Source organism: Pseudomonas sp. P1_F7 (genome assembly GCF_056405655.1).
In genome coordinates this window covers 1-114,239 of record NZ_JBFUBR010000009.1, presented here as the reverse complement: position 1 = coordinate 114,239, position 114,239 = coordinate 1, and the positions used below count along the sequence as shown (strand labels likewise).

Here is a 114,239-nt window from a genome sequence, read left to right as displayed (position 1 = left end):
GCGTTGATGTGCGACTTTATCCTGGCCGGCGACAACGCCCGATTCGGCCAGCCGGAAATCAACCTCGGCGTGCTGCCGGGCATGGGCGGCACTCAGCGCCTGACCCGTGCGGTGGGCAAGGCCAAGGCCATGGAAATGTGCCTGAGTGGGCGTTTGATCGATGCCGTGGAAGCGGAGCGTTGCGGCATCGTGGCGCGTATCGTGCCGAGCGATGAACTGCTGGATGAAGCGCTGAAAGTCGCGGCGTTGATCGCCAAGAAGTCGTTGCCGATTGCGATGATGGTCAAGGAAAGCGTCAACCGTGCCTTTGAAGTGAGCCTGGCCGAAGGCGTGCGCTTTGAGCGTCGGGTGTTCCATGCGGCATTTGCGACGCAGGATCAGAAGGAAGGGATGGCGGCGTTTATTGCCAAGCGTGAGGCTGAATTCCAAGGTAAGTAATGCGGCGTTCCTGCTGACGCTATCGCGAGCAAGCTCGCTCCCACAGTGTTCTCGGTCGTTCACACATATTGTGTACACCCTCGGAACCTGTGGGAGCGAGCTTGCTCGCGATGCTTTTAGGCCTTCACACCAAGTAGTTCTTCAGTTCGCGGGCAATCACCATCCGCTGAATCTCGCTCGACCCTTCGTAGATCTGCGTGATCCGCGCATCCCGGTAGTACTTCTCCACCGGATAGTCTTCCAGATAGCCATAGCCGCCATGAATCTGAATGGCGGACGAACAGACCTTTTCCGCCATTTCCGACGCAAACAGCTTGGCCTGTGACGCCTCCGACAGACAGGGTTTGCCGGCCGTGCGCAGGCGTGCGGCGTGCAGGATCATCAGTCGCGCGGCGTTCAACTGCATGTGCATGTCGGCCAGCAAATTGGCGATGCTCTGGTGTTCGTTGATCGTTTTGCCAAACTGCACCCGGTCACGGGAATAGGCCAGCGCCGCTTCGAACGCCGCGCGAGCAATGCCCAGTGCCTGAGCTGCGATGCCGATTCGCCCGCCTTCGAGGTTGGACAGGGCGATGGCAAGACCCTTGCCGCGCTCGCCGAGCAGATTAGCCTCAGGAATGGTGCAGTTGTTCAGGGTCACCGCGCAGGTGTCGGAAGCGCGGATGCCCATCTTGTGTTCGGTGCGATCAACGATAAAACCGGCAGTGTCGGTCGGCACCAGGAACGCCGAGATGCCACGTTTGCCCAGGTCCGGATCGGTCACGGCAAACACAATCGCCAGCTTGGCGCGCTTGCCGTTGCTGACGAACTGCTTGGCGCCATTGATCACCCACTGGCCGTCGCGCAGTTCGGCGCGGGTGCGCAGGTTGTGCGCCTCGGAACCGGCCTGGGGTTCGGTCAGGCAGAAGCAGCCGATGACCTTTCCGCTGGCCAGGTCCGCCAGCCAGGTCTGTTTCTGTTCTTCGCTGCCGTAGTTGAGCACCGGCCCGCATCCCACGGAGTTGTGGATGCTCATGAAAGCGCCGGTAGCACCGTCGCCGGCGGAGATTTCTTCCACGGCCAGGGCGTAGGCGACGTAGTCGACATAGGTGCCGCCCCATTCCTCGGGAACCACCATGCCCAGCAAGCCCAGTTCGCCCATCTTTGCCACCAGACCGTCGTCGATCCAGCCGGCCTTTTCCCAGGCCTGGGCATGGGGCGCGATTTCGCCGCGGGCAAAATCCCGGGCCATGTCGCGRATCATGMSTTGCTCTTCGSTCAATTCGATATCGTGCATGGTTCAGCTCCCGCTCTGGTCAAACTCGCTGAAGAAGCTCGCCACGTGTTCGGCGTCCAGCGCCTCGAGGGTGGGCGGGTTCCAGCGTGGTGTCTTGTCTTTGTCGATCAGCAAGGCGCGCACGCCTTCGATCAGGTCGCCGCGCTCGAACCACTGGCGGTCCAGGTGCAGCTCAAGGGCGAAACATTGTTCAAGGGGCAGCTCGCGTCCGCGACGGAGCATTTCCAGGGTCACGGCCATGGCCAGCGGCGAGCGGGTTTCCAGCAGGTTGGCGGTGGTAACGGCCCACTCATGGCTGTCGGCGACCGTGACCTGACGTAGTTGCTCCACAATACTCGGCACGTCGGGTTGGGCGAAGAAATGGTCGATGGCCGGGCGCAAAGTCGCCAGTGGCGCATCAGGCAGTTGCTGTACGGCGAACTTCGCCAGCAAGCCTTGCAGGTCCTTGAGCGGCGTGTCGTGCCATTCGAGCTGGTCGAGTTTCTCGTCCAGGACGCCAAGCTTGTCGCTTTCCAGGTACCAGTCGGCCAGGCCGCAGTACAGCGCATCGGCAGCGCGAATTTGTACGCCGCTGACGCCGAGGTAAATCCCTAGTTCACCGGGGATGCGCGGCAGGAAGTAACTGCCGCCGACGTCCGGGAAGTAGCCGATGCCGACTTCCGGCATCGCCAGACGGCTTTTTTCGGTGACCACGCGCAAATCTGCGCCCTGCACCAGACCCATGCCGCCGCCGAGGACAAAACCATCCATCAGGGCCAGCACTGGTTTGCGGTAGTGGTGGATCGCGAGGTCGAGGGCGTATTCCTCGACGAAGAAATCTTCGTGCAGGGTGTCGCCGCTTTTGAAGCTGTCATGCAGCGAGCGAATGTCGCCGCCGGCGCAGAAGGCTTTTTCGCCGGCACCGCGCAAGACTACGGCATGCACTTGTGAATCCTGGGCCCAGGCGTCGAGCTGGCGGTGCAGGTTGCGCACCATGTCCAGGGTGAGGGCATTGAGGCCGGCGGGGCGGTTGAGGGTCAGATGACCAATGTGGTTGCGAACCTCGGCCAGCACTTCGTTTTGCATGGCATCCATGGACTGAGTCCCCTTCGTTGAAACCTGAGCAGTCATCACTAACTCCCTGCTTTTATTGTTCTTTATCGAGATGCTCGCGCGCGAGCGATGGCGGATCGTATCAGTGCAAATTTGCCTTGTACAACCCGGATAAGTGCAGGATATCTGTGCATTTTTGCATGCTGATGTCCGATATTGTTACAGCGTAGACCACGGCGAATTCAGGCAAACGCCGCGAGCAGATCCTCTTCGAACGCCTTCTGCGCCTCGCCGGCCACCTGCGCCCGGTGCCGGGCCAGATGAAACGCGACATCGAAACTCATGTCGCCTCGGCGTACGGCTTTGAGCAAACCCTTGTCCTCCCAGGCATGGGCGAAGTGGCTGGGCAAATAACCGACATGCTTGCCGGAAAGGATGAAGGCGAGGGTGCCTTCGACTTGTTCGGAGCGCGCCGAACACAACTTGCCCTGGAAGGGTTCGTCACTGCGCAGGAAACGGTACGGGTGATCGACCCGGTCGCAGGCCTGCAGATCCTGATCGTCGGGGGCCGGGTTGGTGAACAGCGGGTGGCCGGGGGCGCAATACAGATGCTGGATTTCAATGAACAATTGGCGGTAGTCAAACGCGCTTTGCACTTGCGAGAAATAGCCGATGGCCAGGTCCAGTCGCTGTTGCAGCAACAAGCGCTCCATCTCGCCGGGCATGGCGCTGATCAGTTCGATGCGCACCGACTCGTCGCGCTCACGGAAGCGCCGGATCGCCTCGGCCACCCGTTGTAGCACCGATTGATCCAGGGCTTCGGACAGACCCAGGCGCACTTCGCCGATCAAGCGTCCGGCCACGCCGTTGGATTGATGACGGAAGGCTTCGATGGACTCGAACAATCCACGGGTGGCGCTGAGGAGTTGTTCGCCCTTGGGCGTGATCCGGAACCCTCCCTTGCCGCGACTGCACAAGCGATAGCCGAGACGGGTTTCCAGTTTGGCCATTTGCTGGCTGATGCTCGACTGGCTCAACCCCAACTCGCCCTGGGCTGCGCTGAAACCGCCGCACTCCACCACGCTGACAAACAGACGCAACAATTGCAGATCCAGATCGTGCAGTTGGCCGAGCATCAAACATTACTCCGTCATAAAGTCAGGTTAATTAACTTGGTATTTTACCAATGTATCCGACGACGCATCCTGCAACCACTTCCTCTAGTCAGGTGTTCGTCATGGCTCCCAAGTTCAAGCTGTGTTTACCCGCGCTGTTGCTCGCCGTTACCGTTTCGGCCCAGGCCGAGGACAAGGTGGTCAATCTGTACAGTTGGGCCGATTACGTGGCCCCTGAAACCCTGCAACGGTTCGAGCAGGAAACCGGCATCCATGTGCGCTACGACACCTTTGACTCTTCGGAGGTACTGGAGACCAAGCTGCTCACCGGCGGCAGCGGTTATGACGTGGTGGTGCCGTCCTCCAGCGTGCTGGCCCGGGGGCTTGCCGCCGGGGCGTTGAAACCGATTCCCCACGAAGGTCTCAAGGGTTACGCCAACCTCGATCCGGACTTGCTGGAAAAACTCGCCGCTGTCGACCCGGGCAACCGATTTGGCGTGCCTTATACCTGGGGCACCTTGGGATTGGGGATGAATGTCGAGGCGGTGAAACTGCGCTTGCCGGATGTGCCGCTCAACAGCCTGGATATGCTGTTCAAACCCGAATACGCGAGCAAGTTGAAGGACTGCGGCATCGCCATTCTTGACTCGCCCCAGGAGGTGATCGGGCTGGCGCTGCATTATCTGGGTAAAGATCCCTACAGCACGGACAAGAGCGATCTGTCAGCCGCCGAGGCGTTGCTGCATCAGCTACAGCCGAACGTGCTGTACGTCGCCACCGGGCGGCAGATCAGCGATCTGGCCAATGGCAGCGTGTGCCTGGCGCTGACCTACAACGGCGACGCGAGCATGGCTGCCGACCAGGCACGCAAGGCCAATAAACCCTATGAAATTGCCTACCGGATTCCCAAGGAGGGCACGCTCGTGTGGCAGGACAACCTGGCCATCCCCAAGGACGCGCCACACCCCGAAGCCGCCCGCGCCTTTATCGAGTTCATGTTGCGCCCCGAGTCCGTGGCAGCACTGACCAACACCTTGTTCTTCGCCACCGCCAACCAGGCCGCCACGCCGCTGGTGGATGAAGCGGTGCGCACCGATCCGGACATCTACCCGCTGGCCGACGTGCGGGAACGGCTGTACGCCGACCGCAGCATGGACCTCAAGGACATGCGTCAACGCACCCGACTGTGGACCACTTTCCGTAGCCGCCAATAATAAAAAGGAAACATCAATGGACGTCCCGATGCAGAACGATCAAGCCCTTACCCGTGACAGCCTATACGGCACGGCCGCCGAAAGTACCTACGCCGGTATCACCAGTTTCATGCGTCGCCGCTACAGTCGCGACCTGCGTGGCGTTGATGTGGCCGTCAGTGGCGTGCCGTTCGACACCGCCACCAGCAACCGCCCCGGCGCACGCTTCGGACCACGGGGCATCCGCGCCGCCTCTGCCGGGATCGCCTGGGAACGGCACTGGCCGTGGACGTTTGATCCGTTCGATCACCTGGCGGTCATCGACTACGGCGATTGCGATTTCGATTATGGCTCGCCGCAGTCGACGCCCGAATTGATTGAGGCCCACGCCGAGCACATCCTCAACGCCGGCACGGCGATGCTGACTTTTGGTGGCGACCATTTCATCACTTATCCGCTGCTCAAGGCCCATGCCCGCAAGCACGGGGCTTTGTCGCTGATCCACTTCGACGCCCACAGCGACACCTGGCCGGACGAAGAGGGCAAGCGCATCGACCACGGCACCATGTTCTGGCACGCGGCCCGGGAAGGGCTGGTGGACCCGTCGCGCTCGGTACAAATCGGCTTGCGCACCACCAACGATGATCACCAGGGCTTTCAAGTGCTCGACGCGCGCCAGGTCCATCGCCGTGGCTGCGAAGCGATTGTCGAGGCGATTCGCGCGCGGGTCGGCGACAATCCGGTGTACCTGACCTTCGACATCGACTGCCTCGATCCGGCCTTCGCCCCTGGCACCGGAACTCCGGTGTGCGGCGGCTTGAGCACGGTGCAGGCGCTGGAGATTCTCGGCGGTCTGCGGGGGATCAATCTGGTGGGCATGGACGTGGTGGAGGTGGCTCCGGCCTATGACAGCGCAGAGATCACGTCACTGGCGGCGGCGACGCTGGCGATGGAAATGCTATGTCTGTATGCGGCAAAACATAAGGTCGATATGTAGTACACAAACCCTGTGGGAGCGAGCTTGCTCGCGATAGCGGTCTTGCATTCAACATCTCTGTTGGCTGGCAGGGCCTCATCGCGAGCAAGCTCGCTCCCACAGTTTTGATGGGTGTCAGGCGACTGGCAGGGCTGGCAGGTCGAGGATCTGCCCCCCGCTGAACCGTGCGAACGAGCCGGAAATGGATTCGTGCGGCACGCCTTTGGCCACATCACTGATGCCGTCCAGTCGTGCCAGTTGCTCGGTGCTCAATTGCACATTCAGCGCGCCCAACGTGGCGTCCAGTTGCTCGCGTGTCCGGGAACCGAGGATCGGAATCAGTGCCGTGGTCGAGCGCCTGGCCTTTTCCCGTAGCCAGGCGATGGCCACGTGGGTCGGGCTGGCATCGAGTGCTGCGGCGACGTCGATCAAGGTGTCAAGCAGAGCGGTTTCGCGGGCGCTTTTTTCAGCGTGAATCAGCACGCCGAGCTTGTTCGCGCGGTTGTCGCCTTCACTGTTGCGATATTTACCGGTCAGGAAGCCGCCACCCAGCGGCGACCACAACGTCGCGGCCAGACCCAGGGCTTCGGCCATCGGCAGTTGTTCGCGCTCGGCGGTGCGTTCGGCGAGGCTGTATTCGACCTGGATCGCAGCAATCGGCGCAAAACCGCGTACCTCGGCCAGCAGGTCGGCGCGGGCGATGCGCCACGCGGGGAAGTTCGACAGTCCGGCGTAATGAATCTTGCCGGCACTGACCAGATCGTCGAAGCCACGCAGGATCTCTTCCATGGGCGTGACGCCGTCACTCATGTGGGCCCAGAACAGGTCGATATGCTCGGTCTTCAGGCGTTTCAGGCTTTCTTCGACGGCGCGCACCATGTTCTTGCGGCTGTTGCCGGTGTGGGAAATGCCGGCCGCCGGTGTAGTCCCGAGGGTGTATTTGGTGGCGATGACCAGGCGATCCCGTTCTGCGGCGATGAATTCGCTGAGCATGGCCTCGGACTGCCCGCCCTGATAGCCATTGGCGGTATCGATGAAATTGCCGCCGGCTTCCAGGTAGCCATCAAAAATGCGCCTGGCTTCGTCTCGCTCGGCACCATGGCCCCAACCGGTACCGAAATTACCGGCGCCCAGCGCCAGTTCGGAAACCCGCAAGCCGGTTTTACGACCGAAAACTTTGTAATGCATGGGATGACTCCAGAGGGATGGCGACGAGGCTTAATAGATTTCCAGTAACATCTATTAAATATGATACTAGTAATCTAATGCGTCAAGACGCTTTTCCTTCCTGCATAAAACTGCCGATCACTGGTCACGTTATTCATGCGCAATGGCATACTGCCGCCCATGACTATCGATTCCCCCTTAAGCGCCTGGCAGCATGCCATTGAACAAAAGGGCTTCGTCCAGGACGAGGCCCAGGAACATGCCGTGTGGGCGCTGCAAAAATGCTACGAAGCGCTGCACGAAGGCCGCTCGCCCATTTCCGGCGTGTACCTGTGGGGGCCTGTCGGGCGGGGTAAAACCTGGCTGATGGACCAGTTCTACCAAAGCCTGCGAGTACCGGCGCGGCGCCAGCACTTTCACCATTTCATGGGCTGGGTGCATCAGCGCTCGTTTCAACTGACCGGCACCGCCGATCCGCTCAAGGCACTGGCCCGTGAATTGGCCGAAGAGGTTCGCGTGCTGTGTTTCGACGAGCTGTTCGTCAATGACATCGGCGACGCGATCATTCTCGGGCGCCTGTTCCAGGTGATGTTCGAACAGGGCGTGGTGGTGGTCTGCACCTCAAACCTGCCGCCGGACCAGTTGTACGCCGACGGATTCAATCGCGACCGTTTCCTGCCCGCCATCGCGGCGATCAAGCAGCACATGCAGGTGATTGCCGTGGATGGCGGGGAAGACCATCGCCTGCATCCGGGGGCCGGTTCGCAACGTTATTGGGTGGCCGAGCCCGGCAGGCCCGGCGCGCTGGATGAAGTGTTCCAGGTATTAAGCGTCGGCCAGTCAGTATCGAGCGAGCCGGTCAAGGTCGGTTACCGTTCCCTTGAGGTGGTCAAGTCCAGCCCGACCGTGCTTTGGACCCGTTACGCCGCGCTGTGCGAACAACCCTTCGCAGCCATGGATTTCATAGCCCTGTGCGATACCTACGGCGCTATTCTGTTAAGTGACGTGCCCAACCTCAGCGCACAAAAACGCGCCGGGCGCATTGCCCGCGGCACCGAGGACGGTGTCGAGCGGGTGGAGGCGGGGGATCGCGAGTTGCCGCAGTTGTCGGTGCATGACGACGGTGTGCGACGCTTCATTGCCCTGGTGGACGAGTGCTACGACCGCAAGGTGCCGCTGTACCTTGAAGCGCAAGTGCCAATGGCATCGCTTTACACCGAGGGTTATCTGGAATTCCCGTTCCGCCGCACCCTCAGTCGATTACAGGAAATGCAACTGCAGCGGTTTGCCGAAGTTTGATCGGGAGCAGCGAACATGAACCAGCCCCTGTCGCACCATTTGCTGACCATGGCCTATCAGAACGCCTGGGCCAATCACCGACTGGCCAAGGCCTGGCGTCAGTTGAGCCCGCAGGAACTGACCGCGCCACGGGTCAGCTTCTTCCCCACAATCCGTGCCACGCTCAACCACATCCTCACCTGTGACTGGTTTTATGTGGACGCCCTGGAGCGCGAATTGCGTGGCGACGATCCGCATCCCGATTGTCGTGTGTTTTTCAAGGAAGACGAGCCCTGCCTCATGGCGACGGACCTCGTTGGCGAACAGGCCCACGTCGACCGCCGGCTGATCGCCTACTGTGAGCAGATGCGCGACGCCGACCTCGGCAAAATCCTGACCATCGCCCGCGACACCCCGCAACACGATAGCCGATTGCGTCTGCTGTCCCATTTGTTTGAACACCAGATCCATCATCGAGGGCAGGTTCACGCCATGCTCAGCGGCACTTCGGTCATGCCACCGCAACTCGACGAGTTTTTCTGCGCCGGTGAATCGCACTTGCGGGCCGAGGACTTTGCCGAACTGGGATGGACGGAAGCATTGATCTGGGGCGCATGAGCGCCAAAGATTTCTGCGGTTGCGATTGTCGATACCACGGTGCTCGCGCTATGGTCTGCCGGCACCTCAGCGTGAAATACATGCTGTGGGCTACTTCATGTGTGATCGAGGATGGAAATGGACTCCGCAGAAATTCTTGTGCTTCAGGCCAGTTACACCAATCCGGTGCATGCCGAGGCTATTTGTCTGGTGTTGAACCACTACGCCGAGGACCCGATGGGGGGCGGCCAGCCGTTGCCGGCCAATGTACTGGAGCAACTCCCGGCAGAGCTTGCCCGGCGTCCCCACGCCTTCAGTGTGCTGGCCTTTGTCGGTGGCGAGCCGGCCGGGCTGGTCAATTGCTTCGAGGGATTCTCGACCTTTGCCTGCCGGCCGCTGGTCAATGTGCACGATGTGGCGGTGGTGAAAAAATTTCGCGGCCTGGGCTTGAGCCAGAAAATGCTGCAAAAAGTCGAGGACATCGCCCGTCAGCGTGGCTGCTGCAAGCTCACCCTGGAAGTGCTGGAAGGCAACGCTGTGGCCCAGGGGGCCTATGAAAAAGCCGGTTTTGCCCCCGGCATGTTCGACCCGGCCCATGGACGGATGCTGTTCTGGATCAAGAGCCTCTGATTCAACAGGCAAAAAAAGGGCGTCCATCAGGACGCCCGACAATCTTCTCCGACCGTAGAAGTCAGAGGTCCATGGATCATTTCGGTCTGTAGGTTTCAGTCATTTGTGCGGTTTGATCGTCCGGAACCCGCAACTCGGTGCTTTGGATGGGGTGGCCCAGGGCTTGTTGCTGGGCCAGTCGCAGACTTTCGTAGTAATAGCGCATGCGTTCGGCTCCGCCTTCGGCAAAAGCGCTGGATGCGCCCAAGGCCATCAGGCCGGCGAGGATCAATGCGGTGCGTTTCATGGTTTGCCTCCCACTACAGATGTCGGATGCCTTTCGTCCATGAATCAATGAAGCAGTGTCGAAATGGCATTATCCGCCGAATCCGTTAAATGGGAATCAACTTCACCAACGGCCTTCATGGCTAGCGCGGGAAGCCTGCTCGGAGAAGGTCGCGAGCCGGTGCGGAAGCAGTGCAGACTGCTCCCGCTTGAAAGGAGGGGGTCAGGCGAGTGGGGCGCGTTGCGTCACAGCCAAGGGCTGTATCTGACCGGCTTGCAGCAGCAGTCGCAACTGCGCCAACTCCTGCTTCAATTGATCGCGTTCGTCCTTCAACTGACGCAATTCATCGCGACGGATTGTGACGTAAAGGGTTTGTGCTGGCAGTGCGGTGTGTACTGTGCCCATTGCTCACCTCGCAAATGGCGTGTCTCAACTGTAGAACCGCCTCGAAAATCAACGGCTGATCTACTATCGGCGCCAATTTTGATTTCTTTTGCCCCCGAAGGGAACTTTTTTATTTTTCATGGTCGTTGTGTCTTCGGTTTGATTCCCGACGTTATCCATCAGGATCGGGCACAATGCCCGGAAACTTCACGCCAACGCTCTGGACTAACCTCATGAGTCGCGTTGGGCTATAACCTTTGACACACTTTTATTTGTAGTAGGGAGCATCAGCACATGCAACTCGGGATTATTGGACTGGGCCGCATGGGCGGCAATATTGCGCGGCGCCTGATGCTCAACGGGCACACCACCGTTGTTTACGATCGCAATACCGCCTTTGTCGAAGCCCTGGCCACCGAAGGCTCCACGGGCGTCACCGATCTGCCAGCGCTGGTCGCTGGCCTGGCCAGGCCGCGTGCGATCTGGGTCATGCTGCCGGCCGGCGCGCCGACCGAAGAAACCATCGACACCCTGAGCACCTTGCTCGAAGCCGGCGACACCATCATCGACGGCGGCAACACCTTCTATAAGGACGATATCCGCCGGGCGAAAACCCTGTCGGAAAAAGGCCTGCATTACATCGACGTCGGTACCTCCGGCGGCGTCTGGGGCCTGGAGCGCGGTTACTGCATGATGATCGGCGGCGATGCCGAGACCGTTAAGCGCCTCGACCCGCTGTTCGCAACCCTGGCCCCGGGCCTGGGCGACATCCCGCGCACCAAGGACCGTAAGTCTGACGACGATCGTGCCGAGCGTGGCTACATTCACGCCGGTCCCGCTGGCGCCGGGCATTTCGTGAAGATGATCCACAATGGCATCGAGTACGGAATGATGCAGGCCTTCGCCGAAGGCTTCGACATCCTGCAAACCAAAAACAGCGAGAGCCTGCCGCAAGATCAGCGTTTCGACCTGAACGTCGCCGACATCGCCGAAGTCTGGCGTCGTGGCAGCGTGGTGTCCTCGTGGTTGCTCGACCTGACGGCCGACGCCCTGGCCAGCGATCCGAAACTCGAAGGGTTTACAGGCGAAGTGGCCGACAGCGGTGAAGGTCGCTGGACCATCGAAGCCGCGATGGAGCAAGCGGTGCCGGTGCCGGTGCTGTCGAACTCGCTGTTCTCCCGCTACCGCTCGCGTGGGCAAGGCACCTTTGGCGACAAGATTCTCTCGGCCCAGCGCTTCGGTTTCGGCGGCCACGTGGAGACCTCGAAAAAATGACCCATGTGATCCGCAGGAAATCCAAGGCTGAGCCCGCACCACCGACGACGCTGTTTCTGTTTGGCGCCCACGGTGATCTGGTCAAGCGCCTGTTGGTCCCGGCGCTGTATAACCTCAAGCGCAACGGCTTACTCGGGGATGGACTGCGGATCATCGGCGTTGACCACAACGCCATCAGCGATGAAGGCTTTGCGCAAAAGCTCGAAGACTTCATTCGAAACGAGATGGCTGGCAAGGGTGACCACACCCTTGATCCAGCGGTCTGGTCCAGACTTGCCAAAGGCATCAGCTACGTCCAGGGCGATTTTCTGGACGACAGCACTTATCAAGCGCTGGCGGCGAAAATCGCCGACAGCGGAACCGGCAATGCGGTGTTCTACCTGGCTACCGCGCCGCGTTTCTTCAGTGAAGTGGCACGCCGCCTCGGTGCCGCCGGCTTGCTGGAGGAAACCCCCGAGGCGTTCAGAAGGGTGGTTATCGAAAAGCCCTTCGGCTCCGACCTGCAAACGGCCGAGGCCTTGAACGCCTGCTTGCTCAAGGTGATGACGGAAAAGCAGATCTACCGGATCGATCATTACCTGGGCAAGGAGACCGTGCAGAACATTCTGGTCAGCCGGTTCTCCAACAGCCTGTTCGAAGCGTTCTGGAACAATCACTACATCGATCACGTGCAGATCACCGCCGCCGAAACCGTCGGCGTGGAAACCCGTGGCAGTTTTTATGAGCACACCGGCGCGCTGCGGGACATGGTGCCCAACCACCTGTTCCAGTTGCTCGCGATGGTGGCGATGGAGCCTCCCGCCGCGTTTGGCGCCGATGCGGTGCGCGGCGAGAAAGCCAAGGTCGTCGGCGCGATCAGGCCCTGGACAGTCGAAGAGGCCCGTGCCAACTCGGTGCGCGGCCAATACGCCGCGGGTGAAATCGACGGCAAGGTACTGCCGGGCTATCGCCAGGAAGACAAGGTCGCGCCCGACAGCAATACCGAAACCTATGTGGCCCTCAAGGTCATGATCGATAACTGGCGCTGGGTCGGCGTACCGTTCTACCTGCGCACCGGCAAGCGCATGAGCGTGCGTGACACCGAGATCGTGATTTGCTTCAAGCCGGCGCCCTATGCGCAGTTCCGTGATACCGAGGTCGACGAGTTGCAGCCGACCTATCTACGGATACAGATCCAGCCCAACGAAGGCATGTGGTTCGACCTGTTGGCCAAGCGCCCCGGTCAGGCCTTGAAGATGGACAACATCGAGCTGGGGTTTGCCTACAAGGATTTCTTCGAGATGCAGCCGTCCACCGGCTACGAAACCCTGATCTACGATTGCCTGACCGGCGACCAGACGCTGTTCCAGCGCGCTGACAACATCGAAAACGGTTGGCGCGCCGTGCAGCCGTTCCTGGATGCCTGGCAGCAGGATTCCAGCGTGCAGAGTTATGCCGCCGGGGAGAACGGCCCCAAGGCCGGCGAAGAGTTGCTCGCCCGTGACGGTCGCGTCTGGCACCGCCTCGGATGAGGGAAGTCACACAACGGCCCATCCGTCTTCTGCTCAGTGACATGGACGGCACCTTGCTGCTGCCCGATCACAGCCTGAGTCAGCGCACTATCGACGCGGTCCGCTCGTTGCGCGAGGCGGGCGTTTTGTTCAGCCTGGCCACCGGCCGTCCACCCAAAGCCATGTTGCAAGTCATTGAAGCCCTGGGCGTCGACCTGCCGACGGCGGCCTTCAATGGCGGGACGCTGGTCAATCCGGACGGTAGCTTGCTGGTCGCGCACTATTTGCCGGCGACGGCCGCGTTAATCACATTGACGCTGCTTTGCGACCTGCCTGATGTCGAGGTATGGGTGTTCAGTGGCGGCGATTGGCTGGTGAAGGATGCGCACGGGCCGATGGTGCCTCGAGAGCAGCATGGTTTGGGGTACCCGCCGGTAGTGGTCGACAGTTTCGAGCCGTACCTGGAGCGTATCGACAAGATCGTCGCCGCGAGCAACAACACCGAATTGTTGATCGAACTTGAAGCGCGGCTGCTGCCGCACGTGGCAGGTCAGGCGCAGGTTTCACGCTCGCAGCCGGTGTACCTGGATGTGACCGCCATGTCAGCCAACAAGGGCGCGGCATTGGCGACACTGGCCAAGTATCTCGGCGTGCCGCTGGATCAGACAGCGGCAATCGGGGATGGCGGTAATGACCCGGCGATGTTCCAGGTTGCCGGGTTGTCGATCGCCATGGGACAGGCGGAGGAGGCGGTCAAGCGTCAGGCCGATGTGATCACTGACGCCAATACCGAGGACGGTGCGGCGCAGGCGATTGAGCAATACATTCTCCCTCGATAACAACGCAAACCCTTTGTGTGAGCGAGCTTGCTCGCGATGAGGCCATGTCAGTCACCAAATGTGTTGAATGTCAGGCAGCAATCGCGAGCAAGCTCGCTCCCACAGGGCTCGGCGGTGTCAGAGCCAGTAACTCACCGCATACCACCCGAGCAAGCCCATCACCACGGTGTACGGCAATGCCATCCAGACCATCCGCCCGTAAGACAGGCGCACCAGCGGTGCGATCGCCGAGGTCAGCAAGAACAGAAACGCCGCCTGGCCGTTGGGCGTCGCCACGCTCGGCAGGTTGGTGCCGGTATTGATCGCAATGGCCAGCGTCTCGAAATGCTCACGGGTCATCTCACCCGCCATGAAGGCGCGCTTCACTTCGGTGATGTAAATGGTTGCCACGAACACGTTGTCGCTGATGGCGGACAGCAGGCCGTTGGCAATGAACAGCATGCCCGGCTGTTGGTCAGCCGGAAGCGTCAGCACCCAGTGGATCAGCGGGGCGAACAGTTGCTGATCGTGAATCACCGCGACCACGGCGAAAAACACCACCAACAAGGCGGTGAACGGCATGGCGTCCTTGAACGCGGTGCCCAGGCGGTGTTCGTCGGTGATGCCGGTAAAGGCGGTGATCAACACGATCACCATCAACCCGATCAAACCCACTTCGGCGATGTGAAACGCCAGCCCGGCAATCAGAATCAATGCGGCAAAGCCTTGCACCAGAAGCGCTGCGCGTTGGCGCGTGGTGCGCTCGGCATTGTCTTCGGCGGCGTAGTTGGCCAGCACCGCACGGACGTTATCCGGCAGCAGCGTGCCGTATCCGAACCCGCGCAGCTTTTCCAGCAGGACACACGTGACCAACCCGGCAACCAGTACCGGCAGGGATACCGGCGCAACCTGGGTAAAGAACTCGGAGAAGTGCCAGCCCATTTCATGGCCTATCAGCAGGTTCTGCGGTTCACCGACCAGCGTACAAACACCGCCCAGTGCGGTGCCCACGGCACCGTGCATCAGCAGGCTGCGCAGAAACGCGCGAAACTGCTCGAGATCACCCTGATGCAGGGTGGGCAGGTGTTTGTCGTCGCTGAACTCGCTGTCCTGACGCGGATCGTTGCCCGAGGCCACGCGGTGATACACCGAGTAAAAACCTACGGCGGCACTGATGATCACGGCGGTCACGGTCAAGGCATCGAGGAACGCCGACAGAAAGGCCGACAAAAAGCAGAACATCAGGGCCAGCAGGGCCTTGGAGCGAACCCCGAGCAGCAGGCGCGAGAACAGGTACAGCAACAAGTCCTTCATGAAATAGATACCGGCCACCATGAACATCAGCAGCAGGATCACCGGGAAGTTGTGCAGCAACTCGTCGTATAGCGCCTGGGGCGTGGTCATCTTCAGCAGCAGGGCTTCAATCAATAACAGGCCGCCGGGCATCAGCGGATAACACTTGAGCGCCATGGCCAGGGTAAAGATGAACTCCAGCACCAGCAGCCAGCTGGCCGCCACCGGGCCCGCAGTCCACAGCACCAGGGCATTGAGAATCAGAAAGCCGACGATGCAGGCCTTATACCAACGGGGCGAGTTCCCGAGAAAGTTGTGCGCGAACGCCTGGGCCATTGAACCGGACATCGGCTGCTCCTTGTTTTAAGAAGCGCGCAAGTTGCCGTAAGAGGGCGAGAAGATCAAGCGCAGGAAAAATGCATCGGTTTAGCCCAGAAAGCGCGCGACGACTGCCTTGTAACTTCCATGCAACGAATAGCCGCCAGCTACGATGTTTCCATTGGCCTGCATCGCGACACAGGTGGCAGTATCCAGGCTGGGGCCGAGGCGGGTCCGCGTATAGCCACAGCCTGCGCCAAAGCGGGCATCACGATGGCCATTGGGCAGGTATCGCCCGAGTATGAAGTCTGCTTCAACGCCGCCGATGGTTGCACCCGCCGTCAGCACACGGCCATCGGGCTGTAACTGCGCGGCGATCCAGTGGCATCCGCTATGACCGATTTCCAGCCGCTGCGGTTGTCCGCGGTTGCAATGATTGTCGGGTCGGCCGTTGCTGTGCATTTTAAATGTCAGGCAGCGCATCGGCTCGCAACTGCTGCCAAAACACAGGATGTCGCCTTCGTTTTGCTGGACCACTTGACTGACTCGGGCGCCATGCCCTTGCGCCTTGAAGGTCATGAATCCATCCACGGCAAAACGGTCGTCGAGGCGCCCGTCCGGGTGATAGCGCGCCAGCAAGCCTTCCTCAGGAAAGTTGATCGATCCACCGACCAGAATTCGGCCATCACGTTGTACCGTCAGGCTGCTGAGCCAGGTATTCATCAGCAGGTGCCTGACCACCACAAAGCCGTGGCCATTGAACGAGCAGTCCAGCGAGCCTTCGACATCCAGCCGTATCAACAGACCGACGTGATCGGCCAGTTCGTAGTGATGGTTGGCCAGGATCAGGATCCGGCCGTCTTGCTGTACGTCGACATCGCAGGCTTCTGCGCCCGGCACACCGGGAGGCAGCCAGGCATCGCGGATGCCCAGGGACAGACCGCCAGGCAATCGCACGACGCAGTGGCCATTATCGCCAAAGCTCTGAACCAGGCGACCCTGCTGATCCAGCAATGCGAGGGCCGGGAGCGTACGGTGCGCGTTTTCGTAGTGCAGCCCGGCCAACAGGATATTGCCGTCGGGCATGACCAGAACCTTGGCGCCCATGGCTTCGAACCCCGGTTCGAATTGCCCGATGACACTGCCTTGTTTACCGAACGCGAGGTCTGCGGAACCATCCTCCAGCAAGCGAGCCAAACCAAAGCGGCTGCCATCGGCCATGCCGACTTTTGCTGCTACCAGCAAGCGACCTTGCGCATCGATCGCAACGCCATAGGCCAGGCTGGAAAGGCTGTCGGCGAAATACACCTGGGTTTTGCCGTTGGCGGCAAACGTCGTATCGAGGGTCCCGGGGTTGTTCCGGGTGACGGGGTAGGCAAAAGCGGACTGGATTGACATGCGCCGCATCTCCTTGCGAGTCGTCTTGATCCAGAAGTTTGGGTGGCGACTATGTAGGGAGAATATTCAATCCCTGAATGGGGAGATGCACAACGGTGAGAACTAACAAACGGAGAGTCGCAGCGTGCCACAACAGTGTCTTTTCGAACCAATGGCGAGCCTGCAAAGTACCGGGTGCACAAAAGTTCCAACTTGCGGGGGCAATTAGTGCGGATGGGCGAGAACGATCAGCCCAACTAATGACAGGGGGAGGGCGCGGATTACCCCGGAGTAATCCGCAAAACAATTAGTGCGGCATCGACCACGACTGCAGTGTGTAACCTTCCTGGCTCAATTCGGCGCGGGCCTGTTCCAGCAGCAGTTCGAGCTGTGCGGGATCGGAGTAAGCGCTGCTTGGGATCTGCTTGCGGCCAATGCTGGTGCTGGTGCGGTCGATAACGGTCAGGCTGAGTTCACCATTTCCGTCTTGTGGAGCCCAGGCCACGCATTTGAATGGTTTAAATGCGCGGTCGGCAATCAGAAGTGCTTCGTTGATACGCAGCGGGGCGTTCATAGGGTCTTCTCTCTGTATGCCCAATCAAGTGATGTGCCGACGGTTGGGCTTACCGTTCGGCTGGTTACTTGTACTGATGCCCGCAACCGGGGTTTGGGTCACACACAATCAAAAGAAATTTCCAATTTATTTCACAGGCTCAAGAATGAGCCTGACATTGAAAGCTGAATGAAAGGAAAGAGTCGTTAGGTAACTAACAAGTCGCATCTTATAACTGGTTTATTAGCATCCCTATCGTCAAACGGTACAAGGCCCTGTCAAATTCTTGCTAATGTTACAGTCAGGTCAGCCAAATGACTGTTTTTAATAAATTTTCGTAAATTTGGCGCCAAGGAACAGTCATGAGCGATGCGCCTGCTTTACGACGTTTATTAGTGGTGGACCCCTGTGACGATTGCTATCGTCTGCTCCCTGGATTGCGCGCTATCGGTTGGGACGTTGACAGCTGCACGCTGGAGAACGCCGCTGACCGAACCTGTGACGTGGGCTTGTTACGCTTGCAGCCCTTTCACCTTGAGCACCCGGAAGCTGTCAAAGAATTGATCAGCCGCAGCGGTACCGAGTGGATAGCCGTACTCAATCAGGAAGTGCTGCGCCTGCAAAATGTCGGCGACTTCGTCTGTGAGTGGTTTTTTGACTTTCATACCTTGCCATTCGATGTGTCCCGGGTTCAGGTAACGCTGGGCCGGGCGTTTGGCATGGCGCGGTTGCGCGGGCAGGGTACGGTCCATGTTGACCAGCCCGAGCACGAATTGCTGGGTGACAGCAAACCTATCCGTGAACTGCGGAAGCTGTTGAGCAAACTGGCTCCGACCGAATCTCCGGTATTGATTCGGGGTGAAAGCGGCACTGGCAAGGAACTGGTCGCACGCACCCTGCATCGTCTGTCCCAGCGTCACAGCAAACCCTTTATTGCGATCAATTGTGGTGCGATTCCCGAACACTTGATCCAGTCCGAGCTGTTTGGCCATGAGAAAGGCGCATTTACCGGCGCGCACCAACGCAAGGTCGGACGGATAGAAGCCGCCAACGGTGGCACTCTGTTTCTCGACGAGATCGGTGACCTGCCACTGGAGTTGCAAGCCAATCTGCTGCGGTTCCTCCAGGAAAAACACATTGAGCGGGTGGGCGGCAGTCAGCCGATTCCGGTGGATGTGCGGGTTCTGGCGGCGACGAACGTCAACCTTGAAGCCGCCATCGAGAAGAAACGCTTTCGCGAAGACTTGTATTACCGCTTGAACGTACTGCAAGTGGCGACTGTTCCGCTGCGCGAGCGCCATGGCGACTTGGCGGCGCTGGCCAACCACTTCTCTCATTTCTACAGCCGTGAAACCGGGCGCCGCCCACGCAGTTTCAGCGAAGACGCGTTGATTGCCATGGGCAAACACGACTGGCCAGGCAATGTTCGCGAACTCGCCAATCGCGTTCGTCGCGGGCTGGTGTTGGCCGAAGGCCGGCAGATCGAGGCCCGTGATCTGGGGTTGATCAGTCAGCATGCGATCGCCGCGCCGATGGGCACCCTCGAAGAATACAAGAGCCGGGCCGAACGCCAGGCATTGTGTGATGTATTGAGCCGCCACAGCGATAACCTGAGTATCGCCGCCAAAGTATTGGGTGTGTCGCGACCGACCTTCTACCGGTTGTTGCACAAGCATCAGATTCGCTGAACTGCAGCCTTAAACAAAAAACCGCTGCAATTGAAACTGCAGCGGTTTTTTTGTTCGGGTTAGAAGTAGTAAGGCAGTTTCAGGCTGAACTGGAAGTCCGGGGCATCGTCCGTCATGCCGATGGACAGGTTGGGGACGATGGTCAGGCTGTCGGTGGCCGCAATGGTCATGCCGATGTTGAAGTAACCGGCGTTGGCATCGCTGGATACCACCGATTGCCAATCCCCGCCATCTTCCTTGAGCTTGCTTTTGCGCTGTACCAGGTCGGAGACCGAGAACGACATACTCATCTTTTCGTTCAAGGCGAACGCAATACCGGCGCCAATCTGGAAGCTGTCGCCAATGCGTACTTTGCCCGGTGTCTTGACCGCCGGGTTGGAGCTGATGTCGTCGAAAGACTCTTCCAGGTTGTGCGTGTAGGACAGGCTGCCGAACAGCACCGCTGGATCGAACGTCTTGACCAGAGAGATCCCCGGCGTAATCGACCAGACGCCATTACCGGTAGGCAAGGATTCAGGCACGGCCAGGTTTGAGTTATCGTCCACCCGAATCAGCTTGATGCCGAACGGATCTTTGCCGGTCGGCGCCTTGACGCGCAAGGTCACCACGGCATCCGGGGTGTTGACCGACTCGTCGAGGAATTTGTAGGCGATACCGAAGTTGACGTCACCAATGGTCGGGTCTTCTTTGACGGTATCTTCGGTCGTGACGTTTGCGGCGCCGTTATTGCCGCCACCGGACTGGTACGTGGACTGACGGTAGACCACCGGCACGTTCAGGTCGAACTGCCAGCGATTGTTGAAGTTGTAGCGGCCGGTGAGGTCAAGCGTCCATGTGTCGGCCTTGATCCGGTCCAGGTTGATGGCGCCCAGAAAGATCGAGTCCAGGGCGAGAAAACCGTTGAGGATCAGTTGGCGGGTATCGTATCGGGAGTAGGTAATCCCGGTTTCGAAGCTGAACTTGCCACCGCCGAAGAATCCGCTGGCCTCGTCATACAGGTTTGAAACGCTTTGCGCCGGTTGTGAGTCATCGGCCAGCGATTGTCCATACGAGCTGCCACTGCCCCCGGCGGCGCCCCCTGAAGCGGCCGCGGCACCGGTGCCGGTCGCGACGCTTGGATTGCCCTTCAGGTCTGCCGGCGACTTGGCCAGGCGTTTGGGAGGGGGTGAAGCGGGCTGTTCTTCGACCTGGCGCACCCGTTGTTCGAGAACCGCCAGGGCTTTTTGCTGGACTTCGTATCGTTGTTTCAACTCCAGAAGCTCTCGTTTGAGAGCCTCCAATTCCGGGTCAGGTGCTGCCTGCACTAACGCCGCCGGGAGTAGAGTGCACAAGCATATAACTGTACGCAGTGATACCGATCGGTACATGAAAAAGCCGTCCATTTGTGCCCAATGGTCGTAATTCAGCGTAGTTCAATACCCCAAGGTCCGTAATGCAGCGAGTTGGTTCAGGTTGTAGCCCAATGCACCAGCACTCGGGCCTTTATTGTCGAGCACTACATTGAGTCGAGTCATGTTGTTGACCACATTGCTGTTGCCCAGCAACCGGGTGTCTTGCAGTAGCCCGCCTTGGGCGACTTGTTGCAGGCTTGAGCCCTGGTTGTTGTTGGCGGTAATGGCCACCTGAACACCGCCGCCGGTCGCGGACACAGCGACACTGCCTGCAGCATTGCTGCCGGTGATGGTTTGACCGGCTATCAGCGCCAGGCCCCGGCTCGGCACCGGCGCAGGGGCCGTGCTGGCCTCTTTGACGTTGATGGCGATCTTGTTGTTTGAACTGTTGCCATCGCCTGCAGCCCGTGTGACCTGGGTGATGCCCTGAGAGGTGCCCAGCCCGGCGCCACCCGTTACATGACCGGTACCCGAGTTGGGCGAACCGCCTTTACCGTTGTGTTTGATGGTTGAAACGTAGAACTCGGGCTTGACCGTTTCGGCTTGAAGGCGCATCGAGGTGGTTGCCCCGATCAGATCACCACTGGCGTTGCGCCAGGTACTGCTCATGACAACACCGAAGCTGATGATCCGCCCCGGCATCACATACCGGCCACGCAACTCGGCCAGTTCCTGGTCCTTGATTTCGATGGGTCTGAACTCATCAGCAAAACCTGAAGTGGTCGCTGCCAGACAGGCAGTAACCACCCAATACGAGGTTTTCATTTGCTGCTCCCGGAGCATCCTGCCCCCTGTCATCTTATTGGCGATTAAAAGAAGTCGCTCTGTATGAAACCAAATTCCATCAATTCAGCATCTTTGACCGGGTTGAAATTATCCATCTTGTTCTTGGCAGTCAACGGTTCCGGTGGACTGCGTAACGCATTGGTTTTGTCGTAACCGGGACCGATGATAGCGAAGACAATGCCATTCCAGCCTTTGACAAAGTCATCATGGGAGTAGCGTTTGTGACCAAGCACCGGGTCGCCGATGTAGACCCAGTTCTTGTCCGCCCGCTGCAACACCACGAAGTGCTTGTAGCCGCGAATTTCCATCAGTACCACCACCGGAATCGTCACTGCATCGAGTCTTTCCGGTGGGATCTTGTAGCCCCGGGCCCGCATGCCGATGCTTTCTATGTAACGCTTCATGTCCAGCATGGAAAAACCCTGGGTACGCACAAGGTCCTGGTCGGCGTAGACCAGCATGCCTTTGATGATGTGCTCTTCATCGACGTCGAGCCAATAGGCCTGGCGCAGTATCGTTGCCAGCGCGGCGGCGCCGCAGCTGAAATCGGTTTTCTGTTCGACGATGTCGCTGAACTTGCGCTCACGCAAACTCTGTACGTGCTTGTACACCAGCACGCCGCCCGGTAGGGCGGCAACCGGCATCTGTGCAGCCTGGGTCAGGCCAGACAGGCAGAGCAGAGCGAAAAGGGCCGTCTTGCTCATGGACGATACGCCTTCAGACCGAGGAAAAGCGCCGTCGCCGAGGCTTTCATGGCGGTCGCGATTATGGGCATGATTTGCAGCCTGCGGCGATCGACAGCGAGTTGCTTTGCTGGTTGCCGACGCCGGACGATACGTTGGCTCCGCCGTTGCCGGAGAAGTTGTTCATCGAGCCCGTGATCGAAGCATTGTTGGTTACAGGAGGTCTCCAGCCTGCTGGCGTCATCACTTGTTGAGTGGTTATGCCGGACAGACCGAGTACACCCACGGGTACGAAATCAGTCCTGGCGTTGTTGGTGACGTTCAGCCCGGACGTGCTTTGGTTAGCCGCCGCCGCGGCTACTGCTACACGGCCACCCGAAACGGCAATCGCCAAGTTGTTTTTCTGTTGGTTGAAGTCGCCGGTGGTCACGTTGATGCCGATGTTGCCGGAACCGCTGTTGCCAGCGTTATTGAGCGTTGTGTTGTTGGTGTTGGAGTGGTTCCTGGCGGTGTTGCCGGTGTTCTTCTGAGTCGCGCTGGAGACGGCGATCGCGCTGCCGAAGATGAAGGCTTCGTCAGCCGTGGCAAGGGCGGCGGCGTTGTCTTGCTGGTTGCCGTTACCGGCTGCAACGTTGGCGCCCATGTTGCCGTTGGAGTTGTTCAGGGAGTTATCGATTTTAGCGTCGTTTTTGGTGCCCCGGTTCACTACTCTGCTGCCACTGCTTTCCTGCGAGTCCAGCACGGCGGCCCCGGCGCCTGCGGTAATCTGCAGAACTTGTTCCAGCGTCGGGCCATTAGGCTGTTGGTTGTTGCCCTGTCCATTTCCCTGCTCGAGATCATCAAGACCGGCTGCCTGGGCTGCGAATGCCATCACTGCTGCCAGGGCGAAAGCCAGTGGTTTGAGAGCAGTTGTCGGGTTCATGGTGATTCTCCGTGCTCATTAGTTGGTCAAGTGTTGGTGCGTCCCTAATCGCACTGTATCGGGGTCAGTCAGAGACCCGGATGCTCAGGGTGTTAGCCATTCGGTTCCCCACCCCGGCACTCTGGTTCACCTGGATCACTCCCCGGCTGCCGGTGAAGGCCTGGTCGCTTGTGACGACCTGGCGACTGCCGTTTGGGGTGCCAGTTGCTCCCGAATTCGGTAACAACGCCACGTTCTGTTGAGAAAGGGCACTATCGTCGATGGCTTGCGGTGCAGCGCTGATGCTGATGCGCATGGCGTTGGCCATCTGGTTGTTCGCCCCGGCACCCTGGTTGACGCCCAGTACGCCGTTGCCGTTACTGAAGGAGGTGCCGCCGATAGTGGCCGTCGCGTCCATCGACGGATTGGCGGGCGTGGTGATTCTCTGCCTGACGCTGGTGGTCGCTCCGGCTTCGGTACCAATGGCGATCGCGCGGACGTTGGCCTGCTGCTGTTGATCACCCGCCGCCTGGTTGACGCTGAAGTTGCCTCGGTATTGAGTACCGGAACTCAGGAGGGTGGCGTTGTTCACCGAACTGACGCCCGAATCGGCCATCACGCTGGCGCAGCCGAGCAGGGCAAGTAACAGGGCAGGTAACTTGGCAGGTAAAAGAAGGGAGCGATCCATCTCATTGACCTCCCGCCATTCTGCCCAGTGAGCCGAGGCCGCTGCTCATGGCGCGGTTGATGGTTCCGGAAATGGCACCGCCACTGCCGCCACCGTGGCCGACGGACATGCCAGGCAAACCATTGGGGTTGGTGATGACGTTGAGGCCTTGAATTCCACTCAGGCTTTGCCCGTTACTGTTACGAAGGGCCGTTCCGGTGGTTACTCCGGCAATGTCGGCGTCGCTGAGTTCGCCGGTGACGCGGGCTGATGGGTTGGCATTGATGGTGTTCGGGTTCGGATCCCTGCCGCCGCTGCGACCGATGGGAGTCGGGTGAACAGAACGATCAAGCACGATGACACCGTTGCCTTCGGCTTGAGCGTTGAAACTGAGTATCGTGCCACCTGCGCTCGCGATCAGCAGGAGGCACGCCAAGCCCTTTTTGTTGAATATCCCCACGACGGTTATTCCTTCATTTGACGGCCGTCCCTGGTCAGCTGTTTAAGGAATAGAGCGAAACCTGTGCCGGTTTTTGAATATCGTGTTGATTCAATGGCTTGCGGAATTTGCCCGGGGACCCTTTGCAGAGGATGTTCCAACGGTGAGACGAAACCATGCGCAGGTAACCCGGAAATGCCGGCGAACCGCTCTAGAACAAGGGTTGTAGCGTTGTTGTGTCAATACCTTTACAAGTTGGGTGATCAAACGATGAAGGGCGCTGAAATGGGCGGTTTGAGACAGGGAGGGTGTTTCAGGATCGGACACTTTCCCCCAAAAACAGGGGGGATGGTGGGGAAATTGCCCCAGACGCCGGTCAGGCGTCGAGCAATCGGGTTACGGCGTTCAGCGCCTGGAATCGGCGTTCTGCCCAATCTCCGTGCAGTACTTGAACCGGTTGTGCGTGGCGCTCAAGCCAGGCCAGGGTCTGCTCGAAAAATGCCTGGCGCTCACTTAATCGGGGCTGGCAACGCTGGCCATCATCCGTCCAGTCGACGTGTTCTGGCGACAGCAGCAAGTGCAGGTCGTAATGCCGGGCCAGTAGCGCTTGTTCAATCCAGGCGGGGCATTCGCCAAACAGGGTTTGGCTCCAGAGGATATTGCTCAGCAGGTGCGTGTCGAGGATGAGCAAAGACGGTTGTTGCGCCCGCGCTTGGTCTTCCCAAGCCAATTGACCGCGGGCGATGTGCGGAATGTCGGCCAACGTGGTGTCCCGCGGATTCTGCTCAATGAACCAGCGCACATACTCGTCGACCAGAGTTCCGCCGAAACGCTGTTGCAACTCGGCCGCCAGCCAGCTTTTACCGCTGGATTCGGGGCCTGTGAGTACCAGGACTTTCATGCGTGCAATGCCGGATCGGCGCGCCATTCGCGCCAGCCCTGCAAGGCGATGACGGTGAACAACCCGTACAGGGCGGCGGTCAGGTACAGGTCCTTATAGATGAACAGCCCGACGAAAATCACATCCAGGGCGATCCACAGCGGCCAGCACTGGACACGTTTTTGCGCCATCCAGACCTGCGCCACCAGGCTGAATCCGGTCAACGCCGCATCGAGCCAGGGTTGCGCGGCGTCGGTCCAGTTGGCCATGGCCGCCCCCAGCAACAGGCTGCCGATTGCACCGATGGCAAGGCTCATCGCCACAGACCGGGTATCGAGCCGACTGACTTCGCGGCCATGGGTCGTTTCGCCAAACCGCGTCCACTGCCACCAGCCGTAAAGCTGCAAGGCGGCATAAACGACTTGCAGCAGCATGTCCGAATACAGCTTCACCTCAAAAAAGATCCAGCTATACAGCAGCACCATGACCAGGCCGATGGGCCAGCACCAGGGGTTCTGTTTGACCGTCAGCCAGACGGCAATCACACCGAGGGCGGCGGCAAACAGTTCAAGCCCGGACATGGAGGTTCCTTGGGGAAATCGAAGAGGGGGCGGATTGTAACCGGATTGGCGACGGGAATCCCGTGGCGCAGGGTGTGCTTCATTGGCGCGCGAAGCAGTCCTGAAATCGGCCGTGATCTTGCGGGTACAGCCGCGGATTCTTGTTCCTGTCATAAACCATTGCCAGCATCCAGCCACGCGTTGCCGCACGAGCCTGTGCGAGCGACACCCGATAACGCGGCAGCGCCAATCGGACTTGTCTGATAGGATTTCGGCCCCGCACGGGTAAACCCCGAATCAGGGTGGTTTTTTCACAGGATTTTTACGGTTCTGTGGTGATCCTTGATGCGCGGGGCTTCAGCAACGCTGATCGCAATGAAAGCTTTTGAAAATACTAACGGGGCATGCCGGCGCGCATAGCCTTTTGGGGGATTGATGGATCTTTGGACCGCCTTTCAGGCATTGATACTTGGGGTTGTAGAAGGGCTGACCGAGTTCCTGCCCATTTCCAGTACCGGCCACCAGATCATCGTGGCCGACTTGCTCGGCTTCGGGGGCGAGCGGGCGATGGCGTTCAACATCATTATTCAGCTGGGTGCCATCCTGGCGGTGGTGTGGGAGTTTCGACGCAAGATTTTCGACGTGGTCATCGGTCTGCCGACCCAGCCGGGTGCCCGGCGGTTTACCGCGAACCTGTTGATCGCGTTCTTGCCGGCCGTGGTGTTGGGCGTGATCTTCGCCGACCTGATCCACGAGTACCTGTTCAACCCGATCACCGTGGCAACGGCGCTGGTCGTGGGCGGGATCATCATGTTGTGGGCCGAGCGCCGTCAGCATGAAGTACACGCCGAAACGGTGGATGACATCACCTGGAAAGATGCCCTGAAAGTTGGCTTCGCCCAATGCCTGGCCATGATTCCGGGCACTTCGCGTTCGGGCTCGACGATCATCGGCGGGTTGCTGTTCGGCCTGTCGCGCAAGACCGCTACCGAGTTCTCGTTCTTCCTGGCGATGCCCACCATGGTCGGCGCGGCGGTGTACTCGGGTTACAAGTACCGTCACCTGTTTGTCCCGGCGGATTTCCCGGTGTTCGCGGTCGGCTTCGTCACGGCGTTCGTCTTCGCGATGATCGCGGTCCGCGGGCTGCTCAAGTTCATCGCCAACCACAGCTATGCGGCGTTTGCCTGGTATCGCATTGTGTTCGGCCTGATCATCCTGGCGACCTGGCAATTCGGCTGGGTCGACTGGAGTGCGGTCAAACCGTGAGTGACTCAAGCTCGCGCAATAACCCCGGGCGCCAGCCCGGGGGACAGGTCCGCCATCCACGGCTGAAGTGGCTGGTGTTTGCAATCCTGTGCGCGTTGCCGCTGTCGGGTTCGGTGTCGTTATGGCTGCACGGGGTGTCGTTGATTCCCCTGGCGGCCTACGGCATCGTCAGCGTCGTGACGTTTTTGCTGTACTGGAGCGACAAGCGCAAGGCCCGCGCCGAGCAATGGCGTACGCCGGAGAATGTCCTGCATGCGCTGGAGTTCGCCGGTGGCTGGCCCGGTGCCTTGCTGGCCCAGCAAGCGTTCCGGCACAAAACCCGCAAAGTCTCGTTCCAGTTGGTGTTCTGGATCATCGTACTAATGCACCAAGTGTTCTGGATCGACCACCTGTTCCTCGGCGCGCACTTGTTCGCCTTGTTCTGATAAACAAGGCTCTATAGCAACAGGCCGACTTGAGTGCGCTTTGGCAGTTTGCTCACCACCAACTGGTGCGAACGCTGCAGCAATCCCTGTAGTTCTTCGCTACCGAGCGGGTAGGGCGTTTCCATGATGATCCATTGGGCGCGCGCCAGATAAGGCGCCGGATGAATCCCCGGGCGGTCGCAATGGCCGAGAAACACATCCTTGTCGACCTTGAAGGCCAGGGAGTCACCCCGAAGCCCCTGCAAGGCGAACATCTTGTTCCCGGCAATCGAAAACACCCGTACGCCTCCCCATTTATAGTCTTCCCGTGCTCCCGGCAGGGCGAGGCAAAATTTCGCGACATCCTCTTCGCTCATCCGTCCAGCTTTCATAACAGGCGTTCCCCACAGGCATTGAACGATTCGACCAAATGGTCAATCCAGGCGCGTACCGCCGGCATCACCCCGCGGCGATGAGGATAGACCGCTTGCAGCCAGCCACCGGGCAACGACCACTCGGGCAGCAACTGCACCAGCGAGCCGTTGTCCAGTTCCTGCTCGCAATACATCATGGGCAGCATCGTAAAGCCCAGTCCTGAAAGGGTGCTGGCCTTGCGCACGATAAAGTCATCGATGCCCAGCCGGGCCTCGAGCGCAAGTTCACAACTTTTGCCTGTTTGATCCAGCAGGCGGATGTGCACCAGGCGGTCGGCTTCCAGGGCACCGAGCACCGGCAGGCTTTTCAGATCCTCGGGATGGTTGATCTCGCGGCCAACGAGGAAACCGGGGCTGGCAACCATCAGCATCTGCGCCTGACGCAGGCGACGAGTGACCAGCAACGGGTCTTCGTCGCCCAGTTCCCGCACACGCAGGGCAACGTCAATGCCTTCAATCACCAGGTCGACCCGCCGGTTGAGCAGCATGACCTCCAGTTGGACCTGCGGAAACCGTTCCAGAAAGTCGCTGATCACCCCCGGCAATATTTCGTGGGCCAGCCCTACCGGGCAGGACACCCGCAAACGCCCGCGGGGCTCGCTGGACATGCTGGCCACGGCTTCGTCGGCCATTTCCGCCTCCAGCAGCATTGCCTGGCAGTGCCTGAGGTAGCGCTCACCCACGGCAGTCAGTTTCAGCTGTCGGGTGGTGCGTTGCAGCAATCGTGCGCCAAGGCGTTCTTCCAGTTCGGCGATACGCCGTGACAGTCGTGACTTGGGGATGCCCAGCAATCGCCCGGCTGCCGCGAATCCCCCGGCTTCCACGACTTTGGCGAAGTAATACAGATCGTTGAGGTCTTGCATGATGTGAGCCTGATTGTTCTATCTGTGAGACGAACTATCGCATTGTTGCCGTCTAATCAGCTATTGGTTTCGTCTGTAGGATTAGTCCCATCAGATCGCCCTTGTGGGCGATCCTCACCTGGAGATCCCACATGAAACTGCTGCATATCGATTCGAGCATTCTGGGCGACAACTCGGCTTCCCGTCAGCTGAGCGGCGAAGTCGTCAAAGCCTGGCAAGCCGCCGAGCCAACCGCCGTGGTGACCTACCGCGACCTGGCCGCCGACGCGATCAGCCACTTCTCCGCCACCACCCTGGTCGCCGCCGGCACCACCGCTGAACTGCGCAATGCCGCGCAACAGCACGAAGCCGAACTGAGCGCCTCGACCCTGGCCGAATTCCTGGCCGCCGATGCCGTGGTAATTGCCGCACCGATGTACAACTTCACTATCCCGACTCAACTGAAGGCGTGGATCGACCGCATCGCCGTTGCCGGTCAGACCTTCCGTTACACCGAAGCCGGCCCTGAAGGCCTGTGCGGCGGCAAGAAAGTGGTGATCGTCTCGACTTCCGGCGGCATGCACGCCGGTCAGGCAACCGGTGTTGCCCACGAAGAATATTTGAAGTTGCTGTTCGGTTTCATCGGCATCATCGACATCGAAATCGTCCGCGCCGAAGGCCTGGCTTACGGTGACGACGTGCGCAACAAAGCCATGAGCGCTGCTCACGCACAAATCAGCGAGCAGTTGTTCGCCGCTGCGTAAGGCTTACGTAAAAGTTGGCAACCGTTCGGGTAGAGCCCAAAAAACTCTGTATTCTGGTTCCGCAAGTACCAGCTACGGAGTTTTTTGTTTCTGGTCGTTTCAGATTGTGGCCCGACTTATGCAGTCCAGGGCGTACGTCTCAAGTCCGGTAACAGGTGGGGCATCCCATGGTGCGTCTTTGTGCAACTTTACTGATTTGCCTGCTCAGCAGCCTGAATACAGTGCACGCCGCGCCTGCACCGCATCCTCACTGGAGCGTCGGCTTCCATGAGATGACCTTTCTCGACCCGCTGGACCTGCAGCCGATGCGCGCCATCGCCTTCTATCCTTCCAGTGATTGGGAGCACACCAGCAAGCTCGAGGGTTACACCGTCGAAGCCGGGGAGGACACCAAGGTCGCCATCGGCCGGTTCCCGATGCTGATGCTGTCCCACGGTAACACCGGCACTCCACTGGCCTTGCACGATCTCGCCACGTCGCTGGCGCGCAAAGGCTTTGTCGTGGTGGCGGTGATTCACCCCGGTGACAACTCCAGGGATCACAGCCGCCTCGGTACTTTGAGTAACCTGTACGGCCGGCCGATCCAGATTTCCGAAGCCATTACCGCTACCTTGGGCGACCGTATGCTGTCGCCGTTCGTCAATGCCGATCAGGTGGGGGTCATCGGTTATTCGGCCGGTGGCGAGACCGCGTTGATCCTGTCCGGTGCGACCCCGGACCTGGATCGCCTGCGCCGTTACTGCCAGGAGCGCCCGGACGACCGCGATGCCTGCAACACCCAGGGCGAATTGATTGTCGACCGCGACGACCTGCAACCGGTGGCCGATCCTCGCGTCCACGCCTTGATGCTGATGGCGCCGTTGAGCCTGAAGTTCGGTCGCCACACCCTGGCCGATGTGCATGTGCCGGTGCTGCTTTACAGCGGCGATGGCGACAAACTGGTAGCTGTCGACAAGAACGCCGCAGCACTGGCGCGCAAACTGCCGACGGCGCCTGACTTCAAGCTGCTGGCCGGGGCAGGGCACTTCGTCTTCATGGCGCCGTGCAATGACGAGCAGATCGTGATCATGCCCGCGCTGTGCACCGATGCCGATGGCGTCGATCGGCAAGACATACACCGCAATCTGATCTCTGAAGCCGGAAGGTTCTTCTCGCGCACCCTGGGCAGGGCGACCCGGGCGGGGATGCAGACCGCCGATCAGTAGTTTGCACAAAACCCTTGTGGGAGCGAGCTTGCTCGCGATGGGGCCATCACATCCAACATCGATGTCAACAGATACTCCGCCATCGCGAGCAAGCTCGCTCCCACAGGGTCAGCACCAAGGCTTACGTCATCGAACGACTCTTGAGCAACAACGTCAGACCAAGGCCGGTCACCGACAACAACGCCGCACTGAAGAAAATCCATGCATAACCCAGGTTCAACGCCACTGCGCCCATCAACGGGCCGGCGATGGCCAGCGCCAGGTCGAAAAACACCGCATAAGCACTCAAGCCCGCGCCGCGGCTGGAGTTGGGTACCTGTTTGATGGCCTCGACACCCAGCGCCGGATACACCAGGGACAGGCCAAATCCGGTCAGGCCGGCGCCAATGAGCGCATACCCGGTCGAAGGTGCCAGCCACAGCAGCACCAGGCCGACCGTCTCAATGCACATGCAGGCAATGGCTGACGTGAACCCGCCGAAACGGCTGATGGCGGATATGAACAGCAGCCGCGACAGAATGAAACACACGCCAAACACCGTCAGGCAATAAGCCGCGCCGGTCCAGCCGCGATTGACGTAGTACAGGGTGATAAAGGTCGTCAGGGTGCCGTAGCCAATGGAGGCCAGGCTCAGGCTCGCGCCAAACGGTGCAATGCGCCCGAACACTGCCCAAAACGGCAGGCGCTCACCGCGCACCACGGGTACCGAGGGCTTGTTGCGAATCAGCAACAGTGCGACCAGGGCCAGCAACGACAGGGCGATGCCGAGGCTGGCGAACCCGAGTTGTTGCACCATGACCACGCCCAGCGGCGCACCAATGGCAATCGCCCCATAGGACGCGATACCGTTCCAGGAAATCGAGCGCGCGGTATGCTCGGCGCCCACCTGGCCCATGCACCAACTGATGGTGCCGACGCCGATCAATCCTTGGGCGATCCCCAGCAACAGGCGCCCGGCGATCAAAATCAGCAGGCTGAGCAAGGGAAGGCCTTGCAACAGGGTCGACAGCAAGGTCAGCACGCCACTGAGCACAATCCCCGACAAGCCGTAGATGATTGCGCGCTTGGTGCCAACACTGTCGGACATCCGCCCGGCCATGGGCCGGCTGAGCAGGGTGGCGAGGTATTGCGAGCCGATGGTCAGCCCGGCCACGATGGCGCTGAACCCGAGTTGTTCGTGGACATAACCCGGCAATACCGCAATCGGCAAACCGATGCAGAGGAAGGCAATAAAGGTATAGAAAACGATGGAGACGATCTGCAGGGTGATCGCCATCGAGCTTTGCGGAGCAACTTGCTGCACAGACATGAGGGCTCGTTCGCGGGCGGCGGTGGGAGAACTGCATCATGGCGCGGCGTTGGGATAAAAGAAAGCAGGCTAACTACTTTTGCCGTGACATTATTGGTGTTCCACATGGCCTCATCGCGAGCAAGCTCGCTCCCACATTTTGAAATGCATTCCCCTGTGGGAGCGAGCTTGCTCGCGATGATTCATGCACCAACAAGAAACCTTGGCCCGGAATGCAAAAAGCCCCGTCACCAGGACAGGGCTTTTCACTTGAAGCTTGCAGCTAAACGCTTGTAGCTGCTTTAGAACACCACACCCTGGCTGCGCAGGTAGTCGTCATAGGTGCCGCTGAAATCGGTCACGCCGTTAGGGCTCAACTCGATGATGCGGGTGGCCAGGGACGATACGAACTCACGGTCGTGGCTGACGAAGATCAGCGTGCCCGGATAGTTCTCCAGCGCCAGGTTCAGCGCCTCGATGGATTCCATGTCCAGGTGGTTGGTCGGTTCGTCCATCACCAGTACGTTCGGCTTTTGCAGGATCAGCTTGCCGAACAGCATGCGGCCTTGCTCACCACCGGAGATGACCTTGACCGACTTGAGGATCTCGTCGTTGGAGAACAGCATGCGGCCCAGGGTGCCGCGAATGATCTGCTCGCCCTGAGTCCACTGGCCCATCCAGTCGAACAGGCTGACGTCGTCTTCGAAGTCATGGGCGTGGTCCTGGGCGTAGTAGCCCAGCTCCGCGCTCTCGGTCCACTTCACGGAACCGGCGTCCGGGGTCAGCTCGCCCATCAGGGTGCGCAGCAGGGTGGTCTTGCCGATACCGTTCGGGCCGATGATCGCCAGGCGCTCGCCGGCTTCGACGGTGAAGCTGAAGTTCTTGAACAGGGTCTTGCCGTCGAAGCCCTTGGACATCTGCTCGATGGTCACGGCCTGGCGGTGCAACTTCTTGGTCTGTTCGAAGCGGATGAACGGGCTCACGCGGCTCGATGGTTTGACTTCGGCCAGCTGGATCTTGTCGATCTGCTTGGCGCGGGAGGTGGCCTGCTTGGCTTTCGAGGCGTTGGCCGAGAAGCGGCTGACGAACGTCTGCAGTTCGGAGATCTGGGCTTTCTTCTTGGCGTTGTCCGACAGCAACTGCTCGCGGGACTGGGTGGCCGCAGTCATGTACTCGTCATAGTTGCCCGGGAACAGGCGCAACTCACCGTAGTCCAGGTCAGCCATGTGAGTGCACACGCTGTTCAGGAAGTGACGGTCGTGGGAAATGATAATCATGGTGCTGTTACGCGCCTTGAGGATCGTTTCCAGCCAGCGAATGGTGTTGATGTCCAGGTGGTTGGTCGGTTCGTCGAGCAACAGCACTTCCGGATCGGAGAACAGTGCCTGGGCCAACAAAACCCGCAGTTTCCAGCCTGGAGCCACTTCGGACATCGGGCCGAAATGCTGTTCCATGGGAATACCCAGGCCCAGCAGCAGTTCGCCGGCGCGGGATTCGGCGGTGTAGCCGTCCATTTCGGCGAATTCGGTTTCCAGCTCGGCCACGGCCATGCCGTCTTCTTCGCTCATTTCCGGCAGCGAATAGATGCGGTCGCGCTCGGCCTTGACCTTCCACAGCTCTTCGTGACCCATGATCACGGTGTCGATCACGGTGAATTCTTCGTAGGCGAACTGGTCCTGGCGCAATTTACCCAAGCGCACGTTCGGCTCCAGCATGACCTGGCCGCCGGACGGCTCGAGGTCATCGCCGAGGATCTTCATGAAGGTCGACTTGCCGCAACCGTTGGCGCCGATCAGACCGTAACGGTTGCCACCGTTGAACTTGACCGAAACGTTTTCGAAGAGCGGCTTGGCGCCGAACTGCATCGTGATGTTAGCTGTAGAAATCAAAGGTTTTTCCTGCGAAGCATTCAGAGTAGCTAGGGTTGCGGCAGTACCGGTTCAGTACCCGTTTCCACTGTCCGGACCCCGGGACATTCATCCCGATCGGCAGTGGAAGATCCATCTGGCATTAAGTGGACAGCAGCATGTGGCGCGCCTGGCCCGAGTCGACGTGCGCTGAAAGGGGATTCTCCCGCTCTCAACCTGGGGGCGCGTAAAGTTTGGCGGCGATTGTACTGGTCTGGCTCTTTAAACGATAGGGCGTTGAGGCCACTGCAACGCTTTGGCGGATTTTGCGGAGACATTTTCGCAGTTGCAGGTTAACTATTGGTTACAAGCTGTGGCTAAAATGCCATCCATCGGCCGGATGCCGACTATCGCCGTGGCTCGATGGCACCACAGGGCCACTGTTTCGTATTCAACCGCTGCACAAGACCCGTGAGGGCGCAGTTTGTTTACTTCCGACCTGTGACGATTTCCGTGAAGCTGATCATTGCCGTTATCTACGTTGCTTCTATTGCGTATGTCCATCTGCGTGGTCAAGTGCGCCATAAGCTGGGTCGCCAGTTGAGTGATCACTCGACGTTTCTGGCGCCGATCAATTGCTTTCTTTATCTGTTTTCGAAAATCCCCAACAAGCCTTATCTCGACCCGGCCGATTTTCCCGACCTGAGCCCGCTGCAGGCACATTGGGAAGAAATTCGTGCCGAAGGTCGGAGCTTGCTTCACACCGGAGAAATCAAGCGTTCGAACCAATACGACGACGTCGGTTTCAACTCGTTTTTCAAGACCGGCTGGAAGCGCTTCTATCTCAAGTGGTATGGCGACAGCCACCCGTCGGCCATGAAGCTCTGCCCGCGTACCACCGAACTCGTGCAGGGCATTGGCTCGATCAAGGCGGCGATGTTCGCCGAGTTGCCCCCGGGCTCCAGACTGGTGCGCCATCGCGATCCGTACGCCGGTTCCTACCGTTATCACCTGGGCCTGGAAACACCCAACGATGCCGGCTGCTACATCAATGTCGATGGCCAGAACTACCATTGGCGCGATGGCGAAGCGGTGATGTTCGATGAGACCTACATTCATTACGCAGAGAACACCACGCCGCACAATCGCATCATTTTGTTCTGCGACGTCGAGCGGCCGATGAAATATCGGTGGGTAGCGGCATTCAATCGCTGGTTCAGTCGCCATGTCGTGTCGGCGGCAGGTGCACCGAACGAGGCGGGCGACAGGACCGGCGGGCTCAACCGGCTGTTCAGCAAGATCTACAAGGTTCGCCTGCGCGGTAAGCAACTGAAACGGCGCAACCGCACGCTTTACTACCTCGAAAAATGGTCGATCTTCGCCGGATTGCTGGTGGTCTTCATTCTGATCTGAGCGGTGTGTTCGGGCGGCTGGCGTCATCGTCGCAACGCCGCCCGGTTCAACCTGGTGGTAAATCTTGCCGGGGAGTTTTTGGTTAACAAACCTGAACCCCGGGCGTAGCGTGGTATCGAACTCCTTAACCACGTGACGTAGAGAGGCACCCCATGAACCGATACGTGTTTGGCGCCATTGCGCTGGCCTTGAGTGGCGTGCTGGGCCCTCTGGCCCAGGCCGATGCCTGCGCTTCGTTGCAATTGGCCCAGAACCTGCCTGGCAGCACCCACAGCAACCCTTACAACAGTCCGATTCACCGGGCCAACCCCAACAGCATGCAAGGCACTCAACCCAGCGCCCCGGCCATACGCGGACCCAATACCGTGCCGGTCCAGCGCTCGCCGACGCTGGACAATGGTGGCATCGGTAATCGCTATCCCGAGCGGACCGCTCCTGCCAGTCCACCGAAATTCATTCCCAATCCTCCCCCACGAGACACCGGCACCAGTAACCGATGAGTGGCAGGCATCAACTCTGCCCGCTACTTTTCACCAGACCTCATGTTCACCGGAAAAGGAATCCTGCATGTTGCGTAAAACATTACTGGTAACCCTCTGCGCCGGCGCATTGATCAGCGCCACTGCCCCTGTGCTTGCCGCGCCGACCCAGACGATGAAAAGCGAAGAAGGCACCCTTGAAGTGACCCCAGTCGTGACGGGGCTGGAGCACCCCTGGGCCGTGGCATTTTTGCCGGATCGTAAAGGCATGCTGGTGACCGAGCGGCCCGGCAACCTGCGCCTTGTCACTGCCGACGGCAAGCTGTCAGCACCGCTCAATGGCGTGCCAACGGTCTGGGCCAAGGGGCAGGGCGGCTTGCTGGACGTGGCGTTGTCACCGGATTTCAAGCAGGACCGGATGGTCTATCTGTCCTATGCCGAAGGTGGTGGCGAGGGTAACCAGGCCGGTACTGCGGTGGGGCGCGGCCGGCTCTCCGACGATATGACGGCGCTCAAGGATTTCCAGGTGATCCTGCGTCAGGAACCCAAACTCTCGGTCGGCAACCATTTCGGCTCACGGCTGGTGTTCGACCGCGACGGCTACCTGTTCGTGACCCTGGGGGAAAACAACGACCGCCCGACCGCCCAGGACCTCGACAAACTGCAAGGCAAAGTGGTGCGGATCTACCCGGATGGCACGGTGCCCAAGGACAACCCCTTTGTCGGCCAGGCCAACGTGCGCCCGGAGATCTGGTCCTATGGGCAGCGTAATCCGCAAGGCGCGGCGCTCAACCCGTGGAACGGCACGCTGTGGGAAAACGAACACGGCCCCCTGGGCGGCGATGAAATCAACATCATCGAGCGTGGCAAGAATTACGGCTGGCCGCTGGCGACCCATGGCATCAACTACTCCGGTCAACCGATTCCCGAAGCCAGGGGGGATACCGTCGAAGGTACCGTTGCCCCGAACCATGTCTGGGAGAAGTCCCCGGGCCTGAGTGGCATGGCGTTCTACGATGCCGATCGTTTCAAGGCCTGGCAACGCAACGTGTTTATCGGCGCGTTGGTCAGCCAGGAGCTGATCCGCCTGGAGTTCGATGGCGACAAGGTGATACACGAGGAACGCTTGCTCGGGGAGCTGAAAAAACGTATTCGCGATGTGCGGCAGGGGCCGGATGGCTACTTGTATGTGTTGACCGATGAGGAGAACGGTGGCGTTTACAAGGTCGGGTTGAAGTTGCCGGCTGACTAAAGGCATCTACAAAAATTTGCCATTGACTTGCCACCACCGCCCGGCTAATTTCGAGCCATGACTTCCACCGTATTGCGCTGCCAGCCAAGCATTATTACCGCCATTCCTCATTTGGCGGGCTAGCTCACGACTGCAGCACCCAACCCGCCCTAGAGGCGGGTTTTTACTTTCTGTCTCCGGGGCCCCGATCAACGTCAGGAGACGACGATGAGTTTTACAACCGATCAGCAAGCCCTGCTTGAACGCTACGTCAAAAAAATCCTTGCCGCGCCGGTGTATGAACTGGCGGTGCGTACGCCGTTGCAAGCGGCGCCGGCCTTGTCTGAAGCCTTGGGCAACCAGGTCCTGCTCAAGCGCGAAGACTTGCAACCGACCTTTTCCTTCAAGATCCGCGGCGCCTACAACAAGCTGGTGCAACTGAGCAAAGCGCAAAAGGCTCTCGGCGTGGTCACGGCTTCTGCCGGCAATCATGCACAGGGTGTGGCCCTGGCTGCGCGGGAACTGGGGATCAATGCCACCATCGTCATGCCCTGCACGACACCGCAACTGAAGGTCATCGGGGTGCGCAGTCGCGGCGCCGATGCGGTATTGCACGGCGATAGTTTTCCGTTTGCGCTGGCCTATGCGCTGGGCCTGGCCGAGGAAACCGGTCGAACCTTTGTTTCGCCTTTCGACGACCCGGACGTGATCGCGGGACAAGGCACTGTGGCCATGGAAATCCTGCGCCAGCATCAAGGACCACTGGATGCGATCTTCGTGCCGGTGGGTGGCGGGGGGCTGATCGCAGGCATCGCCGCTTACGTCAAATACTTGCGGCCGGAGGTGCGCATCATCGGCGTCGAGTCGGAGCATTCCGCGTGCCTGCAAGCTGCGTTGCTGGCCGGTGAGCGAGTTATCCTGCCCAGCGTCGGCACCTTCGCCGACGGGGTGGCGGTGGCGCAGATCGGCGCTTACGGGTTTGAGGTCTGCCGGTATTGCGTGGATGACGTGGTGACGGTCAGCAACGATGAGCTTTGCGCCGCGATCAAGAATATCTACGACGATACCCGCTCGATCACCGAACCTTCCGGCGCGCTGGCGGTGGCCGGAATCAAGAAGTACGTGGCACGGAGCGGGGCTCGTGGTCAGACCCTGGTCGCCATCGACTCGGGTGCCAACATCAATTTCGACAGCCTGGGACATGTGGCCGAGCGCGCCGCGCTGAGTGGTGCACCGGCATGACGATCGAGCAGGCCGCCAGCGGACGCCGCGAGGGTCTGCCGGATTGCCGGGTTATTCCTGAATGGCTTTCTCGATCTTGTTCGACGCCGACCAGATTCGGTAGCGCACTTCGATGTCCTTGGGTACGTACAGCACGAGCGGCAGCTTGCTGTTGTAACGCAGCAGGAAACCGTCACCGACCACTGGTACGAAATCCTGTTTGCTGGTGCCGTCCGGGCAGGCCATCAGCGTGCTCATCGGGCCGATGACTTTTTCCAGGCGATAGAACGGGTAGCCCCAACCCTCGAGGTTCTTCTCCTCGAGAATGCCGCCCAGACGGGGGCGATTACAGTCTACGGTCATTGTTTTGCCGGCCAGGATCTCGACCTGGAAGTCGCCTTCCCGGGTCTGTGGCGCGAGGTGAATCACCTGACGGGTAAACCCGCTTTCGGCCTTCGGATAGGGCGCGGTGTCTTCGAGTTTGGCGGCGTGTGCCAAGCCCGACAGTCCGAGAGCGAAGAGCCCGAGCGTCGCGTTTGTGGTCAAAGAACTCATGGTTGCCTCCTTGCTTGAAGTGAAGGGCGGCATTCTCACTGCCGTGTGCAGTGAAAGCAAACCCGCAGCCCCCAGCATGCAAATGGCAAGGTTACAAGGTGTGTTTATTGCAAACTGCATGACAGGCTTCACGGGTGTCTTGCCTAAACCCATGAATTGCCGATGAGCTGCACAGCGAAACTCAGGACATGATTTATGCTGTAGCTGTCCTTGAAGCTTGCCGGGATTTCATATGAGCGAGCATTGACCGTTATTGGCAGTCTCACATAGGAGAGAGTCGCCATGTTTCTTTCTGCCTTGGAACTTCGCAATATCATCGAAAGCAGTTTTCTACCCAAGCGCTGCCAGTGCACGCTATCACCGGATCTGTCGATGACCGTCAAGGTCTATGCCGACGGGCAAACCGATCACCTGGATCTATTGGTCACCGGCATCGATGCTTCCGGGCTCAATGGGTGTCGGGAAATCAACGAGTTGATTGCCCAACTGCGTTCCAGACAGCATCACGTCGAGGTCGAGCCGCACTCGATGCTGGGCAAAGCGCTTTAACCTGCGGTTTCGAGTTCCACCGACACGCGCCGGGTCTGGAAGAACGCCAGGCCCAGCGCCAGTTCAACCCCGACCGCCAGCAACATGCCAGGCCCGACATGGCCGGCGAGCCATTCGGCAAAACCCAGCACCGCCAATCCCCAACAGCCGACGACGAAACCGAGGCCCAGCGCATTGCGGGTTGCGCAAGGGGGCGCGTTGCGAACCAGACAAGAGATTACGCTAAACGCCGCAAACAGCACGGCGGTGCGTCGCGCGACCAATTCCGCCGCGAATGAAAACTCGATATCCCAGAACGTCAGTAACCATTGCGGTGCCAAGCCCCAGACCAGGCTCAGCAAAAGACATAAGGCGGCGGTAAACGTCGACAGTGTGCGAAAGGACAACTGCATGGCAAATCCTTGCGGGCAGAGAGGGAGGCGCTAGAGCATAGCGCCGCAACCCTCAAAGGAATACCGCCTGGTGCCAAATCAGACTTTTCGGTCAGCCCTGGTTCTCACAGGCGTCGGAAAGTTTACGGTAGGTAATTTCTGCGGGTTTTCCCGTGTCATCGATGTACTTCATTTCGGCATTTACCACTTTGCACTCCAGGGTGTCCGGCTCGGTCAGTGAAATCACTTTGCTGACATGCAATGGCATGCCGTAGTGATACGGCACGGCTTGAGAGGTTGCGGTGTCATTGGCCTGAGCCAGACCGGCAAACGCGGTGCAGGCGAGGGCGGCGGTAACCAGCAGGGTGCGAGTGTTCATCAGCGATCTCCGGTGCGGACGGAAAGTCAGTTCGATGTGTGGCTTGTCGAACTTGCCGCACTGGGCGTCAGAACAGTCTGAGGGCGTGCGGTCCAGTGAAGTGTTGGACCGCACGGTTAAACGAGGGTTAACCCGGCTAAACGCCGCCTGTCGCGATGCGCGATCCTGTGTATCAGTTAAGACCATCGGGCGCCTGATAGAAAGTCATCGCGATCAGGCTCACTCCCATGGTGCCAGAGGGTGGACACAAATGCTGTGAACGACCCGGAACCCTGTGGGAGCGAGCTTGCTCGCGATGAGGACATCAGTGTCAGCGCAACTCCAACTGCTGCCGATAAGGCAAATCCGGCCCGGTCTTGCTGCACGTCAGCGCCGCCGCCTGCACCGCGAACTTCAGCATGTTGTCGATCTGCTCGCGGCCAAGTTGCTTTACACCCTCCACCGAATCCAGCTGCTGTTCAGTCAGCCAGGTAATCAGCGCCGCCTGAAAGGTATCGCCCGCACCCACGGTGTCGGCGATTTTTACCGGACGGGCGGGAGCCGACCACGAACCATGAGCCCGGCTGAACACGGTCGCGCCTTCGCCGCCCCGGGTCAGGAACACCAGCTGACAGCGGTGTTGCAACCAGCCTTCGATCACCTGCGCCGGATCCTGATCGGGATACAGCAGATGCAGGTCCTCGTCGCTGACCTTGATCAGGTCGGCCAGTTCCACCAGCGTCGCGATCCGTTTACGCCACAGGTCAATGTCCGGTTGCGGGTTCAGGCGCACGTTCGGGTCGAGGCTGATCAGGCGTTTGCCGCTTTCCCGGCGCACCAGTGCCAATAGCGTGTCGGCAATCGGCTGCACCACCAGGGAAAACGAGCCGATATGCAGGCCGCGTACCTCAGGTCCGAGTGTCGGCAAGTGCTCCGGTTGCAATTGTCGATCTGCGCAGCCTTCGCCACGGAAGCTGTACTGCGGCGAGCCATTGGCCCCGACCGCGACCATCGCCAGGGTGGTCGGCGCGGCAAAATCCAGCAGGAAGTCCGGGCGCACGCCTTCATCCTGCAACACTTGCAGCAGGCGTCGTCCCAGGTAGTCGGTGGATAGCCCGGCCAACAGCGCCGCGTCCACGCCCAATCGGCGCAAGCCCACCGCCACGTTGAACGGCGAGCCACCGGCAATGGCTTTGAAATTCACTTTGGAAGCCAGACCGCTGGCGTCGTTTTCACTGAAAAAATCGAACAGCGCTTCGCCACACACCAGGTACATAGTTGTTCACTCTTCAAAGGGTTGCGACATGCTGTTGATAGCGTTCATACGCCTGCTGACAGGCTTGTACATTGTCGGCGACCGGCAGGGTTTCACTGGCCGGGTCGAGTTTCACGCAGCGCTCGCACAAGTCCGCCAAGCTGTGTTCGCTCCCGTTCGCCCAGGATACGCACCAGGCCACCTGAATCGCCGCACCCAGGGCCGCGGCCTCGCTTTGTTCGGTGCAGATCACGGGCGTGTTCATGGTATCGGCGACGATTTGCCGCCACACCGCGCTTTTCGACCCGCCGCCGATCAGGCAAATGCTGCGGCTTTGTAAGCCATTGCGGCGTAACAGGTCCAGTCCGTAACGCAAACCAAACGTCGTGCCTTCGACCACCGCGCGGCACAGGTTGGCCCGAGTCAGGTTGGTCATGGTCAGGCCTGACAAGCTACCGCTGGCATGGGGCAGGGCAGGCACCCGCTCGCCGTTGAAGAACGGCAGCATGCTCACACCTTCGGCACCGATCGGCGCCTGGGCGACGAGCGCGTTGAACTGATCGATGTCGAGGTCCAGCAGGTCACGAACCAGTCCGGTGGCATTGGTCAGGTTCATGGTGCAGATCAAAGGCAGCCAGCCACCGCTTGAAGAACAGAACGTGGCGACCGCAGCATCCGCGGCGACGTTCGGTTGATCGGCATAGGCATACACCGTACCCGACGAGCCGAGGCTCATGGTGGTTGCACCGGGCTGGATGTTGCCGGTGCCAATGGCGCCCATCATGTTGTCGCCGCCGCCACTGGCCACCAGTGCCCGCGGGTTGATGCCCAGGTGTCCGGCAATGCCCGGCAGAATCGTGCCGACCGCCTGGTGGGCGTCGATCAGCTCCGGCAGGGCGGCTTGCAGGCGTCCGCTCGGGTCGATGTCACGCAACAATTGCAAATCCCATTGACGGGTTCGAACGTTGAAGTAGCCCGTGCCCGAGGCATCTCCGTATTCGCTGCAACTGCGGCCGGTGAGCCAATGGTTGAGGTAGTCGTGGGGCAGCAAAATGCGGGCGATGCGGGAGAACACCTCGGGATGCTGCTCTTTGGTCCATAACAGCTTTGACAAGGTGTAGCCCGGCGCGATGACCACGCCGAGGCGTTCCAGCGAAGCCTTTTCGCCGCCCAGGTGGGCCAGCAGGCGGTCATTCTCCGGGGTGGTTTCGGTGTCACACCAGAGTTTGGCCGGACGCAGCACCTGGCCCTGATCGTCGAGCAACACCAGGCCATGCTGCTGGCCGGACACGCCAATGCCGAGAATCGACTGGCCATCGACCTTAGCCGCAAGTAACGCGCGGCGGGTGGCCGTGGCGAAGGCTTCCAGCCACTGCTGGGTATCCTGTTCACGGCGGCCATTGGCAGCGCTGATCATGCTGTGGCTGGCCGCTCCCTGGCCGAGCACCTCACCGCTGGTTGCGTCGAGGATGATGGCTTTGGTGCCCTGGGTGCCGCAGTCGATGCCGAGGAAGTGTTGTTGGGTTGTCATGCAGGATCCTTGGATCGTCGGGTCGATATCGTTGAGCATTCAGCATCTCTACTGACTGTCCGGCCGCCATCGCGAGCAAGCTCGCTCCCACAGGGTTTGTTGTTGCACACAAAATTTGCGTCCGCTGAAGACTCCTGTGGGAGCGGGCTTGCCCGCGATGACGGCAGCACCTTCACCTCAAGACTCAAGCCAGCACCCGCTCCAACGTCCGCGATACACCCACCTCGCGCAAACTGTTGCAGCACCACTCGAACGCCGCGACAAACTCCGGCGAGCGCGCAATCGCCGTACCAAAAATCTCCTCGACCGCCAGCAAACGCTGGGTAATCAGCACGTCATCGGCCACCAGCGCCTGGCAGAACGCTGCGCGCGGGTCGGGAATCGCATAGGTCTCGCCCTGCTCATCCACGCCCTTGAGGTACAACGCCCACGCCGCCACCACCAACGCTGCTCGCTTGGTTTCGCGGCCATCGGCGATCAAACGGTTGATGGTCGGCACGGTGAATTTCGGAAACTTCGACGAGCCGTCCGAACACACCCGTTCAAGCTGATCGGCAATCGCCTGATTGGAGAAGCGCGCCACAAGGGTGTCCTTGTACTCGCTCAGGTCGATTCCCGGCACCGGAGGCAGTTGCGGGGTTACGTCCAGGTCCATGTAGGCACGCATATAGCGCACGAACAGTGGGTCGTTCATGGTTTCGTGGACGAAACGGTAACCCTTCAGGAATCCGAGGTACGTCAGCGCCAGATGACTGCCGTTGAGCAGCTTGATCTTCATTTCTTCGTAGGGCGTGACGTCGTCGGTGAACTGCACGCCGACCTTTTCCCAGGCCGGGCGACCGTTGACGAACTTGTCTTCCAGCACCCATTGCACAAAGGGTTCGCAGACCACCGGCCAGGCATCGTCCAGCCCGTGCTTGTCGGCCAGTTGCAGGCGGTGCCGGGTGCTGGTCATCGGCGTGATGCGATCGACCATGGCGTTGGGGAAACTGACATTGGCGTCGATCCAGTCGTGCAAATCGCTGTCGAGCAAGGCGGCGAAGGCCAGCAGGGCCTTGCGGGTGACGGCGCCGTTGTGCGGCAGGTTATCGCAGGACATCAGGGTGAACGCCGCTGTGCCAGCCGCGCGGCGCCTGGCCAGCGCGGCACAGAGGAAACCGAACACGGTTTTTGGCGCATCCGGGTGCGCAAGGTCATGCTGGATCTGCGGCAAGTGCGCCATGAACTCACCAGTGCTGTCGTCGATGCAATAACCGCCTTCGGTGATGGTCAGCGAGACGATGCGGATCTCGGGACTCGCCAGTTTGACGATCAACGCCTGGGCATCGTCCTCGGCCAGCAGCATGTCGCGCAGTGCGCCGATCACCCGCACTTCGGTGTCGTCGCTATCGCCGAGTTCGAACAGGGTGAACAGGTAGTCCTGGTCCTTGAGATCGTCACGGGCGCGGCGGTCCTCGGCGCGCAGTCCGACACCACAGATTGCCCAGTCCAGCGCTTCTCCGGTGTTCATCAGCGCATCGGTGTAAAACGCCTGATGGGCGCGATGGAAACCGCCGACGCCGATATGCGCAATGCCTTGGCGCGTATCGCCCAACGCGTAGGCGGGCAGGACCACTTCAGGCGCGAGACGGTTGAGATTCTGTTTGTTCAGTTTCATCGCAGGCTCTCTGAAATCAGGCAGCAACGCGCAGCGGGCGGGTCAGCGCCACGCCGTCGGCATCGAATAAATGGCAGTGTTGCGCGTCCAGGTGCAGGCTCAGGGTTTCGCCGTAACGGCTGGCCAGATCGCCGCGAACGCGCATAGTCAGGGCTTCACCGGACGAAGTCAGGACGTGGCAGAACGTGTCGCTACCCAGGCGTTCGCTGACATCGGCGGTGACCTGCAAGGTGCAGTCGCCCGGTTTGGCCAGCTCCAGATGCTCGGGGCGGATGCCCAGCGTCACCGCACTCCCGACGCTCAGATGCCTGCCGCTCAAGGGCAGGCTGATGCGAGTTCCGGCGTCCAGTTGCACTTCGCAGCCCTGGCTGTCGGTGCGTGTGACCTTGCCTTTGAGAAAGCCCATTTTCGGTGTGCCCAGAAACCCTGCGACAAACAGGTTGGCCGGCTGGTGATAGAGGTCCAGCGGCGAGCCGACTTGCTCGATTTTTCCACCATTGAGTACGACAACTTTGTCAGCCATGGTCATCGCTTCGACCTGATCGTGAGTCACGTAGATCATCGTGGCTTGCAGTTCTTTGTGCAGTCGCAACAGTTCAAGACGCATCTGCACGCGCAGGGCGGCATCGAGGTTGGACAGCGGTTCGTCGAACAGGAAGATTTTCGGGTTGCGCACGATAGCCCGGCCAATCGCCACGCGCTGGCGCTGGCCGCCGGACAGTTGTTTGGGCTTGCGCTCCAGCATCGGCCCCAGTTCGAGGATGCGCGCCGCTTCGCCGACCTTTTTCTCCACTTCGGCTTTCGCCACGCCGGCCAGGTCGAGGGCGAACGACATGTTTTTGCGCACGCTCATGTGCGGGTACAGGGCGTAGGTCTGGAACACCATCGCCAGGTCGCGCTTGGCCGGGCTCACTTCGGTGATGTCGCGACCATCGAGCTCGATGGTGCCGCCACTGACTTCTTCCAGCCCCGCGATCAGCCGCAGCAGCGTGGATTTACCGCAGCCCGACGGGCCGACGAAGACCACGAACTCCTTGTCGTTCACTTCCAGGTCGATGCCCTTGATGATGGAAAAACCTTCGAAGCCTTTTTGCAGATTCTTGATTTTCAGGTTGGCCATGGTGATGGGCCTCCGTTTGTATTTATTCGATTGAACCGGGTGGGCTTTTTTGTGGGAGCGCATTCGGTCGGCGATCTTCATTTCACGGCGCCGAACGACAGGCCGCGCACCAGTTGTTTCTGGCTGATCCAGCCGAAGATCAGGATCGGCGCACAGGCCAGGGTCGAGACGGCCGACAACTTGGCCCAGAACAGCCCTTCGGGGCTCGAGTACGAGGCGATCAATGCGGTCAGCGGTGCGGCTTTCGACGACGTCAGGTTCAGCGACCAGAACGCCTCGTTCCAGCACAGGATCAGCGACAGCAACACCGTGGACGCCAGACCGCCCTTGGCGATGGGCAGCAACACCCGGACCATTTCCTGCCAAAGCGTTGCGCCATCCAGGCGTGCGGCTTCGAGGATGTCCTTGGGAATGTCTTTGAAGTAGGTGTAAATCATCCAGACCACGATCGGCAGGTTGATCAGCGTGTAGATCACGATCAGCGCGATCCGCGTGTCGAGCAGGCCAAAACTCTTGGCCAGCAGATAGATCGGCATCAGCACGCCCACCGGCGGCAGCATTTTGGTCGAGAGCATCCACAGCAGCGTGCCTCTGGTGCGCTGGGTTTCGTAGAACGCCATGGAGTAGGCCGCCGGCACCGCGATCAGCAGGCACAGGGCCGTGGCGCTGAAGGAAATCACCACCGAGTTCCAGGCGAAACTGAAGTAGTCGCTGCGTTCGTTGATGTGCAGGTAGTTCTCCAGCGTCGGCATGAAGATGAACTGCGGCGGCGTGGCGAAGGCATCGATTTCGGTTTTGAAACTGGTCAGTACCATCCAGAAGATCGGGAAGAAGATCAGGATCGCGATGGCCCAGGCCAACGTACCGAGCAGCAGGCTTTGCAGGCGACGGGATTGTTGAAGAGTCATGGCGGGCCTCAGGCTTTGTCGGTCAGGTTTTTGCCGATCATCCGCACCAGGATGATCGCGGCGATGTTGGCGATGACCACGGCGATCAGGCCGCCCGCCGAGGCCATGCCTACGTCGAACTGCACCAGCGCCTGGTTGTAGATCAGGTAGGCGAGGTTGGTCGAGGCGTAGCCCGGGCCGCCGTTGGTGGTGGTGAAGATTTCGGCGAACACCGAGAGCAGGAAGATGGTTTCGATCATCACCACCACCGCAATCGGCCGCGCAAGGTGTGGCAAGGTCAGGTGCCAGAAAATTGCGACAGGCCCGGCACCGTCCAGGCGCGCGGCTTCTTTCTGTTCCTGGTCGAGGGACTGCATGGCGGTCATCAGGATCAGGATCGCGAACGGCAGCCATTGCCACGAGACAATGATGATGATCGACAGCAGCGGGTAGTGCGCCAGCCAGTCCACCGGTTGCGCGCCGAACAGCTTCCAGACGTAGGCGAGAATCCCCGACACCGGGTGGAAAATCAGGTTCTTCCAGATCAGCGCGCCGACAGTGGGCATGATGAAGAAGGGTGAAATCAGCATCACCCGCACGATGCCGCGACCGAAAAACTCACTGGCCTCCAGCAACGCACTGATCAGCACGCCGAACACCACGCTGATCAGCAGCACGCTGCCCACCAGCAGCAGTGTGTTGCTGGCGCCGGGCAGGAAGCCCGAATCGGTGAGGAAGTAGGTGAAGTTTTCAAGCCCGACGAATGCGTTCTCGCCGGGATTGAGCAAGTTGTAGCGGATCGTCGAGAAGTAGAGGGTCATGCCCAGCGGTACGATCATCCACAACAGCAGCAATGCCACCGAAGGGCTGACCAGAAACCAGCCGGGATTGGTCACGCGGCTTTTACGCTGGGGTTGGGCAATGTCCATGTGAGCTTTTGCAGTTGATGTATTCATGGTGATCAGAACCGATTAATTACAGGCATATGAAGATCAACTGTGGGAGCGAGCTTGCTCCGGGCGGCGTTCCGACGATAGCGATCTGTCAGCCAACATCACTGTTGAATGTCATGGCCTCATCGCGAGCAAGCTCGCTCCCACACTGGATACGGGGTTACTTGGGATAACCCGCGCGCTTCATTTCGCGTTCAGTGGTTTGCTGGGCCGCCGCCAGGGCCTGGTCCACCGTGGTCTGGCCGATCAGCGCAGCAGAAAAGGACTTACCGACCTGTGTACCAATGCCCTGGAACTCGGGAATGGTCACCAACTGAATACCGGTGTAAGGCACCGGCCTGGCGCCCGGCTTGCTCGGGTCCGCGGCCTTGAGCGATTCCAGCGTGACCTTGGCGAACGGCGCGGCGTTCATGTACGCCTCGCTGTAGGTCGAGGCCCGGGTGCCCGGCGGCACGTTGGCGATGCCGTCTTTTTCCGCGACCAGTGCGCTGTATTCTTTGGAGGTGGCCCAGGCGCTGAAGGTTTTCGCCGCGTCCTTGGCTTTGGAACTGGTCGGAATGGCCAGCGCCCAGGAGTACAACCAGGCTGAGCCCTTGTCGGTGACCTGGTGCGGCGCGTAGGTAAAGCCGACGTGATCGACGACCTTGCTCTGGGTCTTGTCGGTGACGAACGAACCGGCGACGCTGGCATCGACCCAGATCGCGCATTTGCCGCTGTTGAACAACGCCAGGTTTTCATTGAAACCGTTGCTCGACGCACCCGGCGGGCCGGATTTCTTCATGGTGTCGACGTAGAAGTTCAGCGCGTTTTTCCACTCGGGGCCGTTGAATTCCGGCTGCCACTTCTCATCGAACCAACGCGCGCCATAGGCGTTGGCCACGGTGCTGACCAGCGCCATGTTCTCGCCCCAGCCAGCCTTGCCGCGCAGGCAGATGCCGTACTGTTCCTGCCCGGGTTTGTTCAGTTTGGCGGCGAACTCACCGATCTGCTCCCAGGTCGGGCGCTCGGGCATGCTCAGGCCGGCGTCCTTGAACAGGTCGGTGCGGTAATAGGTAATCGAGCTTTCGGCGTAGAACGGCAGGGCGTACAGCGAGCCTTTCACTGACAGGCCTTCGCGCACCGACGGAAACACGTCGTCGAGGGCATAGCTGGCCGGCAAATCCTTCATCGGCTCCAGCCAGCCCTTGGCGCCCCAGAGTGCGGCTTCGTACATGCCGATGGTCAGCACATCGAACTGCCCGCCCTGGGTGGCGATGTCGGTGGTCAGGCGCTGGCGCAGGACGTTTTCTTCGAGTACCACCCAATTGAGCTTGATGTCCGGGTGCGCGGCCTCGAAGGTTTTCGAGAGCTTTTGCATGCGGATCATGTCGCTGTTGTTGACGGTGGCGATGGTCAGGGTCTGTGCGCCAAGGCTGACGCTGCTGAGGGTCATGCAGGTGAGGGCAAGCAGAGCTTTTACCGAAGGTTGCATCGTGCACTCCTTTTCTGCACCCGGCGGGATACAGAAGGACAGTTATTGTTTTTGTGTCTTCCGAAGGCAGGAAGAATCTGTGCTGATTACATCCTTCAATGGCAGGTGAGACAAATCATCCATCGCACTTCAATTGATACTTTTTTGCACTGAAGTTTGGCGCTGTAAACGTAGGGAAGGGCTTTTCAGCGAAGGAGGGGTATTGAAACCGTACAGGTTTCAGGGGGTAACGCTGTACCTGTGGGAGCGAGCTTGCTCGCGATGGCGGTGTATCAGGTTAATAAATGTCGACTGACACGGCCTCATCGCGAGCAAGCTCGCTCCCACAGATTTTTGAGGGGTTAATTCAGATTCTGCTCGGTCAACCGCTGCACCACCAACCGCCGGTAATGCGAAGGCGTCATGCCCTTGAGCTGCTGGAAGCGCCGGTTGAAGTTGGAAATATTGTTGAAGCCCGACTCGAAGCACACGTCGGTAACCGGTTTGTCGCCATCGGCGAGCAACTCGCAAGACTTGCTGATGCGCAGTCGATTGACGAATTCGATGAAATTGCGCCCGGTGGCCTGCTTGAATACGCGGCTGAAATAAGTCGGTTTCATGCCCAGGTGATCGGCGACTTCCTCCAGCGTCAAGTCCCGGGCGTAGTGGGCAAAAATGTAATCCACCGCGCGGTTGGTGCGATCGATGTTGTGTTCGTCGGCCAGTTGCGGGGTCGTGGCGCCAGAGAGCAATTGGTAGTCGTCGGTGGCCGCGAGCAACTCCAGCAGAATGAAAAAGTGCCCGAGCCGGGTGATGCCGCTGGTATCGGCGATGCGCTGCATCAAGTCCATGGCCTGGGCGATGGTGTGTTTGCAGCGAAACTCGATGCCGTACTGCGCACGTTCCAGCAGCGGCGCCAGGGTCTTGAGTTCGGCGAATACCTGATAGCCGCTGTCGAACAACTCGTCGGTGAAATTGACCAGCATGTCGCGCTTGGGCACCACTTCGTCCTCGGCCACCTGGCTGATCCAGTTGTGGGGCAGGTTGGGGCCGGTGAGGAACAGGGTTTGCGGATAGAAGTTGCCGATGTAGTCGCCGATGAACACCTTGCCGGAACTGGCGACGATCAGGTGCAGTTCGTATTCCTTGTGGAAATGCCAGCGCACCAGCGGGCAGGGGAAACCGTGCTGGCGGTAAATGATGGACAACCCGTTGTGGTCGTCCATCAACTCATAGGAAGGATCGGTGACTCTGGCGGTGCGGGTCATGTCAGGGCGCTTGTGTTGTTATCCCGCCCTGATCATGCCTCTAGCTTGAGGGAAAACGCTACTACCGCCGTTGTGTCTGTTCGTGCAAGGCACGGCCGTAAACCGCTTTCACTCTGCCCATCGAACAAACCATTGCCTCATGGCCGCTATTACTTGAGGCGGGATTGGGCCTTCATTACGTTTGCCGCGCGGCAGTTGTGAACCAGGTTTGACTCTTCAAAAAAATCCGCATTGATAATGCTGCACTTGTGAATCCATGGTTTGTTTACATCGAACCAATCATTCAGCTCTTTGGGTATGCTAACCGGACCACCTGCGACGGAGTAAGCGGTGGCAGATAGAGACCATGGGAAACTTGAAGAGGGAGGGCTTGTCATGACGGTTTCAATAAAAGATTCGAGGTCTTGGACATCGGTGATGGCGGAGCCGCTCCATTTGTGTTGAACACTCCTGCAAAAGGCTTGTGGGTCCAGGTCCGGGTGATGATCGGCGGCGAGCAGTACCCGTTGAGTCCTGCTGGTGCGTTTCAACTGTCCAAGCGTCTTGCGGCTGTGTTCAGGAGGAATGATGAGTTCGCCTAAACTATGCACGAGGCGGTCACTGAACTCCTTGAAGTTAAAAGGACGATTTCCACGTTCCAGTTTGTGGAAGTCGAGAATTATGAATTCATCGGGATTATGCACTAGAAAACTGGAGACATCCTGAGCTAGCTGAGAGAGCTCGCGATAGGATCGTACTCCGTTATGGTGAAAGTAAAAATACAAGTAACTATTGCCGTTCCTGATATTAATGTCAAATTCAAGCCTGATGTCGAATACCCTGGCACCGTTCATCAGCTGATAATAAAACGAGTCGTTTTGGCAGACGGCCCAGTGCGTGGTTGGTGCCCAGATATAGTTACCGTTCTTGTCTGAGCCGCTATTATGTGCGCCAGGCAGAATCAGCTCGCTGAGCGTCAAATTTTCGATGATTGGAATATTGCTCATCCAGTCGTTTAGTGTGGGTTTGTAATTGCCATGCTCGAAGTTTGGTTGTGTTTTGTTACTGTCGTTCATAGTGCGTCCGTGCAAGTAGGTTAGATATGGTTTTTATGCGCTAAATGCTTTATTGCATTTGGCAGAGAGAAGTTTATATCAACTAGTAAATAGAAAAACCACTCTTGCGATTCAAGCAGGAGTGGCGGGGTGTTTCGTATTGTTAATAAGTTATTTATTGAGATTGATATAAGGTTGTTTTGGGTGAATCATTGGGCCCTGTTTTTCGCTTCAATCCATTGCGCCATGTATTGAGTACTTTTGTGGTGGTGATGGCGCAACATGCTGCCGGTAAAATTATCTCTTCTGATGTTTGCCAGATCCCGCTGGCAATCGACCAGCCGCTGGATCAAGGCCGGGCCATGAACGGATGTCTGGTAGCGGCTGGCAAGCAGGGTTTGCCCGTGCGCCTGGGCGTCCAGCCAGCGCGTCTTGTCGTTATGGAGTTGCACGGCATGATCGGCGAACTCGCGTGCCGAACGGGTCACTGCACCGGGCCATGCCTCTTCGCCATGCATCGCCTCGGCACCCACTGGCGTCGTCACATTCGGTGTGCCACAGAGCATCGCATCGACAATCTTGCCTTTGATTCCCGCGCCAAAACGCAGAGGCGCCATGCAGACCCGCGCCGACGACATGACTTGCAGGGCGTCTTCTGCCCAGTTCATGACATGAAAACCCTGGGCCGGGTTATGCAGGGCAGTCGCCTTGGGTGGCGTGTAGGCACCATAGATATGCAATTGAGCGCCGGGTATTTGCTCGCGAATCAGCGGCCAGATCGCGGTTTTCAACCACAGCACCGCATCCCAGTTGGGCGCATGGCGAAAGTTACCGATATGCAGAAAGTGCGCACGGTCTTCGAACGCTACCGGTGCACTGGCCGCAAGATCGACCATCAATGGGCACCAGTGCAACAAATTGCGTGGAATCCTGAACTGCTCGACCAGCAATTCGATTTCCACTTCGGAAACCATCAGCGTCAAATCACAACGATAAAATGAGGCGATTTCGCGCTTCGCCATATCGGTATTGGCCATGTGTTCAAATTCTTCGCGCGATGCCGGGGCGAACAGGTCGTTGAAGTCATTGTTGTCGTCACTGGCCTTCAAGCGCTCCTTGAGGCGTTGATGCCGACCCTGCCTGAGGCTTTGCAGGTCGCAACTTTCGAGCACGCGCAGGGCATCGGGGCAGTACTTCTCGACCCGCCAGCCGAACTGTTCCTCCATCATGAATTGATCGAACAATACGATGTCTGGCGCCAGTTCACTGATGAATGCGTCGAAACTGCTGTTGTTCAGCTCGATAGGTACTTCGCGAATGCCCAACGCCGTCAGGTCTGCGCGTTGTTCGCCGAAGCCCGCCGGGCTGCTGAATGTGATGTCCCAGCCTTGTTGCAGGAAAACCTCGAGTATTTGCATGACATGCCCGCTGGCCGCGGAAGAACGGGGCTCGGGCCAGACGTAACCAATGACCAGGACTTTGGTTGCGCGGGGCTGATTCATGTACGGGAATTCCTTGAAGCGAAGACTGGGCAGGGACGAAAAAGGCGCGCATTAAACCACAGCGGATCGCAAGGTCACTCGAGAATGCTTTTGATTTTGTCGCGCAACTGATCGATGGAGAATGGTTTGCCGATCACATGCAATCCTGCCGGTACATCGATGCTTTCGGCATACCCGCTGGCGAACAGGATGGGCAGGTCCGCGCGTAGCGTGCGGGCGAGGGCGGCCAGCTCTCGACCATCCATCTCTGGCAAGCCGACGTCGGTCATCATCAGATCAATGTGCTGGTTCAAGTCCTTGAGCTTCTCCAGCGCCGGTTCGCTGCCATCGGCCTCAAGCACCTTGAACTCCAACTCCTCCAGTACGTCGACGATCAGCATGCGCACGATGGCATCGTCTTCGACGACCAGAATGGTGGTGGGGGGGTTGGAGGATGACATAGTGAGATTCCCGATAAAAATTGGCATTGCCAGCGTTCGAAAATACCAGCCTCTTGCATCAGTAAGTGGCGGATCCCGACAAGTTTCCGACGCGATGCAAAAAAGAGTGCGGCGCAGGTCACGCAAGGATAACCCGCCGCTTTGCGCGGTCGCAGCGGAATGTAGGACCTTGCGCGAAAACATGTCAGAAAATTGGATCAATGTGCCAGTTTTGCGGCAAACTCCTTGCATTCTGACAGTTCGACAAGGTCTGCCCCATGCCCTCCGTGTCCTCGGTTGATGAGCAACGATTTCGTAAACTCCTGAGCCGCAATATCGGCCTGCCGTTGGGGCTGGGCCTCATCAGTGCGGTGTTCTTCGTTTCGCTGATCAGCTATTTACTGTCGACGATCCAGTGGGTGCAACACTCCGACCGGGTGATCAATAACGCCAATGAAGCGGTCAAGTTGACCGTGGACCTGGAAACCGGGATGCGCGGTTTCCTGCTCAGTGGCGACGAACATTTCCTCGATCCCTACGAAACCGCCAAGCCGCGCATCGCCGTGGCCCTCAACACCTTGCTCGAGCTGACCGCCGATAACCCGGTGCAAACCGACCGCTTGCTGCGGTTGCAGGCCTTGCAGCTGGAGTGGGCCAGCTACGCGCAATCGCTGATCGATTTGCAGCGCAGCAGCGGTGACTACCGCGCCGTGGTCAAGGCCGGACGCGGCAAACGCCTGACCGATGAAATTCGCAAGCAATTCGAGGACGTGATCGACTCCGAGCAACAACTGCGCACCGCTCGCAATGAAGACATGCGGCGTTCCACGGTCTGGAGTATCAGCCTCTATCTGTTGTTCATTGCCGGCGTCAGTGGCTTGCTGGCGTATGTCGGGCGCCGCGATTTGTTGACCCTGTCGCAGAACTACAGCGTCAACCTTGCCGCCCAGCAGGCCAGCGCCCGTCGTCTGGAACAGCAGGCCTGGCTGCGCAACGGCCAGACCGAGCTGGCCGAGCAAGTGCTGGGGCAATTGAGCCTGAACATGCTCGGTCGCAACATCCTGCAGTTCTGCGCGCAGTACCTGGGCACCGCCGTGGCGGCTATTTATGTGCGCGAAGACCACGGTGGCCTCAAGCGCATCGCCACCTACGGTTTTTCCCGCGAACAGCAAGAGCGTGAACAGCAGCTTTACAGCGACGAAGGCATCGTCGGCCAGGTGGCGCAACAGGCACGGCTGATTCGCCTTGACGAGGTGCCGGGAGATTATTTCAAGGTCAGCTCCGGCCTCGGTGACGGTTTGCCGCACAGTGTGCTGGTGGTGCCAACCAGTGACGACGAGCGGGTCAATGGGGTGATCGAGCTGGGCTTTCTGCGTCCACTGACCGACCGTGACGTTGAATTGCTCGAGTTGATAGCCAGCAACATCGGCACCTCGATTGAAGCTGCACGTTATCGCCAGCGTCTGCAGGAGGTGTTGGTCGAAACCCAGCAGCTCAATGAAGAACTGCAAGTGCAGCAGGAAGAACTCAAGACTGCCAACGAAGAGCTCGAAGAGCAGTCGCGGATTCTCAAGGAGTCCCAGGTGCACCTGGAAATCCAGCAGGTGGAGCTGGAGCAGACCAACGAACAGCTCGCCGAACAGGCAGAAGCACTGGCCGAGCAACGCGACGCCATGGACCTGAAGAATACCGAGCTCAATCAGGCCCGGATCCAGCTCGAAGAACGCGCGGAAGAATTGCAGCGCTCGAGCAAGTACAAGTCCGAATTCCTCGCCAACATGTCCCACGAGTTGCGCACGCCGCTGAACAGCTCGTTGATACTGGCCAAGTTGCTGGCGGAAAACCCGAAGGAAAACCTCAGCGCCGAGCAGGTCAAGTTCGCCGAATCGATCTACTCCGCCGGCAATGACTTGCTCAACCTGATCAACGACATTCTGGATATTTCCAAGGTCGAGGCCGGCAAGCTGGAAATCCGTCCGGAGAACACCAGCGTGGCGCGTCTGGTCGAGGGCCTGCGCGGCCTGTTCCAGCCGTTGGCCACGGACAAGCAGCTGGATTTCCAGGTCGATGTGCAGGACGGCGCGCCGCTGATGCTGTTCACCGACCGCCAGCGCCTGGAGCAGGTGCTCAAGAACCTGTTGTCCAACGCCTTGAAATTCACCGAAAGCGGCAGGGTCAGCCTGTCCGTTGCCACGGCGCCGAACGAGGGCATCGCGTTCATCGTCCGTGATTCCGGGATCGGCATTGCGGTGGAGCAGCACGACAGCATCTTCGAAGCGTTCCGTCAGGCTGATGGCACCACCAGTCGGCGTTATGGCGGCACCGGCCTGGGCTTGTCGATCTCCCGGGATCTGGCGGCCTTGCTCGGCGGCTCCATCAGCGTGACCAGCACGCCGGGGCAGGGCAGTGCGTTTACCCTGGTCTTGCCGCAGCAGTACGTGGAATCTGTCGAGCCGATGCGGGCCGCACCGATGGCGGCGCCGAGGGAAGTGCCGCCTGCGCTGTCGCCACTGATGGCCAACGTCGACATTCCGCGTTTCGACGACGATCGCAACAACGGTCCGTTCACCAGTCGCTGCATTCTGGTGGTGGAAGATGAGCCGAACTTTGCGCACATCCTCTACGACCTTGCCCATGAACTGGGTTATCAGTGCCTGGTGGCCCATGGCGCCGACGAAGGTTATGACCTGGCCAAGGCGTTCATCCCCGATGCGATCCTGCTGGACATGCGCCTGCCGGATCATTCCGGCCTGACCGTGCTGCAACGCTTGAAGGAACACGCCGAAACCCGACACATCCCGGTGCATGTGATTTCGGTCGAAGACCGGGTTGAAGCAGCGATGCACATGGGCGCCATTGGCTATGTGGTCAAACCGGCCACCCGAGAGGAACTCAAGGACGTATTTGCGCGCCTCGAGGCCAAGCTGACCCAGAAGGTCAAGCACGTGCTGCTGGTCGAGGACGACGACTTGCAGCGCGATAGCATTGCCCGCCTGATCGGCGACGATGACATCGAAATCACTGCCGTTGGCCTGGCGCAGGAGGCGCTGGACCTGCTGCGCACGTCCGTCTTCGATTGCATGATCATCGACCTCAAACTGCCGGACATGCTCGGTAATGACCTGCTCAAGCGTATGTCCACCGAAGACATCTGCTCCTTTCCTCCGGTCATCGTCTATACCGGGCGCAACCTGACCCGGGATGAAGAGGCCGAACTGCGCAAGTATTCGCGTTCGATCATCATCAAGGGCGCACGCTCGCCGGAGCGGTTGCTGGATGAGGTGACGCTTTTTCTGCACAAAGTCGAATCGCGGTTGTCCCATGAACGGCAGAAGATGCTCAAGGTCGCTCGCAGCCGCGACAAGGTCTTCGAAGGCCGCAAGGTGCTGCTGGTGGATGACGATGTGCGCAACATTTTCGCCCTCACCAGTGCGCTGGAGCAAAAAGGCGCGGTGGTGGTCATTGGTCGCAATGGCCGAGAAGCGATTGAACGATTGAATGAGGTGCAAGACATCGATCTGGTGTTGATGGACGTGATGATGCCGCAGATGGATGGTTTCGAAGCCACCGTTGAAATCCGCAAGGATCCGCGCTGGCACAAGCTGCCGATCATTGCGGTGACGGCCAAGGCCATGAAGGACGATCAGGAGCGCTGCCGGCAGGCCGGCGCCAACGATTACCTGGCCAAGCCCATCGACCTGGATCGCCTGTTTTCGCTGATTCGTGTGTGGTTACCGAAGATGGAACGTATCTAGTGAAGCGCCATTTTTCAGTGGAGCGAAACAGCGAAATCGAATTGCGGTTGTTGATCGAGGCGATCTACCTCAAGTACAGCTACGATTTTCGCGATTACTCCGGCGCTTCGATCAAGCGCCGGGTCAACCACGCGTTGAGCCAGTTCGAGTGCAATACCATCTCGGCGCTGCAGGAAAAGGTCCTCCACGATCCCACCGCTTTCATGCAATTGCTGCAATTGCTGACCATTCCGGTCAGCGAGATGTTTCGCGACCCCTCGCACTTCCTGGCCATCCGCAAGGAAGTGGTGCCGCTGCTGCGAACCTACCCTTCGCTCAAGATCTGGATCGCCGGATGCAGCACCGGTGAAGAGGTGTATTCGATGGCCATTGTGCTGCGCGAAGAAGGCCTGCTCGACCGCACCATCATCTACGCCACCGACATCAATCCGCGCTCCCTGGAAAAGGCCAGGCAAGGGATTTTCTCGATGGAGAATGTCCGCGCCTACACTGCTAACTACCAGCAGGCCGGTGGCCAGTGTTCGTTTGCCGACTACTATACGGCGGCCTATGGGTACGCGATTTTCGACAAGACACTGCGCGAGAACGTGACCTTCGCCGATCACAGCCTGGCGACGGACAGCGTGTTTTCCGAAACCCAATTAATTTCATGTCGTAACGTACTGATTTATTTTAATAAAAAACTTCAGGAACGGGCATTCGGGCTGTTTCATGAATCCCTCTGCCATCGCGGTTTCCTGGTGCTGGGCAGCAAGGAAACCCCGGAATTCTCAGCCTTCGGCAATCAGTTCGAGCCGCTGGTGAAACAAGAACGGATCTATCGAAAATCATGAACAGTGCAATGAACTTGTCGGCTATCGAAGCGATCGTGATCGGTGCCTCCGCGAGTGGCGTCGAGGCGCTGTTGAACATCCTCGGACCGCTGCGCGAAGGCATCGGCCGTCTGCTTGTCGAGCTGGAACGAATCGCATGCTAAGTAATATCCAGGCCAAACTGCTGATCGTCGACGATCTGCCGGAGAATCTGCTGGCGCTCGAAGCGCTGATCAAGCGTGAGGGCCGGATCGTATACAAGGCGCTGTCCGCCGACGAAGCCTTGTCCCTGCTGTTGCAGCACGAATTCGCCATGGCCATCCTCGATGTGCAGATGCCCGGCATGAATGGCTTCGAGCTGGCCGAGTTGATGCGTGGCACGGAAAAAACCAGGAACATCCCGATCGTTTTCGTCAGCGCCGCCGGGCGTGAACTGAACTACGCGTTCAAGGGCTATGAAAGCGGTGCCGTGGACTTCCTGTACAAACCGCTGGACATCCACGCGGTCAAGAGCAAGGTCAATGTGTTCGTCGACCTGTATCGCCAAAGCAAGGCGATGAAGGAACAAGTGCTGGCCCTTGAGCAAAGTCGCCGCGAACAGGAGACCCTGCTCAAGCAACTGCAAAACACCCAGCTGGAACTGGAGCAGGCGGTGCGCATGCGCGATGACTTCATGTCCATCGTCGCCCACGAAGTGCGCACACCGCTCAACGGCCTGATCCTTGAAACCCAGCTGCGCAAGATGCACCTGGCCCGGGATAACGCCGCCGCTTTCACCCTGGACAAGATGCACGCCATGGTCGACCGCGACGAGCGGCAGATCAAAAGCCTCATTCGTTTGATCGAAGACATGCTCGATGTCTCGCGCATTCGCACCGGAAAGTTGTCGATCCGGCCAACGCGCTTCGATCTTTCGGCACTGGTTCGCGACGTGTTGCACAACTTTTCTCAGCAAATCGACGCCGTCGAGGCGTCGGTCACGCTGGATGCCGAACAACCGGTAATCGGAAATTGGGATGAATTTCGTATTGAACAGGTCATTTCCAACCTGTTGACCAACGCCTTGCGCTACGGGGCCAAGAGCCCGATCTCGCTGAAGGTCTACAGTGAAGGAGGCTTGGCGCTGGTGGACGTGCAGGACCAGGGGATCGGTATCAGCGAACAAGACCAGGAACGCATATTCCAGCAGTTCGAACGGGTATCGGCCAAACACGCCGGCGCCGGGCTCGGCCTGGGATTGTTTATTTCAGAACAGATTGTCGCCGCGCATGGCGGTACTATTACGGTCCAGAGCAGGATTGGCGAAGGCGCTTTGTTTCGCGTTTGTCTGCCGCTGCAGGAAAACAGCCAGATAAACGCAACCTCTGATCGACCCCACGGTCGTATCAGCAGCAATTGACCGAACAAAGGCTTCCCATGAGCGAAGATGCACAAGATGTAGTACTTGTCGTCGAGGACGATCCCTCGATTCTGATGGTGCTGTCCGCTTATCTGTCGGGCGAGGGTTACCGCGTATTGCAGGCCGAAAACGGCGAGCAGGCTTTCGAAATCCTCGCGAGCAAACCGCACCTGGACATGATGATCACCGACTTCCGCCTGCCCGGTGGTATCTCCGGCGTGCAGATCGCCGAGCCCGCTGTGAAGCTGCGGCCGGAACTCAAGGTGATATTCATCAGCGGCTACGCTCAGGAAATCCGTGAGACCGACAGCCCGATTACGCGCAAGGCGCCGATCCTGGACAAGCCGTTCGATCTGGATAAGTTGCAGGAACTGATGCAGGACATGCTTTCGTAAGCATTCAGGCGCTGATCATCTCCCTGACCTTCGCCGTCAACAGATCGAAGGTGTCAGTTGGGGTCAAAGCCCTTGTTGCAACGCCGGATCATCGGGGTTCATCTGTTCGAGTTGGGCCAACAGAATCTGCACGTTTTGCAGCTGCCCGCTTTCCTTCCAGTAATTGATCAGTAGCACCCGTGCCTTGCGATCGTTCGGATGGCGTTGAACGATTTCCTGCAACTGTTTCTGCGCCGCTTCCAGCTCCTGCTCACCGTGCAACGTGGTGGCCAGGTCGTAGCGGTAATCCCGGTTGTTGGGCTCAAGTTCAACGGCTTTGGACAGGCCGAGCAGGGCGAATTCGCTTTGCTCGTGATGCAGTAACCAGAGCCCGAGGGCATGTTGCAGGTAGGCCGAGTTGGGTTGGGCCTGGAGTTGCCTGGCCAACAACTGTCGGGCGGCGTCGTTTTGGCCCTGTTTATCCAGCACCTCGATTTGCAGCACCAGCGCCGGCAGGTTGTCCGGCGCCAGGCGCAGGGTGTTGTCCAGTGCCTGTTGCGCTTCCTTGAGTTCGGCGTTGTGCAGGTGCAGCCGGGCCAGTTGGTATTGGTTTTCGGCGCTTTGCGGCTCGCTCTTGAGCACTTGCACCCAGGCATCGATGGCTTGCTCCAGCGGCCCGAAATACAAACCGAGATCATCCGGGGACAAACCCAGCAGTGCGTTGATGGCGGCCAGCCGCACGCTTTGTTCGCTGTCATCGAGCAATGGCCCCAGCAATAAACTGCGCTGGCCGCTCGGTACCAGGCCGCTGATGCTCCTGATCGCGGCGATACGCACTTCGGGCGACTCGTTCTGCAAGTCGGCATCCGCCAGTTTCAGGGCCACCGAGCTTGGATAGTTGGGCAGCTCGGCATGCAACCAGACACGACGCTTGGGGGACAGGTCCGGACGACCCAACTGCTGATAGAGCACCCGCGCGGCACCTGGCTTGCCGGTCCGGGCAGCCGCCAGCGCGTCGCTGTAGCCATGCTGGATGGCTTCTGGAACCACCGGGGTGGTATCGCGCAGGGAAAACCACGCAAGGCCGATGACGAACAGGGCGAAGAGGCTGATAAACAGAGAGCGGCGGGACATGGGCATGCAGGAATCCGGAAGCTGGCGAGCTTTTGCAAAGGCGCCAGCTTCGGTCAGGCGCGGCTTTGAGTCAAACCTTGACGGCGTTCACGACCGATTCAAACGGCTGAAGAGTACTTCAGCCGGCAATGAATGGGCCTTGAGGTTGTGTCGACAGCAAAACCTCTCGAGGCACCGCAGCAGTGACTACGCTTGCTGGAGGTGTCTCGACGAGTGTTTCCATGCAAGCTCTGCTGCAATATTTCAAAGCAATGCTCCACCCCGGGCCCGGGGTATTGCTGTTTGCCTTGCGAACCATAGCGGCCGGGTTGTTGACCCTGTACCTGGCGTTTTTGTTCGACCTGGACCAGCCCAAGTGGTCGATCATGGCCGTGGTCATCATCAGCCAGCCACTGGGCGGCATGGTGCTGGCCCGCAGCTTTGGCCAGGTGATCGGCACCACGACGGGCGCGGCCGTGGCGGTGCTGATCATGGCGATCTTTCCCCAGGCGCCGCTGCCGTTCATCACCACCCTGGCCCTGTGGCTGGCACTGTGCACCGCCGGTGGCACGCTGTTGCGCTACACCAGTTCTGGGGCATTCGTGCTCAGTGGCTACACCGCCGTGGTCATCGCGTTGCTGGCGATTCCCGATCAGGACGGTACCTTTTTGCTGGCGGTGACCCGCCTCACCGAAACCTTGCTGGCGGTTGCCTGCGTGTGCGTGGTCAGCCTGCTCACCGCCAGGCCGGAAGCGGTGGCCCGTGATTACTTCGCCAAGATCGATCAAATCACCCGGTTGCTGGCCACCCACGCCAGCGCCGTCATCCGCACCGAAGAGAGCGAAGCGGATTTCCAGCAGCGGCAAATGCAGCTGTTGGGCCAGATCAGTGGCCTGGAGGGCGTGCGCCGGCACATGTATTACGATGCTCCGCGATTGCGCAGCGCCAACGGACTGGTGCAACTATTGGGCAATCAATTGGTGTTGTTGACCGCGCGGCTGACTGCCCTGCGCCACCAGCGGCTGCTGTTGACCGAGCGCTGGGAGGGCGAGTTGCCTGAAGAAATTCAACGGTTACGCGCCGAAGAACTGGCCTTTCTCGATGAACTGGCGCAGGAGGGGCGTTCGCTGTCCAGTGACAAGCGCCATCGTTTCACGTCGCTGCAACAACGCTTTGACGAGCTGGCCTACAGAGCCGAACAATTGACCGAGCCACTGCCAGCCACCTTGCGTTCGCTGGCCTGGTCGCTGCGCTGGGAGCAGGCGCGCCTGCTGCAGCAGCTTGAGCAGATTCTGGAGTTGAGTGATGCCATCCAGAGCGGGCGACCCGCCAGCAGCGTGTTTCGCGGGCGGGAAAACCCGCTGCACCTGGACTTTACCCTGGCGACCATGAATGCCATCCGGGCGTTTTCCGCGCTGTTGATCGCCGGCCTGATCTGGATCGAAACCGGCTGGGACGGTGCGCGAGGCGGGATGGTGCTGGTGGGCATCCTTTGCTCGCTGATGTCGACGTTTCCCCGCCCGCTGCTGGCGGTTCAAAGCTATGCGCGGGGATTCGGGCTGGCACTGGTGGCCTCGGCACTGCTTCAGTTCATGTTTGTGCCGATGATCAGCAATTTCGAGATGCTTGCCTTGCTGTTGGCGCCCTTGCTCTACGCCGTTGCGGTGGGGCTGGCCAGTCCACCCACTACCGGTACCGGGATTGGCCTGGGGCTCACGACGTTTCTGTTGCTCGGCCCGTTGAACGTGGGGATCGGTCAAAACACCGCGATCCAGTGGTTCGAGTTTGCCGGTGCCTATACCTGCGCGACCGTGCTGGCGTTGAGTGTGTATGCGTTGATCTTTCCGTTCATGCCGGATTTGCGCATGCGCCGGCTCCACAAAGAGAACTGCGAGCAGGTGTACGCCTTGCTGAAAACCTCGGCGACCGATGAACAGCAGTTTGCCTTCGAGAGCCGCATGGTTGATCGCCTGACCATGATGCTGGGGTTGCTGCCTGCGACCCGGGAGCCACAATCGCGTGAGCTGTTTCAAGTCAGCCTGGCCTGCATGGCCCTGGGTATTGCCTTGAACCAGCTCAGGCAGCAGGGGCAGAACAACGCGCTACTGAGTCCGGATGTGCAAAGTCGCCTGTTTTCGACAGTCCGGGAAACGGGAAGGCTGGTCGCCGGTCGGCCCGGGGTCGAAGTGGCGCAGGTGCTTGATAGCCTCCACGCCTTGGGCGACGACCTGGATGCCCTGCATACCGATGTTCATGAGCACTTGTGGTCGGTGTTCCGTATGCGCGTGGCGCTGCTGATCGTGGTGTCGTTCGTCGAGCGTTATCGCGGTTACTTTCAACCCTCTGGCCTTGAAGGAGACCCCGTCCTTGCCCATTGATCTGGAAGTGGGTGGTGCCTATCTGCCCCCGATTGCCCAGGCGCTGCTGCTGGGCTTGCCGATTTTTCTGTTGCTGGACTGGGTATTGCGGCGCCTCGGTGTGCTGCAATTTGTCTGGCACGAGGCGCTGTTCGAAGGCGCGCTATACGTCTGCGTCTGCGCCACGTTGATACTGGTGATGGGAGCCTGAGGCCTTGAAGAACATCCTTTCCCGACTCACGACGCTGGCGGTGGTACTGCTGGCCGTCATCCTGGGCTGGTTTGCCTGGGAGTATTACACCCGCGCCCCCTGGACCCGGGATGCCCGGGTGCGTGCCGATGTGGTGACCTTGTCCGCCGATGTTTCGGGGCGAATCGTCAGCCTGGTCGTGCAGGACAACCAACATGTGAACAAAGGCCAGGCGCTGCTGGAGATCGATCCGGCGCGTTACATCCTGGCGGTGGAGCATGCCAAGCGCGCGGTGGAGGTGGCGAAAGCCTCGCTCGGGCAGGCCCAGGCGACCATTACCGCCAGCGAAGCATTGCTCAAACAACGTCAGAGCGAGGAGCAGCGCCGGCGCACGCTCAAGGATCGTTCGGCGATTTCCGGCGAAGAGTGGGAAAAGGCCAACACCGATGTGTCGGTGGCCCAGGCTGACTTGCTGCGTAATCAGGCCAATCTGGTGTTGGCCCAGGCCAACGTGCAACTGGCCATCGCGGCCTTGACCCAGTCCGAGCTCGATTTGCAGCGTACCCATGTCGTCTCCCCGGTGACCGGTTATGTCACCAATCTGCTGACCCGGGAGGGCGACTACGCCTCGGCCGGCGGTCCATTGCTGGCGCTGGTGGACAGCGACTCGTTCTATGTCAGCGGTTACTTTGAAGAAACCAAGTTGCCGCGGATCGGGGAGGGCGACCGGGTCAAGATCGAGTTGATGAGTGGCGAGACGTTCGGCGGCAAGGTGCAGAGCATTGCCTTCGCCATTGCCGACCGGGAAAACCTCCCGGGCGGTCGCCTGCTGGCCAACATCAACCCCAGTTATACCTGGATCAAACTGGCACAACGCGTGCCGGTGCGGATCGAGATCGATGCCGACTATTCGGGTAAAAACAACCTGAGGGCGGGGACCACGGCCACTGTGACCGTCCAGGAAAACCAAAAATCCAAAGATCAGCACTGACCCCCTGTGGGAGCGAGCTTGCTCGCGATGACGGACTCATATTCGAAGGTGATGTCGACTGACACATCGCTATCGCGAGCAAGCTCGCTCCCACAGGGGATGTGTACTGCCTTTTTCAGGGCAAAAAAAGCCCCGCGACCGAATGAGGCGCAGGGCAAGGAAATTGGTTGGTTGCGGCCAACCAAAGGAGCGCTTTAAAACATCGGGTTAATTGCTCGCGACCGTCTCCGGCTGCCAGCCGCCACCGAGGGCCTTGTAGATCGCGACGATGCCGCGATACAGGTCGACTTCAGCCTGGGCCTGGGTGTCTTCGGCCGCCAGGCGTTCCCGTTGGGCATCGAGCAGCACGAGGAAATCGGCGGTGCCTTCGCGGTAGCGGATCTCCGCCAGATCGGCGGCCGAGCGGCTGGACTCGCTCTGGCGAATCAACGAGATCAAGCGCTGCTGGCGTTTGCCGTAGTCGCTGAAGGCGTTTTCCGATTCTTCCAGGGCCAGCAACACTTGCTGCTCGTAGGTCGCCAGGGCTCCTTCGGCATCGGCGTCGGCACCGCGCAACCGGGCCTTGACGCTGCCCAGGTCAAACGCCGCCCAAGTGATGCTCGGGCCGAGCGCCCAGGCGTTGGCCGCCGAGGAGCCGATCTGCGAACCGCGCCCGGCCGTAAAGCCAAGGAAGCCGCTGAGGCTGACCCGAGGGAACAGATCGGCCTTGGCCACGCCGATACGCGCTGTGGCCGACGCCAATTGGCGCTCGGCACTGCGAATGTCCGGACGGCGTTGCAGCAGCTCACCCGGATCGCCGATCGGCAGGGCCTTGGCGATCGCCGGCAGGTCTTTCGGGCTCAGGTCCACGGTCAACTTGTCCGGACGTTCACCCAGCAGGGTGGCGATGCGGTTTTTCTGCCGAACCTGTTCGGCCTGTAGTTGCGGCACGCTGGCCTCAACCGACGCCAGTCGCGCATCGGCGCGCTCTACATCGAGCTGATCGCCGACGCCGGCATCACGCAGGCTGATGGTGATCTTGCGTGACTCCTGCTGATTTTCCAGGTTGGCCAGGGCGATTTTTTCCCGCAGCTGCGCGCCGCGCAGTTGACCGTAGGAATCCACCAGTTCGGCAATCATGGTGACTTGCAGTTGGTACAAGTCGGCCTCGAACGCCTGTTGCTCGGCGTTGGCCGACTCCAGGTTGCGCTGGATGCGGCCGAACAAGTCGATTTCCCAGGCCATGTCCAGGCCCAGGTCATAGCGTTCGCTGTTGACCCGGTCGGTGGTCTGGCCCGGAATCTGGCCTTTGCCCAGGTCACTGCTGACGCGGCTGGTGATGGTCGGCATGGCGTCGTTGCTGACGTCATCGCGGATCGCCCGCGCCGCTTTCCAGCGGGCGAACGCGACGCGCAAATCGCGGTTGCCTTGCAGGGATTGCGTCACCAACTGGTTGAGGGTCGGGTCTTCGAACTGCTGCCACCAGATGCCTTCGAAACGCGAACGGTCAAAGTTCTTCTGGCCGGCGGCGCCGTCGGTGGCGGTCGTGATGTTGGCCGCTTCGGTGGTTGGCGTCTTGTAGTCCGGGCCGACGGCACAGGCACTCAGGGCCAGTACCAGCAGGCTCGGCAGGAAGGCTTTCAAACTCATCAGTGCGACTCCAGCTTCAGGGCGGCCTTGGCTGCTTTGCGCGTTTGGCCGCGCTCGACAAAGTTACGAATCAGTACGTAGAACACTGGCGTCAGCAACAGACCGAAGAAGGTCACCCCGAGCATCCCGGAGAACACCGCTACACCCATGGCGTGGCGCATTTCGGCACCGGCACCGCTGGAGAACACCAGAGGCACAACACCCATGATGAACGCGAAGGAGGTCATCAGGATCGGCCGCAGACGCAGACGGCAAGCTTCCAGGACCGCAGCCAGCGGGTTGAGGCCTTCCAGTTGCTTGTCCTTGGCGAACTCGACGATCAGGATCGCGTTCTTACAGGCAAGCCCCACCAATACGATCAAACCGATCTGGGTAAAGATGTTGTTGTCGCCACCGGAAGCAATTACCCCGGTGATGGCCGACAGCAGGGTCATCGGTACGATCAGGATCACCGCCAGTGGCAGGCTCCAGCTTTCGTACTGTGCCGCCAGTACCAGGAACGCCAGCAATACGCAGAGCGGGAACACGAACAGCGCGGTGTTGCCGGACAAGATCTGCTGGTAAGTCAGGTCGGTCCATTCGTAGGTCATGCCGTTGGGCAGTTCTTCCTTGAGCAGTTTCTCGATGGCTTTTTCGGCCTGGCCGGAGCTGTAGCCGGGGGCTGCCGCACCGTTGATTTCAGCGGTGATGAAGCCGTTGTAGTGCATCACGCGGTCCGGGCCCGAGGTGTCGCTGACCTTGATGAAGGTCGCCAGCGGGATCATCTCGCCTTTGTTGTTACGCACTTTCAGCTGGCCGATCTGGTCGGATTCGAGGCGGAACTGTTGTTCGGCCTGGACGTTGACCTGATAGGTGCGACCGAAGCGGTTGAAGTCGTTGGCATACAGCGAACCCAGGTAGATCTGCAGGGTGTCGAAGATGTCGCTGACGGCCACGCCGTGGGTTTTGGCTTTCTCGCGGTCGATGGCGGCATCGACCTGGGGCACGTTCACCGTGTAGCTGGTGAACAGGCCGGCCAGTTCCGGCACGTTGTGGCTCTTGTTGATGATGTTCATGGTTTCCTTGTACAGCTCTTCGTAGCCCAGGTTGCCCCGGTCTTCGATCTGCAGGCGGAAACCACCGATGGTGCCCAGGCCTTGTACCGGCGGCGGCGGGAAGATCGCCATGTAGGCTTCCTGGATGTTCGCGTACTGGCCGTTCAACGCGCCGGCAATCGCACCGGCGGACATGCTCGGGTCTTTACGTTCGTCGAACGGTTTCAGGGTCACGAACACGATGCCGGCGTTCGGGCTGTTGGTGAAGCCGTTGATCGACAGGCCAGGGAAGGCCACGGCACTTTCCACGCCAGGCTGTTTCAGCGCCAGCTCGGACATGCGCTTGATCACGTCTTCGGTACGGTCAAGGCTCGACGCATCCGGCAATTGCGCGAAGGCCACCAGGTATTGCTTGTCCTGGCCGGGTACGAAACCGGTCGGGGTGCTGGAGAAACCGAAGAAGGTCAGGACCATCAGGCCGGCGTACAGCAGCAGGGCGATGCCGCTTGAGCGGATCACACGGGCAACGGTGCCGACATAACCATGGCTGGCCTTTTCAAAGAAGCGGTTGAACGGACGGAACAACCAGCCACCGAAAATCTTGTCCAGTACCTTGGAGAAACGGTCTTTCGGCGCGTCGTGACCCTTGAGCAATACCGCGGCCAGTGCCGGCGACAGGGTCAGGGAGTTGAAGGCCGAAATCACTGTGGAAATGGCGATGGTCAGGGCGAACTGCTTGTAGAACTGCCCGGTCAGGCCGGAGATGAACGCCGCTGGAACGAATACCGCACACAGCACCAGCGCCGTGGCAATGATCGGGCCGGTCACTTCACGCATGGCGCGTTTGGTGGCTTCAACCGGGGTCAATCCGAGCTCGATGTTCCGTTCAACGTTCTCCACCACCACGATGGCGTCGTCCACCACGATACCGATGGCCAGTACCAGGCCGAACAGCGACAAGGCGTTGAGCGAGAAACCGAACAGGTGCATCACGGCAAAGGTACCGATCAGCGAGACCGGCACAGCGACCAATGGAATGATCGAGGCGCGCCAGGTTTGCAGGAACAGGATCACCACCAGCACCACGAGGATCAGGGCTTCGAAGAGGGTGTGAACCACCGCCTCGATGGAGCCGCGCACGAAGATCGTCGGGTCATAGACGATGCTGAAGTCCATGCCTTCGGGGAAGCTCTTCTTCAGTTCGGCCATTTTTGCCCGCACTTCATTGGAGATTTCGATGGCGTTGGAACCCGGACGCTGGAAGATCGGGATCGCCACCGCCGGCTGGTTGTTCAGCAGCGAACGCAGGGCGTACTGGCTGGAGCCCAGCTCAACGCGAGCGATGTCCTTTAGGCGAGTGATTTCACCGTTGTCACCGGAGCGAATGATGATGTTCTCGAACTCTTCCTCGGAGACCAGACGGCCCTGAGTGTTGACCGACAACTGGAAGGCCGTGGCATTCGGTGCAGGCGGCGCACCCAGGGCACCGGCAGCTACCTGACGGTTCTGTTCACGAATCGCGGTAACCACATCGGTCGCGGTCAGGTTGCGCGAAGCGGTCTTGTTCGGGTCGAGCCACACACGCAGTGAGTAATCGCCCATGCCAAACAACTGCACATCACCGACACCGCCCAGGCGCGCCAGCTCATCCTTGATGTTGAGCAGGGCGTAGTTGGACAGGTACAGCATGTCGTAGCGTTTGTCCGGCGAGGTCAAGTGCACAACCATGGTCAGGTCGGGTGACGCCTTGTCCACGGTGATACCGATGCGCGTCACTTCCTCGGGAAGCTTCGGCTCGGTCCGGGTCACACGGTTCTGCACCTGCACCTGGGCGTTGTCCAGGTCGGTACCCAGGGCGAAGGTGATGGTCAGGGTGATCTTGCCGTCAGCGGTGGATTGCGAGGACATGTACAACATGTTCTCGACGCCGGTGATCGCTTGCTCCAGTGGAGCGGCCACGGTTTCACCGATGACCTTGGGGTTGGCACCCGGGAAGTTGGCGCGGACCACCACGGTCGGCGGCACCACTTCCGGGTATTCGCTGATCGGCAACTGGAACAGCGAGATCGCACCGGCGATCAGGATCAGCAGCGACAGCACCGCTGCGAAGATCGGCCGCGAAATGAAGAATTGGGAAAAATTCATCGTAAAAATCCCTTAACCGCGTGGGGTCGTGGCAGCCAGTTTCACAACTGTACCCGGCGCAACCTTGGCAGGCGCGACTTGAGGCAGGTTGCTGGCTTCCAGCGCTTGGCGTTGTTGTGCGAGTGCCGCGAGGGTTTGTTCGCTGGCCATCGGAATCACTTCAGGGGTGACCGGTGAGCCAGGACGCACCCGTTGCAGGCCCTTGACGATGATGGTGTCGTCCTTGTTCAGGCCGTTGCGCACGATGCGCAGGCCTTCGATCTTCGGACCCAGTTCCACCGCGCGGTAAGCGGTCTTGTTGTCGCCATCCATCACCAGCACGAACTTCTTGCCGAGGTCAGTGCCGACCGCTTCATCGTTGATCAGCATGGCGCTGTAGGTGCCGCTGCCCACCAGTTTCAGGCGTGCATACAAGCCCGGGGTGTAGCTGCCATCGCTGTTGTCGAACACGGCGCGCCCACGGATGGTGCCGGTCTTCGGGTTGACCTGGTTGTCGACGAAGTTCATCACGCCCTGGTGCGGGTTGCCGTCCTCGTTGGACAAGCCCATGTAAACCGGGGTGGTGGCGCCGCGCTTGCCCTGGCGGGCGAGCTCGGTGTACTTGAGGAACACACGTTCATCCGCGTCGAAGTAGGCGTACACCTTGTCAGTGGAAACCACACTGGTCAGCGGGGTGGTGTCGGCCGTCACCAGGTTGCCGGCGGTGATTTCCGCACGGCTGACGCGGCCGCTGATGGGAGCAGTGACGTGGGTGAAGCTCAGGTTCAGCTTGGCCAGATCCAGCTGCGCTTGCAGGGCACCGACCGCGGCGCGGGCTTCCTGGGCGGCGCTGGTACGCGAATCGGCGAGTTCTGCGGAAATGGCGTTGCTGGTGCGCAGGCGCTCACCGCGCTGGGCTTCGTTTTCGCTGCGGGTGGCATTGGCGCGCGATTGTGCAACCAGTGCTTCGAGGCGGCGGACCTCAGCCTGGAACGGACGCGGGTCGATCTGGAACAGCAGGTCGCCTTTCTTGACCAGGGCGCCTTCAGTGAACGCCACTTCATCGATCTGGCCGGAGACCCGTGGACGAATCTCGACGGTTTCCGGAGCTTCGAGGCGGCCGGTGAATTCGTCCCACTCGTTGACCGGTTGTTCCAGCACCTTGGCCACGCTAACCTTGGCCGCTGGCATGCTGGCGGCGGTTTCCGGGGCTTTGCCGCAAGCGCTGATCACCACTACGGCCAACAAAGCCAACGGGAAGCGCAAATGTTTGAGTGACTGTTCCATGGATGCATCCGCCAATGTGTTGAGATTGGCGAATGATGCGCGGCGGGTTTGTATCTCACGAATCGAATGGGGCGAAGGTAACTATCATTCGGAATGATATGAGAGGCCAAGTTAGCTCTCTAGCCTGCACCTTACGCAGAGGTCTATCAATCAGGTCGATGGCAATTCTGTGTTGCCGCAAAAGCATCAATCAGTCTTGAAACAGAGTGTGGCCTTCGCGAGCAGGCTCGCTCCCACATTGGATCTTCGTCGTTCCCAAATCCCTGTGGGAGCGGGCTTGCCCGCGAAGAGGCCAGCTGCCTCTATGCAAGACTTTGGATCAAGCCAGGCTGTCCGGATCCCCAAAGAACATCTGAATCCGCGAGCGCAGCCAGCGCTCCCCCGGATCATTATCCTGCGATCCGCGCCAGGCCATGTGCAGTTCAAAGCTGCGCACCGGCAACGGCGGATCTTCCGCCCGCACACCGCCGGCGGCAGTCAGTGCATCAGCCGTGTAGTCCGGTACGGTTGCGACGATGTCAGTGCCCGCGAGCAGGGTGCTCAACCCGTTGAACTGCGGCACCGCGAGCACCACATGACGTTTGCGCCCGAGCTTTTCCAGTTCTTCATCAATGAAGCCGCTGAGGTCGCCGGCGAACGACACCAGTGCATGGGGGCGAGCGCAGTAATCATCCAGGCTCAACGGCCCCGGCACGGTGTCGGCGCGCAACAGCTTCGGCTGGCTGCGGCGCAGTACCTTGCGCTTGGCGTTGGCCGGCAGGTCGGTGGTGTAACTGACGCCGATGGAGATCTCGCCGGATGCCAGCAACCCCGGCATCAGGATGTAGTTGACCCGGCGCACCACCAGCACAATCCCCGGCGATTCGGCACGCAGGCGCTTGAGCAGCATTGGCAGCAAGGCGAACTCGACATCGTCCGAAAGGCCGATGCGGAACACGGCGGTACTTGTGGCAGGATCGAACTCGGCCGCCCGGCTGACGGCAGTGGAAATCGAATCCAGCGCCGGCGAGAGCAGGGCGAAGATCTCGACCGCTCTGGCGGACGGCTCCATGCTGCGGCCGGTACGCACAAACAAAGGATCATCGAACAACCCGCGCAGGCGCGAGAGCGCCGCACTGATGGCCGGCTGGCCGAGGAACAGTTTTTCCGCCGCACGGGTCACGCTGCGTTCGTGCATCAATGTTTCGAAAACGATCAACAGGTTCAGGTCGACACGACGTAGGTCATTACGATTCATCTGGAGTCCTGGCAGAGTCAGCAAACTTGACGTGAGCGGCCATATGAGAACAATGGCCAGCAGGAATATTACGGGGAAAGGCTGGTACTCTGCACCGGGTAATTCAGATTTCCTGCAAAGGCAGCTCCAGTTTCGTATGACATTTGACGATGTTGCCGCTGCTGCGGAATCAATGACAGGCATGTCGACTATTAATAGCCACAGATAGTGTTGGGTTGAAAGCCCAGCTAGAGTTCAAGGCATTAGAGGTTCAATTGGCGAGGTTTGCGATGTCCCGCACGATTCGTTTTCACAAGTTTGGTCCAGCCGAGGTGCTCAAATGCGAAGAGCATGCGGCGGCTCTGCCTGCACCGGGCGAAGTGCAGGTGCGCGTCGAGGCGATCGGCATCAGTTGGTATGACACGCTGTGGCGCCAGAACCTGGCCTCGTCCCATGCCCGACTGCCTTCGGGCCTTGGTCAGGAGATGGCCGGTATCGTCACCGCTGTCGGTGAGGGTGTCGATGACCTGGCGGTCGGTGACAAGGTTGCCAGCTTTCCGGCCCAAAGCCCGAATGACTACCCGGTTTACGGCGAGCAGATCGTTCTGCCTCGCTCGGCGGTAACCCGTTATCCGGACATCCTCAGCCCGATTCAAGCCAGCGTGCACTACACGCCGTTGTTGATTGCCTATTTCGCCTATGCGGATCTGGCACGGGTCAAACCCGGGCAGTTTGCCCTGGTGACCGACGCCAGTCATTGCGCCGGACCTTCGTTCGTACAACTGGGCAAGGCCTTGGGTGTTCGAGTGATTGCCGCAACCAAGACCGCAGAAGAGCGTGAGTATCTGCTGTCGCTGGGTGCCGAGAAAGTCATCGTTACCGAGGAAGAAGATCTGCTGATGCGGATCAACAAAATCACCGATAACCGCGGCGTGGATGTGGTGTTCGATGGTTTGGGCGGTCCGCAGATGTCGTTGCTGGGCGATGTGTTGGCGCCTCGCGGCAGCCTGGTGCTGTACGGCCTGCAAGGTGGCAACCAGACGCCTTTCCCGGCCTGCGCAGCGTTCCAGAAGAACATTCAGTTCTTCGTACACTGCATCGGCAACTTCACTGGCAAGCCGGAACTGGGCATCACCCAGGACCAGGTCGCACTGCAACGTGCCTTGCGCGACATCAATCAGCTGACCGCCGACCGCGTTTTGCTGCCGCTCAAGACCCGGGTCTTCCCGTTTGCCGAGTTTGTCGAAGCACACCGCTACATGGACGAATGCCCGTGTCGCGAAAGGGTCGCCCTCCAGGTCGAGCCGGCATAACAACCGCCGTAATAGCCCACCCAAGAGTCCGTGCCCACACGGACTCTTTCGTTTCAGTCCCCGAAATCCATCGATCCGCAGGCCGGTCCAGCAACTGAACTGGTTTTTGCCCGTAATCTGTAGCTTCTAATCAGCCACTAAGCCCTGATAATTGAATGATTACTTTCATCTCAAGGAATGAGTCATGGCTGGGTGTCAGGCTGAAACTTTTCAATGTGCGCCATCGGTGCAAATCTCCCAATTAGTTGGTTGTTGTGTAGTTGCCGAAAAGACAGCGACAACTTTCTTCTTTATTTCTTGTATTAAATGTCTGTGGGACTTTGTCGGACGTTTCCTAGGACTCCGATTTAAATCGAGCAAACCCTTGCCAGCCGGGTTGTACAGCCTCGTCTTCGTCGTTCAACGGAGGGGGCGCCGCGAACGTTTAAAATGATTGCCAGAAAATTCAAGTGTTAGCATTTGGCAATAAAGTCCATGACGCCATTCGTGCAGACAGTCCAACGGGATTTGCTGTCTGCGCGATATTGAACTTACGAGTATCAGGTAAATAAAGATGACCAGCATCCATGACCAAGCGATGAACTATGTCTATCAACAAGTGCTGCAGCGATTGCTGGGTTTTTTCTCCCGTGCCGAACGCACCGCATTGCAATTGTTGATTCAGCGCCTGGCGGTAGCGGCAGGGGGCATGGAGCGCATTGGCGATTACAAGGTGTTGGCGATCCAGTCCGGGGCCCGTGACAACTGCTACACCCTGGCACTGTTGCGTGCTGCGCAGTTGACCATCGCCACGCGGGCGCCGGCGACATTCCAGTTGCGCATCGCCTCGTTGCGGTTGAATGGGGCAAGCGGCGCGGCCGCGGAAAACATGCACCGGACCAACAGCGCATTGTTTGTCTATGACGATCCCCGGGTCGAGGTGCTGATGGTCGATGATCGGGAAGTCCTGCCGTTCAACCACCTGACGCCGATCTCCGACGCCGGTCGCGAGTCCAGCCGCCTGAACCTGCTGCTGATCGGCCATCGCCGGGAGTGGCGCGACGGTTTCGACCTGTGGGATGACGGTTATCTGGCCACGGGAGAGTTCTACGGACAAATCGCCCGCTGGGACGGTGGCGTCGACGCTTTGCTCATCAGTGACACGCCGCGCCAGCAAAAGCAGTTCATCGACGGTTTGAAACGTGCCGCCACCAAGGCAGGGCTCAAGCCTTCGCACGCGGGCGAGGCCGGTTATGCGGGGTTGTTTGCATTGCTCGATGAACTGGGCAGTGACTGTTATCACGCGTTCTACTCCGATTACGGCCAGGCCCGGTGGCGTCCGCAAGAGCGCTTTGAGACCTGTCGTCGTACGGCCTGCATCGACATTCACGACCTGCTGGTCAGCAACCTGGAGGAGCGCTGGTCGTTGCTGACTGAGTTTCTTCGCTTCCAGCCTGACGAACTGTCCGCGCAGATCAGCGACAACGAATTCGTCAGTGCGTCGATCTCGGCGCACGTCCGGGGGTTGCACGCGTGCTTCGTGCAGGGTCGCCATTATGAATCCGGCGTTACGCAATACCTGCAACGAGCCTTGGTGATGATGCGCCGCAAGCGCCTGCCTGAGCGTTTGTGCGAGCAGGCCATCGAGGTATTCGGCAACCCGGCGACACTGAGTGACCAGCGCGCCCGAGCGGCGGCCGAGGCGCAAAAGAACCTGGGTCTGAGCGAAGTACAACTGGTGTGCCTGCTTTTTTCGCCTTTTATCGAAAAAGGTGCGGGGCTGGAGCCTTTTCTGCGTCAGTGCCATCCGGGCATGCTGGTGGCCATGCCCGAGTTGCACAAGGCCATGCAGGGGTATCCGGTCGCCGAACAGATCATGCAATGGATGATGGATGTCAGCGGATTGCCCGTCAGCCTGATTGGCCTGCTTTATCGCATGGAGCGCACGCCCGCAAGCACTGGCGAGGCGCCTGAAGCGGCCGCGTTGCAAACTGCGGTGGGCGATCCTGACGCTGGCATCACGTTGTTGGATGAATGGTCAGCAGGGCACTGAACGTGGGCGGATTTTCAGCCAGTGCAATCGGCCTTCGCCCATGAAAGGTCCACGAGAAACGGATTTCGCCTATCAGGCGGTTTATCGATACCTGGCCAGCCTGATCAACGAGTCTGAAGGGGATTCGCGCATCCGCCTGCCGTCGCTGCGGCATCTGGCGGAGCGCCTCAATGTGTCGATCTCGACCATTCAGTACGCCTATGCGCTGCTGGAGAAAGAAGGGCGCGTCTATTCGGTGGCCAAGTCCGGTTACTACGCGTTGCCAGTGTCTTCAATCAACCCGCAGGACAGCGGCAGCGACCTGCTGGAAGCCGTCTACGTCAATGCCAGGCGTCCGGGGATGCTGGTCCTGAGCGCCGATGAACCGGCGTTGCTGCAGCCGCTCGACAGTCCTTTGTTGCTGTTGGAGCGAGAGTTGCTGCGCCAGTATCCCCGCCAGCCACAGTCGCCTTCGCAACCCTGCGGCGAGCTCGAATTGCGCACCGCCCTGGCAGCACGCTACACCACGTCGCCGATGCGTTACTGGCATGCCGATGATGTCTACATCGGCGCCGACCTTCGCGGTGTACTGGAAATCCTGATCGCCGTGCTGGGTTTGAAAGACGCCACCGTGGTGGTCGAATCACCGTGCGACTGGACGATCCTGCGTTTGTTTCAAGCTGCCTGCGTGCGGGTGATCGAGTTACCCGTGCAAGCCGACGGTTGCCTGGATCCGGAACGGCTCAAAACGCTGCTGGATACCGAACCGGTAAGGCTGGTGATGCTGTCATCGGCCCTGAACATGCCCCGTGGCAGCCTGGCGCCTGACGAAAACAGGCAAGCCATTGCCCGGCTTTTGGCCGCGCATGACAGTTGGGTGCTGGAAAACGACTGTTATGGCGAACTCGGATTCGACCTGGGCGGCTTGCGTTTTCGCGACTTGCTCGACCCTGAACGACTGATGGTGTTTTCCACGTTCGAGAAAGTCATCGGGCCGGAAGCGCCCTACGGCTACCTGCTTTCAAGGCATTTGAGCGCTGAACTGCAACGGCATTTTCTGCTGCGATCCTTCCGTCTCTCGCCGATTCGCCAGAAAGCCATCGCCCGTTTGTACAGCAGTGGCCGTATCGATCAACACCTGCTGGTGCTGCGTCGGCTACTCAAGGAGCGCAAGAGTCAAATGACCCTGTTGTTGCAGGAACGATTGGGTGATGCCTTGCATTTCGTCGAGCCAGAAGGCGGTGCAACGATCTGGGTGCGCTCGTTGCGTCGGGTCAATGTCCGTCGTGTGTTCCAGCGCCTGCTGGCGCATCAGGTGGTCATCGCGCCGGGGGAACTGTTCAGCCTCCAGGGTCTGCACGGGCAGCATTTGCGCTTGAGTCATACCTTCGGCGGCGATCACAACCTGGCTGCCGCACTGGGCTTGCTGGGGGATGCGCTGCGTCTGGAATCAATCGAGTGAGTGAGACAAAAAATAGCACCCTTCACTCTGTTCGATCGATCCCATCGCGTTGCGGTCAAACTGCCAGTAAACTGCGACCCAATTCCTGAACCACTCTATTCCAGAGGTTTTGCATGACACTCAGTCCTTTTGCGGGTAAACCGGCACCGGCAGAATTGTTGGTCGACATCCCGCGACTGGTAACGGCCTATTACACCGGCCAGCCTGATGCAGCCATTTCCACACAGCGCGTTGCCTTTGGCACGTCCGGACACCGTGGCAGTTCGTTCGACTTGAGTTTCAACGAATGGCACGTGCTGGCGATCAGTCAGGCGATCTGCCTGTATCGCGAAGCTCAAGGCATCGATGGCCCGCTGTTTGTCGGCATCGACACCCACGCGCTGTCCACGCCGGCTGGCGCCAGCGCCCTCGAAGTGCTGGCGGCCAACGGCGTGACTGTGATGATCGCCGCTGGCGACGAGTACACGCCGACGCCGGCCATTTCCCATGCGATCCTCTGCTACAACCGTGGTCGCACCACTGGCCTGGCGGACGGCATTGTCATCACGCCGTCCCACAACCCGCCGCAAAGCGGAGGCTACAAGTACAACCCAACCAACGGTGGTCCGGCCGATACCCACATCACCAAGTGGATCGAAGCCAAGGCCAACGAACTGCTGGCCAACAAGCTCGCTGGCGTCAAACGCATCAGCTATGAGCAGGCACTGAAAGCCAGCACCACCCATCGTCACGACTACCTCAACACCTATGTCGCCGACCTGATCAACGTGATCGACTTCGATGCCATCCGCGATGCCAAGTTGCGCCTGGGTGTCGATCCGCTGGGTGGAGCAGGGGTGCGCTACTGGTCGGCGATTGCCGAGCATTACCGTCTGGATCTGGATGTGGTGAACAAAGAGGTCGACCCGACCTTCCGTTTCATGACCGTCGACTGGGACGGCCAGATCCGCATGGACCCATCGTCCAGCCACGCCATGCAAGGCCTGATTGGCCTGAAAGAACGCTTCGACGTGGCGTTTGCCTGCGATCCGGACCACGACCGCCATGGCATCGTCACGCCGTCCGGTGGGTTGCTGGCGCCGAACAACTACCTCGCCGTTGCCATCGACTACCTGTTCCAGAATCGTCCGCAATGGCGCGCCGATGCTGCCGTGGGTAAAACCGTGGTCAGCAGCGGCTTGATCGATCGCGTGGCCAAGCGCCTGGGTCGTCGCCTGTACGAAGTGCCGGTTGGCTTTAAATGGTTTGCCGATGGCCTGTTCGATGGCTCCCTCGGTTTCGGCGGCGAAGAAAGCGCCGGTGCCTCGTTCCTGCGCAAGGACGGTGGCGTCTGGAGCACTGACAAGGACGGTTTGATTCCGGCCCTGCTGGCTGCCGAGATGACGGCCCGGACCGGTCGCGACCCGAGCCAGGCGTATCGTGCCTTGACCGATGAGCTGGGTGAGCCGTTCTCGGTGCGGGTCGACGCCAAGGCCAATCCGGAGCAGAAAGCCCTGTTGAGCAAGCTGTCGCCGCAACAGGTCACCTCGACCCAACTGGCCGGCGAACCGATCCAGAGCATCCTCAGCCACGCACCGGGCAATGACCAGGCCATTGGCGGCCTGAAAGTCATGACCGAAAACGGCTGGTTCGCGGCACGCCCGTCGGGCACGGAAGACATTTACAAGATCTACGCCGAAAGCTTTGTCAGCGACGACCACCTCAAGCAACTGGTGGCCGAGGCGCAAACGCTGGTCGATGGTGCCATTTCCGCGAAGTAAACACACAACCCTGTGGGAGCGAGCTTGCTCGCGATGGCGGCAGGTCAGTCGACATACTTGTTGGATGTCAGACCGCTATCGCGAGCAAGCTCGCTCCCACAGGGGGGCGCTGCAGCCGCAAAAAAAGGGGCGACCATTCACGGTCGCCCCTTTTTTTGTGCCGCCCGCAATTACCGAATCATGCCAAGTCCACCAGAACAATCTCGCTGTCCTCGATGGCCGTCACCCGCAACACGGACTCGTCGGCAACGGCTACACCGTCTCGAGCTTGTGCACGCAACCCATTGACTTCAATGGCCCCGGTGGCCGGCACCAGGTACGCACGACGTCCGTTGTCCAAATGGTATTCGGCGGACTCGCCGGCCTTCAGATTGGCCGCTACCAGCCGGGCATCGGCGCGGATGCGCAGGCTCTGATCGTCGCCTTCCTTGCCGCTGGCCAGGGTGACAAAACCTTCGCGGTTGCCTTTCGGGAACGGCTTGGCGCCCCAGGACGGGGCCAGACCGGATTCATTCGGGATGATCCAGATCTGGAAAATCCTGGTCGGCGTCGCTTCCAGGTTGTACTCGCTGTGGGCGATCCCGGTGCCTGCACTCATGACCTGCACATCACCCGCTTCGGTCCGGCCCTTGTTGCCAAGGTTGTCCTGGTGGGTAATGGCGCCTTCGCGGACATAGGTGATGATCTCCATGTCCCGGTGCGGGTGTTGCGGGAAACCGGTGCCGGGGGCGATCACGTCGTCATTCCAGACCCGCAGGTTGCCCCAGTTCATACGCTTGGGATCGTAGTACTCGGCGAACGAAAAATGGTGGTGAGCATCCAACCAGCCGTGGTGAGCGCCGCCGAGCGAGTTGAAAGGTCTGAGTTCAAGCATGATCGTCTCCAGAAAAGGTTCGTCATGGGGCGAAACGCCTGGGCCACGAAGCGAGACCGGTGAGTGATGAGGGCCATCATCCAACAGGCAACAATCGATAAAAAGCGTAAAAAATGCAGCATTCCCATCGAATGGATTGATATAAAACGAACTCGAAAGTTTCTCACCCAGCTTTCACTTCATCGCATAAGCCAATGAGTCATAAGCAATTCACTAGAACTCGCCGGCAAATGCAGACACCATAGCGTTCAACAGCCTCACACCCTGGAGTCAGTCCGCGTGCCGCAACACACCCCCGATCTTCCTCCTGAACTTCGCCCCCTGGCCGAGATGCCGCTGATCAAGCGATTGCTCGCCCGGTTCTTCGGTTACAGCCTGACCCGCCTACATGCCCAGCACCGTGCATCGTGGTTGCATGGCCAGGCCGACGGTTTTCGCAGCGGTCACAGCGCCGGGGTCGATTACGGCTACAAGGAAGGCAAGCTCGAAGGGCTGGAGGAGGGTCGGCAGGTCCTGCTGATCCGCGACTCGCGCTCCACTGAACACCGGGCACCGAATGTCGATGACCTGTTGTTCGACGATTGGCGCCTGCCGTTGAGCGCCGAGTTGAAGAAGCGCATGAAGGCGGATGTCGCCCGGTTGTTGCCGGCCCATGCCCAACCCAGCGCCGCACAATGGAAAATGATCTTCAGCGACACGCCGTCTACCTCGGTGATCGCGGGTGCCGGCGCTGGCAAATCGACCACGCTGGTGCTGCGAATCTTGCTGCTGAGCCATTACCTGGGCTTCGAGCTGAGTTCAATGACCGTGGTGACCTTCACCCGCGAGTCGCGCAAGGACTTCATCAACAAGCTGATCGAACTGTTTGCGCTCTGGGGGCGAGCGATCAGTTTCAAGGAGGCGCGGGATCTGGTGCGCACCTTCCACTCGCGGATCCTGCCGATGGTGCGCAGCCTTCCCGGTTTCGAGCGTTTGCAGGCTTTCGAGAACCTCAGCCTGCGGGCTGCACAGGGCGACGAGGAGGTCGACAGCAATCCGTTCGATCTGCGCATCAACGACGTTCAACGCCAACAGCTCAACGCCTGCTATCACCGTCTGCACCGTGACGATGAGCGCTTTCGCGAGCTGATCAAGCCATTGTCCCGGTATGCCTTGCAACTCAAGGAGCTGGAGCGGGATCACCCGGATGTGCAGAAACGCATGGGCGTTACCGAACTGGCGGCCAAACGCGATGAGGAACTGTGCGACGCCATTGAAGACCTGTGGTTTCGTGCCGGTGCCTGGCCCATCAAGGGGATCGAACCGAAACGTCAGTCGTTCGATATCAATGGCTCGAAATTCCATTGTCACGGCTATATTCCGTCCCTGGATGCCTGGGTGGTGCTGGGGTTCGATCCTCGGGAAAACCCTCAGGTCACGCGGCCAAACGCCAAACTGACAGTGCGCGCAGAGTGGGCAGTGAAGCGCACCCTGTTTCAAGCTTTCTGTCGTAAGCCATTGATATGGCTGGATAGTTACGAATCTTCAAAGCGTGTTTTGGCCTCGCTTGCCGGCGATGCCAGCGCCGGGCCGGGTTTCGATTACAAGGTCAAGGGCGAGCTCGCTTCCGCGCCGTTGCTCGATTGCTTTGTCGCCGCCGCCGGGTTCATCGAAAACCTCGGGCTGGATGTGCCGAGCGCCGTAGGCCAGATGAGTTTCGCCAAGGACGATCCCGACCGGTTCTTCTTCGAAGCCTTGAGTCTGTACTGGCGGGCGCTGGAAGATCATTTGCTGGACCAGAAACCGCCGATCATGACCTACAACCGAATGTTTGCCCTGTTCAGCGAGCATTCGCCGGAGAACCTCAAACTGCTCGGCGATGAGCTGCTGCGACCGCTGTCACACCTGATGATCGACGAGTTCCAGGATGTCTCGCCGCAAATCGTCTCCTGGATCAGGGCCAGCCTGGCAGAGATCCGCAGTCGTGGGCCGGCCATGCACGTTGGACGCGCAGCACAGCGTTCCTCGCTGCTCTGTGTGGGCGATGACTGGCAGTCCATCTACGGTTGGCGCGGCAGTTCGCCGACCTACTTCATGGAGTTCAACAAGGAGTTCCCGTCGCCGAGCACCACCAAGGTCATGCTCAGCGACAACTATCGCAGCCACCAGCACATCATCGATGCCGCCGAACACATCGTACGTGCAGCACCAGCCATTGCCGGGAAGAAAGCCAAGGCCAGCGGTGAACCCAAGGCATTGCTGCCGGTTAACGTCCTCGATCGTGATGACCAAGGCATGGCCCAGCGCCTGATGGAGCATTACCGAAAGGGCGATTCGATCTTGATGCTTTATCGAAAAAGTAGCGATAAGTCATTGATAGAAGAGCATATTAAGCCTGTAGTTAATGTTGATTCTAGCTTGCCGTATGAGGCTCGCAGGCTCAAACAGCTGACGTATCACAGTGCCAAGGGCCTTCAGGCCGATGCGGTGTTTTTGCTGGGCGACTGCCAGCACCTGACCAGTTCGCCTTACAAGAATCAGGTTTACCGGATGGCGGGCCTGGGCAAGGCCGGTGACAGCGAACCCTACGACAACGCCCAGAAGGACGAGATCCTGCGGCTGGCGTACGTGGGTATTACCCGCGCCGTCAGCCATTGCTACTGGTACGTCGATGCGCAAGACACCCAGGCTGCGAACATGCCCAAGGCCTCCGACCGGATCGGCAAGGGCAAGGCGTTCTTTGTCGATCATCGACAAGGCAAGGCTTCAGGCTGAGTGTTTAATCGCTGCCCACAAAAAAGCCCACATTACGTGGGCATTTTTTTGAGCACTCCGCCTTCAGGCATAACTCCTGAACGCTTCTGGTGGAACGAAGGCTTCAAGTTCATCCTCCACCGCTTCGATTATTAGTTCTACATCCGCAGCATTCATGACGGTGGCGCAAGGAATACCGGCAATGGCGATCATGGTCTCGCCAGTGGCACGATCAAAAAGACGGGCAATCATGCTGCCCGGGGCGTCCATGCTCGCCTCGAAACCCATGGGATGAAAATGCCAGCGCATCAGCTGGCAGGCGTTTGGAAACGTGACCTTACTGAACCCTTTATTCATGTGTTGCCCGCCTTCATTATCGAGCGCTTCCTTTAGCTCATGGTAGGAGGGAAGAACCTTCAATGGTTCAACCAGTGACAGTGTTTAAAAGTAGCATCCGCATGTGAAAAGAATGTGGATTTTTCAGGCCATTTGGCGATTGCCGGCATTTTTTTGATTCAAGTCACGCTTCGTTCGCATTTGCGGCCAAAAGCCGTCATCCGTTTAGTCGTTGAAGACAAGGCGCAAGTTGGGCAAGCTCGGTCTTTTCCCGTCGAGATGTTCAATGCACGTCGATGATGATGGCCCGCTGCAAACCCAGGCCACGGGCGAGACGGTCATGCGCTATCACTTGCGCTGGAAGCACCGGGACCTGGACGGCGTCATGGCGCTCTATCACCCTGAAGTCCAGTACAACGACTTTTTCCAGAACCGGGTCATGGACCTGGCCGAATTGCGCGAATACGTGCGCAGCAGCATGCCCCGGGATCCGGATGAAGCGCTGGAGCATTCCGACCGCATTCGACTGGACGGCAATACCGCATTCATTCAATACCGCATCACCTTGCGCGGCGGTGAAGGACTGGTGTCGTTCCGCGCCAGCGAAGCAATTACCGTCAAGGACGGGCTGATCTGGCGGGTCAACGAATATGCGTCACTGGTGCACGAGCAAGCTGCCAGCAAAGCGTCCGGCAACCAGCGCCCGGCGGTCAGCCGGCTTGGACTGTCGCCACGCCAGTTGAGCTTCATGGCCGATGACCTGCAGCAGTATTTCCAGGGTCAACAGCCGTATCTTGACCCGGAGCTCGATTTGCAACGGGTGGCGAAGGAGTGCGGGTACAGCCGCAATCAGATTTCCTATCTGTTGAATCAGGTGCTGGGCCAGAGCTTCTATCGCTACGTCAACCAGGCGCGCCTGCAACACTTGCTCGCGACGCTGGATGCCGCCACACCGCCAGTGCGTATCGATGAGCTGGCCTTCGCTGCCGGATTCAATTCGCTGTCGGCGTTCTACAGCTGTTTCCGCCAGCACACCGGCCAGTCACCCAAGGCCTACGTCAAACAAATTTCTTTGCGTGCACGCGCGCAAGACAGCCCCTGAGCCCACGCACTAGGATCGACGCCATCGAAGTTTGAGTGGCGGAGTCTTGCATGCCGGCGTGGCGCACTATCAGTTTGTGGATGGACCAGCTCGACGAGCCTTTGTTGGCGCGTCCGGCGCTGGAGCGGGACCTGGATGTCGACGTGGCGATCATCGGCGCGGGCTACACCGGACTCTGGACCGCGTACTACCTCAAGCAGCACAAACCTGACCTGAGCATTGCCATTGTCGAAGCGCAGACCGCCGGTTTCGGCGCGTCGGGGCGTAATGGCGGCTGGCTGATGGGCAACTTGCTGGGTGAAGATCGCCTGCTGGCCAATCTGCCGGCCGAAGAACGCCGTGCCTCCTACGATTTGTTGCACCGCATTCCGGATGAAGTGGAGATTGTCCTCGAACGCGAGGGGATCGACTGCGATTACCGTAAAGGCGGGGTGCTGTATTGCGCTGCGCGCTATCCGGAGCAGGAGGTGAGCCTGCGTCACTATCTGGACGATCTCCACCGCCAGGGCCTCAACGACAGCCACTATCGCTGGCTGAACCCGGAGCAACTGGCGCAACAGATCCGCGTCGCCAAACCCTATGGCGGTATCTACGCGCCGCACGTGGCGACCATCCACCCGGCCAGGCTGGTACGCGGGCTGGCCCGGGCGGTGGAGCGCCTGGGGGTCAACATCTACGAAAACAGCCCGGTCACCCATTGGCAGTCTGGCAGCCTGCGCACGGCGAAAGCTTCGGTGCGCAGTCGCTGGGTGGTGCCGGCGGTAGAAGGCTATTCCGTCACCTTGCCGCCATTGGGGCGATATCAGATGCCGGTGCAGAGCCTGATCGTCGCGACCGAGCCATTGTCGGCGGCCACCTGGGACGAAATTGGCCTGAGCCGCGGCCAGGCGTTCAGCGAGGCCAGTCGCCAGGTCACCTACGGCCAGCGCACCGCTGACAACCGTTTGATCTTTGGCGCCCGTGGCGGCTATCAGTTCGCCGGCAAGCTGCGCCACAACTTCGACCTGACCACGGATGAAAAAGAGCTGCGGCGCTACCTGTTCGGCGAGCTGTTCCCGCAGCTGAAGAACGTGCAGATCACTCATTCCTGGGGCGGCAACCTGGGCATGTCCCGGCACTTCCAGCCGCACATGCTCTGCGACCAGGCCAACGGCATTGCCTTGTCTGGCGGCTATGGCGGGGAGGGTGTTGGCGCCAGCAACCTGGGAGGGCGGACGCTGGCCGACCTGATCCTGGGGCGCGACACCGATCTGGTGCGCCAGCCGTGGGTCATCCCGCAGCGGGGCCTCGACGCGCTCAGGGCCTGGGAGCCGGAACCCATCCGCTGGCTCGGCTACAACGCAATCATCCGCAGCTTTGTCCATGAGGACCAGACCCTGGCCAACCCGGCGACCGCGCCCTGGCGGCGCAAGCTGGCCAGCGGGGTTGCCGGTTTCATGGAAGGTTTCATGCACTGAACGGCGTCTCTACATCGACAGGTATTCCCATGAGCATCACGCAATTCAAGAACACCGCAACCCTGAAACTGGACGAATCCAACCCGGTCGCCGTGCCCCTGGGTACTCCCGTGGCCGTGGCTTCGACCACCAGCGTCGAACGCGACGACGGCGTCGAGACCGGCGTTTGGGAATGCACCCCGGGGCGCTGGAGGCGGCAGATCGTCGCCCAGGAATTCTGTCACTTCATCCAGGGCCGCTGCACCTTCACCCCGGACGGCGGCGAGCCCCTGTACATAGAAGCCGGCGACGCACTGATGTTGCCGGCCAACAGCCTCGGTATCTGGGACATCCAGGAAACCGTGCGCAAGACCTATGTCCTGATTTTTTGATTTTTGAATTCTTTGAAATTTGAAAGCTGATCCTTTTGATTGCCTGCCAACAAAAACAACCCCTACAGGAATCGACTCATGATCCGAAAGACACTGACACTGGCCCCGCTGATGCTGGTCGCATCGATCAGTCAGGCGGCCGAAACCGTCAAAATCTATAACTGGTCGGATTACATCGCGCCGGACACCACGAAAAACTTCCAGAAAGAAACCGGCATCGCCTTCACCTACGACGTCTACGACAGCAACGAAACTCTCGATGGCAAGCTGATGACCGGCAAATCCGGGTACGACGTGGTGTTCCCGTCCAACCACTTCATGGCCCGGCAGATTGAAGGCGGCGCGCTGAAGAAACTCGACAAGAGTCAGCTACCGAACTGGAAAAACCTCAACCCTGTGTTGCTCAAGGCATTGCAGACCAACGACCCGGGCAACGAGCACGGTTTTCCGTACCTGTGGGGCAGCACCGGCATCGGCTACAACATTGCCAAGGTCAAGGCGGTGCTGGGCGACAACGCTCCGGTGGATTCCTGGGACCTGATCTTCAAGCCCGAGAACATGCAGAAGTTGCAGAAGTGCGGCGTGGCCATCCTCGACAACGGCCCCGAACTGCTGCCGGCCGCATTGAACTACCTCGGGTTGCCGCATCACAGCAAGAACCCGGAAGACTACAAAAAGGCCGAAGCCCTGCTGTTGAAAGTGCGGCCGTATGTCAGCTATTTCCACTCGTCCAAATACACCAGTGACCTGGCCAACGGCGACATCTGCGTGGCGGTCGGTTTCTCCGGCGACATCCTGCAGGCGGAAAACCGTGCCAAAGAGGCTAACAACGGCATCGACATCGGCTACTCGATTCCCAAGGAAGGCGCCGCGATCTGGTTCGATATGGTCGCCATGGCGGCCGACGCTCCGGACGAAAAGGCCGGTTACGCCTTCATGGACTACCTGCTGCGTCCGGACGTCATGGCCAGCGTCAGCAACTACGTGCATTACGCCAATGGCAACGAGCAGGCCGACAGCCTGATCGACCCGGCGATCAAGAACGACACCAAGGTTTACCCAAGTCCTGAAATGATGGGCAAGCTGTTTGCGCTGGAAGCCATGCCATTGAACATCGACCGGGTGCGTACCCGGGTCTGGAACAAGATTCGCACCGGCAGCTAAAGCGTTGAGCGGCCATCGGGACAGGACGTCCCGATGCCATCGGTCATCAACCGACCGGCTCGGCTGCGCAACTCATCTTTCCTGAGCCGGGTATCTGCAAAAACACGTCATCGCCGATTTGCCAGAAGCTGTAGTTGCCTTTGTAATCCTTGCCCGTGTACTGGGTTCCGTAATTACTCGGCACCTGGTTCAGGGTGATGGAGGTGTTCGCCCATTTCAGGAACACAACGCCCGGTTCGACCGTAAAGAACGTGGCGGCAACCAGCGGGTTGAGCCCTGCGCAATGAAAGGCAACGGGGCCTTCGGTGCGTCTGCTTGGGTCTTTGGTTCTGGAAATGGCCGAACCCTGGCGCAGTTGATGCGCGCGCTCGGCATAACTGCGAATGACGCAGGGCTTGGCTTGCGGGCCGCTGTCACACTGGTTGCGGGCGTCGATCCAGAACTGTTGATCAACCTCGACTTTATCCGGGCGCGGCACCGAATGTTCATCCGTGAGCGCCAGCAGATAAAGGCGATTGAGTTCGAGGTCCATCTGCGCCAGTTGGGCGTCATGACAGATGAGCTTTTCGGCGGATGCCCGGGGCGAGGCGCAATCGAAACTGGTTTTGTAAGTTGGCAAGGGCTTTGGTTTTGCCTTTGCCTTTGTGGCGGCGTCACACACGCTCGCCGTCACACACGCGCTGACGGCGAGCACAGAGGCCAGAAGTGGCGTGACCATTTTCATTTCGGCGTCACCTGAATCTTTACGTGATGCCCGTATTGCAACGCATCGTGTCGAAGCGTTGCACAGTCATTCGGTCGCACGGGGTCTATCGAGTGTAAAGCAGTGCTCGAAACCTGCCACATCGTGCCAGGAGAAACGTTAGTCTTCCTCACGAATCGTCGCCACGTCATCGGCCCTGACTTTGACCTTCGCACCCGAAATGTCCTCAAACTCGAAGAACCCGTCGCTGGTTTTGGTTTTCGGCATGTCTTTGGTCAGGTACTGGGTGCCGTTCTGCAGGGTCACCACCGTTGGCGTCGAGCAACCGGCCAGCGTCAGCAGGGCCGCTACCGCCAGGGGCAAGCCCAAAGTCTTGATGTCCATAATCACCTCCATACGTTCTGAAGCAGCGCCATCAGTTCGATAGCTGTCACGGCGCCTCCATGGCGGTTGGTGCCGCTGGGGGGCAGAAAGTTCTACTGCCCGGGAAATATTCCGTACAGCGCCATTTATCCTTTTCCGATTGCACCGGGCAGGGCGGAACTGGTATCTGTACGCATAACCAGTACTCGCTCGCCATGGCCCATTTCCCTGTGACTGCAAATCCCCTCGACGATCCGTTTTATTACCTGAACAACTTCATGCAAGTGCTTGATTGGCTTGAGCAGCGCTCTAGCGATGTGTTGAGCGTCGAAGAGCAGCATTTTATTCAAGCGTTCAAGGGGCTACCCCGTGAGTCGAAGGCGCTGCTGGTCAGAATGGTCATGCGCAAAGGCGTTCATTTCAGGGCGAGCAAGCTGCATTACGACGAAATCGGCGATATCGGCACAGCCGTCGGCCCGCTGCTCGAACTGGATTGGGTCGACGGGCAAATGCCCATCGCCATTGACGAGTTGTTCGAGGTACTGCTCAAGGCAGAGATCCTCCAGACCTTTGCCACTGTCATCGATCAACCCAAAGGCAAGAAAGCCGATTGGCTGCCGACGCTGAGCGCGCAATTTCCCCAGACGCAAAGCTTCAACGACTGGTGCCCGTGGCAGGATGAGCGCCTGTTCAGCCTCACCATCATGGAGTTGTGCGATCGCCTGCGCCTGATGTTCTTCGGCAACCTGTACCAGGACTGGTCGGAGTTTGTGTTGGCCGATCTCGGCATTTATACCTACGAAAAAGTCGAATTCTGTGCCGAGTCCCGTGGCTTGCGCAGCCGGGAAGACGTGGATGCCTGTGTCCTCCTGCACGCGTACCAGCAACAATTCGAGGCCGGTGAAGCGCTGGAAGTGGTAGCCGAGCGAATCAAGGGGCTGGTGCTGGACAACCCATGGTTGCAACGGCGGCGCGGCAAGCTGCTGTTCCAGATGGGCCAGTATTGCGAACGCATCGCGAATTTCTCCATGGCCCTGAACCTCTACCGCGAATGTGCCTATCCAGGCGCGCGTTCGCGACTGATCCGCGTGCTGGAACGCAGTGGCGAGTTTGAGTTGGCGCTGGATCTGGCCGCACAGGCCGAACAGGCGCCGGAAAGTGCCGCCGAACACCAGCAGTTGCTTCGTGTGCTGCCACGCCTGCGGCGCAAGCTCGGCGGGCCGCCCATCAAGCGAGCCGCGCCCCGGGAGATGCAGCGTCTGGACCTGCAACTACCAAGAGTCGACCCGGCAGTGTCGGTCGAGTTTTACGTTCAGGCGCATCTGGCTGAGGATTCGGCACCGGTCCACTTCGTCGAAAACAGCCTGATCAATTCACTGTTTGGCCTGCTGTGCTGGCCGGCGATTTTCGCGCCTTTGCCGGGTGCGTTTTTTCACCCGTTCCAGCGTGGGCCGGCGGATTTGCTCAGCGAAGACTTCCACGGCCGTCGTGCCGAGCTGTTTCAGGCGTGCCTGGCCGAACTCGACGACGGGCGCTATCGGCAGACCATCCGCGAACGTTATGCCGCCAAGTGGGGCGTGCAGTCGCCGTTCGTGTTCTGGAGCGTGCTCAGCGAAGAACTGCTGGAGCAAGCCCTCGATTGCCTTCCGGCCGAGCACCTCAAGCACTGGTTCAACCGCCTTTTGCTGGACATCAAGGCCAATCGTGCCGGCATGCCGGACCTGATTCAGTTCTGGCCGTTGCAAAAGACCTACCGCATGATCGAAGTCAAAGGCCCGGGTGATCGCCTGCAGGACAACCAGTTGCGTTGGCTGGAGTTCTGCCACGAACACCAGATGCCGATTGCCGTGTGCTACGTGCAATGGTCGGAGCAGGGCGCTTGAGCTACAGCATTGCGGTGCGCGCGCTGTGTGAGTTCACCGCCAAGGCCGGCGACCTCGATCTGCGCTTCACGCCGTCACCCACCGCGCTGGAGGGCATCGTCGGGCACCGCACGGTGGCGTCGCGGCGCAGCGAGGGCTACCAAAGCGAAGTCGCCCTTGAAGGCCAGTATCGAACCTTGACGGTCAAGGGCAGGGCGGACGGCTATGACCCCGGACAAAACTGCCTGGAAGAGGTCAAGACCTACCGCGGTGATTTGAGCAAGCAACCGGCCAACCACCGCCAGTTGCATTGGGCCCAGGCGAAAATCTACGGCTGGTTGATGTGCCGGAAACTGGATCTGCCTCAGATCAACCTGGCGCTGGTGTATTTCGACATCGTCAGCGAAAAGGAAACCTGTCTGGTCGAGCCATTTGACGCCATAGAGCTGGAACAATTTTTTGACCGGCAATGCGCGCGTTTCCTGCAATGGGCCGAACAGGAAGTCGCCCATCGTGACGGGCGCAATCAGGCGGCGCAGCGTCTGGCGTTTCCCCACGCCGACTTTCGGCCGGGGCAGCGCCATCTGGCCGAGTCGGTGTTCAAGGCCGTCAGCACGGGGCGCTGCCTGATGGCCCAGGCGCCCACGGGAATCGGCAAAACCCTGGGCACCTTGTTCCCCATGCTCAAGGCACTGGCGCCCCAGCAACTGGACAAAGTGTTCTTCCTCACGGCGAAAACCCCGGGACGCCAACTGGCCCTGGACGCCGCGCAAGTGATTCTTGCCAGCGCCGGTGCGCCGCCGTTGCGGGTGCTGGAGATGATCGCCCGGGACAAGGCCTGCGAACACCCGGACAAAGCCTGCCACGGTGAGTCGTGCCCACTGGCCCGGGGTTTCTATGATCGCCTGCCCGCTGCACGGCAGGCGGCCAGTCAACTGAACCTGTTGAACCAGAGCGCCTTGCGTGAGGTCGCCCTGGCCCACGATGTCTGTCCGTATTACCTGAGCCAGGAAATGGCGCGCTGGGCCGACGTGGTGGTTGCCGACTACAACTATTACTTCGATTTCAGCGCCTTGTTGTTCGGTCTGGCCCAGGCCAACAACTGGAAGGTCGCGGTGCTGGTCGACGAAGCCCATAACCTGGTAGAACGTGGCCGGCAGATGTACAGCGCCAGCCTCGACCAGGCGACCTTCAACGGCGTGCGCAAAACCGCACCCGAAGTGCTGAAAAAGCCGATGCAGCGGGTCAACCGCGAGTGGAATGCCCTGCATGACGCGCAAACCGGCGCCTATCAGGCCTATGACAAGGCGCCGGAAAAGCTCCTTCAGGCACTGTCATCGTGCAGCGCAAGCATCGGTGATTACCTGAACGATCACCCTCAAGGGCTGGACAGCGCACTGCAGGGTTTTTACTTCGACATGCTGCATTTTTGCCGGGTGGCCGAACCGTTCGATGAGCAGTTCCTGTTCGACATCAGCAAGCGCGACCTTGAGCGCAAGCGTCACCTCTCGCAGTTGTGCCTGCGCAATGTGGTCCCCGCCGGGTTCATCCGCCCGCGCCTGACCGCCGCGCGCAGCACGGTGCTGTTTTCCGCGACCCTCAGCCCCCGGCACTATTACGCCGATTTACTGGGGACACCGGCGGACACGGTGTGCATCGACGTCGAGTCGCCGTTTCACGCCGATCAACTGCAAGTGCACATCGTCGACCAGATCTCCACGCGGTTCGTGCATCGCCAGTCGTCCCTCGAACCGATCGTGGACTTGATCGCCAGACAGTTCTGCGCACGCCCCGGCAATTACCTGGCGTTTTTCAGCAGCTTCGATTATTTGCAGCAGGTGGCGCAGTTACTCGCCGAGAAGCATCCGCACATCAGTCTGTGGTCGCAGTCCCGAGGCATGGGCGAAGCGCAACGTCAGCAGTTTCTCGATCAATTCCACGCCGACGGCCAGGGTGTCGGCTTTGCCGTGCTGGGCGGGGCCTTTGGTGAAGGCATCGATTTGCCCGGTGCGAGGTTGATCGGCGCATTTATCGCCACGTTGGGGCTGGCGCAGCTCAATCCGGTGAACGAGCAACTGAAGCGGCGCATGGCTGCCATTTTCGGCGCCGGTTATGACTACACCTACCTTTATCCCGGTGTGCAGAAAGTGGTGCAGGCCGCTGGACGGGTGATCCGCACCCAGCAGGATCAAGGGGTGGTGATGTTGATCGACGACCGTTTTGGCGAGAGCAAGGTCAAGCAGTTGCTGCCGCGTTGGTGGGCCATTGCAGGCTTGCATCGGCTCAATGAGTCGGAGCATCACAGCATCGGGTTGTCGCCCTGTGGGAGTGAGCCTGCTCGCGATAGCGCCGTGTCAGGCAACATCATTGCCGACTGACTGGACGCCATCGCGAGCAAGCTCGCTCCCACAGGGATCTTCGTTGTTGCTGAGGGGGGGATCAGGCCTTGAGATGGCGCAAGCTGCGCTCCATCCGCGCAATGCCTTCTTCCAGCAGCGATCGTGGGCAGCCGAAGTTCAGGCGCACGAATTGCTTGCAGTCATCGCCAAAGTCCAGGCCCGCGCTCAAACCGACCTTGGCCTGTTCGAGGAAGAACTGTTGCGGGTTGTCCAGCCCCAGTGCCGTGCAGTCGAGCCATGCCAGGTAGGTGCTTTGCGGCAGGTTCATGGTGATGCCCGGCAGGCGGGTGCGCACAGCCTCGGCGAGGAAATCGCGGTTGCCCTGCAGGTAGACCTTCAGCTCGGCCAGCCATGGCGCGGCTTCGCTGTAGGCGACGCGGGTGGCTTCCATGCCCAGCGGATTGACGCTGTCGACCATGCCGCAACGGGCGTGGTTGACCTTCTCGCGCAGGTGGCGGTCCTGGATGATCATGAACGAGGTCTTCAGGCCGGCGATGTTGTAGGCCTTGCTCGCCGACATCAGCGTGATGGTGCGCTGGGCCACTTGCGGGCTCAGGGTAGCCATCGGAATGTGCAGGCGACCGTCGAAGCACAACTCGGCGTGGATCTCGTCGGAAATGATCCAGGCGTCATGCTCAAGGCAAATGTCGGCAATGGCCTGCAACTCTGCGCGGGGGAAGGCCTTGCCCAGCGGGTTATGCGGGTTGCTCAGCAGCAGTGCGCCGCCACCTTGCAGCGACTGGCTCAAGGTATCCAGCGGCGTGGTGTAGGTGCCATCGGCTTGCGCATCGAAATTCAGCTCGACCTTGTTCAGGCCCCAATGCCCGGGAGCGTGGCGTAGCGGCGGGTAGTTCGGCACCTGCACAACGACGTTCTGTGGCGCCTGCACCAGGGCCTTCAATGCCATGTTGAAACCGGACTCGACGCCCGGCAGGAAAATCAGCTCCTGGGGTTCGACGCGCCAGGCGTACTTGTTCCAGAGATCGGCGACGATCGCCTCGCGCAGGTCATCCTGGGCCACGCTGTAGCCGACCATCGGGTGTTCCAGTCGTTTTTGCAGGGACTGGATGATCACCGGCGGCGCGGCGAAATCCATGTCGGCGACCCACATCGGCAACACGTCGGCCGGGTAGCGGCTCCATTTGGTACTGCCGGTGTTGTGGCGGTCGAACACCTGATCAAAATCGAAAGTCATGCGTAGTCTCATGAAAGCTGGGTTGGAATGCTGACCATGATAAACGCCAAGCCCTGTGGGAGCGAGCTTGCTCCCACAGGTTGTATGCCTTGGCTCGCATCGGTGAATCGCCCGACGGTCGGCTGTCATGGTGAATTCGACAGCATTGACTACAGTTTGTAGTGTCGGCAGCCAGACTGCCGCGACCGTGGTTGTTCAAAAAGCCCGGCCACGTACCGGGTTCCACCTGATCAGGAGTGCACGATGGATCTCAGCCGTCGTCAGTTCTTCAAGGTCGCCGGTATCGGCCTTGCAGGCTCTAGCCTGGGCGCGTTGGGCATGGCCCCGACACTTGCCTTTGCCGAACAGGTGCGTCATTTCAAGCTCGCCCACACCCATGAAACCCGCAACACCTGCCCGTATTGCTCGGTCGGTTGCGGCTTGATCATGTACAGCCAGGGCGATACGGCGAAGAATGTCGCGCAAAACATCATCCACATCGAAGGTGACGCCGACCACCCGGTCAACCGCGGCACCCTTTGCCCCAAAGGCGCAGGCCTGCTGGACTTCATTCACAGCCCCGGACGCCTGCAATACCCGCAGGTGCGCAAACCCGGCAGCACCGAATGGACCCGCATCTCCTGGGATGAAGCACTGGATAGAGTCGCCGACCTGATGAAGGCCGACCGCGACGCCAACTTCATCGAGAAGAATGCCCAGGGCCAAACGGTGAACCGCTGGCTGACCACCGGTTTCCTCGCGGCATCGGCGGCGTCCAACGAAGCTGGCTACATCACCCACAAGGTGGTTCGCAGTCTCGGCATGCTGGGGTTTGATAACCAGGCGCGTGTCTGACACGGCCCGACGGTGGCAAGTCTTGCCCCGACGTACGGCCGTGGTGCCATGACCAATACCTGGACCGATATCGCCAACGCGAATCTGGTTCTGGTGATGGGCGGCAACGCAGCAGAAGCGCATCCGTGCGGCTTCAAATGGGTGACCGAAGCCAAGGCGCACAACAAGGCGCGGTTGATCGTGGTCGACCCGCGTTTTACCCGGACCGCCTCGGTGGCCGACTATTACGCGCCGATCCGCACCGGCACCGACATTGCCTTCATGGGCGGGCTGATCAATTACCTGCTGACCGAGGACAAGATCCAGCACGAGTACGTGCGCAACTACACCGACGTGTCGTTCATCGTCAAAGCCGGCTATGGCTTCGAGGACGGGATTTTCAGCGGCTACGACGCGGCCAAGCGCCTCTACACCGACAAGTCCGGCTGGGGCTACGAACTCGGTGAAGACGGCTTTGCCAAGGTCGACCCGACCCTGCAGAACCCGCGCTGCGTCTATCAACTGATGAAGCAGCATTACAGCCGTTACACCAGGGAACTGGCGAGCCAGATCTGCGGCATGCCGGTCGATGCCATGCAGAAAATCTGGGAGGAAATCGCCACTTGCTCGCAACCGGGCAAGACCATGACCATCCTCTATGCGCTGGGCTGGACCCAGCACTCAATCGGTTCGCAGATGATCCGCAGCGCGGCGATGGTGCAACTGCTACTGGGTAACGTCGGCATGCCGGGCGGCGGCGTGAATGCCTTGCGCGGGCACTCCAACATCCAGGGGCTGACTGACCTGGGCTTGTTGTCCAATTCACTGCCGGGCTACCTCACGCTACCCGGCGAGGCCGAACAGGATTACAACGCCTACATCGTCAAGCGCACGCAGAAACCGTTGCGTCCGGGACAACTGTCTTACTGGCAGAACTACGGCAAGTTCCACGTCAGCCTGATGAAAGCCTGGTACGGCGCCAATGCCACGGTCGAGAACAACTGGGCTTACGACTACTTGCCGAAACTGGACATTCCCCAATACGACATCCTCAAGGTGTTTGATTTGATGGGCCAGGGCAAGGTCAACGGCTACCTGTGCCAAGGCTTCAACCCGATTGCCGCGCTGCCGGACAAAAACCGGGTGATGCTGGCGTTGGCGAAGTTGAAGTGGCTGGTAGTGATGGACCCGCTGGCCACTGAAACCTCGGAGTTCTGGCACAACGTCGGGCCGTACAACGATGTGAAGAGCGCCGATATCCAGACCGAAGTGATTCGCCTGCCCACCACCTGTTTTGCCGAGGAGGACGGCTCGCTGGTCAACAGCAGCCGCTGGCTGCAGTGGCACTGGAAAGGCGCCGATGGCCCGGGTGAAGCGCAGACCGACATCCGCATCATGAGCGAGCTGTTCCTGCGCCTGCGGCAGCGCTATCAGGCCAATGGCGGCAAATACCCTGATCCGCTGCTCAAACTGTCGTGGCCATACAAGATCCCTGACGAACCTACGCCCGAGGAGTTGGCCAAGGAAATCAACGGTTCCGCCACCACCGACTTCACCGACGCCACGGGGGCGGCGATCAAGGCCAATGCACAACTGGCCGGGTTCTCCCAGCTCAAGGATGACGGCAGCACCGCGTCCGGTTGCTGGATTTTCTGTGGCAGCTGGACCGAGTTGGGCAACCAGATGGCCCGCCGCGACAACAGCGATCCGTACGGCATGCACCAGCATCAGGGCTGGGCCTGGGCCTGGCCGGCCAATCGGCGGATTCTCTACAACCGCGCCTCGGCGGACCTGCAAGGCAAACCGTGGGATCCGAAAAAACGTCTGGTGTGGTGGAACGGCAAAACCTGGGGCGGCACCGATGTGCCGGACTACAAGGCCGACGTGCCGCCGGAAGCGGGGATGAACCCGTTCATCATGAACCCCGAGGGCGTGGCGCGATTCTTCGCCGTCGACAAGATGAACGAAGGCCCGTTCCCCGAGCACTACGAGCCGTTCGAAACGCCGATCGGCATCAACCCGCTGCACCCGCAAAACAAGAAAGCCACCAGCAACCCGGCGGCGCGGATCTTCGATTCGGTCTGGGACTCCCTTGGCGTGGCCAAGGATTACCCGTACGCCGCCACCAGTTACCGGCTGACCGAGCATTTCCACTTCTGGAGCAAGCATTGCAAGCTCAATTCGATTACCCAACCGGAGCAATTCGTCGAGATCGGTGAAGTGCTGGCCAAGGAAAAAGGCATCGTCGCCGGCGACCGGGTGCGGGTCAGCAGCAAGCGTGGGTTCATTGAAGCGGTGGCGGTGGTGACCAAGCGGATTCGTCCGTTGCAGGTCAACAATCAGGTGGTGCACCAGATCGGCATTCCGTTGCACTGGGGGTTCACCGGCCTCACGCGCCACGGTTACCTGACCAACACCCTGGTGCCGTTCCTCGGCGATGGCAACACCCAGACCCCGGAATCCAAGTCATTCCTGGTCAACGTGGAGAAAGTCTAAATGGCCAGCCAAGACATCATTGCCCGCTCGGCCACCACCACCCCCGCGCCCTCGGTGCGCGGCATGGAGGAAGTCGCCAAGCTGATCGACACCACCAAATGCATCGGCTGCAAGGCCTGCCAGGTTGCCTGCTCGGAATGGAACGAGCTGCGTGACGAGGTCGGTCACAACCATGGCACCTACGACAACCCGCAGGACCTCACCGCAGAAACCTGGACCTTGATGCGCTTCACCGAGCACGAGACCGACGCCGGCAACCTGGAATGGCTGATCCGCAAGGACGGCTGCATGCACTGCGCCGAGCCCGGTTGCCTGGCGGCATGCCCCAGCCCGGGGGCGATCATCAAGCACGCCAATGGCATCGTCGATTTCGATCAGGACCATTGCATCGGCTGCGGCTACTGCATAACCGGGTGTCCGTTCAACATTCCACGGATCTCGCAAAAGGATCACAAGGCCTACAAATGCACCTTGTGCTCGGACCGGGTGGCGGTAGGTCTGGAACCGGCCTGCGTGAAAACCTGCCCGACCGGTGCCATCGTGTTCGGCTCCAAGGACGACATGAAGGAACATGCGGCCGAGCGCATCGTCGACCTCAAGAGCAGGGGCTTTGAAAACGCCGGCCTGTATGACCCCGAAGGCGTCGGCGGCACTCATGTGATGTACGTGTTGCACCACGCCGATACGCCAAGACTGTACGCCGGCTTGCCCGATCACCCGGCGATCAGCCCGTTGGTAGGGCTGTGGAAAGGCATCAGCAAACCCCTGGCGCTGCTGGCCATGGGCGCAGCGGTGCTGGCAGGGTTCTTCCACTACGTGCGCGTCGGCCCGCAAATCGTCGAAGAGGATGAGCATCCGGAGCCGCCGGACAACGCCGTACACGAAGTCGATCCGTCGGTGCACACCTTCGATCCCCGCGGGGAGGGCAGGCCATGAGCAACAAGACGATCCTGCGCTACACCAGTAACCAGCGCACCAATCACTGGCTGGTGGCGATTCTGTTCCTCATGGCCGGGTTGTCCGGGTTGGCGCTGTTCCACCCGGCGCTGTTCTGGCTGAGCAACCTGTTCGGCGGCGGGCCATGGACGCGCATTCTGCATCCGTTCATCGGCGTGCTGATGTTTTTGCTATTCCTCGGCCTGGTGTTTCGGTTCTGGCGCGCCAACTACTTCATCGCCAATGATCGCCTGTGGCTCAAGCGCATCGACCGGGTGATGCTGAACCAGGAGGAGGGCGTCCCGCCCATCGGCAAATACAACCCCGGGCAGAAGCTGCTGTTCTGGACTTTACTGCTGTGCATGCTTGGGTTGTTGTTCACCGGGCTGGTGATCTGGCGTGCGTATTTCAGCGATTACTTCGGCATCACGGTTATTCGCTGGGCGATGTTGCTGCATGCGTTGGCAGCTTTCGTGCTGATCCTGAGCATCATCGTGCACATCTATGCCGGGATCTGGATCAAGGGCTCGGTCAGCGCCATGTTGCACGGCTGGGTCAGCCGCGCCTGGGCGAAGAAGCACCACGAACTCTGGTATCGCGAAGTGACCCGCGACGAAGCACCCAAGCGACCGATCACCAAAAAGGGCTGACATTTGCCAACTATCCTTGAGCCTGGAGAAATCGAAGCGGCGGCCAGTTCGCCGCCGTTTCTGTACATGCCACCGCATAACCTGTTCAGCCTGCGCGCCCAACGGCTGGAGCATCTGGCCGAAGGTCACCCGCTGGCCGATTACCTGCGCCTGATTGCCGGGTTGTGCCGGGTGCAGCAACAGGTGCTGGACGACCCGCCGCTGAGCGAACCCCTCGACCGACAACGCATCGAGTTGTGCCAGCAACACCGCTTGCCGCCGTTCGCGGCCGACAGCCTGGCGCGCGAAGACGATTGGCAGCTTTACCTCGATGCCTTGTTACAGCGCTATAGCGCACCGTCTCAGTCCGCCGTGGCCGATGCCGTGGAAACCTTGCGCCTGGCCGGTGCCGGGCAACGCCGCGTCTGGGCAGTGGCGTTGGTCGGCGGCCAGTATTCGCTGGTGCCGGCAGCGCTGGTGCCGTTTCTCGGTGCGGCGCTGCAAACAGCCTGGAGCCACTGGCTGCTGAGCACGCCGAACCTGGCGCTGACCGCTGGCGACAGCCTCAGCCAGTGCCCGGCCTGTGGCTCGCCGGCCATGGCCGGGGTCATCCGCCATCGCGGCAAGCACAATGGCTTGCGTTATCTGGTCTGTTCGCTGTGCGCCTGCGAGTGGCATGTGGTGCGGGTCAAGTGCGTGTATTGCGAGCAGAGCAAGGGCCTGGAATACCTCAGCCTTGACGATGACCGGCATGCCGCCAACCAGGCACCGTTGCGCGCTGAAGTCTGCCCCGGTTGTAACAGTTATCTGAAGTTGCTCTATCTGGAGAACGATGCGGATGCCGAAGCGTTATCGGCCGACCTGTCCAGCCTGATGCTCGACATGCGCCTGAGCCAGGACGGTTATCAGCGTCTGGCACCGAATCTGCTGCTGGCTCCAGGAGACGAGTAACCGCAGCGTCTACACTCTGGCGCGAGGGTCATTCGTTTTCAGGAGCGCCAGATGTCTGCACGCAGTGCCAGCCAACCCCTGCGTCTACCTTCCATCGACAGTTTGTTGCGGCACCCGGCGTGCCTGCCGTTGACCGAGCGCTACGGACGCGACGCCTTGCTGGGCGCCTTGCGGCAATTGCTGGATGAATTGCGCGAAGGGGTACGGCAGGGTTTGCTCGAACCTGTGGAAGTCAGCGCGCAAGTGCTGGCGGGCAGGGTGGGCGAACGATTGGCAACCCAGCATCGCAGCCATGTGCGTCGGGTGTTCAACCTAACTGGCACGATCTTGCACACCAACCTCGGCCGGGCGCTGTTGCCCGAGGAAGCGATCGAGGCGGTGCAAATGGCCGCGCGCTATCCGCTCAACCTCGAATTCGACCTGCGCAGCGGCAAGCGCGGTGACCGTGACGACCTGATCGAAGGCTTGATCCGCGAACTCACCGGCGCTGAAGCGGTGACCGTGGTCAACAACAATGCCGCGGCAGTCTTGCTGACCCTCAACAGCCTGGGCGCGCGCAAGGAAGGGATTATTTCCCGGGGCGAACTGATTGAAATCGGCGGCGCCTTTCGCATTCCCGACATCATGGCCCGCGCCGGGGTGAAGCTGCATGAAGTCGGCACCACCAACCGTACCCATGCCCGCGACTACGAGGCCGCCATTGGCCCGCGCAGCGGATTGATCATGCGGGTGCACGCGAGCAACTACAGCATTCAAGGCTTCACCACGAGTGTGGCGACGGCTGAACTGGCGCAAATTGCCCACCAACATGGACTGCCGTTGCTCGAAGACCTCGGCAGCGGCAGCCTGCTGGACCTGACCCGCTGGGGTTTGCCCGCCGAACCGACGGTACGCCAGGCGTTGCTCGATGGCGCGGACATCGTCACCTTCAGTGGCGACAAACTGCTCGGCGGACCGCAGGCCGGGCTGATTGTCGGCCGCAAGGAACTGATTGCCAGGATCAAGAAGAACCCGCTCAAGCGTGCGCTGCGGGTCGACAAAATGACCCTGGCTGCCCTGGAGGCGGTGCTGGGCTTGTACCGCAACCCGGACCGACTCGCCGAGCGCTTGCCAAGCCTGCGTCTGTTGACCCGGCCACAGGCCGATATCCTCGCCCAGGCCGAGCGTTTGCGGCCAGCGCTGGCCCAAGTGCTGGGTGACGGCTGGAGCGTCAGCGCCATGCCGGCACTGGGCATGATCGGCAGCGGCAGCCAACCGGTGGCGCGGCTGGCCAGCGCGGCCCTGTGTCTGCGTCCGCTGACGTCCAAACGCTTGCGCGGGCGCTCGCTGTTGACGCTGGAAGAAGCCTTTCGCACCTTGCCGATTGCGGTACTCGGGCGCATTGACGATGACGCCCTGTGGCTGGACCTGCGGCAACTGGACGACGAACCGGCATGGCTGGCGCAGCTCGATCAATTGCAGGTGGAGGGCCGGGCAGGGTGATTGTCGGCACCGCAGGGCACATCGACCATGGCAAAACGGCGCTGCTCCAGGCGCTGACGGGGCAGGCGGGTGACCGGCGCCGGGAAGAGCGTGAACGCGGCATGACCATCGACCTCGGCTATCTGTATGCCGCGCTGGAGCCGGGAGCGGGCCTGACCGGTTTCATCGATGTTCCCGGCCACGAGCGCTTCACTCATAACATGCTCGCCGGAGCGCAGGGCATCGATCTGGTGTTGTTGGTAGTGGCCGCCGATGACGGGGTGATGCCGCAGACCCGTGAGCATCTGGCGATTGTCGAGTTGCTCGGCATTCCCCGGGCGCTGGTGGCAATCACTAAATGCGACCGGGTCGATGGCGACCGGGTGCAGGCCGTTCGCGAGCAGGTGGGTGCATTGCTGGCGCTCGGGCCTTATGCCGATGCGCCGCTGATTGCGCTGTCGAGCGTGACCAGCGAGGGCGTCGAAACCTTGCGCAAGGCGTTGCTCGATGCCCAGCGTGAAGTGTCGCAACGCAGCACCGAAGGTGGCTTTCGCCTGGCGATCGATCGGGCTTTCAGCGTGGCCGGGGCCGGTATCGTGGTGACGGGTACGGCGCTGTCCGGACAGGTCGCGGTGGGCGATACCTTGCTGCTGGGGCCACAAGGCAAACCAGTGCGCATTCGCGGCCTGCACGCGCAAAACCAGGCCACCGACCACGCCGTTGCCGGCCAGCGCGTGGCGTTGAACCTGAGTGCCGAACGGCTGGCCCTGGAGCACATCCATCGCGGCCATTGGTTGCTGGCCGCCGGCTTGTACGCGCCGACCCAGCGCCTGGACTTCGACATGCAGTTACTCCCCGGCGAACCCCGGGCCTTCGAGCACTTTCAACCGGTGCACGTGCACCTCGGCACCCAGGACGTCACCGGTCGAGTCGCCTTGCTGGAGGGCACCAGCCTGGCGCCCGGTGGGCGGATGTTGGCGCAACTGCTGCTCAATACAGCGGTGCATGCGGTGAAAGGCGATCCGCTGATCCTGCGCGACCAGAGTGCCCAACGCACCCTTGGCGGTGGCCGGGTGCTCGACCCGTTTGCCCCCACTCGGCAACGCCGCAGCCCCGAAAGACTGGCGCAACTGGTCGCGCTGGCGAACAGCGCAAAGCTGGAAGATGTTTTGCCGGCATTGCTGACCCATAGCGACACCGGGCTCGATCCGCAACGCCTGGAACGGCAGTTCAATCGACCGCGCAGCAGCTGGATGTTGCCCGCTGACGTGCGCTGGGTCGAAACCCGCCAGGGGTCGTTGCTGTTCAGTGCCAGTCGTTGGGAAGCCTTGAAAGCGGCCGTACTGGAACAACTCGCGCGTTTCCATCAACTCGAACCGGATCAGATGGGGCCGGATCGGGATCGCTTGCGCCGATTTACCGGCAGCACTCTGGAACGCGCGACATTTATCAGCCTGCTCGACGAGTTACTGGCCAGCGGCGACATCGCCAGCAGCGGTCCCTGGTTGCATCTGCCCGGGCATCAGGTGCGTTTGAGCGAAGAGGACGAAGCCCTGTGGCTACAATTGCAGCCGCTGTTCCAACAGGCCGGTTTCGACCCACCGTGGGTGCGCGACCTGGGGCATGAGGAAACGGCCGTGCGCGATTTGCTGCGCAAAATGGCGCGCCTGGGCTTGATGCATCAAGTGGTGCGCGACCTGTTTTACACCGACAGCATGATTCGCCAATTGGCGGCTATGCTGTTGCAACTGGCGGACACCAATCCGGTGATTCAGGTGGCGGCGTTTCGAGATGCGGTGGGGCTGGGGCGCAAGCGCAGTATTCAGATACTGGAGTACTTCGACCGTATCGGCCTGACCCGGCGTTTTGGCGATCGTCGGCAGATTCGCCCGGACAGTGCGTTGGCCCGGCACAATGAGCTCTGATTCAAGGGCATGATTTCATGGAAGGCAATCGCGCCCGGTGGCGCGGCCGGGCTTCAAACCCGGTTGGGGACGGCATCCGTTCCCGGGCAGGTTCGACTCCGGCTGCCTTCCGCCAATCAACCCCAAACTTTCTGACTCAATCGAATCCCCTGTGGGAGCGAGCCTGCTCGCGATGGCAGTTGCTCGAAGCAATACATTCGTCCAGTTTTTATACGGGGTTGCGAAATGGATCGTCAGAGATTGCGCTGCGCTTCCATCCGATCATGAAGGACCCTGATGATCGCAATTCCGTACGCAGTGATTCGAAAATAGATCATGTGCCGCTCAACACTGCAGCGCCGATAACCAGGACGGATAGCGTCGCAGGCCGGCGCCTTTTTCGGGCGCTCGGCCAATTGCGCAAATGCTGAGGTAAGGATGTCAATGTAGCGATTGGCCTGATCCAGGCCCCACTGGCGAGCGGTATAACTCCAGATTGCCTCAAGGTCACCCTCTGCGGCAGGCGTTAGACGAAATTCAGCCATGCGCGGTTAACATTCTCTGTTTGAATTCAGCCGGATCGAATGGGCGAGGTTTTCCGCTGGATTCACCTTCCCGAAGGGCGGCACGGATCGTTTCGAGTTCAGCGCTGCGCTCCTGTTCACGACGGATCAGATCGCGAATGTATTCGCTGTCGTTGGTGTAATGGCCCGCTTCTATCTGCGCTTTGATCCAGTTGTCTTGCTGGTCAGTCACAGTGATGGTTTTTCGTACGGTTCCCATGATTGGGCCTCCGTGGAGATGGTCGACTGCGTGCAACCTATCATACTATTGGTGCGGTATCGAGCAGTCGGGCCTCTATTGCGATCCATCCAGTCGGAACAGAATTTGCGGCTTTGCGGCAAGCCCGCTCCAACAATTGGATGCATTCCAAACATTGCCGAATGCTTTCCTCAGAACCCCAGCGGGTACTGAATCACTACATATATCCGGTCTATGTCATCACCCGCCTGCGCCTCATTGGCCCGGTGCGAAACATGCGACAGCTGCACCGACAGGTCCTTCGCCGCACCCGTTTGGACGATGTACTTCAAATCAATGTCCCGCTCCCAGTGCTTGCCCCCATCACCTTGTTGCGGCACGAAGGTGCCGGTCGCCGGGTCGAACGGGTTGTAGGCCCCGCCTTGTGGTGCATGGGTGCCGTCGATCTGGTCGCCGGTGACGTAGCGGGTCATGAACTTCAGGCCGGGAATCCCGAACGCGGCCAGGTCCAGGTCGTAGCGGGCTTGCCAGGAGCGTTCGTGGGCGCCGTTGAAGTCGGCGTACTTGATCGAGTTGGCCAGGTAGATGGAATCGCCACCGACAAAATCGAACGGCGTATCACCGTCGACTTTCTGATAAGCCAGGGTGAAACCATGGGCGCCCAGCGTGTATCGGCCGGACAGGCTGTACGCGGTGTTGTCGATGGCACCGGCCAGCGCCTGTCCGGTGTCCCGGGTGTGATAGAGGTTGGCATCGAGAAGGACCTCGGCCTGCTTGAAGTGCAGGTTGCCGTAGTACTGATGCCAGGTATCGGTGAGCTCCGAAGCGTACAGGGCGCCACCAACCGGGCTTTGGGTAAACAGATCGGCGCCGACAAACGAAATGCCGCCGGCCTCGGTGTTGGCGCCATAACCGAAAAAGTTGCCCTTGCCTGAAGCACTGTCCTGATTCTTGAATGCCGTGAAGTGGCCGGCTTGCAGATTCATGCCGTCAATTTCGCGACTGTCGAGCAGAAAACCGGTGGCGTACTCCGGTTGCAGGCGTTTGTCCGCGGTGTCGAATACCGGGCTTTCGACCTCCATTTCACCAAACGCCAGGGTGGTCTTCGATGCCTTGAGCTTGATCGCGCCGCCACCGCTGGAGTAGTCGCTTTCGCTGCGGCCGTCACTGCCCACCGGCAGTAATCCGGTCCCGGAATGGCCCTTGCCGCCATCGAGTTTCAATCCCAAAAAGGCATGGGCATCGAGGCCGAAGCCGACAGTGCCCGGTGTGAAACCGGATTCAAAAGCGCCGATAAAGCCTTGAGCCCATTCGGCTTTGTAGCTCTTGCCGGTCGGCGAGGGGGATCGATAGTCGCTGTTCAGATAAAAGTTGCGGCTGAGTACGCCAAGCGTCGCGCCGTCGAGAAATCCTTCTGCGCCTTGCGCCGGTTCATCGGCCAGTGCGTGGGTGGCCAACAGGCTGAAGCACAGGGCAATCGTCACCCTGAAGTCTTGTGGGAAAAGGTTCATCAATGCGTCACCACAGGGGCAGCGACTGCGTCGGGAACGCAGTCGCTGGTTTTCTCAACGGACCTTAATGGCCTTCGGACGCACCAAACATGGTCTTGGCGTAGATCAGGCCCAGACCGTAGGCACCACCGTTGGCAATCGAGGTTTTCACCGTTTCGTCGTACGTCTCGGTACGCGCCCAGTCACGTTGCAGTTCCAGCAGGTATTGCAGCGAGGTCATCGGCCGGGCGCCGATCTGGATCATGCGCTGCATGGCCATTTCATGGGCCTCGGTGCTGACGTCGCCGCAGGCGTCGGCAATCACATACACCTCGAAGCCCTGATCGATCGCCGACAACGCCGGGCCAACGATGCAAACCGACGTCCACAGACCGGCGAGGACAATCTTCTGCTTGCCGATGGCATTGACTTCCACGGCGATGCGCTCGTCTTCCCAGGTGTTCATGCTGGTGCGGTCGATGACGTTGTGTTCCGGGAACACGGCTTTGATTTCGTCGAAGATCGGCCCGGAAAAACTCTTCTCGGCGACGGTGGTGAGGATGGTCGAGACCTTGAAGCCACGGGCTGCCTTGGCCACCAGCGCGGCGTTGTTGCGCAGGGTGACAGCGTCGATCGACTTGGTCGCGAAGGACATCTGCGACTGGTGGTCGATCATGATCAGGGTGTGGTCGGTCGGGGTCAGCAGGGTTTTGCCGGGTACTGCCTTTGCAATGGCCATGACAGGGTCCTTACGGGGTGTGAATGAGGACGTCATGGTTACGTAGATCGGGTCGGGAATATTGAATCGGTGTGCTGTCTTTGATGCCTGGTGCGCAAATTGGTTTGAACCTCAATCCGGCTGTCCATCGGCCCGGTCCTGCACGCGGCCGGCTATCGATTATTCTGGTAATAATGCAAGCGCTACCGGGCGAGGAGGGGACGCAGTCATGCCTGCACAGGATCGCGAACTGCTGGACCAGGTACTGACCGCTCATGGCGGCCTGGTGCGCTGGAACAGTTTCAATAAGGTCTGCGCCACGATCGTCACCGGCGGCTCGCTCTGGGGCATGAAAGGGTTGACCCAGGACAGCGCGCCACGCCAGATGACCGTGTGGTTGCATGAACAAAGAGCCTCGGTGACACCCTTCGGTGCACCGGGCCAATTCACGGCCTATACGCCGAACCGAATCGCCATCGAGAATACCGCGGGCAAGGTAATAGCCGAGCGCCAGGCACCCCGGGCATCCTTCAAGGGCCATGGGGAACACACGGCCTGGGACCCGTTGCACCGGGCCTACTTCAACGGCTATGCGATGTGGTCCTACCTGACCATGCCCTTCCTGTTCACCTTGCCAGGCGTAACCTGCGAGGAAATCGAGCCCTTGAAAGAGGGCGCCGAGCTCTGGCGGCATTTGCGGGTGCACTTTCCCGACAGCATCGCAACCCACAGCGCCATCCAGGACTTCTACTTCGGCGATGACTTTCTGCTGCGCCGCCACGACTACAACGTCGATGTGAGCGGCGGCATGCCCGCTGCCCAACTGGTTCATGACTACGTCGAAGCCGACGGATTGCGTATGCCGGGCAAGCGGCGGGCCTATCGGCGCAAGGCCGATGGGCAGGTCAACAAGGAAGCGTTGCTGGTGTCGATCGACTTGAGTGAGATCCATTACTCGTAGCAAAAATTGTGTTTTGGCGTAAACCGGCGGGGCGGGAATCCAACTGTCGTGTCGATATTCGTCTGGTACCAGAAAAGGGCGCGTGACTGTCGTCGACCTGAGGCCAGCGTCGGGAGCGGATGTCGCGGGCGCCGACATCCGGTTTACAGTGCCAAGCGAACCTATTCAGTAGCCTCTACACAATCACTCAGGGCAGATCCGCCAGTTGTTCATAGTGCGTGGCCGCCTGGGCGCCGAGGCTGACCGAAACGGCCAACGCCAGTGCGGTCAGCGTTTTGCTGGCTGCGTTCATCGTCGAAGTCGTTTTCAATTGGTTTTCACCACCGCCGGTGGAGTCCAGTCGCCATCGAGGGCATCGGCTTGCGGCCAGTAGGCGCGGATGTACAGCGAGAATTCGGCACCTTTAGGCGAGGGCAGCCAGTTGCTTTCCTTGTCCTTGCCCGGTGATTCGCTTTGCACGTAAATGGTCAACGAACCATCGGTGTTGGTTTGCAGGGACTTGTTCTTGGTGCCGATGGAATAGCGTTTGAGGGCATTCGGGGCGAAGAAGTGTTGTTCGTTGTACAGCGTCAGCGACCAGAACCCCTTGACCGGCGGCAGTTTGCCTTTGGCGAACGTGACGCTGTAACCGTACTGACCGTTGAGGCGCAGGCCGTTCTCATCCAGGTCCTGGTAGAAGTATTTGGTTTCTTTCTGCTGGTTCACGAATATGTTCGAGCGTGCGACGGCGGTACGGGTGAAATAGTCGGTGCCGAATGCTGCGCCGTTGCTTACGGTGCTCCAGTGATTGGGCAATTGCAGGCCGTAGTTACGGAACTGCAACAGCGGGTCGATCACTTCGCTGTCGGCCTTTTTCGCCTCGTCGATCATCGCCGCGCGAAGTTGCGGGTCGGCCTTGGCGATGGCGGCGAGGGCGGCCATTTGCGCGTAGCGGGCTTCCTCACCCGGCAATGGCTTGGCGTCCTTGAGCAGGGCCGGCAGTTCGTCGAAGAACTTCTCTGGTACCACCCATTTGGTTTCTGCGTTGCCTTCAGAAGCCTGGGCCGGGAATTTCGGCAGCCTGGCCCAGGCACGCTTCTTCATCTTGCCGTCGTACTGCGACAGTGGGTACATGTCGATGCCCGACAGTGCCGGCTGCACGGCCAGGCGGTCGGCAGCGGTGTCATCCTGGAATACCCGAGGGATCACGAACCCGGTGTTGGTGCGTGCCCGGTACACCCGTTTGATGCCGGGCGGCACCTTGCCGTTCCAGTCCGGGCCGACCAGCAGGTAGAAACCTGGTTGGGTGTTATACATTTTGCCCAGCTCGGCAAAGCTGTCGGAACGCAGGTCAACCACCTGATACACCCAGAAACGACCGTCGAAGTCCGGCACTTGCAGCACCACCGGCTCAAGGTCCAGGGCGATGCTGCCGGCGCCGTACACCACGTCCTGGTTCGGGCAGGCCACCAGCCGTTCGGCCGGGTCGATGTAGTCGCTGAGCATCGACAGCCGATTGATCGGGGCCACGGGTACGATGCCGCCCATCAAGCCAGGTTCGGGCAGGTCCTTGAAGGTCTGGCGACGATTGAAGATGTTGGCCATCGGCCAGCCCCAAAAATACGCCTCGCGCGCCATCATGCGCACATATGGTTCCGTTACTTTGGTGCCGGCGACAGGGCCGGAGACAGCGCTGGGGACCGGAGCGGCGCCAGTGGCTTGCGCAGCGTAACCCGGTGTACTCAACAGGGCTGCGGCTATGAGTGAGCTGGCGAGAGTCAAGGCGAAGAGGGCATGGCGCCGGGGCAAACGGTTCATAAAGCGTCCTTACTTGTTGGCCGTCACCTGATGCAGGTGAGTCGGTGAAAAGATAGTTCATCTTTACCCCGATGCAGTTGATGCGCGCGGTGAATAATCGTCGATCACGACACACTTCAGCTTCAGGACATGCACAAAAACGGCTCGTTGAGTAAAACGAGCCGTTTTGTGCAAGCAGCTGTTCAGCGCAGGCGCGAGGACGTCAGATCGCCCTCAAAGGTGATCGGCATCAATCACCGCCTTGGCGAACGCCTGCGGAGCTTCCTGCGGCAGGTTGTGGCCGATGCCGCCGTTGATCAGGCGGAACTCGTACTTGCCGGTAAAGCGCTTGGCGTAATCCTCGGGGGCAGGGTGGGGCGCGCCGTTGGCATCGCCTTCCAGGGTAATGGTCGGCACGCTGATGGACGGCGCCGTGGCCAGTTTCTGCTCCAGCACTTCGTATCGGCTTTCGCCCTGGACCAGGCCCAGGCGCCAGCGGTAGTTGAACACGGTGATGTCGACATGGTCCGGGTTGTCCAGTGCCCTGGCGCTGCGGTCAAAGGTGGCGTCATCGAACGCCCATTTCGGCGAAGCCAGTTGCCAGATCAGCTTGGCGAAGTCGTGGGTGTTTCTCTCGTAACCGGCGCGTCCGCGGTCAGTGGCGAAGTAGAACTGATACCACCACTGCAATTCCGCCTTGGGTGGCAGCGGGTTCTTGCCGGCTGCCTGGTTGCCGATCAGATAACCGCTGACCGAGACCAGTGCCTTGACCCGCTCCGGCCACAGCGCCGAGACAATATCGGCCGAACGCGCACCCCAGTCATAGCCACCGAGCACCGCTTGTTTGATCTTCAGGGCATCCATGAAGTCGATGACATCACTGGCCAGCGCAGCCGGCTGGCCGTTGCGCTCGGTTTCTACGGACAGGAAACGCGTATCGCCATAGCCGCGCGCATAGGGCATCAGCACCCGATAGCCCTTGGCGGCCAACAACGGCGCGACCTCGTCATAACTGTGAATGTCGTACGGCCAGCCGTGCAGCAGGATCACCACCGGCCCGTTGGTCGGGCCAGTTTCGGCGTACGCCACGTTCAGCAGTCCGGCGTTGATATGCTTGAGCGGGCCGAAGGGCAAGGGCGCCGCCTGCGTGGTAGCGGCAGGGGTCGCCGCTGGCTGCGCGGTGGCGGCCGTCTGCGCATGGGCCGCGCCGAGCACGCCGAACAGCGTAAGCGCGAGGAGAGAAGGGCCGACCAAGTGGCGGCGAGTGTTGCGGGGTTTGCTGTTGTGCAGTGCCTTCTTCATGGGATGTCTCCATTACCAGCCATGGGTCAGGGGTCCCGTCTGAGCCCCTTCAGACCTTGCTTGCATTAAAGCGTGGCAACGTATCTGGCCTGTGTCGAATCGCAGGGCGGATGAAAGTCTGTGTATCGAGAAGTCGCGTTGACACACTGTGATACATAGACATTTAGCCTGAGCCTCTTTTCACCTCGATCGAGACACATAACCCGCTCTTGTTCGTCTCGTCCGAAAAGCTCAAGCGCACACGAGCCCCCGTGCGCTCGGCGATGGCCCTGACGATGGACAAGCCCAGCCCGGAGCCCGCTTCTTCGGTGCCCACGCTGCGATAGAACGGGTCGAACACGCGCATTTGTTCATCGGCGGTGATGCCCGGGCCGGAATCCTTGACCTGAAGGGTCACGGTTTCCTGTGCCCGCTCCACCGACAGGTCGACGCGTCCGCCACAAGGGGTGTAGCGGATCGCGTTGTCTGCCAGATTCTTGATCAGGATCAGCAGGTCCATTTCGTTGATGACGAGCTGCACGTCTTCGATGCTTTCAACACCGATATCGATGTTCTTGTGCTCTGCCAGGGGCAACAGGTCCTCCAGCACCCGTCGATAGACCTCATGCACCGAAACCGCAGTCTGCGGCCGCTCAGTGTTCGATTGCGCGGCGGCCAGGGCCAGCAACTGATCGATCAGCTTTCTGCTGCGCTCTATGCCACGGGACAGCGGCAACAGGCGCTCGACGGCTTGCGTCGGCATTGGCGTGGCTTTCAGTCGCTCGGCTTGCAGCGACAGGGCTGTCATGGGGGAGCGCAGTTCGTGGGCGGCGTCGGCAATGAAGCGGCGCTGGGTTTCCATGGATTGCGCAACCCGCGCCAGCAAGCGATTGATGGCCACGACGAAAGGGCGGATCTCGGTTGGCAGATGGTGTTCGTCGATAGGGTGCAGGGCCTGTTGGTCGCGTCGGTCTATGTCATCGGAGAGGGTGGCAATGGGGCGAAACAGCTTGCGCACCAGATCGCTCACCACCAGCAACAGCACCGGAAACAGAATCAGAAACGGCAGCAGGCTGCGCAAGGCGCTCTCGCGCGCCTCCTTGTCACGAACACCCGTCTCCTGGGCGACGACGATGCGCTCGCCCCGGGCGGTGGTCCTGACCAGCGCGCGAAAGTCTTCGCCGGCGATGTTCAAGGTCGACAGACCATCGGCCAGCGTCGTGGGGAAGGGCAGTGGCAGGACGCTGTCGTCAGTGTTGCCGACGGCTTTGCTGCTGTCGGCCAGGTATTGCACGATGACCCTGGATTCTTCGTCGTCACCGGCGATTTTTTTGGCAGCGGTGTAGTGCAGAGTCATTTGTTGCCGATCGAACAGGACGGCCACCTGACGCAAGGTGTCGTCCTGCATTTCGTGGGCTTCGTCGAGGGCCGAAACGAACGCAAACATCCCGGCCAGTGCCGCCACCAGCAGGATGGCCAGCGACAGCGCGACCGACAGCCGTACCTGCACCGAGTCGCTCAAGCGCTTTTTGAAACCATCCATCCCATACCTCTGACGTTCTTGATGACCTGGTTGCCCAGCTTGCGTCGCAGCGAATGAATCAGAAACTCCACGGCGTTACTTTCCACTTCGTTGCCCCAGCCGTAGAGGCGATCTTCGAGTTCACTACGCGAGAGGATCGCCCCCGGGCGGATCAACAGGGCCTGTAACAGGGCGAACTCGCGGCTGGACAGTTGCACGTCGGGGTTTTCGGCAGTGCTCGCCTGTTTCGACACCAGGTCCAGCGCCACCACACCGTTGTCCAGCAATGACTGGGCGCTCCCGCCGTTACGGCGCAGCACGGCGCGCATGCGGGCCAGCAACTCGGCCATGTCGAAGGGTTTGAGCAAGTAGTCGTCAGCGCCACCGTCGAGGCCGCGCAGGCGATCGTCGAGGCTGTCCCGTGCGGTGATGATCAGCAGAGGCACCGGGTTGTTGCGGGCGCGAATGCTGTCGAGGACATCGAGCCCGTCTTTGCCTGGCAGCCCAAGGTCCAGCAGCACCAAGTCGTAGGGCTGGGTCTCCAGCGCCGAGAGTGCGGTAAGGCCGTTTTTCACCCAGTCGGTCGCGTAGCTCGCATCACTCAGTGCGCCCTGGATGGCGTCTCCGATCATCGGGTCATCTTCGACCAGCAATATGCGCATGTTCCGCTCCGGAAAAAAGGCGCGGCGGCCATGACCGTCGCGCCTGTATTGAAGCACCTGTACCGGCGTTTGTCCGCCGGGTTATTACGCGCTTTTCATCGAATCGAAGGCCTTCATCAGCTCGTCCATGCGGGCCTTGCAATCGCTTTGTTGCGGATTGCTGGCGCGCAAGGCGTCGAGTGCGCGGTCAATGGCTTTGTCCACTACATGCCAGTCGCTGGCGGCACGAGGTTTGATTCCGGCTTCGGCGGAGTCCCAGGCGCTCTCCAGGTCCTTGATGCGGGCTTTCGCACCGGGCAGGTCGTTTTTATCGACGATCGCGGCAACGTCGGCGGCGAGGGTGCGGAACTCGGACAGGTCACCCAGTCTTGAGCCGGACTGGGTTTGTGCACTCATCGCACCGGATGGGGAGCCCGCAGCGGGCTTGTCGGCGGGTTTCGAACAGCCGGCGGCGATGCTGAGCAGAACGATCGACGAGACAATGGCCACATGGCGAATGATGTGTTGAAAAGGGCGCATGACGATTCCTTGATGAGCTTTTAAGTGTTACTGAGTGACGGGTTTGCGGTTGCCGACGCTGATCTGCGCGACCGCAACCAGCAGGACGATGACGCACAGGAAGATCGCGCTGGTCCAGGTGGCGCCCATGCCGAGGCCACCGTAGGTCTTGGATTGGGTCAGCAAGTCGCCGAGCGAGGCACCGAACGGACGGGTCAGGATGTAGGCGATCCAGAAGGTCAGCACCATGTTGGCTCCCAGGCGCCAGGCCACCAGGGTTGCGGCGATCAGCGCGGCGAATATCACGGCGCCGAGGGTGAAGCCCAGGCCCAGTGCTTCGGTGGCCAGGTCACCGGCCGCCGTACCGAGGGCAAAGGTGCAGAGCACGGTCGTCCAGTAAAACCATTCCCGTCGAGGAGTGACGATCCCGCGGATCGACAGGTTGTGTTCCACCCGGTACCAGACGAGAAAATTGACTGCCAGCAGGACTGAAAACACGGCCGTGCTGGTGTACAGGCTGACGTCGAGAACGTCGGTCAGGATGTCGGTGAGCTGTGTCCCGACGATACTCACCAGCACCACGGTCAGCCAGTAGATCCAGGGCGAACAGGCGGTTTTGCGCATCTGTATGAACAGGGCGATGGCCAGCAATGTCGCCATGCCGAGGCTGGTCCAGCCCAGGCCGAGGCCCGCATCGACAGCGAGGAAGTCCGCGCCGGTTTCACCCACCGTCGTGGACAAGATCTTGATCACCCAGAATGACAGGGTCACCTCGGGCACTTTGTTGAGCCATCCGGCTGTAACGGGTTTCATGGGCGGGTTGCCTCTCCTGTGCAGCGCCGAACTTGCGCAAGGGAGACGATACGCAGCGAAACTTAGCTGAGACTGAGGAGCGGGGAAGTCGACCGGTTTTCTGGTACGGCTTCGGGGTTCGAGTTGACTTCAGACGAACAAAACTTGCTTTTGACGGGCAGGGTGCAGGATCAGAATGAAAGCCAACTCAACTAAAGCACTATTTAGTCGAGTTATGTCGATAAATGCTGCGAATGTGTCATTAAAATCACGAAATAAAGGCGAGCGGCAAATGAATCAAAGCACCCTGCAAATTGGAGAAATGATTAAAGCCCTGGGGCTTGAGCCCCATATCGAAGGTGGATTCTTTCGCAGAACCTACCAATCGGACGACCAGAACATGGTTGTGACTGCGGGTGGCCAACGGCATTGCATGACGTCGATTTTCTATCTGTTGACCCAGGATTCTCCAACAGGCCATTTCCATCTCAATCAGTCAGACATCGTTCATTACTATCATCTGGGCGATCCGATTCAGTACACGCTGATTTTTCCGGACGGCACGTTGAAAACCATTGTGATGGGTCACGACGTTCTCGCCGGACAGTGCTTGCAGCTGCACGTGCCCGGTGGAATCTGGAAAGCTTCGCAGGTGATGCAAGGCGCTGCAGGATTCGGCTTGATCAGTGAAGCGGTTTCGCCAGGATTTGATTTCGCGGATATGGAAATGGGCGACCGGCAAAAGCTCGGTCAGCAGTTTCCTGAGCATTGGGCGCTGATCGAAAAGCTGACGCGAGGATGAGGTGATTGCGTGCTTCAAGATCTGTGTGTGTCAGGGGCAATCCGGGGATATCACATTGCGTGTAATGTATATTATGTTAAATGATGTATCAGAGTGGTACTGCACAAGAACGTTTGCCTTGCCTTCCGGCATTTTGCGAGCTTGGCAAAATACCCCCGCTACAACGCAATCAGATTATTCCTCTCAAGACACTGAAATCCAGGTTGGTGCGCGGTATGAAACTCACTGTGGATGAGAGTGACCGCCTTTTCCGACATGCCTACATTGTGGCCATGGCGGAAGCACAATTTGGCAGCAGAGAGAAAGCGAGTTCTTGGCTTTCGAAACCTAAGGATCGTTTTTCAGGGAGAAGTCCAATCGCGATGCTCTCTACCACGCCTGGTACTCGTCAGGTCGAGGAGCTGCTAATACAGGTCGCAGAAGGCATTCCGTCTGTTTCGGGAGTCAGTGGCAACATGTTCACAAGGATGTCGCACTGCCCTAAAAACGCCTCCAGTTCGTCCGGGCCGACGTAACAGTGGCCACCTGGCACCTCCTTCAAAGAACGATTCCAGCCACTGAGCTGAAATCCCAATGGCTGAAGGCGATCAAGCGCGGCGTGTCCGAGATTGCCAACCCCCATGACACCAACACGCCGCTGTGAAGCTCGCACGATTGGTCGAGGTTGCCAGCGGCCACTGCGCTGATCTTCTTGGTAAGCGAGGATGTCTCGATGCAAGGCAAGAACACCAAACAAAACATACTCGGCCATGATGTCAGCCATCGAGCTATCTACCAGCCGTATTACCGACACGTGAGCAGGCAAACGGGCCAGATCAAACTGGTCGACTCCAGCCCCGGCAGCGTAGAGGAGTCGAAGATTACCAAACTGCTCCGCAATGTCGGCAAGAGGCTCCCAAGCCAGGATGTAGTGCACCTCTGCCGGGGTACCGATATCAGGCCATTGGCGGAACTCTAGTTCAGGGGCGAGCGTTGACAGGCAATCTCGCCATGTCTCCGCATCGGTTGGGTCGGCCATGTATAGGATGCACATTGAAAACTCCCTATTCGCCTTTCAGATGCGCATAGCTATCAACGAAACGCTTAAATTTGTGTTTGCCACAAGTGTACGCTTCGTACTTCGCGGGTAGTGCCTCACTCACACAGGTTGGCACGGGCTCAACAACCGCATCGAAATCCAAATCAATAAAGAAAGGTATTGAATAGCGCTCTAGACCGCTAGTATTTATAACGCGATGCATTGTCGAGGTGTAGCGATCATTGGTGAGAGTTTGAACTAGATCACCAATGTTGACGATAAAAGTGCCTTCAACTGGTGGGGCAGTAACCCACTCCCCTGCTCGGTTCCTGACTTGCAAACCACCAACTGCATCTTGGGATAGGACCGTCAAGAAACCATAGTCCGTGTGTGCCCCAATACCGATCTCCTCTTGGGAGACCCTTCCGATCTGGGGCGGGTAACGCAAAATCCGTTGAATAGTGATGGGCTTACGCTGAAGATGTTCAAAGTAATCTTGTGGTAAACCCAAGCTCAGCGCGATCCCGCCAATAAGCATTCGCGCGAGTGCCAATACAGAGGAATGGTAATCTTCGGCAACCTTTTCAAATTGCGGCAGTACAGACAGA

At 59.8% G+C, this 114,239-nt stretch carries 101 protein-coding genes, 1 tRNA gene and 3 pseudogenes (1 of these 105 running past the window's edge); 48 read left to right on the top strand and 57 right to left on the bottom strand.

The genetic code is table 11. The features are described 5' to 3' along the window. Positions 1-438: the 3' portion of an enoyl-CoA hydratase gene (locus AC1D1M_RS15195; RefSeq protein ID WP_477776318.1), read on the top strand. 336 nt of this gene lie to the left of the window's left edge; the window shows 438 of its 774 coding nt (coding positions 337-774); the start codon falls outside the window, past its left edge; the stop codon is at positions 436-438. A 124-nt stretch (positions 439-562) separates the two neighbouring features. Here the strand turns inward: AC1D1M_RS15195 and AC1D1M_RS15190 are convergent, their stop codons facing one another. From AC1D1M_RS15190 to AC1D1M_RS15180, 3 genes are all read right to left on the bottom strand, one after another. Beyond that, positions 563-1,714, bottom strand: coding sequence for an acyl-CoA dehydrogenase family protein (locus AC1D1M_RS15190; protein ID WP_477776278.1), 1,152 nt, complete (start codon positions 1,712-1,714; stop codon positions 563-565). A gap of 3 nt (positions 1,715-1,717) precedes the next feature. Continuing rightward, positions 1,718-2,824 carry an enoyl-CoA hydratase/isomerase family protein gene (locus AC1D1M_RS15185; protein ID WP_477776277.1) on the bottom strand — a complete coding sequence of 369 codons (1,107 nt, stop codon included), beginning with the start codon at positions 2,822-2,824 and terminating at the stop codon, positions 1,718-1,720. A gap of 164 nt (positions 2,825-2,988) precedes the next feature. After that, positions 2,989-3,882 carry a LysR family transcriptional regulator gene (locus AC1D1M_RS15180; RefSeq protein WP_477776276.1) on the bottom strand — a complete coding sequence of 298 codons (894 nt, stop codon included), beginning with the start codon at positions 3,880-3,882 and terminating at the stop codon, positions 2,989-2,991. 101 nt (positions 3,883-3,983) lie between these two features. On the opposite strand from AC1D1M_RS15180, the gene AC1D1M_RS15175 reads away from it, so the two are divergent. Then, complete coding sequence (locus AC1D1M_RS15175) at positions 3,984-5,075, top strand: polyamine ABC transporter substrate-binding protein (protein ID WP_477776275.1); 1,092 nt, start codon at positions 3,984-3,986, stop codon at positions 5,073-5,075. A gap of 16 nt (positions 5,076-5,091) precedes the next feature. Then, entirely contained in the window at positions 5,092-6,051 is a 960-nt protein-coding gene (gene speB, locus AC1D1M_RS15170) for an agmatinase (RefSeq protein WP_477776274.1), read from the top strand. A gap of 114 nt (positions 6,052-6,165) precedes the next feature. Here speB and AC1D1M_RS15165 read toward each other — a convergent pair whose 3' ends face one another. Further along, on the bottom strand, positions 6,166-7,218 hold the full coding sequence (locus AC1D1M_RS15165; RefSeq protein WP_477776273.1) for an aldo/keto reductase: 1,053 nt from the start codon (positions 7,216-7,218) through the stop codon (positions 6,166-6,168). Positions 7,219-7,377: 159 nt separating this feature from the next. Between AC1D1M_RS15165 and zapE the strand changes: the two genes are divergently transcribed. From zapE to AC1D1M_RS15150, 3 genes are all read left to right on the top strand, one after another. Then, the gene (gene zapE, locus AC1D1M_RS15160; RefSeq protein ID WP_477776272.1) at positions 7,378-8,496 is read left to right on the top strand and encodes a cell division protein ZapE; all 1,119 of its coding nucleotides are present in this window, start codon (positions 7,378-7,380) and stop codon (positions 8,494-8,496) included. Positions 8,497-8,511: 15 nt separating this feature from the next. Continuing rightward, entirely contained in the window at positions 8,512-9,093 is a 582-nt protein-coding gene (locus AC1D1M_RS15155) for a DinB family protein (RefSeq protein WP_477776271.1), read from the top strand. 117 nt (positions 9,094-9,210) lie between these two features. Next, complete coding sequence (locus tag AC1D1M_RS15150; RefSeq protein ID WP_477776270.1) at positions 9,211-9,702, top strand: GNAT family N-acetyltransferase; 492 nt, start codon at positions 9,211-9,213, stop codon at positions 9,700-9,702. Between the two features lie 76 nt (positions 9,703-9,778). Here AC1D1M_RS15150 and AC1D1M_RS15145 read toward each other — a convergent pair whose 3' ends face one another. Next, a complete protein-coding gene (locus tag AC1D1M_RS15145) occupies positions 9,779-9,988 on the bottom strand; it encodes a hypothetical protein (RefSeq protein ID WP_007994798.1) in 210 nt (69 codons plus the stop codon). Between the two features lie 201 nt (positions 9,989-10,189). After that, positions 10,190-10,372, bottom strand: a complete 183-nt coding sequence (locus AC1D1M_RS15140; RefSeq protein WP_477776269.1) for a DUF6026 family protein — start codon at positions 10,370-10,372, stop codon at positions 10,190-10,192. Between the two features lie 273 nt (positions 10,373-10,645). Between AC1D1M_RS15140 and gnd the strand changes: the two genes are divergently transcribed. The 3 genes from gnd to AC1D1M_RS15125 are packed head-to-tail and all read left to right on the top strand — an operon-like array spanning position 10,646 to position 13,955. Then, a complete protein-coding gene (gnd, locus tag AC1D1M_RS15135) occupies positions 10,646-11,626 on the top strand; it encodes a phosphogluconate dehydrogenase (NAD(+)-dependent, decarboxylating) (RefSeq protein WP_477776268.1) in 981 nt (326 codons plus the stop codon). Continuing rightward, positions 11,623-13,137 (top strand): glucose-6-phosphate dehydrogenase, encoded by a 1,515-nt coding sequence (gene zwf / locus AC1D1M_RS15130; protein WP_477776267.1) that lies wholly within the window; start codon positions 11,623-11,625, stop codon positions 13,135-13,137. The genes gnd and zwf overlap by 4 nt, the downstream gene beginning before the upstream one ends. Then, complete coding sequence (locus AC1D1M_RS15125; RefSeq protein ID WP_477776266.1) at positions 13,134-13,955, top strand: HAD family hydrolase; 822 nt, start codon at positions 13,134-13,136, stop codon at positions 13,953-13,955. Before zwf ends, AC1D1M_RS15125 begins: the two co-directional genes overlap by 4 nt. A gap of 117 nt (positions 13,956-14,072) precedes the next feature. Here AC1D1M_RS15125 and nhaB read toward each other — a convergent pair whose 3' ends face one another. From nhaB to AC1D1M_RS15110, 3 genes are all read right to left on the bottom strand, one after another. Continuing rightward, positions 14,073-15,575 carry a sodium/proton antiporter NhaB gene (gene nhaB, locus AC1D1M_RS15120; protein ID WP_477776265.1) on the bottom strand — a complete coding sequence of 501 codons (1,503 nt, stop codon included), beginning with the start codon at positions 15,573-15,575 and terminating at the stop codon, positions 14,073-14,075. A gap of 78 nt (positions 15,576-15,653) precedes the next feature. Beyond that, entirely contained in the window at positions 15,654-16,943 is a 1,290-nt protein-coding gene (locus AC1D1M_RS15115; RefSeq protein WP_477776264.1) for an NHL repeat-containing protein, read from the bottom strand. A gap of 286 nt (positions 16,944-17,229) precedes the next feature. Next, positions 17,230-17,496, bottom strand: coding sequence for a hypothetical protein (locus tag AC1D1M_RS15110; RefSeq protein ID WP_007983639.1), 267 nt, complete (start codon positions 17,494-17,496; stop codon positions 17,230-17,232). A 341-nt stretch (positions 17,497-17,837) separates the two neighbouring features. Here AC1D1M_RS15110 and AC1D1M_RS15105 point away from each other — a divergent pair, with 341 nt between their 5' ends. Then, positions 17,838-19,163, top strand: a complete 1,326-nt coding sequence (locus tag AC1D1M_RS15105) for a sigma-54 dependent transcriptional regulator (RefSeq protein ID WP_477776263.1) — start codon at positions 17,838-17,840, stop codon at positions 19,161-19,163. A 59-nt stretch (positions 19,164-19,222) separates the two neighbouring features. Here AC1D1M_RS15105 and AC1D1M_RS15100 read toward each other — a convergent pair whose 3' ends face one another. The 8 genes from AC1D1M_RS15100 to pnuC form a co-directional block, all read right to left on the bottom strand. Beyond that, on the bottom strand, positions 19,223-20,530 hold the full coding sequence (locus AC1D1M_RS15100; RefSeq protein ID WP_477776262.1) for a hypothetical protein: 1,308 nt from the start codon (positions 20,528-20,530) through the stop codon (positions 19,223-19,225). A gap of 45 nt (positions 20,531-20,575) precedes the next feature. Next, positions 20,576-21,337 carry a hypothetical protein gene (locus AC1D1M_RS15095; protein WP_477776261.1) on the bottom strand — a complete coding sequence of 254 codons (762 nt, stop codon included), beginning with the start codon at positions 21,335-21,337 and terminating at the stop codon, positions 20,576-20,578. 26 nt (positions 21,338-21,363) lie between these two features. After that, complete coding sequence (locus tag AC1D1M_RS15090; protein WP_477776260.1) at positions 21,364-22,044, bottom strand: C39 family peptidase; 681 nt, start codon at positions 22,042-22,044, stop codon at positions 21,364-21,366. Between the two features lie 61 nt (positions 22,045-22,105). Then, a complete protein-coding gene (locus AC1D1M_RS15085) occupies positions 22,106-22,945 on the bottom strand; it encodes a heme utilization protein (RefSeq protein ID WP_477776259.1) in 840 nt (279 codons plus the stop codon). 64 nt (positions 22,946-23,009) lie between these two features. Further along, positions 23,010-23,612 (bottom strand): adhesin, encoded by a 603-nt coding sequence (locus AC1D1M_RS15080; RefSeq protein ID WP_477776258.1) that lies wholly within the window; start codon positions 23,610-23,612, stop codon positions 23,010-23,012. A 1-nt stretch (position 23,613) separates the two neighbouring features. Next, positions 23,614-24,051: a hypothetical protein gene (locus AC1D1M_RS15075; protein ID WP_477776257.1), complete on the bottom strand. Its 438-nt coding sequence runs from the start codon at positions 24,049-24,051 to the stop codon at positions 23,614-23,616. Between the two features lie 355 nt (positions 24,052-24,406). Continuing rightward, positions 24,407-24,931, bottom strand: coding sequence for an AAA family ATPase (locus AC1D1M_RS15070; RefSeq protein WP_477776256.1), 525 nt, complete (start codon positions 24,929-24,931; stop codon positions 24,407-24,409). After that, entirely contained in the window at positions 24,928-25,491 is a 564-nt protein-coding gene (pnuC, locus tag AC1D1M_RS15065) for a nicotinamide riboside transporter PnuC (RefSeq protein ID WP_477776255.1), read from the bottom strand. Before pnuC ends, AC1D1M_RS15070 begins: the two co-directional genes overlap by 4 nt. 414 nt (positions 25,492-25,905) lie before the next feature. Here pnuC and AC1D1M_RS15060 point away from each other — a divergent pair, with 414 nt between their 5' ends. Further along, complete coding sequence (locus AC1D1M_RS15060; RefSeq protein ID WP_477776254.1) at positions 25,906-26,736, top strand: undecaprenyl-diphosphate phosphatase; 831 nt, start codon at positions 25,906-25,908, stop codon at positions 26,734-26,736. Then, positions 26,733-27,161, top strand: coding sequence for a DUF1294 domain-containing protein (locus AC1D1M_RS15055; protein WP_477776253.1), 429 nt, complete (start codon positions 26,733-26,735; stop codon positions 27,159-27,161). The genes AC1D1M_RS15060 and AC1D1M_RS15055 overlap by 4 nt, the downstream gene beginning before the upstream one ends. An 11-nt stretch (positions 27,162-27,172) precedes the next feature. On the opposite strand, the gene AC1D1M_RS15050 is transcribed toward AC1D1M_RS15055, so the two are convergent. After that, complete coding sequence (locus AC1D1M_RS15050) at positions 27,173-27,532, bottom strand: MmcQ/YjbR family DNA-binding protein (protein WP_477776252.1); 360 nt, start codon at positions 27,530-27,532, stop codon at positions 27,173-27,175. Then, entirely contained in the window at positions 27,529-28,437 is a 909-nt protein-coding gene (locus tag AC1D1M_RS15045; protein ID WP_477776251.1) for a LysR substrate-binding domain-containing protein, read from the bottom strand. Before AC1D1M_RS15045 ends, AC1D1M_RS15050 begins: the two co-directional genes overlap by 4 nt. A 131-nt stretch (positions 28,438-28,568) precedes the next feature. On the opposite strand from AC1D1M_RS15045, the gene AC1D1M_RS15040 reads away from it, so the two are divergent. Continuing rightward, complete coding sequence (locus tag AC1D1M_RS15040) at positions 28,569-29,180, top strand: FMN-dependent NADH-azoreductase (RefSeq protein ID WP_477776250.1); 612 nt, start codon at positions 28,569-28,571, stop codon at positions 29,178-29,180. A 167-nt stretch (positions 29,181-29,347) separates the two neighbouring features. Beyond that, positions 29,348-30,385, top strand: a complete 1,038-nt coding sequence (locus AC1D1M_RS15035; RefSeq protein ID WP_477776249.1) for an alpha/beta hydrolase family protein — start codon at positions 29,348-29,350, stop codon at positions 30,383-30,385. Positions 30,386-30,506: 121 nt separating this feature from the next. Here the strand turns inward: AC1D1M_RS15035 and AC1D1M_RS15030 are convergent, their stop codons facing one another. Together AC1D1M_RS15030 and AC1D1M_RS15025 are read right to left on the bottom strand one after the other, a co-directional pair. Next, a complete protein-coding gene (locus tag AC1D1M_RS15030) occupies positions 30,507-31,694 on the bottom strand; it encodes an MFS transporter (RefSeq protein WP_477776248.1) in 1,188 nt (395 codons plus the stop codon). Between the two features lie 281 nt (positions 31,695-31,975). Further along, positions 31,976-33,562 carry an ABC-F family ATPase gene (locus AC1D1M_RS15025; protein WP_053160048.1) on the bottom strand — a complete coding sequence of 529 codons (1,587 nt, stop codon included), beginning with the start codon at positions 33,560-33,562 and terminating at the stop codon, positions 31,976-31,978. 471 nt (positions 33,563-34,033) lie between these two features. Between AC1D1M_RS15025 and lpxO the strand changes: the two genes are divergently transcribed. From lpxO to ilvA, 4 genes and pseudogenes are all read left to right on the top strand, one after another. Continuing rightward, a complete protein-coding gene (gene lpxO, locus AC1D1M_RS15020) occupies positions 34,034-34,933 on the top strand; it encodes a lipid A hydroxylase LpxO (protein WP_477776247.1) in 900 nt (299 codons plus the stop codon). A 152-nt stretch (positions 34,934-35,085) separates the two neighbouring features. Continuing rightward, on the top strand, positions 35,086-35,433 hold the full coding sequence (locus AC1D1M_RS15015; RefSeq protein WP_477776246.1) for a hypothetical protein: 348 nt from the start codon (positions 35,086-35,088) through the stop codon (positions 35,431-35,433). Positions 35,434-35,500: 67 nt separating this feature from the next. Beyond that, entirely contained in the window at positions 35,501-36,664 is a 1,164-nt protein-coding gene (locus AC1D1M_RS15010; protein WP_477776245.1) for a PQQ-dependent sugar dehydrogenase, read from the top strand. A 207-nt stretch (positions 36,665-36,871) separates the two neighbouring features. Further along, positions 36,872-37,867: pseudogene (ilvA, locus tag AC1D1M_RS15005) on the top strand (threonine ammonia-lyase, biosynthetic); the annotation flags it as partial. Between the two features lie 69 nt (positions 37,868-37,936). Here the strand turns inward: ilvA and eco are convergent. Beyond that, entirely contained in the window at positions 37,937-38,419 is a 483-nt protein-coding gene (gene eco / locus AC1D1M_RS15000; RefSeq protein WP_477776244.1) for a serine protease inhibitor ecotin, read from the bottom strand. Positions 38,420-38,701: 282 nt separating this feature from the next. Here eco and AC1D1M_RS14995 point away from each other — a divergent pair, with 282 nt between their 5' ends. Then, positions 38,702-38,968: a DUF1652 domain-containing protein gene (locus AC1D1M_RS14995; protein WP_477776243.1), complete on the top strand. Its 267-nt coding sequence runs from the start codon at positions 38,702-38,704 to the stop codon at positions 38,966-38,968. Here AC1D1M_RS14995 and AC1D1M_RS14990 read toward each other — a convergent pair. The 13 genes from AC1D1M_RS14990 to AC1D1M_RS14930 form a co-directional block, all read right to left on the bottom strand. Then, positions 38,965-39,360 carry a hypothetical protein gene (locus AC1D1M_RS14990; protein ID WP_477776242.1) on the bottom strand — a complete coding sequence of 132 codons (396 nt, stop codon included), beginning with the start codon at positions 39,358-39,360 and terminating at the stop codon, positions 38,965-38,967. The genes AC1D1M_RS14995 and AC1D1M_RS14990 overlap by 4 nt on opposite strands. Positions 39,361-39,451: 91 nt before the next feature. Continuing rightward, positions 39,452-39,718: a DUF2790 domain-containing protein gene (locus tag AC1D1M_RS14985; protein ID WP_477776241.1), complete on the bottom strand. Its 267-nt coding sequence runs from the start codon at positions 39,716-39,718 to the stop codon at positions 39,452-39,454. Between the two features lie 310 nt (positions 39,719-40,028). Beyond that, positions 40,029-40,973 (bottom strand): carbohydrate kinase family protein, encoded by a 945-nt coding sequence (locus AC1D1M_RS14980; RefSeq protein ID WP_477776240.1) that lies wholly within the window; start codon positions 40,971-40,973, stop codon positions 40,029-40,031. 13 nt (positions 40,974-40,986) lie between these two features. Then, positions 40,987-42,483: a xylulokinase gene (gene xylB, locus AC1D1M_RS14975; protein ID WP_477776239.1), complete on the bottom strand. Its 1,497-nt coding sequence runs from the start codon at positions 42,481-42,483 to the stop codon at positions 40,987-40,989. 184 nt (positions 42,484-42,667) lie between these two features. After that, positions 42,668-44,140 (bottom strand): mannitol dehydrogenase family protein, encoded by a 1,473-nt coding sequence (locus AC1D1M_RS14970; protein WP_477776238.1) that lies wholly within the window; start codon positions 44,138-44,140, stop codon positions 42,668-42,670. A gap of 16 nt (positions 44,141-44,156) precedes the next feature. Then, on the bottom strand, positions 44,157-45,260 hold the full coding sequence (locus AC1D1M_RS14965; protein ID WP_477776237.1) for an ABC transporter ATP-binding protein: 1,104 nt from the start codon (positions 45,258-45,260) through the stop codon (positions 44,157-44,159). A 77-nt stretch (positions 45,261-45,337) separates the two neighbouring features. Further along, positions 45,338-46,168, bottom strand: coding sequence for a carbohydrate ABC transporter permease (locus tag AC1D1M_RS14960; protein WP_477776236.1), 831 nt, complete (start codon positions 46,166-46,168; stop codon positions 45,338-45,340). 8 nt (positions 46,169-46,176) lie between these two features. Continuing rightward, entirely contained in the window at positions 46,177-47,103 is a 927-nt protein-coding gene (locus tag AC1D1M_RS14955; protein WP_477776235.1) for a carbohydrate ABC transporter permease, read from the bottom strand. Between the two features lie 157 nt (positions 47,104-47,260). Continuing rightward, positions 47,261-48,571: an ABC transporter substrate-binding protein gene (locus AC1D1M_RS14950; RefSeq protein ID WP_477776234.1), complete on the bottom strand. Its 1,311-nt coding sequence runs from the start codon at positions 48,569-48,571 to the stop codon at positions 47,261-47,263. Between the two features lie 341 nt (positions 48,572-48,912). Next, complete coding sequence (locus AC1D1M_RS14945) at positions 48,913-49,818, bottom strand: AraC family transcriptional regulator (protein ID WP_477776233.1); 906 nt, start codon at positions 49,816-49,818, stop codon at positions 48,913-48,915. Between the two features lie 149 nt (positions 49,819-49,967). Continuing rightward, positions 49,968-50,873, bottom strand: coding sequence for a phosphatidylinositol-specific phospholipase C domain-containing protein (locus tag AC1D1M_RS14940; RefSeq protein WP_477776232.1), 906 nt, complete (start codon positions 50,871-50,873; stop codon positions 49,968-49,970). 188 nt (positions 50,874-51,061) lie between these two features. After that, entirely contained in the window at positions 51,062-52,354 is a 1,293-nt protein-coding gene (locus tag AC1D1M_RS14935) for a glycosyltransferase (protein WP_477776231.1), read from the bottom strand. Positions 52,355-52,428: 74 nt separating this feature from the next. Then, complete coding sequence (locus AC1D1M_RS14930) at positions 52,429-52,794, bottom strand: response regulator (protein ID WP_477776230.1); 366 nt, start codon at positions 52,792-52,794, stop codon at positions 52,429-52,431. Positions 52,795-53,051: 257 nt separating this feature from the next. Here AC1D1M_RS14930 and AC1D1M_RS14925 point away from each other — a divergent pair, with 257 nt between their 5' ends. From AC1D1M_RS14925 to AC1D1M_RS14905, 5 genes and pseudogenes are all read left to right on the top strand, one after another. Then, the gene (locus AC1D1M_RS14925; protein ID WP_477776229.1) at positions 53,052-56,528 is read left to right on the top strand and encodes a response regulator; all 3,477 of its coding nucleotides are present in this window, start codon (positions 53,052-53,054) and stop codon (positions 56,526-56,528) included. Further along, the gene (locus tag AC1D1M_RS14920; protein WP_477776228.1) at positions 56,528-57,361 is read left to right on the top strand and encodes a CheR family methyltransferase; all 834 of its coding nucleotides are present in this window, start codon (positions 56,528-56,530) and stop codon (positions 57,359-57,361) included. The genes AC1D1M_RS14925 and AC1D1M_RS14920 overlap by 1 nt, the downstream gene beginning before the upstream one ends. Further along, positions 57,358-57,462 (top strand): annotated as a pseudogene (locus AC1D1M_RS14915) (chemotaxis protein CheB); the annotation flags it as partial. The gene AC1D1M_RS14920 and the pseudogene AC1D1M_RS14915, both read left to right, overlap by 4 nt. 35 nt (positions 57,463-57,497) lie before the next feature. Beyond that, positions 57,498-58,739 (top strand): hybrid sensor histidine kinase/response regulator, encoded by a 1,242-nt coding sequence (locus AC1D1M_RS14910; protein WP_477776227.1) that lies wholly within the window; start codon positions 57,498-57,500, stop codon positions 58,737-58,739. A 17-nt stretch (positions 58,740-58,756) separates the two neighbouring features. Next, positions 58,757-59,134, top strand: a complete 378-nt coding sequence (locus AC1D1M_RS14905; protein WP_007970583.1) for a response regulator — start codon at positions 58,757-58,759, stop codon at positions 59,132-59,134. 63 nt (positions 59,135-59,197) lie between these two features. Here the strand turns inward: AC1D1M_RS14905 and AC1D1M_RS14900 are convergent, their stop codons facing one another. Beyond that, complete coding sequence (locus tag AC1D1M_RS14900) at positions 59,198-60,253, bottom strand: tetratricopeptide repeat protein (protein ID WP_477776226.1); 1,056 nt, start codon at positions 60,251-60,253, stop codon at positions 59,198-59,200. 215 nt (positions 60,254-60,468) lie between these two features. On the opposite strand from AC1D1M_RS14900, the gene AC1D1M_RS14895 reads away from it, so the two are divergent. Genes AC1D1M_RS14895 through AC1D1M_RS14885 form a run of 3 tightly spaced genes read left to right on the top strand, consistent with a single transcriptional unit; the run spans position 60,469 to position 63,764 of the window. Then, complete coding sequence (locus AC1D1M_RS14895) at positions 60,469-62,604, top strand: FUSC family protein (RefSeq protein WP_477776225.1); 2,136 nt, start codon at positions 60,469-60,471, stop codon at positions 62,602-62,604. Beyond that, a complete protein-coding gene (locus AC1D1M_RS14890; protein WP_104447191.1) occupies positions 62,594-62,794 on the top strand; it encodes a DUF1656 domain-containing protein in 201 nt (66 codons plus the stop codon). The genes AC1D1M_RS14895 and AC1D1M_RS14890 overlap by 11 nt, the downstream gene beginning before the upstream one ends. A gap of 4 nt (positions 62,795-62,798) precedes the next feature. Beyond that, positions 62,799-63,764, top strand: a complete 966-nt coding sequence (locus AC1D1M_RS14885; protein WP_477776224.1) for an HlyD family secretion protein — start codon at positions 62,799-62,801, stop codon at positions 63,762-63,764. Between the two features lie 207 nt (positions 63,765-63,971). Here the strand turns inward: AC1D1M_RS14885 and AC1D1M_RS14880 are convergent, their stop codons facing one another. The 4 genes from AC1D1M_RS14880 to AC1D1M_RS14865 form a co-directional block, all read right to left on the bottom strand. Beyond that, the gene (locus tag AC1D1M_RS14880) at positions 63,972-65,393 is read right to left on the bottom strand and encodes an efflux transporter outer membrane subunit (RefSeq protein ID WP_477776223.1); all 1,422 of its coding nucleotides are present in this window, start codon (positions 65,391-65,393) and stop codon (positions 63,972-63,974) included. After that, entirely contained in the window at positions 65,393-68,572 is a 3,180-nt protein-coding gene (locus AC1D1M_RS14875) for an efflux RND transporter permease subunit (protein ID WP_477776222.1), read from the bottom strand. The genes AC1D1M_RS14880 and AC1D1M_RS14875 overlap by 1 nt, the downstream gene beginning before the upstream one ends. Positions 68,573-68,584: 12 nt before the next feature. After that, a complete protein-coding gene (gene mexE, locus AC1D1M_RS14870) occupies positions 68,585-69,838 on the bottom strand; it encodes a multidrug efflux RND transporter periplasmic adaptor subunit MexE (RefSeq protein WP_477776221.1) in 1,254 nt (417 codons plus the stop codon). A 319-nt stretch (positions 69,839-70,157) separates the two neighbouring features. Continuing rightward, a complete protein-coding gene (locus tag AC1D1M_RS14865; RefSeq protein WP_090455287.1) occupies positions 70,158-71,075 on the bottom strand; it encodes a LysR family transcriptional regulator in 918 nt (305 codons plus the stop codon). 269 nt (positions 71,076-71,344) lie between these two features. On the opposite strand from AC1D1M_RS14865, the gene AC1D1M_RS14860 reads away from it, so the two are divergent. The 4 genes from AC1D1M_RS14860 (at position 71,345) to pgm (ending at position 77,600) form a co-directional block, all read left to right on the top strand. Beyond that, complete coding sequence (locus AC1D1M_RS14860) at positions 71,345-72,367, top strand: zinc-dependent alcohol dehydrogenase family protein (protein ID WP_477776220.1); 1,023 nt, start codon at positions 71,345-71,347, stop codon at positions 72,365-72,367. Between the two features lie 553 nt (positions 72,368-72,920). Then, on the top strand, positions 72,921-74,399 hold the full coding sequence (locus AC1D1M_RS14855; protein WP_477776219.1) for a hypothetical protein: 1,479 nt from the start codon (positions 72,921-72,923) through the stop codon (positions 74,397-74,399). Between the two features lie 40 nt (positions 74,400-74,439). Beyond that, entirely contained in the window at positions 74,440-75,840 is a 1,401-nt protein-coding gene (locus AC1D1M_RS14850) for an aminotransferase-like domain-containing protein (RefSeq protein ID WP_477776218.1), read from the top strand. A 113-nt stretch (positions 75,841-75,953) separates the two neighbouring features. Beyond that, a complete protein-coding gene (pgm, locus tag AC1D1M_RS14845; RefSeq protein ID WP_477776217.1) occupies positions 75,954-77,600 on the top strand; it encodes a phosphoglucomutase (alpha-D-glucose-1,6-bisphosphate-dependent) in 1,647 nt (548 codons plus the stop codon). A 178-nt stretch (positions 77,601-77,778) separates the two neighbouring features. On the opposite strand, the gene AC1D1M_RS14840 is transcribed toward pgm, so the two are convergent. Further along, positions 77,779-78,474, bottom strand: a complete 696-nt coding sequence (locus tag AC1D1M_RS14840; protein ID WP_477776216.1) for a pirin family protein — start codon at positions 78,472-78,474, stop codon at positions 77,779-77,781. Positions 78,475-78,753: 279 nt separating this feature from the next. Between AC1D1M_RS14840 and AC1D1M_RS14835 the strand changes: the two genes are divergently transcribed. Further along, a complete protein-coding gene (locus tag AC1D1M_RS14835) occupies positions 78,754-81,228 on the top strand; it encodes a UvrD-helicase domain-containing protein (protein ID WP_477776215.1) in 2,475 nt (824 codons plus the stop codon). A 63-nt stretch (positions 81,229-81,291) separates the two neighbouring features. Here the strand turns inward: AC1D1M_RS14835 and AC1D1M_RS14830 are convergent, their stop codons facing one another. Then, positions 81,292-81,564, bottom strand: a complete 273-nt coding sequence (locus AC1D1M_RS14830) for a DUF1652 domain-containing protein (protein WP_150755521.1) — start codon at positions 81,562-81,564, stop codon at positions 81,292-81,294. 265 nt (positions 81,565-81,829) lie between these two features. Here AC1D1M_RS14830 and AC1D1M_RS14825 point away from each other — a divergent pair, with 265 nt between their 5' ends. The 4 genes from AC1D1M_RS14825 (at position 81,830) to AC1D1M_RS14810 (ending at position 85,637) form a co-directional block, all read left to right on the top strand. Then, positions 81,830-82,645: an AraC family transcriptional regulator gene (locus AC1D1M_RS14825; RefSeq protein ID WP_477776214.1), complete on the top strand. Its 816-nt coding sequence runs from the start codon at positions 81,830-81,832 to the stop codon at positions 82,643-82,645. A 50-nt stretch (positions 82,646-82,695) separates the two neighbouring features. Further along, the gene (locus AC1D1M_RS14820; RefSeq protein ID WP_477776213.1) at positions 82,696-84,102 is read left to right on the top strand and encodes an NAD(P)/FAD-dependent oxidoreductase; all 1,407 of its coding nucleotides are present in this window, start codon (positions 82,696-82,698) and stop codon (positions 84,100-84,102) included. A 29-nt stretch (positions 84,103-84,131) separates the two neighbouring features. Further along, the gene (locus AC1D1M_RS14815) at positions 84,132-84,473 is read left to right on the top strand and encodes a cupin domain-containing protein (protein ID WP_477776212.1); all 342 of its coding nucleotides are present in this window, start codon (positions 84,132-84,134) and stop codon (positions 84,471-84,473) included. 78 nt (positions 84,474-84,551) lie between these two features. Further along, on the top strand, positions 84,552-85,637 hold the full coding sequence (locus tag AC1D1M_RS14810; protein ID WP_477776211.1) for a polyamine ABC transporter substrate-binding protein: 1,086 nt from the start codon (positions 84,552-84,554) through the stop codon (positions 85,635-85,637). Positions 85,638-85,683: 46 nt separating this feature from the next. Here the strand turns inward: AC1D1M_RS14810 and AC1D1M_RS14805 are convergent, their stop codons facing one another. Beyond that, complete coding sequence (locus AC1D1M_RS14805) at positions 85,684-86,361, bottom strand: MliC family protein (protein WP_477776210.1); 678 nt, start codon at positions 86,359-86,361, stop codon at positions 85,684-85,686. A 138-nt stretch (positions 86,362-86,499) separates the two neighbouring features. Continuing rightward, entirely contained in the window at positions 86,500-86,724 is a 225-nt protein-coding gene (locus AC1D1M_RS14800) for a YgdI/YgdR family lipoprotein (protein ID WP_477776209.1), read from the bottom strand. Between the two features lie 194 nt (positions 86,725-86,918). Between AC1D1M_RS14800 and AC1D1M_RS14795 the strand changes: the two genes are divergently transcribed. Together AC1D1M_RS14795 and AC1D1M_RS14790 are read left to right on the top strand one after the other, a co-directional pair. Then, positions 86,919-88,586: a VRR-NUC domain-containing protein gene (locus AC1D1M_RS14795; protein ID WP_477776208.1), complete on the top strand. Its 1,668-nt coding sequence runs from the start codon at positions 86,919-86,921 to the stop codon at positions 88,584-88,586. Next, complete coding sequence (locus tag AC1D1M_RS14790; protein ID WP_477776207.1) at positions 88,583-90,943, top strand: ATP-dependent DNA helicase; 2,361 nt, start codon at positions 88,583-88,585, stop codon at positions 90,941-90,943. Before AC1D1M_RS14795 ends, AC1D1M_RS14790 begins: the two co-directional genes overlap by 4 nt. Positions 90,944-91,004: 61 nt before the next feature. Here the strand turns inward: AC1D1M_RS14790 and AC1D1M_RS14785 are convergent, their stop codons facing one another. Continuing rightward, positions 91,005-92,159 carry a MalY/PatB family protein gene (locus tag AC1D1M_RS14785; protein WP_477776206.1) on the bottom strand — a complete coding sequence of 385 codons (1,155 nt, stop codon included), beginning with the start codon at positions 92,157-92,159 and terminating at the stop codon, positions 91,005-91,007. 243 nt (positions 92,160-92,402) lie between these two features. Between AC1D1M_RS14785 and fdnG the strand changes: the two genes are divergently transcribed. The 7 genes from fdnG to AC1D1M_RS14750 all read left to right on the top strand — a co-directional run bounded on the left by fdnG (position 92,403) and on the right by AC1D1M_RS14750 (position 101,485). After that, entirely contained in the window at positions 92,403-95,468 is a 3,066-nt protein-coding gene (gene fdnG, locus AC1D1M_RS14780; protein WP_477776205.1) for a formate dehydrogenase-N subunit alpha, read from the top strand. After that, positions 95,469-96,404, top strand: coding sequence for a formate dehydrogenase subunit beta (fdxH, locus tag AC1D1M_RS14775; protein WP_057714811.1), 936 nt, complete (start codon positions 95,469-95,471; stop codon positions 96,402-96,404). Continuing rightward, the gene (locus tag AC1D1M_RS14770; protein WP_477776204.1) at positions 96,401-97,054 is read left to right on the top strand and encodes a formate dehydrogenase subunit gamma; all 654 of its coding nucleotides are present in this window, start codon (positions 96,401-96,403) and stop codon (positions 97,052-97,054) included. Before fdxH ends, AC1D1M_RS14770 begins: the two co-directional genes overlap by 4 nt. A 3-nt stretch (positions 97,055-97,057) precedes the next feature. Then, on the top strand, positions 97,058-97,984 hold the full coding sequence (fdhE, locus tag AC1D1M_RS14765) for a formate dehydrogenase accessory protein FdhE (protein ID WP_477776203.1): 927 nt from the start codon (positions 97,058-97,060) through the stop codon (positions 97,982-97,984). A 51-nt stretch (positions 97,985-98,035) separates the two neighbouring features. Then, on the top strand, positions 98,036-99,466 hold the full coding sequence (gene selA / locus AC1D1M_RS14760; RefSeq protein ID WP_477776202.1) for an L-seryl-tRNA(Sec) selenium transferase: 1,431 nt from the start codon (positions 98,036-98,038) through the stop codon (positions 99,464-99,466). Beyond that, the gene (gene selB / locus AC1D1M_RS14755) at positions 99,463-101,370 is read left to right on the top strand and encodes a selenocysteine-specific translation elongation factor (protein WP_477776201.1); all 1,908 of its coding nucleotides are present in this window, start codon (positions 99,463-99,465) and stop codon (positions 101,368-101,370) included. The genes selA and selB overlap by 4 nt, the downstream gene beginning before the upstream one ends. Before the next feature lie 19 nt (positions 101,371-101,389). Continuing rightward, a tRNA-Sec gene (locus AC1D1M_RS14750) sits at positions 101,390-101,485 on the top strand. A gap of 118 nt (positions 101,486-101,603) precedes the next feature. Here the strand turns inward: AC1D1M_RS14750 and AC1D1M_RS14745 are convergent. The 4 genes from AC1D1M_RS14745 to AC1D1M_RS14730 form a co-directional block, all read right to left on the bottom strand. Further along, positions 101,604-101,894, bottom strand: a complete 291-nt coding sequence (locus AC1D1M_RS14745) for a type II toxin-antitoxin system RelE/ParE family toxin (RefSeq protein WP_477776200.1) — start codon at positions 101,892-101,894, stop codon at positions 101,604-101,606. Then, entirely contained in the window at positions 101,887-102,132 is a 246-nt protein-coding gene (locus AC1D1M_RS14740) for a type II toxin-antitoxin system ParD family antitoxin (RefSeq protein ID WP_477776199.1), read from the bottom strand. The genes AC1D1M_RS14745 and AC1D1M_RS14740 overlap by 8 nt, the downstream gene beginning before the upstream one ends. A 170-nt stretch (positions 102,133-102,302) precedes the next feature. Further along, on the bottom strand, positions 102,303-103,622 hold the full coding sequence (locus AC1D1M_RS14735) for an OprD family porin (protein WP_477776198.1): 1,320 nt from the start codon (positions 103,620-103,622) through the stop codon (positions 102,303-102,305). Positions 103,623-103,686: 64 nt separating this feature from the next. Then, positions 103,687-104,340 carry a hydrolase gene (locus AC1D1M_RS14730; protein ID WP_223457974.1) on the bottom strand — a complete coding sequence of 218 codons (654 nt, stop codon included), beginning with the start codon at positions 104,338-104,340 and terminating at the stop codon, positions 103,687-103,689. Between the two features lie 208 nt (positions 104,341-104,548). Here AC1D1M_RS14730 and AC1D1M_RS14725 point away from each other — a divergent pair, with 208 nt between their 5' ends. Further along, a complete protein-coding gene (locus tag AC1D1M_RS14725) occupies positions 104,549-105,280 on the top strand; it encodes a hypothetical protein (protein ID WP_477776197.1) in 732 nt (243 codons plus the stop codon). Positions 105,281-105,586: 306 nt separating this feature from the next. On the opposite strand, the gene AC1D1M_RS14720 is transcribed toward AC1D1M_RS14725, so the two are convergent. The 6 genes from AC1D1M_RS14720 to AC1D1M_RS14695 all read right to left on the bottom strand — a co-directional run bounded on the left by AC1D1M_RS14720 (position 105,587) and on the right by AC1D1M_RS14695 (position 111,832). Beyond that, positions 105,587-107,077 carry a DUF1254 domain-containing protein gene (locus AC1D1M_RS14720; protein WP_477776196.1) on the bottom strand — a complete coding sequence of 497 codons (1,491 nt, stop codon included), beginning with the start codon at positions 107,075-107,077 and terminating at the stop codon, positions 105,587-105,589. A 213-nt stretch (positions 107,078-107,290) separates the two neighbouring features. Next, complete coding sequence (locus tag AC1D1M_RS14715) at positions 107,291-108,358, bottom strand: alpha/beta fold hydrolase (RefSeq protein WP_477776195.1); 1,068 nt, start codon at positions 108,356-108,358, stop codon at positions 107,291-107,293. Between the two features lie 163 nt (positions 108,359-108,521). Further along, positions 108,522-109,880 carry an ATP-binding protein gene (locus tag AC1D1M_RS14710; RefSeq protein ID WP_477776194.1) on the bottom strand — a complete coding sequence of 453 codons (1,359 nt, stop codon included), beginning with the start codon at positions 109,878-109,880 and terminating at the stop codon, positions 108,522-108,524. Further along, on the bottom strand, positions 109,856-110,521 hold the full coding sequence (locus tag AC1D1M_RS14705; protein WP_477776193.1) for a response regulator: 666 nt from the start codon (positions 110,519-110,521) through the stop codon (positions 109,856-109,858). Before AC1D1M_RS14705 ends, AC1D1M_RS14710 begins: the two co-directional genes overlap by 25 nt. Before the next feature lie 84 nt (positions 110,522-110,605). Further along, positions 110,606-111,040: a hypothetical protein gene (locus AC1D1M_RS14700; protein ID WP_477776192.1), complete on the bottom strand. Its 435-nt coding sequence runs from the start codon at positions 111,038-111,040 to the stop codon at positions 110,606-110,608. Between the two features lie 27 nt (positions 111,041-111,067). Continuing rightward, positions 111,068-111,832, bottom strand: coding sequence for a COG4705 family protein (locus AC1D1M_RS14695; RefSeq protein ID WP_477776191.1), 765 nt, complete (start codon positions 111,830-111,832; stop codon positions 111,068-111,070). Between the two features lie 271 nt (positions 111,833-112,103). Here AC1D1M_RS14695 and AC1D1M_RS14690 point away from each other — a divergent pair, with 271 nt between their 5' ends. Beyond that, positions 112,104-112,613 carry a cupin domain-containing protein gene (locus tag AC1D1M_RS14690; RefSeq protein ID WP_477776317.1) on the top strand — a complete coding sequence of 170 codons (510 nt, stop codon included), beginning with the start codon at positions 112,104-112,106 and terminating at the stop codon, positions 112,611-112,613. A gap of 137 nt (positions 112,614-112,750) precedes the next feature. Further along, a pseudogene (locus AC1D1M_RS14685) lies at positions 112,751-113,038 on the top strand (antitoxin Xre/MbcA/ParS toxin-binding domain-containing protein); the annotation flags it as partial. Here AC1D1M_RS14685 and AC1D1M_RS14680 read toward each other — a convergent pair. Both AC1D1M_RS14680 and AC1D1M_RS14675 read right to left on the bottom strand, forming a co-directional pair. Continuing rightward, positions 113,002-113,364 (bottom strand): NAD(P)-dependent oxidoreductase, encoded by a 363-nt coding sequence (locus tag AC1D1M_RS14680; RefSeq protein WP_477776316.1) that lies wholly within the window; start codon positions 113,362-113,364, stop codon positions 113,002-113,004. The pseudogene AC1D1M_RS14685 and the gene AC1D1M_RS14680 sit on opposite strands and share 37 nt — an antisense overlap. Before the next feature lie 292 nt (positions 113,365-113,656). Then, on the bottom strand, positions 113,657-114,239 hold a 583-nt coding region (locus AC1D1M_RS14675), incomplete at its 5' end, for an isopenicillin N synthase family dioxygenase (RefSeq protein ID WP_477776190.1).

What these genes read in the sequence shown, in the direction of transcription:
- AC1D1M_RS14740 (WP_477776199.1), bottom strand. Translation starts at nt 102,132, where the DNA reads ATGGGAACCGTACGAAAAACCATCACTGTGACTGACCAGCAAGACAAC.
- AC1D1M_RS14850 (WP_477776218.1), top strand. Translation starts at nt 74,440, where the DNA reads ATGAAAGGTCCACGAGAAACGGATTTCGCCTATCAGGCGGTTTATCGA.
- AC1D1M_RS14680 (WP_477776316.1), bottom strand. Translation starts at nt 113,364, where the DNA reads ATGGCCGAGTATGTTTTGTTTGGTGTTCTTGCCTTGCATCGAGACATC.
- AC1D1M_RS14930 (WP_477776230.1), bottom strand. Translation starts at nt 52,794, where the DNA reads ATGTCATCCTCCAACCCCCCCACCACCATTCTGGTCGTCGAAGACGAT.
- AC1D1M_RS14725 (WP_477776197.1), top strand. Translation starts at nt 104,549, where the DNA reads ATGCCTGCACAGGATCGCGAACTGCTGGACCAGGTACTGACCGCTCAT.
- AC1D1M_RS15080 (WP_477776258.1), bottom strand. Translation starts at nt 23,612, where the DNA reads ATGGATCGCTCCCTTCTTTTACCTGCCAAGTTACCTGCCCTGTTACTT.
- AC1D1M_RS14705 (WP_477776193.1), bottom strand. Translation starts at nt 110,521, where the DNA reads ATGCGCATATTGCTGGTCGAAGATGACCCGATGATCGGAGACGCCATC.
- AC1D1M_RS14700 (WP_477776192.1), bottom strand. Translation starts at nt 111,040, where the DNA reads ATGCGCCCTTTTCAACACATCATTCGCCATGTGGCCATTGTCTCGTCG.
- AC1D1M_RS15185 (WP_477776277.1), bottom strand. Translation starts at nt 2,824, where the DNA reads ATGACTGCTCAGGTTTCAACGAAGGGGACTCAGTCCATGGATGCCATG.
- AC1D1M_RS14710 (WP_477776194.1), bottom strand. Translation starts at nt 109,880, where the DNA reads ATGGATGGTTTCAAAAAGCGCTTGAGCGACTCGGTGCAGGTACGGCTG.
- AC1D1M_RS15090 (WP_477776260.1), bottom strand. Translation starts at nt 22,044, where the DNA reads ATGAGCAAGACGGCCCTTTTCGCTCTGCTCTGCCTGTCTGGCCTGACC.
- AC1D1M_RS14800 (WP_477776209.1), bottom strand. Translation starts at nt 86,724, where the DNA reads ATGGACATCAAGACTTTGGGCTTGCCCCTGGCGGTAGCGGCCCTGCTG.
- fdxH (WP_057714811.1), top strand. Translation starts at nt 95,469, where the DNA reads ATGGCCAGCCAAGACATCATTGCCCGCTCGGCCACCACCACCCCCGCG.
- AC1D1M_RS14900 (WP_477776226.1), bottom strand. Translation starts at nt 60,253, where the DNA reads ATGCCCATGTCCCGCCGCTCTCTGTTTATCAGCCTCTTCGCCCTGTTC.
- AC1D1M_RS15110 (WP_007983639.1), bottom strand. Translation starts at nt 17,496, where the DNA reads ATGAACGCCCCGCTGCGTATCAACGAAGCACTTCTGATTGCCGACCGC.
- AC1D1M_RS15035 (WP_477776249.1), top strand. Translation starts at nt 29,348, where the DNA reads ATGGTGCGTCTTTGTGCAACTTTACTGATTTGCCTGCTCAGCAGCCTG.
- AC1D1M_RS15165 (WP_477776273.1), bottom strand. Translation starts at nt 7,218, where the DNA reads ATGCATTACAAAGTTTTCGGTCGTAAAACCGGCTTGCGGGTTTCCGAA.
- AC1D1M_RS14770 (WP_477776204.1), top strand. Translation starts at nt 96,401, where the DNA reads ATGAGCAACAAGACGATCCTGCGCTACACCAGTAACCAGCGCACCAAT.
- AC1D1M_RS14940 (WP_477776232.1), bottom strand. Translation starts at nt 50,873, where the DNA reads ATGAACGACAGTAACAAAACACAACCAAACTTCGAGCATGGCAATTAC.
- eco (WP_477776244.1), bottom strand. Translation starts at nt 38,419, where the DNA reads ATGAGTTCTTTGACCACAAACGCGACGCTCGGGCTCTTCGCTCTCGGA.
- AC1D1M_RS14795 (WP_477776208.1), top strand. Translation starts at nt 86,919, where the DNA reads ATGGCCCATTTCCCTGTGACTGCAAATCCCCTCGACGATCCGTTTTAT.
- AC1D1M_RS14730 (WP_223457974.1), bottom strand. Translation starts at nt 104,340, where the DNA reads ATGGCCATTGCAAAGGCAGTACCCGGCAAAACCCTGCTGACCCCGACC.
- AC1D1M_RS15140 (WP_477776269.1), bottom strand. Translation starts at nt 10,372, where the DNA reads ATGGGCACAGTACACACCGCACTGCCAGCACAAACCCTTTACGTCACA.
- AC1D1M_RS14745 (WP_477776200.1), bottom strand. Translation starts at nt 101,894, where the DNA reads ATGGCTGAATTTCGTCTAACGCCTGCCGCAGAGGGTGACCTTGAGGCA.
- AC1D1M_RS14965 (WP_477776237.1), bottom strand. Translation starts at nt 45,260, where the DNA reads ATGGCCAACCTGAAAATCAAGAATCTGCAAAAAGGCTTCGAAGGTTTT.
- AC1D1M_RS15050 (WP_477776252.1), bottom strand. Translation starts at nt 27,532, where the DNA reads ATGAAAGCTGGACGGATGAGCGAAGAGGATGTCGCGAAATTTTGCCTC.
- pgm (WP_477776217.1), top strand. Translation starts at nt 75,954, where the DNA reads ATGACACTCAGTCCTTTTGCGGGTAAACCGGCACCGGCAGAATTGTTG.
- AC1D1M_RS15150 (WP_477776270.1), top strand. Translation starts at nt 9,211, where the DNA reads ATGGACTCCGCAGAAATTCTTGTGCTTCAGGCCAGTTACACCAATCCG.
- AC1D1M_RS15030 (WP_477776248.1), bottom strand. Translation starts at nt 31,694, where the DNA reads ATGTCTGTGCAGCAAGTTGCTCCGCAAAGCTCGATGGCGATCACCCTG.
- speB (WP_477776274.1), top strand. Translation starts at nt 5,092, where the DNA reads ATGGACGTCCCGATGCAGAACGATCAAGCCCTTACCCGTGACAGCCTA.
- AC1D1M_RS14945 (WP_477776233.1), bottom strand. Translation starts at nt 49,818, where the DNA reads ATGACCCGCACCGCCAGAGTCACCGATCCTTCCTATGAGTTGATGGAC.
- AC1D1M_RS14875 (WP_477776222.1), bottom strand. Translation starts at nt 68,572, where the DNA reads ATGAATTTTTCCCAATTCTTCATTTCGCGGCCGATCTTCGCAGCGGTG.
- nhaB (WP_477776265.1), bottom strand. Translation starts at nt 15,575, where the DNA reads ATGTCCGGTTCAATGGCCCAGGCGTTCGCGCACAACTTTCTCGGGAAC.
- AC1D1M_RS14820 (WP_477776213.1), top strand. Translation starts at nt 82,696, where the DNA reads ATGCCGGCGTGGCGCACTATCAGTTTGTGGATGGACCAGCTCGACGAG.
- AC1D1M_RS15105 (WP_477776263.1), top strand. Translation starts at nt 17,838, where the DNA reads ATGAGCGATGCGCCTGCTTTACGACGTTTATTAGTGGTGGACCCCTGT.
- AC1D1M_RS14825 (WP_477776214.1), top strand. Translation starts at nt 81,830, where the DNA reads ATGCACGTCGATGATGATGGCCCGCTGCAAACCCAGGCCACGGGCGAG.
- AC1D1M_RS14935 (WP_477776231.1), bottom strand. Translation starts at nt 52,354, where the DNA reads ATGAATCAGCCCCGCGCAACCAAAGTCCTGGTCATTGGTTACGTCTGG.
- zapE (WP_477776272.1), top strand. Translation starts at nt 7,378, where the DNA reads ATGACTATCGATTCCCCCTTAAGCGCCTGGCAGCATGCCATTGAACAA.
- AC1D1M_RS15175 (WP_477776275.1), top strand. Translation starts at nt 3,984, where the DNA reads ATGGCTCCCAAGTTCAAGCTGTGTTTACCCGCGCTGTTGCTCGCCGTT.
- AC1D1M_RS14720 (WP_477776196.1), bottom strand. Translation starts at nt 107,077, where the DNA reads ATGAACCGTTTGCCCCGGCGCCATGCCCTCTTCGCCTTGACTCTCGCC.
- AC1D1M_RS15085 (WP_477776259.1), bottom strand. Translation starts at nt 22,945, where the DNA reads ATGAACCCGACAACTGCTCTCAAACCACTGGCTTTCGCCCTGGCAGCA.
- AC1D1M_RS14855 (WP_477776219.1), top strand. Translation starts at nt 72,921, where the DNA reads ATGACCAGCATCCATGACCAAGCGATGAACTATGTCTATCAACAAGTG.
- AC1D1M_RS14895 (WP_477776225.1), top strand. Translation starts at nt 60,469, where the DNA reads ATGCAAGCTCTGCTGCAATATTTCAAAGCAATGCTCCACCCCGGGCCC.
- AC1D1M_RS15125 (WP_477776266.1), top strand. Translation starts at nt 13,134, where the DNA reads ATGAGGGAAGTCACACAACGGCCCATCCGTCTTCTGCTCAGTGACATG.
- AC1D1M_RS15100 (WP_477776262.1), bottom strand. Translation starts at nt 20,530, where the DNA reads ATGTACCGATCGGTATCACTGCGTACAGTTATATGCTTGTGCACTCTA.
- AC1D1M_RS15180 (WP_477776276.1), bottom strand. Translation starts at nt 3,882, where the DNA reads ATGCTCGGCCAACTGCACGATCTGGATCTGCAATTGTTGCGTCTGTTT.
- AC1D1M_RS14865 (WP_090455287.1), bottom strand. Translation starts at nt 71,075, where the DNA reads ATGAATCGTAATGACCTACGTCGTGTCGACCTGAACCTGTTGATCGTT.
- selA (WP_477776202.1), top strand. Translation starts at nt 98,036, where the DNA reads ATGTCTGCACGCAGTGCCAGCCAACCCCTGCGTCTACCTTCCATCGAC.
- AC1D1M_RS14980 (WP_477776240.1), bottom strand. Translation starts at nt 40,973, where the DNA reads ATGTACCTGGTGTGTGGCGAAGCGCTGTTCGATTTTTTCAGTGAAAAC.
- AC1D1M_RS15040 (WP_477776250.1), top strand. Translation starts at nt 28,569, where the DNA reads ATGAAACTGCTGCATATCGATTCGAGCATTCTGGGCGACAACTCGGCT.
- AC1D1M_RS15010 (WP_477776245.1), top strand. Translation starts at nt 35,501, where the DNA reads ATGTTGCGTAAAACATTACTGGTAACCCTCTGCGCCGGCGCATTGATC.
- AC1D1M_RS15145 (WP_007994798.1), bottom strand. Translation starts at nt 9,988, where the DNA reads ATGAAACGCACCGCATTGATCCTCGCCGGCCTGATGGCCTTGGGCGCA.
- AC1D1M_RS14880 (WP_477776223.1), bottom strand. Translation starts at nt 65,393, where the DNA reads ATGAGTTTGAAAGCCTTCCTGCCGAGCCTGCTGGTACTGGCCCTGAGT.
- AC1D1M_RS14830 (WP_150755521.1), bottom strand. Translation starts at nt 81,564, where the DNA reads ATGAATAAAGGGTTCAGTAAGGTCACGTTTCCAAACGCCTGCCAGCTG.
- mexE (WP_477776221.1), bottom strand. Translation starts at nt 69,838, where the DNA reads ATGGAACAGTCACTCAAACATTTGCGCTTCCCGTTGGCTTTGTTGGCC.
- AC1D1M_RS15045 (WP_477776251.1), bottom strand. Translation starts at nt 28,437, where the DNA reads ATGCAAGACCTCAACGATCTGTATTACTTCGCCAAAGTCGTGGAAGCC.
- AC1D1M_RS14695 (WP_477776191.1), bottom strand. Translation starts at nt 111,832, where the DNA reads ATGAAACCCGTTACAGCCGGATGGCTCAACAAAGTGCCCGAGGTGACC.
- AC1D1M_RS14950 (WP_477776234.1), bottom strand. Translation starts at nt 48,571, where the DNA reads ATGCAACCTTCGGTAAAAGCTCTGCTTGCCCTCACCTGCATGACCCTC.
- AC1D1M_RS14715 (WP_477776195.1), bottom strand. Translation starts at nt 108,358, where the DNA reads ATGAAGAAGGCACTGCACAACAGCAAACCCCGCAACACTCGCCGCCAC.
- AC1D1M_RS15070 (WP_477776256.1), bottom strand. Translation starts at nt 24,931, where the DNA reads ATGAAAGTCCTGGTACTCACAGGCCCCGAATCCAGCGGTAAAAGCTGG.
- AC1D1M_RS14810 (WP_477776211.1), top strand. Translation starts at nt 84,552, where the DNA reads ATGATCCGAAAGACACTGACACTGGCCCCGCTGATGCTGGTCGCATCG.
- AC1D1M_RS14860 (WP_477776220.1), top strand. Translation starts at nt 71,345, where the DNA reads ATGTCCCGCACGATTCGTTTTCACAAGTTTGGTCCAGCCGAGGTGCTC.
- AC1D1M_RS15015 (WP_477776246.1), top strand. Translation starts at nt 35,086, where the DNA reads ATGAACCGATACGTGTTTGGCGCCATTGCGCTGGCCTTGAGTGGCGTG.
- AC1D1M_RS14815 (WP_477776212.1), top strand. Translation starts at nt 84,132, where the DNA reads ATGAGCATCACGCAATTCAAGAACACCGCAACCCTGAAACTGGACGAA.
- AC1D1M_RS15095 (WP_477776261.1), bottom strand. Translation starts at nt 21,337, where the DNA reads ATGCTCCGGGAGCAGCAAATGAAAACCTCGTATTGGGTGGTTACTGCC.
- AC1D1M_RS14985 (WP_477776241.1), bottom strand. Translation starts at nt 39,718, where the DNA reads ATGAACACTCGCACCCTGCTGGTTACCGCCGCCCTCGCCTGCACCGCG.
- AC1D1M_RS14995 (WP_477776243.1), top strand. Translation starts at nt 38,702, where the DNA reads ATGTTTCTTTCTGCCTTGGAACTTCGCAATATCATCGAAAGCAGTTTT.
- AC1D1M_RS14960 (WP_477776236.1), bottom strand. Translation starts at nt 46,168, where the DNA reads ATGACTCTTCAACAATCCCGTCGCCTGCAAAGCCTGCTGCTCGGTACG.
- AC1D1M_RS15115 (WP_477776264.1), bottom strand. Translation starts at nt 16,943, where the DNA reads ATGTCAATCCAGTCCGCTTTTGCCTACCCCGTCACCCGGAACAACCCC.
- AC1D1M_RS14735 (WP_477776198.1), bottom strand. Translation starts at nt 103,622, where the DNA reads ATGAACCTTTTCCCACAAGACTTCAGGGTGACGATTGCCCTGTGCTTC.
- AC1D1M_RS14905 (WP_007970583.1), top strand. Translation starts at nt 58,757, where the DNA reads ATGAGCGAAGATGCACAAGATGTAGTACTTGTCGTCGAGGACGATCCC.
- AC1D1M_RS14690 (WP_477776317.1), top strand. Translation starts at nt 112,104, where the DNA reads ATGAATCAAAGCACCCTGCAAATTGGAGAAATGATTAAAGCCCTGGGG.
- AC1D1M_RS14910 (WP_477776227.1), top strand. Translation starts at nt 57,498, where the DNA reads ATGCTAAGTAATATCCAGGCCAAACTGCTGATCGTCGACGATCTGCCG.
- AC1D1M_RS14805 (WP_477776210.1), bottom strand. Translation starts at nt 86,361, where the DNA reads ATGAAAATGGTCACGCCACTTCTGGCCTCTGTGCTCGCCGTCAGCGCG.
- gnd (WP_477776268.1), top strand. Translation starts at nt 10,646, where the DNA reads ATGCAACTCGGGATTATTGGACTGGGCCGCATGGGCGGCAATATTGCG.
- zwf (WP_477776267.1), top strand. Translation starts at nt 11,623, where the DNA reads ATGACCCATGTGATCCGCAGGAAATCCAAGGCTGAGCCCGCACCACCG.
- AC1D1M_RS15060 (WP_477776254.1), top strand. Translation starts at nt 25,906, where the DNA reads ATGGATCTTTGGACCGCCTTTCAGGCATTGATACTTGGGGTTGTAGAA.
- AC1D1M_RS15155 (WP_477776271.1), top strand. Translation starts at nt 8,512, where the DNA reads ATGAACCAGCCCCTGTCGCACCATTTGCTGACCATGGCCTATCAGAAC.
- pnuC (WP_477776255.1), bottom strand. Translation starts at nt 25,491, where the DNA reads ATGTCCGGGCTTGAACTGTTTGCCGCCGCCCTCGGTGTGATTGCCGTC.
- AC1D1M_RS14785 (WP_477776206.1), bottom strand. Translation starts at nt 92,159, where the DNA reads ATGACTTTCGATTTTGATCAGGTGTTCGACCGCCACAACACCGGCAGT.
- AC1D1M_RS14955 (WP_477776235.1), bottom strand. Translation starts at nt 47,103, where the DNA reads ATGAATACATCAACTGCAAAAGCTCACATGGACATTGCCCAACCCCAG.
- xylB (WP_477776239.1), bottom strand. Translation starts at nt 42,483, where the DNA reads ATGACAACCCAACAACACTTCCTCGGCATCGACTGCGGCACCCAGGGC.
- AC1D1M_RS14970 (WP_477776238.1), bottom strand. Translation starts at nt 44,140, where the DNA reads ATGAAACTGAACAAACAGAATCTCAACCGTCTCGCGCCTGAAGTGGTC.
- AC1D1M_RS14840 (WP_477776216.1), bottom strand. Translation starts at nt 78,474, where the DNA reads ATGCTTGAACTCAGACCTTTCAACTCGCTCGGCGGCGCTCACCACGGC.
- AC1D1M_RS14925 (WP_477776229.1), top strand. Translation starts at nt 53,052, where the DNA reads ATGCCCTCCGTGTCCTCGGTTGATGAGCAACGATTTCGTAAACTCCTG.
- AC1D1M_RS14990 (WP_477776242.1), bottom strand. Translation starts at nt 39,360, where the DNA reads ATGCAGTTGTCCTTTCGCACACTGTCGACGTTTACCGCCGCCTTATGT.